Annotated in this window: 105 protein-coding genes and 1 riboswitch (2 of these 106 only partly in view); of the genes, 49 read left to right on the top strand and 56 right to left on the bottom strand. The window is 57.9% G+C overall.

Features of this window, described 5'->3' with window-relative positions:
* Nucleotides 1-361, top strand: partial view of an SGNH/GDSL hydrolase family protein gene (locus tag OHL21_RS18825; RefSeq protein WP_263418835.1) — the 3' portion only. The gene continues 479 nt to the left of window position 1, outside the view; only the last 361 of its 840 coding nucleotides appear in the window; its start codon lies off the left edge, out of view; the stop codon is at nt 359-361.
* Between the two features lie 163 nt (nt 362-524).
* Here the strand turns inward: OHL21_RS18825 and OHL21_RS18820 are convergent, their stop codons facing one another.
* Entirely contained in the window at nt 525-1,337 is an 813-nt protein-coding gene (locus OHL21_RS18820; RefSeq protein ID WP_263418834.1) for a metallophosphoesterase, read from the bottom strand.
* A 53-nt stretch (nt 1,338-1,390) separates the two neighbouring features.
* Nucleotides 1,391-3,343, bottom strand: coding sequence for an excinuclease ABC subunit UvrC (uvrC, locus tag OHL21_RS18815; protein ID WP_263418833.1), 1,953 nt, complete (start codon nt 3,341-3,343; stop codon nt 1,391-1,393).
* Nucleotides 3,344-3,558: 215 nt separating this feature from the next.
* Between uvrC and OHL21_RS18810 the strand changes: the two genes are divergently transcribed.
* Complete coding sequence (locus OHL21_RS18810) at nt 3,559-4,311, top strand: OmpA family protein (protein WP_263418832.1); 753 nt, start codon at nt 3,559-3,561, stop codon at nt 4,309-4,311.
* A gap of 534 nt (nt 4,312-4,845) precedes the next feature.
* Here OHL21_RS18810 and OHL21_RS18805 read toward each other — a convergent pair.
* Nucleotides 4,846-5,046, bottom strand: coding sequence for a DUF3311 domain-containing protein (locus OHL21_RS18805; RefSeq protein ID WP_263418831.1), 201 nt, complete (start codon nt 5,044-5,046; stop codon nt 4,846-4,848).
* A 98-nt stretch (nt 5,047-5,144) separates the two neighbouring features.
* On the opposite strand from OHL21_RS18805, the gene mazG reads away from it, so the two are divergent.
* From mazG to menC, 3 genes are read left to right on the top strand one after another with little or no spacing between them, the layout of a single operon-like run.
* Nucleotides 5,145-5,939 carry a nucleoside triphosphate pyrophosphohydrolase gene (gene mazG, locus OHL21_RS18800; protein WP_263418830.1) on the top strand — a complete coding sequence of 265 codons (795 nt, stop codon included), beginning with the start codon at nt 5,145-5,147 and terminating at the stop codon, nt 5,937-5,939.
* Entirely contained in the window at nt 5,936-6,691 is a 756-nt protein-coding gene (locus tag OHL21_RS18795; protein WP_263418829.1) for a GNAT family N-acetyltransferase, read from the top strand. The genes mazG and OHL21_RS18795 overlap by 4 nt, the downstream gene beginning before the upstream one ends.
* Before the next feature lie 17 nt (nt 6,692-6,708).
* On the top strand, nt 6,709-7,818 hold the full coding sequence (gene menC / locus OHL21_RS18790; RefSeq protein ID WP_263418828.1) for an o-succinylbenzoate synthase: 1,110 nt from the start codon (nt 6,709-6,711) through the stop codon (nt 7,816-7,818).
* A 217-nt stretch (nt 7,819-8,035) separates the two neighbouring features.
* Here the strand turns inward: menC and OHL21_RS18785 are convergent, their stop codons facing one another.
* A complete protein-coding gene (locus OHL21_RS18785) occupies nt 8,036-8,875 on the bottom strand; it encodes a hypothetical protein (protein ID WP_263418827.1) in 840 nt (279 codons plus the stop codon).
* 112 nt (nt 8,876-8,987) lie between these two features.
* Between OHL21_RS18785 and OHL21_RS18780 the strand changes: the two genes are divergently transcribed.
* The 3 genes from OHL21_RS18780 (at nt 8,988) to OHL21_RS18770 (ending at nt 10,821) form a co-directional block, all read left to right on the top strand.
* Complete coding sequence (locus tag OHL21_RS18780) at nt 8,988-9,380, top strand: bactofilin family protein (protein WP_263418826.1); 393 nt, start codon at nt 8,988-8,990, stop codon at nt 9,378-9,380.
* 21 nt (nt 9,381-9,401) lie between these two features.
* Nucleotides 9,402-10,034, top strand: coding sequence for a class I SAM-dependent methyltransferase (locus tag OHL21_RS18775; protein ID WP_263418825.1), 633 nt, complete (start codon nt 9,402-9,404; stop codon nt 10,032-10,034).
* A 70-nt stretch (nt 10,035-10,104) separates the two neighbouring features.
* Nucleotides 10,105-10,821: a metal-dependent hydrolase gene (locus OHL21_RS18770; protein ID WP_263418824.1), complete on the top strand. Its 717-nt coding sequence runs from the start codon at nt 10,105-10,107 to the stop codon at nt 10,819-10,821.
* Between the two features lie 51 nt (nt 10,822-10,872).
* Here OHL21_RS18770 and OHL21_RS18765 read toward each other — a convergent pair whose 3' ends face one another.
* The 3 genes from OHL21_RS18765 to OHL21_RS18755 form a co-directional block, all read right to left on the bottom strand.
* Nucleotides 10,873-11,124 (bottom strand): hypothetical protein, encoded by a 252-nt coding sequence (locus OHL21_RS18765; RefSeq protein WP_263418823.1) that lies wholly within the window; start codon nt 11,122-11,124, stop codon nt 10,873-10,875.
* A 146-nt stretch (nt 11,125-11,270) separates the two neighbouring features.
* On the bottom strand, nt 11,271-13,631 hold the full coding sequence (locus tag OHL21_RS18760) for an APC family permease (protein ID WP_263418822.1): 2,361 nt from the start codon (nt 13,629-13,631) through the stop codon (nt 11,271-11,273).
* Between the two features lie 112 nt (nt 13,632-13,743).
* Entirely contained in the window at nt 13,744-13,899 is a 156-nt protein-coding gene (locus OHL21_RS18755) for a hypothetical protein (protein WP_263418821.1), read from the bottom strand.
* A gap of 52 nt (nt 13,900-13,951) precedes the next feature.
* Between OHL21_RS18755 and lnt the strand changes: the two genes are divergently transcribed.
* The 6 genes from lnt to OHL21_RS18725 all read left to right on the top strand — a co-directional run bounded on the left by lnt (nt 13,952) and on the right by OHL21_RS18725 (nt 20,268).
* On the top strand, nt 13,952-15,565 hold the full coding sequence (lnt, locus tag OHL21_RS18750; protein WP_263418820.1) for an apolipoprotein N-acyltransferase: 1,614 nt from the start codon (nt 13,952-13,954) through the stop codon (nt 15,563-15,565).
* Between the two features lie 4 nt (nt 15,566-15,569).
* Nucleotides 15,570-16,710 (top strand): peptide chain release factor 2 gene (gene prfB / locus OHL21_RS18745; RefSeq protein WP_263418819.1). Its coding sequence is split into 2 segments (ribosomal slippage): nt 15,570-15,638 and nt 15,640-16,710, totalling 1,140 coding nucleotides; the frame shifts between segments, so codons are not numbered across the junction.
* Between the two features lie 97 nt (nt 16,711-16,807).
* Nucleotides 16,808-17,293, top strand: a complete 486-nt coding sequence (locus OHL21_RS18740) for a DinB family protein (protein ID WP_263418818.1) — start codon at nt 16,808-16,810, stop codon at nt 17,291-17,293.
* Between the two features lie 12 nt (nt 17,294-17,305).
* Nucleotides 17,306-17,713, top strand: a complete 408-nt coding sequence (locus tag OHL21_RS18735) for a CoA-binding protein (protein ID WP_263418817.1) — start codon at nt 17,306-17,308, stop codon at nt 17,711-17,713.
* 30 nt (nt 17,714-17,743) lie between these two features.
* Nucleotides 17,744-19,882 carry a protein-disulfide reductase DsbD family protein gene (locus tag OHL21_RS18730; RefSeq protein WP_263418816.1) on the top strand — a complete coding sequence of 713 codons (2,139 nt, stop codon included), beginning with the start codon at nt 17,744-17,746 and terminating at the stop codon, nt 19,880-19,882.
* The gene (locus tag OHL21_RS18725; protein WP_263418815.1) at nt 19,879-20,268 is read left to right on the top strand and encodes a YybH family protein; all 390 of its coding nucleotides are present in this window, start codon (nt 19,879-19,881) and stop codon (nt 20,266-20,268) included. The genes OHL21_RS18730 and OHL21_RS18725 overlap by 4 nt, the downstream gene beginning before the upstream one ends.
* A 154-nt stretch (nt 20,269-20,422) precedes the next feature.
* Here the strand turns inward: OHL21_RS18725 and OHL21_RS18720 are convergent, their stop codons facing one another.
* The 8 genes from OHL21_RS18720 to OHL21_RS18685 all read right to left on the bottom strand — a co-directional run bounded on the left by OHL21_RS18720 (nt 20,423) and on the right by OHL21_RS18685 (nt 26,478).
* Nucleotides 20,423-21,190 carry an SDR family NAD(P)-dependent oxidoreductase gene (locus OHL21_RS18720; protein WP_263418814.1) on the bottom strand — a complete coding sequence of 256 codons (768 nt, stop codon included), beginning with the start codon at nt 21,188-21,190 and terminating at the stop codon, nt 20,423-20,425.
* A gap of 14 nt (nt 21,191-21,204) precedes the next feature.
* Entirely contained in the window at nt 21,205-21,657 is a 453-nt protein-coding gene (gene tadA / locus OHL21_RS18715; protein ID WP_263418813.1) for a tRNA adenosine(34) deaminase TadA, read from the bottom strand.
* Nucleotides 21,658-21,670: 13 nt separating this feature from the next.
* Complete coding sequence (locus OHL21_RS18710) at nt 21,671-22,273, bottom strand: cytochrome P460 family protein (protein WP_263418812.1); 603 nt, start codon at nt 22,271-22,273, stop codon at nt 21,671-21,673.
* 199 nt (nt 22,274-22,472) lie between these two features.
* Entirely contained in the window at nt 22,473-23,102 is a 630-nt protein-coding gene (locus OHL21_RS18705; RefSeq protein ID WP_263418811.1) for a phospholipase D-like domain-containing protein, read from the bottom strand.
* A gap of 378 nt (nt 23,103-23,480) precedes the next feature.
* On the bottom strand, nt 23,481-24,083 hold the full coding sequence (locus OHL21_RS18700; RefSeq protein ID WP_263418810.1) for an HD domain-containing protein: 603 nt from the start codon (nt 24,081-24,083) through the stop codon (nt 23,481-23,483).
* 19 nt (nt 24,084-24,102) lie between these two features.
* Entirely contained in the window at nt 24,103-25,152 is a 1,050-nt protein-coding gene (locus OHL21_RS18695) for an agmatine deiminase family protein (protein WP_263418809.1), read from the bottom strand.
* Nucleotides 25,149-25,493 (bottom strand): hypothetical protein, encoded by a 345-nt coding sequence (locus OHL21_RS18690; RefSeq protein ID WP_263418808.1) that lies wholly within the window; start codon nt 25,491-25,493, stop codon nt 25,149-25,151. The genes OHL21_RS18695 and OHL21_RS18690 overlap by 4 nt, the downstream gene beginning before the upstream one ends.
* 73 nt (nt 25,494-25,566) lie before the next feature.
* Entirely contained in the window at nt 25,567-26,478 is a 912-nt protein-coding gene (locus tag OHL21_RS18685; RefSeq protein ID WP_263418807.1) for a carbon-nitrogen hydrolase, read from the bottom strand.
* Between the two features lie 176 nt (nt 26,479-26,654).
* On the opposite strand from OHL21_RS18685, the gene OHL21_RS18680 reads away from it, so the two are divergent.
* From OHL21_RS18680 to mdh, 4 genes are all read left to right on the top strand, one after another.
* A complete protein-coding gene (locus OHL21_RS18680; RefSeq protein ID WP_263418806.1) occupies nt 26,655-28,085 on the top strand; it encodes a glutamine synthetase family protein in 1,431 nt (476 codons plus the stop codon).
* Nucleotides 28,086-28,343: 258 nt separating this feature from the next.
* Nucleotides 28,344-29,762: an NADP-dependent isocitrate dehydrogenase gene (locus OHL21_RS18675; protein WP_263418805.1), complete on the top strand. Its 1,419-nt coding sequence runs from the start codon at nt 28,344-28,346 to the stop codon at nt 29,760-29,762.
* Between the two features lie 190 nt (nt 29,763-29,952).
* Entirely contained in the window at nt 29,953-31,446 is a 1,494-nt protein-coding gene (mqo, locus tag OHL21_RS18670) for a malate dehydrogenase (quinone) (RefSeq protein ID WP_263418804.1), read from the top strand.
* Between the two features lie 88 nt (nt 31,447-31,534).
* On the top strand, nt 31,535-32,464 hold the full coding sequence (mdh, locus tag OHL21_RS18665) for a malate dehydrogenase (protein WP_263418803.1): 930 nt from the start codon (nt 31,535-31,537) through the stop codon (nt 32,462-32,464).
* Between the two features lie 63 nt (nt 32,465-32,527).
* Here mdh and OHL21_RS18660 read toward each other — a convergent pair whose 3' ends face one another.
* The 4 genes from OHL21_RS18660 to OHL21_RS18645 all read right to left on the bottom strand — a co-directional run bounded on the left by OHL21_RS18660 (nt 32,528) and on the right by OHL21_RS18645 (nt 36,417).
* Nucleotides 32,528-33,052, bottom strand: coding sequence for a peptidylprolyl isomerase (locus tag OHL21_RS18660; RefSeq protein WP_263418802.1), 525 nt, complete (start codon nt 33,050-33,052; stop codon nt 32,528-32,530).
* A gap of 160 nt (nt 33,053-33,212) precedes the next feature.
* Nucleotides 33,213-33,938 carry a peptidylprolyl isomerase gene (locus OHL21_RS18655; RefSeq protein ID WP_263418931.1) on the bottom strand — a complete coding sequence of 242 codons (726 nt, stop codon included), beginning with the start codon at nt 33,936-33,938 and terminating at the stop codon, nt 33,213-33,215.
* Nucleotides 33,939-34,322: 384 nt separating this feature from the next.
* Nucleotides 34,323-34,661 (bottom strand): hypothetical protein, encoded by a 339-nt coding sequence (locus tag OHL21_RS18650; protein ID WP_263418801.1) that lies wholly within the window; start codon nt 34,659-34,661, stop codon nt 34,323-34,325.
* 601 nt (nt 34,662-35,262) lie between these two features.
* Complete coding sequence (locus OHL21_RS18645; protein WP_263418800.1) at nt 35,263-36,417, bottom strand: dipeptidase; 1,155 nt, start codon at nt 36,415-36,417, stop codon at nt 35,263-35,265.
* Nucleotides 36,418-36,812: 395 nt separating this feature from the next.
* On the opposite strand from OHL21_RS18645, the gene OHL21_RS18640 reads away from it, so the two are divergent.
* Both OHL21_RS18640 and OHL21_RS18635 read left to right on the top strand, forming a co-directional pair.
* The gene (locus OHL21_RS18640) at nt 36,813-37,079 is read left to right on the top strand and encodes a hypothetical protein (protein ID WP_263418799.1); all 267 of its coding nucleotides are present in this window, start codon (nt 36,813-36,815) and stop codon (nt 37,077-37,079) included.
* 247 nt (nt 37,080-37,326) lie between these two features.
* Nucleotides 37,327-37,515 (top strand): hypothetical protein, encoded by a 189-nt coding sequence (locus tag OHL21_RS18635; protein WP_263418798.1) that lies wholly within the window; start codon nt 37,327-37,329, stop codon nt 37,513-37,515.
* Between the two features lie 87 nt (nt 37,516-37,602).
* Here OHL21_RS18635 and OHL21_RS18630 read toward each other — a convergent pair whose 3' ends face one another.
* Entirely contained in the window at nt 37,603-39,360 is a 1,758-nt protein-coding gene (locus OHL21_RS18630; RefSeq protein ID WP_263418797.1) for a DUF885 domain-containing protein, read from the bottom strand.
* Between the two features lie 57 nt (nt 39,361-39,417).
* On the opposite strand from OHL21_RS18630, the gene OHL21_RS18625 reads away from it, so the two are divergent.
* Together OHL21_RS18625 and OHL21_RS18620 are read left to right on the top strand one after the other, a co-directional pair.
* Nucleotides 39,418-40,293: a hypothetical protein gene (locus OHL21_RS18625; RefSeq protein ID WP_263418796.1), complete on the top strand. Its 876-nt coding sequence runs from the start codon at nt 39,418-39,420 to the stop codon at nt 40,291-40,293.
* A 281-nt stretch (nt 40,294-40,574) separates the two neighbouring features.
* Complete coding sequence (locus OHL21_RS18620) at nt 40,575-41,114, top strand: DinB family protein (RefSeq protein ID WP_263418795.1); 540 nt, start codon at nt 40,575-40,577, stop codon at nt 41,112-41,114.
* A gap of 67 nt (nt 41,115-41,181) precedes the next feature.
* On the opposite strand, the gene sdhB is transcribed toward OHL21_RS18620, so the two are convergent.
* The 3 genes from sdhB to OHL21_RS18605 are packed head-to-tail and all read right to left on the bottom strand — an operon-like array spanning nt 41,182 to nt 44,520.
* Nucleotides 41,182-41,940, bottom strand: coding sequence for a succinate dehydrogenase iron-sulfur subunit (gene sdhB / locus OHL21_RS18615; RefSeq protein ID WP_263418794.1), 759 nt, complete (start codon nt 41,938-41,940; stop codon nt 41,182-41,184).
* A gap of 11 nt (nt 41,941-41,951) precedes the next feature.
* Nucleotides 41,952-43,733 carry a succinate dehydrogenase flavoprotein subunit gene (gene sdhA, locus OHL21_RS18610; protein ID WP_263418793.1) on the bottom strand — a complete coding sequence of 594 codons (1,782 nt, stop codon included), beginning with the start codon at nt 43,731-43,733 and terminating at the stop codon, nt 41,952-41,954.
* A gap of 25 nt (nt 43,734-43,758) precedes the next feature.
* Nucleotides 43,759-44,520: a succinate dehydrogenase gene (locus tag OHL21_RS18605; RefSeq protein WP_263418792.1), complete on the bottom strand. Its 762-nt coding sequence runs from the start codon at nt 44,518-44,520 to the stop codon at nt 43,759-43,761.
* Between the two features lie 231 nt (nt 44,521-44,751).
* Here OHL21_RS18605 and OHL21_RS18600 point away from each other — a divergent pair, with 231 nt between their 5' ends.
* A complete protein-coding gene (locus OHL21_RS18600) occupies nt 44,752-45,897 on the top strand; it encodes a hypothetical protein (protein WP_263418791.1) in 1,146 nt (381 codons plus the stop codon).
* On the opposite strand, the gene OHL21_RS18595 is transcribed toward OHL21_RS18600, so the two are convergent.
* The 4 genes from OHL21_RS18595 to OHL21_RS18580 form a co-directional block, all read right to left on the bottom strand.
* Nucleotides 45,881-46,516: a non-canonical purine NTP pyrophosphatase gene (locus OHL21_RS18595; protein WP_263418790.1), complete on the bottom strand. Its 636-nt coding sequence runs from the start codon at nt 46,514-46,516 to the stop codon at nt 45,881-45,883. The genes OHL21_RS18600 and OHL21_RS18595 overlap by 17 nt on opposite strands.
* Before the next feature lie 415 nt (nt 46,517-46,931).
* A complete protein-coding gene (locus OHL21_RS18590; RefSeq protein ID WP_263418789.1) occupies nt 46,932-47,810 on the bottom strand; it encodes a flagellar motor protein MotB in 879 nt (292 codons plus the stop codon).
* Between the two features lie 4 nt (nt 47,811-47,814).
* Entirely contained in the window at nt 47,815-48,582 is a 768-nt protein-coding gene (locus tag OHL21_RS18585; protein ID WP_263418788.1) for a flagellar motor protein, read from the bottom strand.
* 12 nt (nt 48,583-48,594) lie between these two features.
* Entirely contained in the window at nt 48,595-48,846 is a 252-nt protein-coding gene (locus OHL21_RS18580) for a flagellar FlbD family protein (protein ID WP_263418787.1), read from the bottom strand.
* A 211-nt stretch (nt 48,847-49,057) separates the two neighbouring features.
* Here OHL21_RS18580 and OHL21_RS18575 point away from each other — a divergent pair, with 211 nt between their 5' ends.
* From OHL21_RS18575 to fliS, 3 genes are all read left to right on the top strand, one after another.
* A complete protein-coding gene (locus tag OHL21_RS18575) occupies nt 49,058-49,912 on the top strand; it encodes a flagellin (RefSeq protein ID WP_263418786.1) in 855 nt (284 codons plus the stop codon).
* A 123-nt stretch (nt 49,913-50,035) separates the two neighbouring features.
* Nucleotides 50,036-51,397, top strand: coding sequence for a flagellar filament capping protein FliD (fliD, locus tag OHL21_RS18570; protein ID WP_263418785.1), 1,362 nt, complete (start codon nt 50,036-50,038; stop codon nt 51,395-51,397).
* 3 nt (nt 51,398-51,400) lie between these two features.
* Nucleotides 51,401-51,877: a flagellar export chaperone FliS gene (fliS, locus tag OHL21_RS18565; RefSeq protein ID WP_263418784.1), complete on the top strand. Its 477-nt coding sequence runs from the start codon at nt 51,401-51,403 to the stop codon at nt 51,875-51,877.
* 93 nt (nt 51,878-51,970) lie between these two features.
* On the opposite strand, the gene OHL21_RS18560 is transcribed toward fliS, so the two are convergent.
* The 5 genes from OHL21_RS18560 to OHL21_RS18540 form a co-directional block, all read right to left on the bottom strand.
* The gene (locus OHL21_RS18560; RefSeq protein ID WP_263418783.1) at nt 51,971-53,725 is read right to left on the bottom strand and encodes an ABC transporter ATP-binding protein; all 1,755 of its coding nucleotides are present in this window, start codon (nt 53,723-53,725) and stop codon (nt 51,971-51,973) included.
* A gap of 21 nt (nt 53,726-53,746) precedes the next feature.
* Complete coding sequence (locus tag OHL21_RS18555; RefSeq protein ID WP_263418782.1) at nt 53,747-54,379, bottom strand: FKBP-type peptidyl-prolyl cis-trans isomerase; 633 nt, start codon at nt 54,377-54,379, stop codon at nt 53,747-53,749.
* A 207-nt stretch (nt 54,380-54,586) separates the two neighbouring features.
* Nucleotides 54,587-56,920, bottom strand: a complete 2,334-nt coding sequence (lptF, locus tag OHL21_RS18550) for an LPS export ABC transporter permease LptF (protein ID WP_263418781.1) — start codon at nt 56,918-56,920, stop codon at nt 54,587-54,589.
* Between the two features lie 76 nt (nt 56,921-56,996).
* A complete protein-coding gene (locus OHL21_RS18545) occupies nt 56,997-58,301 on the bottom strand; it encodes a right-handed parallel beta-helix repeat-containing protein (RefSeq protein WP_263418780.1) in 1,305 nt (434 codons plus the stop codon).
* Nucleotides 58,302-58,430: 129 nt separating this feature from the next.
* Nucleotides 58,431-59,273 carry an acyl-CoA desaturase gene (locus OHL21_RS18540; protein WP_263418930.1) on the bottom strand — a complete coding sequence of 281 codons (843 nt, stop codon included), beginning with the start codon at nt 59,271-59,273 and terminating at the stop codon, nt 58,431-58,433.
* A gap of 314 nt (nt 59,274-59,587) precedes the next feature.
* On the opposite strand from OHL21_RS18540, the gene OHL21_RS18535 reads away from it, so the two are divergent.
* The 4 genes from OHL21_RS18535 to OHL21_RS18520 all read left to right on the top strand — a co-directional run bounded on the left by OHL21_RS18535 (nt 59,588) and on the right by OHL21_RS18520 (nt 65,164).
* A complete protein-coding gene (locus tag OHL21_RS18535) occupies nt 59,588-60,898 on the top strand; it encodes an FAD-dependent oxidoreductase (RefSeq protein WP_263418779.1) in 1,311 nt (436 codons plus the stop codon).
* Nucleotides 60,891-62,291: an NAD-dependent dihydropyrimidine dehydrogenase subunit PreA gene (gene preA, locus OHL21_RS18530; RefSeq protein WP_263418778.1), complete on the top strand. Its 1,401-nt coding sequence runs from the start codon at nt 60,891-60,893 to the stop codon at nt 62,289-62,291. Before OHL21_RS18535 ends, preA begins: the two co-directional genes overlap by 8 nt.
* Before the next feature lie 48 nt (nt 62,292-62,339).
* The gene (locus tag OHL21_RS18525) at nt 62,340-63,806 is read left to right on the top strand and encodes an NCS1 family nucleobase:cation symporter-1 (protein ID WP_263418777.1); all 1,467 of its coding nucleotides are present in this window, start codon (nt 62,340-62,342) and stop codon (nt 63,804-63,806) included.
* A gap of 71 nt (nt 63,807-63,877) precedes the next feature.
* Entirely contained in the window at nt 63,878-65,164 is a 1,287-nt protein-coding gene (locus OHL21_RS18520) for a S9 family peptidase (protein ID WP_263418776.1), read from the top strand.
* Between the two features lie 64 nt (nt 65,165-65,228).
* On the opposite strand, the gene OHL21_RS18515 is transcribed toward OHL21_RS18520, so the two are convergent.
* Entirely contained in the window at nt 65,229-66,083 is an 855-nt protein-coding gene (locus tag OHL21_RS18515; RefSeq protein ID WP_263418775.1) for an IclR family transcriptional regulator domain-containing protein, read from the bottom strand.
* Between the two features lie 75 nt (nt 66,084-66,158).
* Here OHL21_RS18515 and pcaD point away from each other — a divergent pair, with 75 nt between their 5' ends.
* Nucleotides 66,159-66,938, top strand: coding sequence for a 3-oxoadipate enol-lactonase (pcaD, locus tag OHL21_RS18510; RefSeq protein WP_263418774.1), 780 nt, complete (start codon nt 66,159-66,161; stop codon nt 66,936-66,938).
* Between the two features lie 151 nt (nt 66,939-67,089).
* On the opposite strand, the gene OHL21_RS18505 is transcribed toward pcaD, so the two are convergent.
* From OHL21_RS18505 to OHL21_RS18470, 8 genes are all read right to left on the bottom strand, one after another.
* On the bottom strand, nt 67,090-67,557 hold the full coding sequence (locus OHL21_RS18505) for a GNAT family N-acetyltransferase (RefSeq protein ID WP_263418773.1): 468 nt from the start codon (nt 67,555-67,557) through the stop codon (nt 67,090-67,092).
* A 76-nt stretch (nt 67,558-67,633) separates the two neighbouring features.
* Nucleotides 67,634-69,244 (bottom strand): glucose-6-phosphate isomerase, encoded by a 1,611-nt coding sequence (gene pgi, locus OHL21_RS18500; protein WP_263418772.1) that lies wholly within the window; start codon nt 69,242-69,244, stop codon nt 67,634-67,636.
* 279 nt (nt 69,245-69,523) lie between these two features.
* Nucleotides 69,524-70,210, bottom strand: a complete 687-nt coding sequence (locus OHL21_RS18495) for a peroxiredoxin-like family protein (RefSeq protein ID WP_263418771.1) — start codon at nt 70,208-70,210, stop codon at nt 69,524-69,526.
* A gap of 2 nt (nt 70,211-70,212) precedes the next feature.
* A complete protein-coding gene (locus OHL21_RS18490; RefSeq protein ID WP_263418770.1) occupies nt 70,213-71,142 on the bottom strand; it encodes a dienelactone hydrolase family protein in 930 nt (309 codons plus the stop codon).
* Between the two features lie 62 nt (nt 71,143-71,204).
* Nucleotides 71,205-71,822: a hypothetical protein gene (locus tag OHL21_RS18485; protein WP_263418769.1), complete on the bottom strand. Its 618-nt coding sequence runs from the start codon at nt 71,820-71,822 to the stop codon at nt 71,205-71,207.
* Nucleotides 71,823-71,849: 27 nt separating this feature from the next.
* A complete protein-coding gene (locus OHL21_RS18480) occupies nt 71,850-72,743 on the bottom strand; it encodes a universal stress protein (RefSeq protein WP_263418768.1) in 894 nt (297 codons plus the stop codon).
* 331 nt (nt 72,744-73,074) lie between these two features.
* The gene (gene ffh / locus OHL21_RS18475; protein WP_263418767.1) at nt 73,075-74,457 is read right to left on the bottom strand and encodes a signal recognition particle protein; all 1,383 of its coding nucleotides are present in this window, start codon (nt 74,455-74,457) and stop codon (nt 73,075-73,077) included.
* Between the two features lie 14 nt (nt 74,458-74,471).
* Entirely contained in the window at nt 74,472-75,554 is a 1,083-nt protein-coding gene (locus OHL21_RS18470; RefSeq protein WP_263418766.1) for a hypothetical protein, read from the bottom strand.
* Between the two features lie 83 nt (nt 75,555-75,637).
* On the opposite strand from OHL21_RS18470, the gene OHL21_RS18465 reads away from it, so the two are divergent.
* The 3 genes from OHL21_RS18465 to OHL21_RS18455 all read left to right on the top strand — a co-directional run bounded on the left by OHL21_RS18465 (nt 75,638) and on the right by OHL21_RS18455 (nt 80,459).
* Nucleotides 75,638-77,932: a GH92 family glycosyl hydrolase gene (locus OHL21_RS18465; protein WP_263418765.1), complete on the top strand. Its 2,295-nt coding sequence runs from the start codon at nt 75,638-75,640 to the stop codon at nt 77,930-77,932.
* 45 nt (nt 77,933-77,977) lie between these two features.
* Nucleotides 77,978-79,204, top strand: a complete 1,227-nt coding sequence (locus tag OHL21_RS18460; RefSeq protein ID WP_263418764.1) for an FG-GAP repeat domain-containing protein — start codon at nt 77,978-77,980, stop codon at nt 79,202-79,204.
* Between the two features lie 67 nt (nt 79,205-79,271).
* Nucleotides 79,272-80,459, top strand: coding sequence for a hypothetical protein (locus OHL21_RS18455; RefSeq protein WP_263418763.1), 1,188 nt, complete (start codon nt 79,272-79,274; stop codon nt 80,457-80,459).
* Here the strand turns inward: OHL21_RS18455 and OHL21_RS18450 are convergent.
* From OHL21_RS18450 to lolA, 4 genes are all read right to left on the bottom strand, one after another.
* Nucleotides 80,343-80,981: a PepSY-associated TM helix domain-containing protein gene (locus tag OHL21_RS18450; RefSeq protein ID WP_263418762.1), complete on the bottom strand. Its 639-nt coding sequence runs from the start codon at nt 80,979-80,981 to the stop codon at nt 80,343-80,345. The genes OHL21_RS18455 and OHL21_RS18450 overlap by 117 nt on opposite strands.
* A 4-nt stretch (nt 80,982-80,985) precedes the next feature.
* A complete protein-coding gene (locus OHL21_RS18445; RefSeq protein ID WP_263418761.1) occupies nt 80,986-82,464 on the bottom strand; it encodes a DUF2271 domain-containing protein in 1,479 nt (492 codons plus the stop codon).
* A gap of 173 nt (nt 82,465-82,637) precedes the next feature.
* Nucleotides 82,638-83,495: an EF-hand domain-containing protein gene (locus OHL21_RS18440; RefSeq protein WP_263418760.1), complete on the bottom strand. Its 858-nt coding sequence runs from the start codon at nt 83,493-83,495 to the stop codon at nt 82,638-82,640.
* A gap of 250 nt (nt 83,496-83,745) precedes the next feature.
* Nucleotides 83,746-84,381: an outer membrane lipoprotein chaperone LolA gene (gene lolA, locus OHL21_RS18435; RefSeq protein ID WP_263418759.1), complete on the bottom strand. Its 636-nt coding sequence runs from the start codon at nt 84,379-84,381 to the stop codon at nt 83,746-83,748.
* Nucleotides 84,382-84,457: 76 nt separating this feature from the next.
* On the opposite strand from lolA, the gene OHL21_RS18430 reads away from it, so the two are divergent.
* The 3 genes from OHL21_RS18430 to OHL21_RS18420 are packed head-to-tail and all read left to right on the top strand — an operon-like array spanning nt 84,458 to nt 85,791.
* Nucleotides 84,458-84,811: an ArsR/SmtB family transcription factor gene (locus tag OHL21_RS18430; protein ID WP_263418758.1), complete on the top strand. Its 354-nt coding sequence runs from the start codon at nt 84,458-84,460 to the stop codon at nt 84,809-84,811.
* Between the two features lie 3 nt (nt 84,812-84,814).
* A complete protein-coding gene (locus OHL21_RS18425; RefSeq protein WP_263418757.1) occupies nt 84,815-85,306 on the top strand; it encodes an SRPBCC domain-containing protein in 492 nt (163 codons plus the stop codon).
* Nucleotides 85,306-85,791, top strand: coding sequence for an SRPBCC domain-containing protein (locus tag OHL21_RS18420; RefSeq protein ID WP_263418756.1), 486 nt, complete (start codon nt 85,306-85,308; stop codon nt 85,789-85,791). The genes OHL21_RS18425 and OHL21_RS18420 overlap by 1 nt, the downstream gene beginning before the upstream one ends.
* Nucleotides 85,792-85,850: 59 nt before the next feature.
* On the opposite strand, the gene OHL21_RS18415 is transcribed toward OHL21_RS18420, so the two are convergent.
* Nucleotides 85,851-86,372 (bottom strand): type IV pilin protein, encoded by a 522-nt coding sequence (locus OHL21_RS18415; protein WP_263418755.1) that lies wholly within the window; start codon nt 86,370-86,372, stop codon nt 85,851-85,853.
* Between the two features lie 20 nt (nt 86,373-86,392).
* Entirely contained in the window at nt 86,393-87,733 is a 1,341-nt protein-coding gene (locus OHL21_RS18410) for a M16 family metallopeptidase (protein ID WP_263418754.1), read from the bottom strand.
* Nucleotides 87,734-87,822: 89 nt separating this feature from the next.
* Between OHL21_RS18410 and rlmN the strand changes: the two genes are divergently transcribed.
* Complete coding sequence (rlmN, locus tag OHL21_RS18405) at nt 87,823-89,013, top strand: 23S rRNA (adenine(2503)-C(2))-methyltransferase RlmN (RefSeq protein WP_263418753.1); 1,191 nt, start codon at nt 87,823-87,825, stop codon at nt 89,011-89,013.
* 293 nt (nt 89,014-89,306) lie between these two features.
* Here the strand turns inward: rlmN and OHL21_RS18400 are convergent, their stop codons facing one another.
* Entirely contained in the window at nt 89,307-90,092 is a 786-nt protein-coding gene (locus tag OHL21_RS18400) for a DeoR/GlpR family DNA-binding transcription regulator (RefSeq protein WP_263418752.1), read from the bottom strand.
* 133 nt (nt 90,093-90,225) lie between these two features.
* Here OHL21_RS18400 and OHL21_RS18395 point away from each other — a divergent pair, with 133 nt between their 5' ends.
* The 3 genes from OHL21_RS18395 (at nt 90,226) to OHL21_RS18385 (ending at nt 94,917) form a co-directional block, all read left to right on the top strand.
* A complete protein-coding gene (locus OHL21_RS18395) occupies nt 90,226-91,323 on the top strand; it encodes an SIS domain-containing protein (RefSeq protein WP_263418751.1) in 1,098 nt (365 codons plus the stop codon).
* A gap of 89 nt (nt 91,324-91,412) precedes the next feature.
* Nucleotides 91,413-92,159 carry a copper homeostasis protein CutC gene (locus OHL21_RS18390; protein WP_263418750.1) on the top strand — a complete coding sequence of 249 codons (747 nt, stop codon included), beginning with the start codon at nt 91,413-91,415 and terminating at the stop codon, nt 92,157-92,159.
* 62 nt (nt 92,160-92,221) lie between these two features.
* Nucleotides 92,222-92,451, top strand: a riboswitch (cobalamin riboswitch).
* A 27-nt stretch (nt 92,452-92,478) separates the two neighbouring features.
* Entirely contained in the window at nt 92,479-94,917 is a 2,439-nt protein-coding gene (locus OHL21_RS18385; RefSeq protein WP_263418749.1) for a TonB-dependent receptor, read from the top strand.
* 194 nt (nt 94,918-95,111) lie between these two features.
* Here the strand turns inward: OHL21_RS18385 and OHL21_RS18380 are convergent, their stop codons facing one another.
* Complete coding sequence (locus OHL21_RS18380; RefSeq protein WP_263418748.1) at nt 95,112-95,678, bottom strand: porin family protein; 567 nt, start codon at nt 95,676-95,678, stop codon at nt 95,112-95,114.
* Between the two features lie 565 nt (nt 95,679-96,243).
* Here OHL21_RS18380 and OHL21_RS18375 point away from each other — a divergent pair.
* From OHL21_RS18375 to OHL21_RS18365, 3 genes are all read left to right on the top strand, one after another.
* A complete protein-coding gene (locus tag OHL21_RS18375; RefSeq protein ID WP_263418747.1) occupies nt 96,244-99,531 on the top strand; it encodes a TonB-dependent receptor in 3,288 nt (1,095 codons plus the stop codon).
* 108 nt (nt 99,532-99,639) lie between these two features.
* Complete coding sequence (locus OHL21_RS18370) at nt 99,640-100,569, top strand: vWA domain-containing protein (protein WP_263418746.1); 930 nt, start codon at nt 99,640-99,642, stop codon at nt 100,567-100,569.
* 96 nt (nt 100,570-100,665) lie between these two features.
* A complete protein-coding gene (locus OHL21_RS18365; RefSeq protein WP_263418745.1) occupies nt 100,666-101,646 on the top strand; it encodes a zinc-dependent alcohol dehydrogenase family protein in 981 nt (326 codons plus the stop codon).
* Between the two features lie 324 nt (nt 101,647-101,970).
* On the opposite strand, the gene OHL21_RS18360 is transcribed toward OHL21_RS18365, so the two are convergent.
* The gene (locus OHL21_RS18360; RefSeq protein ID WP_263418744.1) at nt 101,971-102,885 is read right to left on the bottom strand and encodes a hypothetical protein; all 915 of its coding nucleotides are present in this window, start codon (nt 102,883-102,885) and stop codon (nt 101,971-101,973) included.
* 335 nt (nt 102,886-103,220) lie between these two features.
* Between OHL21_RS18360 and OHL21_RS18355 the strand changes: the two genes are divergently transcribed.
* Nucleotides 103,221-105,320, top strand: a complete 2,100-nt coding sequence (locus OHL21_RS18355) for a glycoside hydrolase family 31 protein (protein WP_263418743.1) — start codon at nt 103,221-103,223, stop codon at nt 105,318-105,320.
* A 126-nt stretch (nt 105,321-105,446) separates the two neighbouring features.
* Here the strand turns inward: OHL21_RS18355 and OHL21_RS18350 are convergent, their stop codons facing one another.
* The 4 genes from OHL21_RS18350 to OHL21_RS18335 all read right to left on the bottom strand — a co-directional run bounded on the left by OHL21_RS18350 (nt 105,447) and on the right by OHL21_RS18335 (nt 108,921).
* Nucleotides 105,447-105,650 carry a hypothetical protein gene (locus tag OHL21_RS18350; RefSeq protein WP_263418742.1) on the bottom strand — a complete coding sequence of 68 codons (204 nt, stop codon included), beginning with the start codon at nt 105,648-105,650 and terminating at the stop codon, nt 105,447-105,449.
* A gap of 125 nt (nt 105,651-105,775) precedes the next feature.
* On the bottom strand, nt 105,776-106,834 hold the full coding sequence (locus tag OHL21_RS18345) for a hypothetical protein (RefSeq protein WP_263418741.1): 1,059 nt from the start codon (nt 106,832-106,834) through the stop codon (nt 105,776-105,778).
* Between the two features lie 27 nt (nt 106,835-106,861).
* The gene (gene groL / locus OHL21_RS18340) at nt 106,862-108,529 is read right to left on the bottom strand and encodes a chaperonin GroEL (RefSeq protein ID WP_263418740.1); all 1,668 of its coding nucleotides are present in this window, start codon (nt 108,527-108,529) and stop codon (nt 106,862-106,864) included.
* Nucleotides 108,530-108,624: 95 nt separating this feature from the next.
* Nucleotides 108,625-108,921, bottom strand: coding sequence for a co-chaperone GroES (locus OHL21_RS18335; RefSeq protein ID WP_147648982.1), 297 nt, complete (start codon nt 108,919-108,921; stop codon nt 108,625-108,627).
* A 224-nt stretch (nt 108,922-109,145) separates the two neighbouring features.
* Here OHL21_RS18335 and OHL21_RS18330 point away from each other — a divergent pair, with 224 nt between their 5' ends.
* Both OHL21_RS18330 and OHL21_RS18325 read left to right on the top strand, forming a co-directional pair.
* Nucleotides 109,146-109,682, top strand: coding sequence for a carboxypeptidase-like regulatory domain-containing protein (locus OHL21_RS18330; RefSeq protein ID WP_263418739.1), 537 nt, complete (start codon nt 109,146-109,148; stop codon nt 109,680-109,682).
* 407 nt (nt 109,683-110,089) lie between these two features.
* On the top strand, nt 110,090-110,815 hold the full coding sequence (locus OHL21_RS18325; protein WP_263418738.1) for an SDR family NAD(P)-dependent oxidoreductase: 726 nt from the start codon (nt 110,090-110,092) through the stop codon (nt 110,813-110,815).
* Between the two features lie 370 nt (nt 110,816-111,185).
* Here OHL21_RS18325 and OHL21_RS18320 read toward each other — a convergent pair whose 3' ends face one another.
* Nucleotides 111,186-111,986: a tyrosine-protein phosphatase gene (locus OHL21_RS18320; RefSeq protein WP_263418737.1), complete on the bottom strand. Its 801-nt coding sequence runs from the start codon at nt 111,984-111,986 to the stop codon at nt 111,186-111,188.
* Nucleotides 111,987-112,004: 18 nt separating this feature from the next.
* Nucleotides 112,005-112,700, bottom strand: a complete 696-nt coding sequence (purQ, locus tag OHL21_RS18315) for a phosphoribosylformylglycinamidine synthase subunit PurQ (protein ID WP_263418736.1) — start codon at nt 112,698-112,700, stop codon at nt 112,005-112,007.
* 94 nt (nt 112,701-112,794) lie between these two features.
* Here purQ and OHL21_RS18310 point away from each other — a divergent pair, with 94 nt between their 5' ends.
* A complete protein-coding gene (locus tag OHL21_RS18310) occupies nt 112,795-113,178 on the top strand; it encodes a hypothetical protein (protein ID WP_263418735.1) in 384 nt (127 codons plus the stop codon).
* Nucleotides 113,175-113,219, top strand: the beginning of a protein-coding gene (locus tag OHL21_RS18305; RefSeq protein ID WP_263418734.1) for a MarR family winged helix-turn-helix transcriptional regulator. Its footprint extends 363 nt past the window's final position; 45 of the gene's 408 nt are visible here — the first part of the coding sequence; the start codon lies at nt 113,175-113,177; its stop codon lies off the right edge, out of view. Before OHL21_RS18310 ends, OHL21_RS18305 begins: the two co-directional genes overlap by 4 nt.

The raw sequence follows: 113,219 nt of genomic DNA, 5'->3' as shown, positions 1-113,219 counted from the left end.
ACGTCGTTTCATGGTAGCTATTCTTCCAGAGAAGATTCCGCAGTTCGCGCAGCAGGGAATTCGCGTTAACCCGGCACTGCGCGGTATTCCGGAGGAGATGAAGCACCGTCATGCCGACATCGAGATCGCTACCAGTAACTGGGGCGCATTTCTCGACGAGGTAATTACAAACCCTGCGAAGTACGGTATTACGAATACGACAGATCGCTGTGCCGGCCGCGTGCTCCGTGACGAAGACCCTACACCGTGCCCTACTCCGGAGAAGTACTTCTTCTACCATGAAGGGCATCCATCAACGCGAGCCCACGAGATAGCCGGAGGCATGCTGGCGGATGAGGCGAAGAAGGTCGCGGCCTACTAAGCTGCAATTGAATGTTGGTGCGCCAGTCGATGCGCCAACTCACTGGGTGCCCCATTCACGCGCAGCGTGAGTGGGAACATTCGAGCGAAGCTCGAATCCGCCTTGTCCCTGAAAATCCCACCCATTGCTACGCAATGGATGGGGCAACCAGTGAATGGGCTGGCTAAGCGATGTGCAACCGAGGATCATCCGGAAGAAACGGTCGCGTCGGTTCGTAGTACTTACGCTTTGCCGGAACCGAGACAAACTCACACTCCGGATAACGCAGTGCCGTCAACCTGCCACCGAAGACACACCCTGTATCGATGTTGATCGTGTTGTTCAGGATCACCGGACTCTCCACCGGAGTATGCCCGAAGACGATCAGAGGGTTCCCTTTGTACTCCGCCGCCCACGGATATCTGATCTCGCCCCACTGGTCGCGGACTCCGGTCTTCTCTCCATGAATTGCCAGCTCCCGCGCCTGGATAGTCGCAGCGCGATGCATGGATTCCTTCAGGCCCGCGTGAGCGACCAGAAGCCTGGCATGGTCGAAGATCAGATGCCCCGGTAGACGCTTGATGAAGATCGCCATCTGCTTTGTGAACTCCGGCGACTGCCGCCCGAACTGTTCCAGCGAATCGGCCAATCCATAAGTAAGAGGCAGTGTCTTGCCGCACAGCGCCGTCGCGAGCCGCACGTCGTGGTTTCCGGCGACAGAGAATGCCTTATCCTGCGCCATGGCTGTGGATACCAGGCGAAAGACCTCCGGGATTCCCGGTCCGCGATCCGCGAGGTCGCCGACAAAGATCAGCCTGCGCTTGTCCGGGGACGTAATGGAGAGATCATCACCCACCTGATATCCAAGCGTCTCCAGCAACTCCCGCAGCTCATCGATACATCCGTGGACATCGCCCACGATGTCGAAAGGGCCGGAGTCCTCGGAGTGATCCTGAAAAGAGATCGATTCGGCATGAAGCTCAGCGGCAGTACTCACACTCTAAGGATATCGATTTGGGCGCCTCAGCGCCTCAGCCGTGAGAAGCCGTTTTACTGAATCACCCGCAGTGCCGTATCCACAGCCGCCTCATTTTCAGCCTGGAAGTAATTCCGAATCTTCTCTGCGGTTGCTGGACTCACCACCGCCGATAGGGCATCCGGTCCCGCCTGCTTGATGCCGCGCAACGATCCGAAGTGTTCGAGCAGTCGTTGCCGCGTTCGTGGACCGACCCCCGGGATTGCCAGTAGCTCCGAATCGCGGTCACGCATCTCGCGGCGCTTGCGGTGATAGGTAATCGCAAACCGGTGCGATTCATCGCGGATCTTCTGGATCAGATGCAGTACCGGAGAACGCCGGTCCAGCACTACAGGCTCATCTTCCTGACCGTAGACGTAGACGATCTCCTCGCGCTTGGCGATGGAAGCTAGCGGCTGCAACGTAAGGCCAAGCTGTTCCAGCGCGGTATAGGCTGCATGGAGCTGTCCCAGACCGCCGTCGATCAGAATCAGTGACGGCAGCTCTTTCTTCTCTTCCAGCAGGCGGGAGTAGCGGCGATGCACAATCTCACGCATGGAGGCGAAGTCGTCGACACCCGTCACGGTCTTCACCTTGAACTTGCGGTAGTCTGACTTCTTCATCGCGCCGTCTTCCCACACCACCATGCTGGCAACCGTCTCCGCTCCCTGGATATGGGAGATGTCGAAGCACTCGATGCGACGCGGTGGTTCCTCAAGGCTCAGCGCATCCTGCAACGCTTCTGCAATGGCCTTGTTGGTCGGCTGCAGCGTGCGGAACCGTTGATCATAGGCCTGCTTGGCATTCTGGCAAACCAGGTCTACAAGGGAGCGTTTGTCACCGCGTTGCGGCGCGGCCAGCTCAATCTTGTGTCCCGTTCGCTCTGAGAGCAGGGAAGCCAGCGCCACGCGGTCTGGAAAGTCGACCGGGACATAGATATGTTTGGGTACATACGGTTGATCGAGATACATCTGCTTCAACAGAGCAGAGAAGAAGGCTGACGGAGAGAATGCCGGCCGTTCGATCGCGGCCTCTGCTGCCGCCTCCGGAACACCATCGGGACCGAGAGCCTCAATGTCTTCCATCTCATCACTCTCCTCCGGATCTTCCGTCAGAAAGCTGAAGTCGGGCAGGTCTTCCCAGAAGAAGTCGCGTTTATCCACGATCTTGCCGGATCGCATATGGAAGAGATTGACTGCCAGCATCTCTTTTTCGAAGTGGAAGCCGAAGACGTCCGCATCCTCATTTTCCGTACTGGCAATACGCTGCTTTTCCTGCAACTGCTGCACGGTGATGAGTTGGTCACGCATTCGCGCGGCAAGTTCGTACTGCTCCGCGGCAGCCGCTTCTGCCATGCGCTCGCGCAGGCGCCCTTCCAGTTCGCTCTCTTTTCCATCGAGGAAGAGCTGCACGTCACGCACTGCCTCGCGATACGCCTCCGGAGTCGTGAAGCCTTCCACGCACGGTCCCAGGCAGCGCTTGATGTAGTACTGCAGGCAGGCGCGTGAGTGATAACGGGAGAGATCCACCTTGCATGAAGGAATCAGGAAGCTGCGATGGATCAGATCCACCAGGCGATATGCCAGGTTGCCGGGAAAGTATGGCCCGAAGTAAGCTGACCCATCCTTCTTCAACCGCCGCGTGACGAAGACCTTCGGATAGCGATCTCCCAGCGTCAGCTTGATATATGGGTAGGTCTTGTCATCGCGCAGCAGGATGTTGAACCGAGGCTTCCGCTGTTTGATCAGGTTGTTTTCCAGCGCCAGAGCTTCGTGCTCATTGGCGACCTGGATGTAATCAATGTCGACCGCCTCCCGCATCAGGGAGCCGGTCTTGGCGTTTGCCTGGCTGGCGGCGAGGAAGTAACTGCGGACCCGCGCCCGCAGATTCTTCGCTTTACCGACATAGATGACCTCGCCCTCAGCGTTCTTGTAGAGGTAGCAGCCTGGTTTCGTCGGCAGTGTCCGGATTTTTGCCAGAAGATCCATCGGAGGAGACGCCTGTACAGGCGCAAATTATTAGATTACTCCGCCGCACCGCCGGACATCGTTGGAAGAGGTGGTAGGAAATTTTTTCCCTATTAAGGCTCGGAAAACCTCGTAAGTCATTGAAAACATTAGAGGGCTAGTTTGGTGCGTAGTTTGCATCTAAATAAGGCGTAACAGAGGGCCTGTTTGCCGGGCCAAACAACAGGAGAGGCATCATGACGAACGATTTCCGCCTTGCACGCAAGAATCTTGGAGCCGCGATTGCTACCACGGTGGCTGCGGCTGGCATTCTTTTCCTGACGGTCGGTTGCTCTACAAAGAACTATGTTCGATCGCAGACTGCTCCGATCATCCAGAACACGAACGATCTGGATGCGAAGACGGCACAGGACCATCGCACAATCATCGATACGGATCAGCGCGCCCAGGCCGGTATCGCCCGTGCCCAGGGTGCTGCCGATACTGCTGATCAGCATGCCATGGTCGCCGGAACGGCTGCAGATGCGGCTGGTAAGAGCGCCCAGGAAGCCTACAATCGTGTCGACTCGCTCACGGGTGTTGTCGCCAATCTGGATCACTACACGCCGGTCGCAGATGTGACCGTGACGTTCGGCTTCGACAAAGCCACCCTGACTGCCAGCGATAAGAAGGACCTTGATGCGTTCGCCGCCAAGCTCGGCAGCGCCCGTCACTACATTCTTGAGGTCACCGGAGGCACTGACTCCACCGGCGATCCGCAGTACAACTACGAGCTCAGCCAGAGGCGCGCGGATGCGGTCGTAAATTATTTGCAGACCAAGTACAACGTTGCTCCTCATAAGTTCTATCTCATCGGTATCGGTAAGGATCAGGAAGTTGCGTCCAACAAAACGGCCGCCGGTCGCAAGCAGAACCGTCGCGTCGCTGTTCGCCTGATGTCGAACATGAAGGACGAGGCTGACACGTCCGCTCCGAGTGGTACCAAGTAGAGTTTTCTTCCTCAGTAGTCACTGCAAGTGAAGTACCCACCCTCCAGTCGTGAGACCGGTGTGCTGCCAGTCTCACGACTCACCCCCAAAAGGCGGCGGAGCCCAGCACTCTATGTGGCTCCGCCAGCTTCTTTAATTCAACGTTTGCTGGTGTGCGGAAGGTTTATTTTCCCTGCCGTAGGCGAAAGCAACGACCTCAGCCGGGTGCCCCACCCTCGCGGAGCTAGGGTGGGCGGGAAAGCCACAACATTCAATGCTGGAATGCTGAGGGCAGGAGCAAGACCAGCTAGAGCATTTCCCTGTTGCTGGGTATCCCGCAAAAGGCGTGTAGCGGCGTTTTCATTGCGGAAAACGCCCATGGATGTGGAAGCCCTGCACTACACCTACAGGAAAATGCTCTAGTCCATTGCTACTCGAAACCGCATAGCTTTCGGTTTCAACGGCCCCTGTACCGTCGACTGGTTTCCATCCCGAAGCTGCGTGTAGTGCGGTGACACGAGCAGTGCGGGAAAGCACGTGTATATGGGGTGCGAATCAGGACTTCAGCTTCTTATAGACGAACAGCATGATGACTGATGCGATGATCACCCAGGCCAACTGGTACCAGTAAAAGAATGGAAAGCCCATCAGTTCCGGCGTTAATCGGTTGTAGAGGCTCGGAAAGCAGAGCGCCAGGTAGGGCAAAAGCAGGAGAGAAGCCCAGGGCGAAATGCGCGTCTTGGTCGGTGTGGACACGATGGGGTTGATGGTAGCACGACCCGGGCGCGTGTCATCCAATCCTTGACTGACAGGAATTGGATGGCGTGCGCCATATCGTTCGTTATGCTTAAGCCATGGATTCGAAGAAGACCCCAGACCTGGCGGCAGAACGGTTCGCTGAGGCGGTGGGTATCATGGCGCGGCTGCGAGCCCCGGATGGCTGTCCCTGGGACCGTGAGCAGACCTTCGACACGATCAAGCGGCACACGCTGGAGGAGACCTACGAGGTCTTCGATGCTATCGAGCGCCGCGCCTGGCCGGAGCTCAAAGATGAGCTCGGCGATCTCCTGTTGCAGGTGCTCTTCTACGCCCAGATGGCCGAAGAGGCAGGCTACTTCTCCATTACCGAGGTTGTGGATGGACTGAACTCCAAGCTTGTCCGGCGTCACCCGCACATCTTCGGTGAGGTTACGGCAGAGGATGCCGATACTGTCCTTCGCAATTGGGAGGCCATCAAGAAGGAAGAGAAGGCCGGAAAGGCACGTGAAGGCGGTCTGCTGGGTGAGGTGCCTCGCAGCATGCCGGCTGTCGTCGAAGCGGCGAAGCTGGGCTCGAAGGCCGCCAAGGTCGGCTTTGACTGGCCGGATGTTCAGGGGCTTGTCGCCAAGATCGAAGAGGAATCGCGAGAACTCGCCGCAGAGGTGGCCGCAGGAGATCGTGCGAAGGTAGAGGAAGAATTTGGCGATCTGATGTTCACAGCAGTCAATCTTGCGCGGCATTTGAAGGTAGATGCCGAGCAGGCGCTGCGTCTGGCAAATACAAAGTTCCGTGCGCGGTTTGCTGCGATGGAACAGTCCGCGGGAGGCTCCCTGGAGGGTCTCTCCTCAACCCGGCTCGAAGAGCTGTGGACGGAGGCAAAGAAGGCTTGAGTACGGAGATTGTGATCCGGGATCTGTCGGAACTCGATGAGTTCGACCAGTGTGTTGATCTGCAATTGGCTGTATGGAACTATTCGCAGCAGGACCTGATCCCTCGACGTGTCTTCCTCGTCGCGTATCGCATTGGAGGGCAGGTGCTCGGTGCTTATGATGGCGACCGCATGATCGGCTTCGCGATGGGCCTGCCTGGCTTCCGCAACGGACACAGTTATCTGCATTCGCATATGCTGGCCGTTCTGCCTGAGTACCGCAACGGTGGCGTCGGACGCCGTCTCAAGCTCGCTCAGCGCGATGGTGCGCTCGCCAAAGGCTTTGATCTGATGGAGTGGACCTACGATCCGCTGGAGATCAAAAATGCCTACCTCAACATTACGAAGCTCGGCGCCATCTCCAGACGATATAAGGCAGACTTCTACGGCTCCTCTACCTCACCGTTGCAGGGAGGTCTTCCCACCGATCGGTTGTACGCCGAATGGTGGCTCAAGAGCGATCGCGTCAAGACAGTCCTCGCAGGCGAGAAGCCTCGGATGGAGATAGAACGCACCGTGGAGGTGCCTGCCGCGATCTATGAGTGGAAGGCAAATGAAGGGAACCGCGATAAGGCAGCCGCCGTGCAGACCGTGAATCGCAAGGCGCTGGAAGCGGCGTTTGCGGAGGGGCTCTCGGTGATCGGCTATGAGCGTGATGCGGATGGGACCGGTAGATTCTTGCTGGGCCGCTGGGATGAAAATCTGTTGGTTTAGAAAGAAACGAGAGACGAATGAAGATTGATGCGATAGTGTTGCGCGAGATCCAGATGCCCCTGGCTCACCCATTTGAAACCAGCTTCGGGCTGACCACGATGCGGCGCATCATGCTCGTCGAACTGCAGGCCGAGGGAACGACGGCCTGGGGGGAATGCGTAGCCGGAGAGCATCCTTACTTTTCCGACGAGATGATCGACACCGCCTGGATCATCGCGAAGACTGAGCTGGCGCCGCGCCTGGTAGGCGTGGAGATCGAAAACGGCGGCAAAGTACCCGACCTGTTGAAGCAGGTTCGCGGACACCGCATGGCGAAAGCGTCTCTGGAAAACGCTGTGTGGGAGCTGGAATCGGTTCTGAGGAAGGTTCCTCTCGCGCAATTGCTTGGCGGCGTGCGCGAGAAGATTCCCTGTGGTGTCTCCATCGGGATTCAGCCCTCGCCTGAGAAGCTGATAGAAAAGATCGAGACGGAGCTCGCCGCTGGCTATCAGCGCATCAAGCTGAAGTGTAAGCCGGGCTGGGACGTAGAGATCTTCGAGATGGTCCGCAAGCGCTGGCCGGAGATACTGCTGAGCTGCGATGCGAACTCGGCCTACCGGGTGAAAGACTCCGATCATATTGCCTCATGGGACCGTTTCAACCTGCTCATGATCGAGCAGCCGCTCTGGTATGACGATTTCTACTTCCACTCCAAGCTGCAGGCGCGCCTGAAGACGCGCATCTGCCTGGACGAGTCTATCCGTAACCGCCGTGATGCCTTGGCGGCGATTGATATGGGAAGCTGCGGCATTATCAACATCAAGGTCGGACGCGTGGGCGGTTTCAGCGAAGCGATTGCCGTCCACAACGTTGCCGCGGAACGAGGAATTCCAGTGTGGTGCGGCGGCATGCTCGAGACTGGCATTGGGCGCGCGCAGAACATCGCGTTGTCGTCGCTGGAGAACTTTCGGCTTCCCGGTGACGTAAGCGCCTCGAAGCGTTATTGGGCAGAGGACATCATCGAGCCGGCAGTCGAAGTGAGCAGCACTGGTGAGATCACGGTGCCAACAACGCCGGGACGGGGCTTTGAGGTGAAGACCGACCTGATCCAGAAACTTACTGTCCGAGAGGAACGAATCACGAAGTAGATTCGATTTTAGTTTTGTTAGGAATTTAGGGCATTCCTCACCCACCCTAGCGTTGCGAGCGTTCACCCCAACGAACAAAGTTCGTTGGGGACCCCGAGGGTGGGCACCCAGGCAGGAAATGGCTGAAAAGGCCTGCTCTATAAGTTTGAATGAAGGCTCGTTTGTAGATACACCCTAAGGAAACGCCATAGACCCGTCTCCCGCTACTGAGGCGTCTCTATGGCTTCATAGGAGCGCTGAGAAGCAACTTGATGGCGTCCTGCCATGAGAGTGCGTTCGGCAGCTGTGTCACATTCCTTGCCTCGAACAGCGATTTCACTTTGACGGTGTGCACCAGCACTTCACGTACGGTGATGTCCATAGTGAGCCGGCTATAGGTCCAGAGCCCATTGCCAAAATCGCGCTGATCGAGCTCAAGTTTACCGCCGGCGTAGATCTTTGCGATCAGGCCCCATCCCAGGTTGGCGTCGCGAAAGATATGACCCTCCATGCGCATCATGTGATGGCTCTGCGCATCGATCCAGATACGGCCTTCAAGGGCACCGAGGGCTGCCTGGGCCATTCCGGACGGATGAAAGGCCGGGTTCGGATGGAAATCCAACACAACCTGCTGCGGAGACCGCCCTGCCAGTTGCGGCTGACCGGGGACGTAGGTCCAGACCATCGCATCCGGCATAAGCTTGATCAGGTCAGCGGTCATCGCAACGTTCGATCGATCCCGTTTGTGATGTTTCAAAAAGCTGCTCGGGTCTTCCAGTGTGGCATTGAGCCGCGCACACTCCGCCTCGTTCTCTTCCTTGGTAAGGGGACGGCCCTCTTTGCTCACAAGCCGTGCTACGGCGCCCTCTTTGGCTTCGATGGTGTCGCGCACCAAGTCGCCGTGTTCGTTAACGCGGCGTGAAAGATATCGCAGGTAAAGGTTGTCACGGGTAACAACCGGAAGCTCGGTCTTGACGGTGGCGACGATCCAGTCCCGTGGCGATTGTGAAAGATCGGCTGTCTGCGCGGAGACCGGCAGGGTGATGGCTGTCAAAACCGTAAGGAGTAGGGCGCGCACCTTTTGAAGTAGACGCTCAGCTTATCAGGAAAGTTTTGCGGTTTGCCGGATAACCTTTCGTCGGATAGACTTCGGGCAAGTCCCACATGTTGCAAAAGGAGAGATTCCGGATATGAGCCTTTTGGGTGCCGGTACGCTGATTGGCCGTTCTCTGGTTATTCGCGGCGAAGTCAGTGGAAGCGAAGATCTGTACGTGGATGGATCCATCGAAGGAACGGTTACCCTGTCTGCAGGCCGGTTGACGGTTGGACCGAACGCCAAGGTCAAGGCGGATGTGCAGGCGCCCGAGGTGATTGTGATGGGTGATCTTGACGGCAATCTGCGATCCGAGGGAAAAGTAGAGTTGCGGGACAAATCGGCCGTGAGGGGCGATATTCTTGCGATCCGTCTGGCGGTGGAAGAGGGCGCTGTCTTACGTGGCCGTGTAGACCTGCGTGGACCTGAGGAGAAGGCGGAAGATGCCTCTCCTGCGGTGGAAGAGTCCTCGCTGTTTCAGCATCAGTAACCAGGAGTCGGGATCAGCGCTGTGTTGCGAGGTTTCTTCGGTGGAAGCGAGCAGGCGAGTGGGCCGCGCGGAGTGACTGCACGTCATTCCAGCGGCTGGACTCATGTTCTGAAACAGTTAAAAGCGAGCGAGGGGTTGCGGGTCCTTGATATCGGCGCTACCTCACCAGGAAACATCAATTTCCTTACCGGTCTTGGACATGGCGTCTATATGGCCGATCTGGCTGAGGAGGCCGCCAAGCCGCATTGGATCCTTCCCGCCACCGAAAGTGAGGGCGAGCGCTTCGATGTAGATCGCTTCATGGCAGAGAACTTCGATTTCGCCGGGCGCACCTTCGATATCGTGCTGCTGTGGGATGTTGCGGATTATCTTCCTGAACCGTTGCTAAAAGCGGTGATTGCCCGGCTCCACGAGGTACTTAACCCCGGTGGGCTGGTTCTGGCATTTTTCCATACAAAGAAGGAAGACAGCGACGCCAGTTTCTACCGGTATCACCTGACCGAAAACGAAATGATCAATATGCAGCGCATAGCCGATCGCAAGCTGCTGCAGGTGTGGACGAATCGCCAGGTGGAGCGCATGTTTGAGAGCTTCAGCACCTATAAGTTCTTCCTGGCGAAAGATAACCTTCGGGAAGTGGTCATTACCCGTTAGCGTTGCATCTTATCTGCAGGTAAATTCGGCCCGAATCGCACAACCGCAAAATGGAAAAAGGAAGGTTACGATGAGCAGACTTGGCGGGATCACGTTGACTTGGCTCGGACATGCAACGCTGCATCTGAAGACAGCCGCAGGGACAGCCATTCTGATCGACCCATGGATTGACGGAAATCCTGTCTATCCCGCCGATAAAAAGAAATTCGACAAGGTCGATGTCATGCTGCTGACGCACGGTCATATGGATCACACGGGATCTGCCCTGGAAGTGGCAAAGCAACACAATCCGGCGGTGGTCTGCATGGTGGAACTTGGCGATCTGCTCGAAGCCCAAGGCTTGAAAAGCAGGAAGCTCATTGCGATGAACCTTGGCGGAACGACACATGTCGAGGACCTCGAGATCTCGATGGTGGAAGCGCGTCATTCTTCCAGCTATATGATCGACGGCAAGCCGGTCTATGCCGGCCCGCCGACAGGTCTCATCGTTAAACCCGAGAATGGGCCGGTGATTTATTTCGCCGGAGACACTTCGCTTTTTAGCGATATGAAACTCATCAAGGCGCTCTATGCCCCTGAGGTTGCCGTTCTGCCGATTGGAGACTTCTACACGATGGGACCGAAACACGCCGCAATCGCTGCCGAGTGGATTGGCGCGAAGACGGTGATCCCAATTCACTTCGGTACCTTCCCGGTTCTACGTGGCAGGCCCGATGCGCTGCGAGAGGCATTGGATGGAAAAGGGATTGATGTGTTGGAACTTACGATTGGAGAACCGACAGCATAGAAGTTTTACAGAATACGAAAGAAGCCCCGGAGTGGATCGGGGCTTCTTTTTTTACTTGTCGCTTTCCTTGCGGTGCGCAGCCCAGCGGCGCTTCTGCGCATCGGCGATTCTCTTGCGCGCGTCGGGCGAAAGGACCCGCTTGGAACGCTTGCGAGAGATGCTGGTCTTTGCTGCAGCAGTTGTGCCTTTGGGACGGCCCGGACGACGGCCACCTACGGCTGCCGCACCCGCGAGCAGGGCGCGTGCCTGCTGAAGTTTGGCGATCTGTGCATCGATTTCGGCGATAATGCGAGAAACTTCCACGAAAGTGCCTCCGTTGAATATGTCCGCGGTTGGGAGATCCAGAGTAACTCTGCGCGTGCAAGGATCCGCGGATCAATGAAATCTTCTAAGTAACAAGGATACCCAGCAGATAATATACCTGCAAATTCCTGGAAATTGTACCTCAGTTACTTGGTAGTTGTTGCAGGAGTTGGTTTAGGAGCCTGTAAGGACAGTCCGGGTCCCGCTCCTTCCATCGAGTCATAACGAGCAGGAGACCCAAGAGCCTGATGGTGCTGCGTATGTTCGATGCATTCCTGGAGGCCATGCACGACCGCATCGCGATCCTTGGAATATTCCGAGGATAGCCGTGTTAACGCATACGTCACGATGTCACTGTGATGTAGATGCTGCATGTTCGGATTGCGGCGGAGATTCAACCAGAGGCGATGTACCAACTGGACATCTTCCGCGGGAATGGTGGGTGCGTGCGGCCCGATATGGAAGCTTTCAGCCTCGCCCTGCTGCGGTACCACATAGAACGTGAACTGCCGCTTCGGTTCGGGAAGCGTCTCCCACGCCTGACCGACGTGATAGGCCTGTTCCTGCGCGGTGAGCTTGCTGGAGAGGCCTGAGACTACGGCAGCGGCTTCCAGTGAGGTAGCAGTCTTGACGATGGCTGCAAAGATGTCACCGGCCGGAACAACAAGCAGTGAGATATGTTTGCCAAAGCCTTCAGCGACAGAGACTGCCTTGGTAAACAGCATCTGCTCATGCTCGGAGAAGAGCTGTTCACTGGCGTCGACATATTCCGGACCGCCCACGCCCATCATACGGGCGGCGAGTACGACAACATCCTGCTCATCAGTATCGGTGCGTGCCAAGGCCCACTTCAACGCATAGGGATTCGCCGCATCACGCATGGTGACCAGAACGCAGCCGGGGCGGATCTTTAGCTCTTCCGCGCCAATGTCATCGGAGTGCTCGAGTTGGAAGTGCTCTTTCATCTGGCGCTCTGCGAGTGCATGGCGGCGTTTGTTATCCCGCTCTGAGAGCGAAAAAATGATGAAGAAGGCGACGGCGAAGATCACACCGGAGACAGTCGCGACTGACTTGGTAAAGAGGTTTACTACGGCCGTGGTCAACAACACGCAGAAGACGCTCATCAGGCCGACTGGGATCTCGGTACGACCGATGTGCAGATTCAGTGGCACCTTCGCCCCGCGTTCCCCGCGGAAGCGATAGCGCAGGACGAGCATGGCCAGGGCATTGAAGGTGAACGACCAGATCACACCGAAGGCGTATGCTTCGCCAATCAGAATGACGTCGCCGCGGGTGATGACAATCACCAGCAATTGCATGCCGCTGACCAGGTTCACGATGCGGTGACTGGTGCCGAACCTTCTATGTGGCTTGCGGAACCAATCTGTGAGAACGCCGTCTTCCGCGACGCGCATCAACACACCGGTAGAGCCTACAATGGCGGTGTTGACTGCTCCGCCGAGGATCAGGAAGCCGACAATAACGACGAAGGCGCGGAAGGCGAGCCGCAAAAACTCCGGGCCGACCATGTACATCGCCATACCGGCGATGAGGTTGTCACGATAGACGGAGACGCGAACATCATCCGGAATGATCATGACCGCGAGCATCGATCCGATACCCGTGAAGAGCAGGCTGTAGATGGCGATGACCATCGCCGCACGCTTCAGGTTCTTGAGCTTAGGGTGCTCGATCTCGCGGTTGACCTGTGCCAGCGATTCTTCGCCGGACATGGCCAGCACTGAGTGGCCGAAGGCCATCAAAACACCGAAGAGGCCCAGAGTCTGGGCGAAATGGGTTCCTTTGAGGAAGCCGAGCGCGGCATCTGAGAAGTGCAGATTCGAAGGCGTCGGCAGCGGTGGAAGGTGGGCTCCACGGTGGACTGCAGTCACGGTGCCCCAGGTCAGAAGAAGGATCACCATGACTGTAGTGATCTTCATGATCGTCAGAGCTTTTTCGCTGGACTCCTCGATGCCTTTAATGTTCTGCCACCAGAAATAGATGGTGATGATGACGGCAAAGCCGGCAGAGGCATAGTTGACGTTCAGTTGGGGTGCTGCCCATGTGGGCCAGTGATATTTCTCGACACACAGCCTGGCCAGATCGTTCATCATGCCGACGATGTACTGACCGGCCGAAACACCTGAGATCGGTCCCGTCAGCACGTAATCGAACATCAGCGCTGAGACTGAAACCTTGGCGAAGGTGGAACCGAGCGCCTCCTTCACGATGCGGTAGACGCCACCTCGGGTAAACATCGAACAGCTCTCGACGTAAACCGAGCGCACCGAGTAGGAGAAGAGCATCACGCCGATGATGAACCACGGCGCAGATTTGCCGACAGCCTCTTCTGAGATGCCTCCCGCATAAAAGGCCGAAGAGCCAAGGTCATTCAGAACAATGGCGGCGGCTCGCCAGAAGGAAATGAAGGTGAGCATAACCGAGGAGGCTACGACGAGCCGAACTCGGTTCGATTGCGGAACGGTGACCGTGGGTTTAGAGGCCATCTTAATGGTCGCGCCTTTTTGAGGACATTGCTATCCGTCGCTCAACGAAACTGACGCCCATCGAAGAGTCTAGACCTGTGGTTGGGCAAGGTCAATGGGCGGAGCGGTATCGCTATAGCTCTGACTCGCTGGGTTCTTCATCAGGAGTGAAAACTTCCAGCAGATCATGCGCCGAACTAATGACGACAACGAAGGCTGAACCGACAAGGCCGAAGAAGAACATCGGCACAAGCAGATGCGAGAGTCCGTGAATAAACAGGTCGACCACGAACACCATTGTACGCCCGTATGGTTGTTAGACTTTCCCGAGCGGAGGATGCATGCAGGCAGTTTCGGGAAAGAGATGGGCGCTCACGCTTGGGTCGGGAGTATTGCAGGTGCTCATCTTTCCTATGGCAGGCCCTGTGCCTGCGTGGCGAGCCGCCCTGTGCTGGCTGGCCCTGGCTCCGCTGCTGGTAGCGTTGCTCGATGCTAAGTCTCTGAAGACGAGGGAGTTTGCAACCCTTGGGTATGCCTGCGGCATTCTTTGGTACCTCGGAAGCTGTTATTGGGTAATGCCGACGATGTATCTCTACGGCGGTATGAGCAAACCTGCCGGTTTCGGTATCCTGCTGCTTTTTGCACTTTACCTGGGTTTGTACCACGCGCTCTTCGCCCTGCTGATCGGCCTTCTGCGCCGTTTCTGGAGCGCCGGCTACGTACTTTGCGCCTCGCCATTTGTCTGGGTAGCGGTAGAGCTGGCGCGAGCCCGCATTACAAGCTTCCCCTGGGACCAGTTAGGTGTTGCACAAGTAGACAATCCTCTGCTGACACTGCTTGCGCCATGGGGCGGAGTCTATGCGATGAGTTTCGTCATCGCGGCGGTGAACGCTCTGGTCGCCTCCTGGTGGGTATTGGAGAGACATTCCTGGAAGCCGGCCGTGGCAGGCCTGTGTCTCACGATTGCATTGCACGCGGGTGGGTGGGTGAAAGAGAGGCGCGACGAACACCGATCGCGCTCTTTTCCGCAGGCGAAGCAGCATGCCGTCTTGTTGCAGGGCAATTTGGCAGAGTCTGGTCCGGAGGCTCCACGGAATGGCGATGCTGACTCGCTGCTGACTGCGTTTGTGCGGGAGTCAATTGGTAAGAGCAATCAGCATCCACAGATCATCATCTGGCCCGAGTCGCCTGCGCCGTTCGCCACCAGCGATCCTACATTCCGGCAGAAGATCGGAACCATGGCGCAAATAACAAACAGTGCCGCCATCATCGGTGCGGAAGGTATCGAGATGGACAGCTCAGTGCCGCGTGGGTACAAGGCATATAACTCTGCTGCCTTGTTTGCTGCGGATGGAAGTTATCGCGGACATTACGACAAGATCCACCTGGTTCCGTTCGGGGAGTATCTTCCGTTTGCATCGATATTTCAGTTTGCGGGAGGACTCGTCGCCGAGGTCGGCGAATCCGATCGCGGGCACTTCCGTATCGTCTTTCGTCCCGATGGTCACGGCTATGGCACGTTTATCTGTTACGAGTCGATCTTTGCCGACGAGGTACGGCAATTTGTGAAGGGGGGCGCCGAGGTGCTGGTCAATATTTCCAACGATGGATGGTACGGAGATACCAGCGCACCGTGGCAACACCTCAACATGGCCCGGATGCGGGCCATTGAGAACCGCCGGTGGGTGCTGCGGGATACCAACACTGGCCTGACAGGCGCTATCGATCCCTATGGACACCTTCGCGAACAGGCCCCGCGGCACATACGAACGGCGATCGCCGTGGGCTTCGACTACGCGGATGAGATGACCTTCTATACGCGGTTTGGCGATCTATTCGCCTACGGATGTTGTCTGGTCGTGATTACTCTGTTGGGATATGGTGGGTTTCGAGAGAAGCGGACGGCTTCCGGCGCAACCGTCTGCGGCGCATCCGCCTCTGGCGCATTAGAATAACGGCATGCTTGCTGATCTAGAGTTTGCTTACTCCCCGGTGCGTGAGAAGGTGCGCGACCTGCGGGAGTATCTTTGACGCCGCACGTCTGCGGCGGGAACTGTCTGATATTGAAGAAAAAGTAGCCGATCCGGCGGTTTGGGCCGATGCCGCGAAGTCACAGCCGCTGATGCGCGAGCGCAAGCGCCTTGAAGGGCTGCTGGCCGATGACGAGGAGCTGGAGCGCCGGTCGGGCGATGTCCAGGCCTACTTCGAGCTTGCCAAAGAAGGCGGCGAAGACGAATCGCTGCTCGCCGATCTGAAGCGCGAGGTCGATAGCTTGAGCGAATTTGCCGAAAAGCTCGAGACCAAGACACTGCTGGGTGGCGAGACCGATCCGTTGAACGCGATTGTCACCGTCCATCCGGGCGCCGGCGGCACCGAGAGCCAGGACTGGGCTGAGATGCTGCTGCGCATGTACCTGCGGTGGGCAGAGCGGCAGGGATTCAAGACCGAGATCAATGAACTGCAGGATGGTGATGAGGCCGGCATCAAGTCCGCGACCTTTACCGTGACGGGCGAATACGCTTTCGGCCTGTTGAGCGGAGAGACAGGCGTCCATCGCCTGGTGCGCATCTCGCCCTTCGACTCGGCTAAACGCCGCCACACCTCGTTCGCCAGCGTCTTCGTCTCGCCGGAGATCGATGACTCGATCGTCATCGAGATCAAGCCGGACGAGATTCGGACCGATACCTACCGCTCCGGTGGCAAGGGGGGACAGCACGTCAATACGACCGACTCCGCGGTACGTATTACGCACATTCCCACTGGAATCGTGGCGGCCTGTCAGAATGAGCGTTCGCAGCATAAGAACCGCGAGAAAGCCATGAAGATGCTGCGGTCGCGGCTATACGAGTTTGAGCTGGAGAAGAAGAAGGCCGCGACCAAGAAGCTTGAAGACTCGAAGCTGGATATCAACTTCGGTTCGCAGATCCGGAATTATGTGCTGCAGCCCTATCGCATTGCCAAGGACCTACGCACGCGCGTGGAAACCGGTGATGTGGACTCGGTACTGGATGGCGATCTGGATATCTTCATTGCGGGTTACCTGAAGCTGCGCCGTGAAGGCGGTGTTCCGGCGCCGATTGCGGAAGACGAGGATCTATAGGGAGTATCAAAGCAGGGCCTGCGCGTGACGCAGGCCCCTTGCTTTGTCCGGAAAATCTGAGGTACTCAGGTGCGGTTTCACGCATCCAATTTTCACCATGGTGACTGTGAATGCGGACAAGGACCTTCGGAAACAGCTTCTGGCGCTTCTGAAAGAAGCCCAGGCACACGCAACCTTTGACGATGCCGTTGCGGATTTTCCGGCAGCAAAACGAGGCGCCGTCCCAGAAGGGCTGCCGTACTCCGCCTGGCAGTTGCTGGAGCACTTGCGGATCGCACAGCGGGATATCCTCGAGTTCAGCACTAACGAAGACGGCCATTACGAGGAACTGAAGTGGCCTGATGGGTACTGGCCGGAAAAAGCCGAGCCGCCCTCGGCGAAGGCGTGGGACGAGAGCATCGCCGCAATTAAAGAAGATCTGGGAGAGTTCGAGAAGCTGGTCGAAAAAGGTGATCTGCACACGCCATTCGCCTGGGGACAGGGACAGAACCTCCTGCGGGAGGTGCTGCTGGTCGCAGACCACTCCGCATACCACGTAGGCGAGCTGATCATGCTGCGGCGGCTGCTGGGAATCTGGAGATGACGGGAGATGGGAATGAACGAGCCTGAGGTTCTGCGTCGAATGCTGGAGACGAAGAGGATTGCGGTCGTCGGTCTGAGTGACAATCCGGCCAAGCCCAGTCACTACGTCTCCAAGTACATGCAGCAGGCCGGTTACCGGATCCTGCCAGTGAACCCGGGTATCCAGTCTGTTCTTGGAGAGAAGAGCTACGCCAGTCTGACTGACCTGGTGGCGGCCGAGGGCAAACCGGATGTCGTGAATGTCTTTCGCGTCCCCAGTTTTATTCCCGGCATCGTCGACGAGATGTTGGAGCTCGGATTGACGAATCTGTGGGTGCAGCAGGGAATCGTGCATCTCGACGCCGCACGAAAGGCGGAAGAAGGCGGAATCCGGGTTGTCATGGACCGCTGCATCATGGTGGAGCATCGGCGCGCTGCGTAACCCTTCTCGTCTGGGGGAGTCCTACAATAGATGAATATGAAATGGCTCGGCCGGTTGCTCGTCTTATGGGCGGTGGTGTGCGCGTCTGGATACGCGCAGATTGAGCCCGTGGGCGATGGTAAGACCCCTGGGCCGTTGAAAGCGCAGCATCTTACGGTGGAGCTGGTTACCCAGCATCCCTACGTCTATCCGGGGGGCGAGTTCAACGCGGGTCTGGTGTTCACTCTTGAAGAAGGCTGGCATGTCTATTGGCTGAATGCCGGCGACTCCGGCGAGCCTCCACATGCGAAGTGGACGATGCCGGCCGGCATTACCGCTACTGACCTGAAGTTCCCGGTTCCGCAGCGGTTGCCTCTCGGCCCGCTGATGGACTTCGGTTACGAGGAAGGTGTGACCTTTCCCTTCACACTGAAGGCAACCGAGAAGGCGAAGCCGGGAAAGGCTCACGTCGAAGCAAAGGTGGATTGGCTGGTTTGCGCACAGGTCTGCCTGCCGGGGAAGGCCGTTCTGGGCATGGATCTCGATGTCCTGCCGGTGAAGCCCGCGGACGAAAAGACCGAAGAGCCTGTGGGAGCGATCGGTTCAGCGCTGAAGAGCCTGCCGACTCCGTTACCGGATGGCGCGAGGGTTGTCGTGAATGCGACGCCGACGGAGTTCTTGGTCACGCTGCATTCGCCGGACAAAGGAGAGGTGTGGGAGTTCTATCCCTTCGATCAGGAGCAGATCAAGAACGCCGCAGCGCAGCGGGTTGAGAGCTTCCCCGGCGGCGTACGCATTCATCTGGCAAAGGCCGAAGAACTAACGAAGAATCCGGCGGAACTGCATGGCCTCATCAAGCTCGATGACGGCTGGGGCTACGAGTTCCGCGCGCCGGTAAGCACGGCGGCAGCGGCGGCGATTCCGGGGGCTGGTTCTACAGCAAATAGCGGACCTACTGCGGAGATATGGGGCTTCCTGGGGCTGGCATTTCTGGGCGGCATCGTCCTGAACCTGATGCCGTGCGTCTTCCCGGTGCTGTTCCTGAAGGCTCTGGCCCTGGTGCAGAGCGCCGGCGAAGAACGGAAGCGGCAGCGCTCTCATGGCATAGCGTATACCGCCGGTATTGTTGTCTCGTTCTGGGCAATTGTGGCGCTGTTGCTGCTGTTGCGCGCAGGTGGAAGTCAGCTCGGCTGGGGCTTTCAGTTGCAGTCGCCGGGGTTTGTCGCGGTGCTGGCGGCCTTTCTCTTCCTCTTTGGTTTGTCACTGGCAGGAATGTTCGATATCGGCCTGTCGCTGATGAGTGTCGGCGGAGGCTTGGCGGCAAAGCAGGGATATACCGGAAGCTTCTTTACCGGTGTTCTGGCAACCGTGGTGGCGACACCGTGCACCGCTCCGTTGATGGGCGCGGCCATCGGGTTTGCCCTGGCGCAGCCCGCCTGGGTGACCTTTGCGATCTTTACCGCGGTAGCGCTGGGACTGGCTCTGCCGTATATGCTGCTAAGCCTGCAGCCCGCCTGGACGCGGATTCTGCCACGGCCGGGAGCCTGGATGGAGACGCTGAAGGAGTTCACGTCGCTCTTCCTCTTTGGCACCGTGGTATGGCTGGTCTGGGTCTTCGGCCGGCTCTTCGGTGAGGACGGTGTGGATCGCGCGGTGCGTCTGCTTGCCGGGCTGTTGTTGATTGCTATCGCCGGCTGGGCCATGCGCCGCTGGCAGGGCAAATGGCTTGGCGTCGCCATTGCGGTCCTGCTGATTATTGGCGGCGTAGCGATTCCACTCACCGGCCAGAAGGCTGCGGCAGAGGAGAAGGCTCGCTGGGCTGCCTGGAGTGAGGCCTCCGTACAGCAGGCTCATGCTCAGGGCAAGGCGGTCTTTGTGGACTACACTGCGGCCTGGTGCCTTAGCTGCCAGGTGAACGAGCGCGTCGCACTGAACTCAGATGAAGTGCAGGCTCGTTTCAAAAAAGGCAATGTGGTTTTGATGAAGGCGGACTGGACCAAGTACGATCCCGCCATTACGGAAGCTCTGCATGCGGTGGGACGCAGCGGTGTTCCGACGTATGTGATCTATCCCGCGGGCGGCACCGCCAAGCCTGATGTTTTGCCGGAGCTGTTGAGCAAGAGCATTGTGATCGACGCACTGGACAGGGATTTGAAGGACGGGGATTTGAAAGACAAGGACCTGAAATGAGCCCAGATAAAAGTGCAGATGAGCTGGCGATACGACAGGTGGTCGCCGACTGGATCCAATTCACCGTGGAAGAGCGGGTCGATGAGCTGATGGATCTGATGACCGACGACATGCTCTTTCTGACAACGAAGTTTCCACCAATGACCAAAGCCGCGTTCGAGAAGGGAACCCGCGAGATGGTAGGTAAGGCGCGGATTGTTCCTCAGGCTGAGATCAAAGAGGTCCAGGTCGAGGGAGACTTCGGTTGGCTATGGCAGGAGCTGACCGTGAACGTCGTCATGGAAGGCAAGGAGCCGGTGGTGATGAAGGGCAGAACAATGGGGATCTATCGCAGATGCGAGGACGGCAAGTGGCGTCTGATGCGCGACGCGAACATGATGCCGTAGTCGTAGCAGGAATAAACAAAGGAGCCGGACGCTTAGCATGGTCCGGCCTTTTGCTTGCTTACTCGCCCGGGTGCCCCGCCCTCGCAACGCTAGCATCGGCGAGGAATGCGACAAAATCTTCGCAAAATATACAGAACGAATTTGTGGATACGTCCTACTGCTCGTGATAGTTGACCATCAAGCCGCCGTCGACCACATAGGTGCTGCCGGTGATATATCCCGCTTCGTCTGAAGCAAGAAAAGCCGCCAGAGCTGCGACATCGTCAGTCGTTCCCAGGCGGTTGAGAGGAATGTTCCGCAACAACGCGTCCAGCTTGGGTTTGTCTTCGAGCAGGGAATGATTGATCGGAGTGACGATCGCCCCGGGCGCAATGTTGTTGATCGTGATATTCAGCGGGCCAAGTTCCACTGCCAGATTGCGGGTGAGCATGCGCAAGCCGCCTTTGCTGGCGCAGTATGTCGAGAAGTGCGGAAAAGCCATATCTTCATGGACAGAGGAGATGTTGATGATCCGCCCTGGCCGTTTCGCGTCACGCAGGCGGCGAACGAAGGCCTGTGTCGTAAAGAAGACACCCTTGAGATTGACGTCAAGCACTTTATCGTAGTCTTCCTCGCTGACATCCCAGAAGTCGGCCCCCTTTTCGACGCCGGCGTTATTTACCAGAACGTCGCATCCACCAAAATGTGCCCAGGTCTCCTCGATCAGAGATTGCGCATCGGAGACCTTTGACACATCGGCATGCACGATGAACGCACGTCCGCCTGCCTGCTCAATCTGAGACTGTGTTGCTTCCGCGCCGTCCGCGTTTCCGCTGTAGTTGATAACGACTGCGGCCCCTTCGGAGGCCAGGCGGATGGCAATATCCTGCCCAATGCCTGAAGAAGAGCCGGTAACGATGGCGACTTTATCCGTAAGACGCATGCACACCTTGGATGCTACCTTCGCGCTTTGAAGAAGCTGCGCAAAATTTCGCCGCATTCCTCCGCCAAGAGGCCCGACATTACATCAACACGATGATTGAGCTGTGGGTGGTTCATGACCGAGAGAACGGAGCCGCATGCACCTGCCTTGGGGTCAGGCGCGGCATAGACCAGCCGGGCGATGCGGGCATGCAGGATGGCGCCGGCGCACATGGCGCAGGGCTCCAGTGTCACATAGAGCGTGCATCCGCTCAGGCGGTAATTGGAGAGAGCCTTTCCTGCTTCTCGCAGGGCGACGATCTCAGCATGAGCAGTCGGGTCCTGGTCGCGCATCACGCGGTTCTGTCCGCGTCCGACGAGCTCTCCCGTTGGGGATACGACAACACAGCCGATGGGAACTTCGCCGCCCAGCTCCGCGGCGCGGGCTTCTTCGATGGCTGCATTCAGATAGTCGAGATCCTCTGGCACAGCTTCTGTTGTACTACTTCGTCGCCTCCGGGGCGGGCGTTTCGCTCAGATACTCCTTGCTCAGAGTCTTCTTCTCGGTCGCGAGGGGCAGCAGTGTGGGATAGAACTGCACGAAGGTCGTGTCGACGGCTCCGTGAGCCTGATGGCAGGTGTAGCAGCTCGCCGTCTGCGGAACGCGGGATGCCGCCGCTCCACCAGGCTTGCCGCCGACATAGAAAGCCCACTCGTTCTTGTCCTTCAGGTGAACCTCGACGTTCCGCACGCTGGTGCTTTGGGTGTGTCCGCTCTTGTTGATAGAGACCGGGTTCTCCGCGGTGCGCACCTCAAGGACGAGCATGGTCTTGTCGGGCCAGGTGCCGGTCTGCAGAAAACTGCGATAGGCGCTTGGATTGACGAAGACGTTATCGAAGATGGAGTGCGCTGCCGGCGCCGCGGTAGCACTGGTTGGCTGCGTATAGGTCATGTCAATGCCGGAGGTCAGGTAGATCCATTCGCGATAGTTGACCGGCATCACCAGCTTGCCCTCTACGGTATAGGTGGGCACGTCTGTGGGAGCAGTAGTCTGGGCACCTGCGGTAAGTAGAAGGCTGGAAGCAAGAACAGCACGGCGGAGCATGGCACGGTCTCCAGAACAAAGATTTCGATTGCGGTATCCCCGGATGATACGGGACATACCGCAGATTTGTTCCAGATTTCTCGTGCTAGAGCATTTTCACTGTAGGTGTAGTGCAGGGCTTCCACATCCATGGGCGTTTTCCGCAATGAAAACGCCGCTACACGCTTTTTCCGGGATACCCGGCAACAGTGAAAATGCTCTACGGCCGCGCCGGCAGAGACTCGTTGTCAGGCCGCGCCCACAGCGTATTGAAGTTGGTCTGAAAGTGCTGGATGCTGGCGCCATCGCGGAGGATGATGAGGTCGTTGTCCTGGCGTTTCTCCCCCGTAGGCGAGAAGTTGGCTGAACCCGTGCGGACAAACCGCCCATCGACGCAGTAGGCCTTAAGGTGCATGAGCGTGCGGGAATGCTTCACCAGGACCTGCACATTCGCCGTACGCGCCAGCCGCAGCAGGGCGGAGTTGGCGTCCCCGGTATCGTCGCTGTCCTCATCGTTGTCGGTGTTTCGGGCACGAGAGTTTTTGACTTTGTTCGCACGGGCAAGCTCTCCGTCGGTCTGGGTGTTATCGCGATAGATGCGAATCCGTACGCCACGATTCGCGGCGGCGACCAGGGCATCCGCGATGGCAAGATCGGTGAGGGCGTAGGCATTCATGTCGATGGTCTTGCGTGCTTGACCAATCAGATCGACATCCAGGTGCTCGAGATTTTCGGCAGGAGAGTAATGAATCTCAGCGGGGATGTTGGTCGGAGTAGGCGTGACCCCGGAAAGTTGCGTGCAGCCTGTAAGAAGAACAAGAGGGAGAAAAAGAGTGCAACGGGCATTCATGCTTCGACGAGTGTATTGCTTTGTGCGGAGATCAGGCTGAGGAAAATCCGAGCTTCGCTTAAACTGCCGTCGTCCTTTCATTACATATCAGACAGGCTCGCGTCGCTGAAACATCGCATTGTAGGAGTATCGACAAATTCATTTGGTCTGAGACTGCCAAAAGCATGGATGAAAACGGGTGGGAGCAGCGGGCTTCAGCCCGCTGATAAAGGACAGAAAGTAATTGGGCTTTAGCCCTGGGCCTTCTCTGCCCGTCAAGAAAAGGCCAGGCTAAAGCCCATTTCTATATTGAGCCGATAGACCGTGGGCTAAAAGCCCACGGCTCCCACCTATGCGAGCTTCGCTCGAACGTCCCGTGTTCCGGTCAGGACACAGCCTCTAAAACAGGTTCTCGCCAGCCTCTTCGTTCAAGTGCATCAGGAACTTCGTGAGTGTGCGGATGCGCGGCTCTGCGAGTTCTTTAGCGCGTGGAAGACGCAGTTTGCCGGGTAGGATATCGAGTGTCTTCTGCAGTGAATCCCGGGCATGAGTGAAGGTAACGAAGCGTGTATCCGATCCCAGCTTCGCCAGCGTGCGGGTGATGCCGATGGCGCCGAGCTGCTCAAGGATGTCCGCATCGCGCGCGATGGTCGCTTCCAGTGTCTGCGGCTCATCGTGCGGTTGATGAGTACGGATCACTTCCAGGACAGCCGCAATCTTCTCTTCGGGAAATCCTGCTTCACGCAGGATCGTGGGCGATTTCTCGCAGGTGTACGCGACGTGATCCCACCTCTTCAGAAGCTCGGGGTCTTCGGGGCGATGACCGACAAAGACCCCGAGATCGTGCAGAAAGCAGGCGGCAAAGACGACATCGTCGTCATAATTCAAACCTTCGCCGATCTGGCGTGTCAGCGCATAAAGCCGCGGCTGATGCCCGTACTTGTGCTGTGGCTGGGCATTGACGTGGAGATAGTCGATCAGCTTGGAACGAAAGTCAGACATCGTGCCTCCAGCGGTAGGGTTAGGCAGGTTCCTGCTGTGTCATGCAGTGCAATGCACCCAGACCCCAGATGAAGTCGCCGCAGTGGATGCCTACGACCTCACGGTCGGGGAAGCACTCTGCGAGCGTGTTCAGCGCAATGCGGTCGTTCTTGTCATTGAAGGTAGGCACCAGCACCAGGTTGTTCGCGATGTAGAAGTTCGCATAACTGGCGGGCAGGCGCTGGCCTTCGAAGAGGACCGGCGACGGCATGGGCAGCTCGATGATCTGGAAGGGCTCACCTTTCAGGTTGCGGGCGCTGCGCAGGCGGTCAAGGTTCTCGGCCAGCGGAAGATGATTCTCATCGCGAGTATTGTGCTCTACGGCGGTGACGATGGTGTTTACTCCGACGAAGCGGGAGATATCGTCGACGTGGCCGTGCGTGTCGTCACCGGCACAGCCGCGATTCAACCAGATCACCTGGTCGATACCGAGATAATCATGGAAAGCCTTCTCCAATTGCTCGCGCGAGACGCCCGGGTTGCGCTGCTGTACCTCGGAGAGCAGGCACTCCTCAGTGGTGAGCAGAATGCCCTCGCCGTTGGTGTCAATGGAACCGCCTTCGAGCACCAGCCGGTGCGGTCCAACGTGGGGCTCGAAGGCCGGCATGTCGTACAGTTCGGCGACCTGCGTTGGGATGCGGTCGTCATTGTGCCAGTTCGGATACTTGGCCCAGGCATTGAACTTCCAGTTGGTGACGGCCAACTCACCCTGCGGATTCCTGACGAAGATAGGGCCGGAATCGCGCAGCCAGACACGGTCGGTCTTCCAGAGATGGAAGTGCAGGCGCGCGAGATTGGCTCCAGCGCGGCGCAGGATATTGCGCGCACGCTTTTCTGAGGCGGCATCGTTGACCAGAATGTTGACGTCCTCCACCCGCGAGAGGTGACGGACAATCTCGGCATAAACCCAGGGAATGGGCTGAAACTTGGCCGGCCAGTCCTCGGCGTTGTGCGGCCAGGCAATCCAGGTCGAGGTATGGGGAGCCCACTCGGCGGGCATGCGGAAGTTCTTTTCGCTGGGTGTCGTCATTTCTGAAACCTTTTCATCACGTAGAGCAGACTGTAGCTAAGCTCTCCACTGATGCCGTAAAAATCTGCTTTTTCAAAAAGGATGTTCATGAGCACATCATCCGGGTACCGATCAGGATCACCTGCGTGAATGTGTCTGAGCTCGGAACTCAGATGGTGCTGAAGTTCGTTGGCGCCTTGAAGTCTCTTGAAGCTCTGCTCGTCTGTTGTGGCTTCACCGGCTGGATCAGGATACGTTCCACGCAAGGCGATCGTGAGTTGATGCGATGTCTGCGCCAGAAAGCTAACCTTGCCGTTCGCAGCAAGAGCCGAATATGCGGCGATAAATTCTGGTCGAGTCATGGTTGATCGTGCGTGTGCGACGAGGTCCACGTCCCGAGCATGAGACGTAGACCTCGGACCTTAGTCGATGATCTTAGTCGATAAACCGGCTGGTGATGTTGCCGTAGGCATCGATGCGGCGGTCGCGCAGGAAGGGCCAGTGCTGGCGCGTCACCTCGACCAGTTGCGGATCGAGATCGGCAATCAGGATGTCTTCTTCATCGTGCGCCGCCTGCTTCAGAATGCGGCCGAAGGGATCGGCGATAAAGCTGCCGCCCCAGAACTCCAGGCCTGCACCCTCGGGTCCCTTGATGTCGTTGACATCACCCTGCTCGTGGCCGACACGGTTCACCGAGCAGACGAAGACGCCGTTGGCGATGGCATGGGCGCGCTGAATGGTCTGCCAGGCTTCATACTGCGCAGTACCGAACTCTTCCTTCTCACTGGGGTGCCAGCCGATAGCGGTCGGGTAGAAGAGGATGTTCGCTCCCTGCAGCGCGGTGATTCGGGCGCCTTCCGGATACCACTGGTCCCAACAGACCAGCGTGCCGATATGCGCGGCGGAGGTCTTCATGGCCTTGAAGCCCAGGTCTCCCGGGGTGAAGTAGAACTTCTCGTAGTAGAGCGGATCATCCGGGATATGCATCTTGCGGTAGATGCCCTGAATGTTGTGTTCGGCTGTGGAGGCCGGGTCCAGGATGGCGGCGGTGTTGTGATACAAGCCGGGAGCGCGGCGCTCGAAGAGCGAGGCCACGACCGTGACCTGGTGTTCGCGGACGATGGCCGACAGGCGCTCCGTTGAGGGGCCGGGGATCGATTCGGCGATGGAAAACAGGGCGTGGTCTTCACGCTGGCAGAAGTACTGGGCGCGGAAAAGCTCCGGCAGGCAGATCAGCTTGGCGCCTTCTCGGGCGGCTTCAACAACGAGCGAGGCTGCCTTCTCGAGGTTCGCATCGGTGGAGGCGACGCAGGACATCTGGATCAGTGCGGTACGGGTCGACTTCATGGCTCCCTCCAGTTTCTCAGATTCGAGCGAAAGGACTATAAATCGGGTCTTGATTTCTGATAGCTTTGAAGCGAGGACGGGCCACGACGCCCGGCCTGCAGGGTTCTCCCAACACAATCCACGCTTTACCTGCGGCGGCCCGTGTGCCGTTGGCGCAGGAGACTAGAAGGAGTCGTATGTCCGGCGAATACCGTGATTTTCTCGAGCTCAGCTACGCGGAGCTCGAAGACCTGAACCTCGCAGCCAAAGAGCAGCGCAAGAAGCGCGTGGCGGCCGACGTTATTCAGGAAGAGCGTCTGAAGTATCTGACCGATGAAAAGCGCATCAAGGCTGTCACCGTGGTCTTCAGTGACCTGGAAGGCCGTCTGCACACGCTGGATTATGACAAGAAGTTCCTGGTCAAGAGCTACGACAACCTGACCTTCGATGGTTCGTCGATCCGCGGCTTTACTGCGCAGCGTGAGTCCGATCTCCGCCTTGGCATTGACTGGAGCGCCTTCTACTGGACCCCGGCCGACATCTTTGGCCCGGGCAAGGTTATCGTCTTCGGCGAAGTGATCGATAAGAACGGCGGCACCTACTCCGCCGACCTGCGCGGCGTGCTGAAGGCCTTCGCGAAGGAGCAGTACCAGAAGAACGGCTACACTCTGAACGCCGCCAATGAGATCGAAGGCTTCCTCTTCGAGGGCGTGGACGCAGAGCGTACCTTCCACCAGACCGGCAAGTTCGAGTACGTCAACCAGGGCGGCTACTACCACTCGCTGCCTGGCGATCCGCTGCGTGAGTTCATCGACACCACCGCCGAGATTCAGCGCGCGATGGGCTTCGAGAACGAGAAGGATCACCCCGAGGTCGCTCCTTCGCAGTTCGAGATTAACTACAGCTACGGTGAAGTCGTTGCAGCCGCCGACCAGATCCAGCTCTACAAGCTGATCTGCCGCCAGGTCGCCACCCAGATGGGGATGACGGCCAGCTTCCTGCCCAAGCCGGTCACTGGCGTCAACGGCAGCGGTATGCACACCAACATCTCCATCACCAAGGGCGGCAAGAACCTGTTCTGGGATCCGAAGGGACAGGAGAAGATCTCGGCCTTCGCATGGAAGTTCGTTGATCGCATCCTCACTCACGGCAACGACATCTGCCTGCTGCTGAACGCCAGCGTGAACTCCTATCGTCGCCTTGATCCGCACTTCGAAGCCCCGAACCAGATCAAGGCTTCGGCGACCGATCGCGGATCGATGGTCCGTATTCCGATCGGCAATGAGAAGTCGGCCCGCGTCGAGGTTCGTTCGGTAGGACCGGACGCCAATCCGTACGCTGTGCTGCTCTCCTGCTTCAAGACCGGCCTTGAGGGCGACATCTCCAAGATCAAGAATCTCCGCCAGGCCGAACGTTACCTGCCGGACAACATCTACACAGCGCTCGACAACTTCCGCAACGCCGAGTGGACCAGCACCCTGCTGGGCGAGGATGTGAAGGCCCGTTATGCGGACCTGAAGCAGGCTTCGGCCGATCGTTGCCCACGTCTGCTGGGTACGATCGTGAAGAGCAGCGAGGTGCAGTTTCACCACGACGTGTACAACCAGCTTCTGTGGGGCCAGTTCTAAGAACTGCTCAGCGCGAAAGCACGAACGCCCTGGCACTGGCCGGGGCGTTCTCTTTTTATTTGTCATTTCGCAGCGACCGGGGACCCCAGCCAGCTTTGCTGGCTGGGGTGAAGCAGAGCGGAGAAATCTGCTTCTCTGCCAATGTCCCCCCCGCTTAACCCTCCTGAGCGATAATCGAATCATTTGTGCGAATTTTGCATGGTGCTCTCACCGGGTGATACCTTGGAAGTGCACAAATTTCACCGGAGAATCCTGATCATGCAAGAGAGCTACAACGGTATTGCGGTCCCCAAGGACGGCGAGGCGATTCAGTACGTCGATGGCAAATACATCGTGCCCGACAAGCCCATCATTCCGTTTATTGAGGGTGACGGTACCGGCCGTGATATCTGGAAGGCCTCGCAGCGTGTGTTCGATGCAGCCGTAGAGAAAGCATACGGCGGCAAGCGTCAGGTGAAGTGGTATGAGGTTCTGGCTGGTGAGAAGAGCTATCGTCAGACCAGCAACTGGCTTCCGGATGACACCGTGAAGGCGACGGTCGACTTCCGCGTTTCGATTAAGGGACCGCTGACGACTCCGGTGGGCGGAGGTATCCGCTCGCTGAACGTTGCTTTGCGTCAGTTGATGGATCTGTATAGCTGCGTCCGTCCGGTGAAGTACTACACCGGTGTACCCAGTCCGGTGAAGCACCCCGAGAAGTGCAACATCGTGATCTTCCGCGAGAACACTGAGGACATCTACGCCGGCATCGAGTTCCGCGAGGGAACGCCCGAGGCTCAGAAGTTCGTCAGCTTTGTGAACGACGAGATGCTGAAGGGCGGCAAGAAGAAGGTTCGTCTGGATTCGGGCGTCGGCGTGAAGCCCATCTCTATCACTGGTTCCAAGCGCCTGGTGCGCGCCGCTATCAACTACGCCATCAAGAATGGTCTGAAGACGGTCACGCTGGTGCACAAGGGCAACATCCAGAAGTTCACCGAAGGCGCGTTCCGAGAGTGGGGCTACGAGGTCGCGACGCAGGAGTTCCGTGATCTCACCGTTACCGAGCGTGAGAGCTGGATCCTGGGCAACCTGGACGTTAATCCGAACCTCACGCCCGAGGAGAATGCTGCTCTGGTTGAACCGGGCATCGAGTTCGCTCCGAAGGAGTTTGGTGACAGTGTTGTCGCCGAAGTCAAGCAGGTCCTGGCTGAGATTGGCCAGTCGCATGGCGGCGGCAAGTGGAAGTCGAAGATCATGGTGAACGATCGTATCGCTGACTCAATCTTCCAGCAGATCATCATCCGTCCCAGCGACTACCAGGTTCTCGCGACGACCAACCTGAACGGCGACTACATCTCCGACGCTGCCGCAGCGCAGGTCGGCGGTCTGGGCATCGCTCCGGGCGCCAACATCGGTGATGGCTACGCCGTCTTCGAGGCGACCCACGGTACGGCTCCGAAGTACGCGGACAAAGACGTCATCAATCCCGGCAGCGTGATGCTCTCCGGCGTGATGATGTTCGACTTCCTGGGGTGGACAGAAGCTGCTCGTCTGATCGAGAACTCCATGGAAGAGACCATCAAGCAGAAGTACGTGACCTACGACTTCGAGCGTCAGATGGAGGGGGCGACCAAGGTGAAGACCAGCGAGTTCGCTACCCGCATGATCGAGAACATGGACAAGGTCGCCAGCAAGTAAGCTTGGGCGTTCTCCATTGGAGCATTTTCCCTGTAGGTGTAGTGTAGGGTTTCCGCATCTATGGGCGTTTTCCACAATGAAAACGCCGCTGTACTCCTCTTCCGGGATACCCAGCAACAGGGAAAATGCTCTAGCTCTAACTGGCGCGCCTTGCAGTAAGCAGGGCGCGCCCTTGTCTTAAGGGATAGAAATGTCGATTGAAATTGCACCGCGGGAGCGGGTAGACGTCGTGTTGATTGGCGCCGGAGTAATGTCGGCGACGCTGGGAACGTTGCTGCGCCAGGTTGATCCATCGCTGTCAATCGTGTGTTTCGAGAGCCTGGATCGCGTGGCGGCTGAGAGCAGCGATGCCTGGAACAACGCCGGCACGGGCCACTCAGCGTTCTGCGAGCTGAACTACACGCCACAGAAGTCCGACGGCTCGGTGAACATCTCCAAGGCTATCCAGATCAACCAGCAGTTCCAGGAGTCGCTGCAGTTCTGGACGTATCTGGTGGAGCAGGGCAAGATCACCTGCCCTCATGAGTTCATCACCAAGGTGCCTCACCTGAGTTTCGTTACGACAGACAAGAGCGTCAGCTTCCTACGCAAGAGGTATGAGGCGCTGAGCAAGAACCTGCTCTTCCGCGAGATGGAGTACACCGAGGACAAAGCGAAGATTGCCGAGTGGATTCCTCTGATGATGGAGGGCCGTGACATGAGCCGCTCCATGGCAGCTACGCGCGTCGAGCATGGCACCGATGTCGACTTCGGAGCACTCACGCGCAAACTCTTTGCCTATCTGCTCAAGGGCAAGCAGTCGCGCCTCTTCCTCCGCCATCGTGTCACCAGTATCGGCAGAGGCAAGGACTGCCGCTGGCATGTGCACGTGAAGAACCTGCAGACCGGTCGTGCGGCGACTGTCTGTGCCCGTTTCGTCTTCATCGGTGCCGGAGGCGGCGCGCTGCCACTGCTCCAGGAAGCCGGCATCGACGAAGGCAATGGTTATGGTGGCTTCCCGGTGAGCGGACAGTGGCTCCGCTGCGTGAATCCCGAGGTGATTGAGCAGCATTCGGCGAAGGTCTACGGCAAGGCATCGGTTGGAGCTCCGCCCATGTCGGTGCCTCACCTCGATATGCGCATGACCGGCGGCAAGAAGGAGCTGCTCTTCGGACCCTACGCCGGTTTTACGGCCAAGTTCCTGAAGCACGGATCGTATCTGGACATGATCAAATCGGTGCGGCCCGGCAATCTGTATCCGATGATCAAGGCGGGCCTCGATAACGTCGACCTCACCAAATATCTGGTGAAAGAGGTCATGCAATCGCCGCAGGACCGTCTGAAGAGTTTGCGCAAGTTCGTTCCCAATGCGCGGTTGGAAGACTGGGAGCTGGCGATCGCGGGACAGCGAGTGCAGATCATCAAGTCGCATAAGGAGAAGGGCGGCGTGCTCGAATTCGGCACAGAGGTCATCCGCGACAGCGAGGGCTCCATTGCGGCATTGCTGGGTGCATCGCCCGGCGCCTCGACGGCGGTCAGCATCATGCTGGGCATGCTGCAGAAGGGAATCACGGTGATCAAGCCGGAACTCGCAAAGACAAGGCTCGCGGAGCTGATTCCGTCCTTCGGTAAGAAGCTCGATCAGGAGCCGGGGCTGCTGGACCAGATCACTGCGCAGGCACGTGCCGCGCTTCGCATCGGATAGCAAAACGCAGCCCGCCGGAGCCTAAAGCTTGAGACACACACCGTTGGAATGGTAGGGTGGTGGCCGTAAGGACCGGAGGGGTTTCTGCGTGCGGAAAAAAATCACGATTGTTGGAGCAGGGAACGTAGGCGCAACGGCTGCAAACTGGATCGTAGAAAAAGAACTCGGTGATGTGGTGCTGGTCGATGTGAACGAAGGCATCCCACAGGGCAAGGCTCTGGACCTTCTGGAGGCCATGCCGATCGAGAAACGCGACTGCTCGGTAATCGGTACAAACGGCTATGAGGAGACGGCAAACTCCGACGTCGTGGTGATTACGGCAGGCATTCCTCGTAAGCCGGGTATGAGCCGTGATGACCTGCTGCAGACCAACTTCAAGATCATGAGCGATGTTGTGGGGAAGGTTGTCGCTGCCTCGCCGAACTGCATCCTCGTCATCGTCTCCAACCCACTCGACGCCATGGCGCAGACCGCCTTTAAGCAGAGCGGTTTCCCCCGGGAACGCGTGATCGGTATGGCGGGTGTTCTCGATTCGGCCCGCTTCCGGACCTTCATCGCGGAAGAGCTGCACGTCTCGGTCGAGAACGTAACAGCGTTTGTCCTTGGCGGACACGGCGACACCATGGTGCCGTTGCCGCGTTATTCCACCGTCGCCGGTATCCCGATTACAGAGCTCATCGCTCCGGACCGTTTGGAAGCGTTAGTGCAGCGGACGCGCGATGGCGGCGCCGAGATTGTGAAGTATCTCAAGACGGGTTCGGCGTACTACGCTCCTTCTGCCGCCGCAGTGGAGATGGTGGAAGCCATTCTGAAAGACAAGAAGAAGATCCTGCCCTGCGCGGTGTATCTGCAGGGCGAATACGGTATCAACGGTCTGTACGTGGGTGTCCCGGTCAAGCTCGGCGAGAAGGGTGTGGAACAGATCATCGAGATCAAACTCACACCCGAGGAGCAGGCTGCGCTGAACCGCAGTGCGGATGCTGTGAAAGAGCTGTGTGACGTGATCGGGATGGCCTAGCAGACAAAGACAAAATAAGAAGGCCCGCCGGCAACGGCGGGCCTTCGCGTGTTTGTGCAGTGTTTAGGCGACGCGCTCGATGACCAGGGACTCGATCTTGACGTCCTTCTTCGGGCGGTCCATGGCGGCTGTGGCGACCTTGCTGATCTTCTCCACGACGTCGTAGCCCTCGACAACCTCACCGAAGATGGTGTGGCGGCCGGTCAGCCAGGTGGTAGGAGCAACGGTGACGAAGAACTGGCTGCCGTTGGTGTTCGGGCCGGCATTGGCCATGGCCAGTTTGCCCTTCTCCTGAAAGCCGTGCGGGCTGCCCTTGGTCTCATCTGCAAAGCGGTAGCCGGGGCCGCCCATACCAGAGCCCTCGGGATCGCCGCCCTGGATCATGAAGTCGGGGATCACGCGATGGAAGATGGTGCCGTCATACAGCTTGGCGCCCTTCTTCGACGGGGAGTTCCAGTCTTTGGTGCCTTCGGCCAGGCCGATGAAATTGGCGACGGTCTGCGGAGCGTCCTTTTCGAAAAGGACGCAGACAAAGGTTCCCTCAGAGGTATTAAAAACGGCATACGTGCCGGGAGTGCGAGTCGACATGAGTAATTCTCTCCTTGCGGTAGAGCATTTTTCCTGTAGATGTAATGCGGGGTTGTGCATCTATGGGCGTTTTCCGCAATGAAAACGCCGCTGCACGCTCCTCCCGGGACACCCAGCAACAGGAAAAATGCTCTAGTCAGGATACAGGAACCGGCGCCAGCTATTTTGTCGGCGGTGTGGATGGAGCGGCAGCAGGCGGCGCCATGGGATCCGGCGGCAGTGGCTGTCCCTCGGGAACGATAGTGACTTTGTTGATGGTCACAGGTGTCAGCGGTTTGTCGTTCGGATTGGTCGGAACCCTGGCGATGGTCTGCACCACAACGACCGAGTGCTCATCGCACTGGCCGAAGATGGTGTGCTTTCCGTTCAGCTCCATGACGGGCGCTTCGGTGATAAAGAACTGGCTCCCGTTGGTGCTGGGGCCCGAGTTGGCCATGGCCAGACGTCCGGGCTGATTGAAGGTGAGGGCCGGTGTGAATTCGTCGGCAAAGAAGTAGCCTGGGTCGCCCGTTCCATTGCCTGCACGGTCGCCCCCCTGGATCATGAACCGGGGAATCACGCGATGGAAGGTAGTGCCGTCGTAGAAGCGCGTATTGTGCATCCGCTTCTGGCTGACCGGGTCGAGCCAGTCTTTGGTGCCCTCGGCCAGACCGATGAAATTGGCGACGGTGACGGGGGCTTCCTTCTGGAAGAAGCGGCAGGTCAGCCGCCCCATGGAGGTATCGATGACGGCGATAGGCCCATTCGGCGTGGCCTCACGAACCATCTGAGCCGTGGTGCTCGGCGTGTCCGGCAGATCGTCGGCCGGCTTGGGAGGGGTCGGCGTCTGCTGCTGGGCAAACGCGGAGACAGCGAGCGAAACACTAAGGACGAAAGCACGAACCATCACCCTATAAGGGTACTAGTGTGTATCGACAAATTCCAGATAGCCCATGCTCCGGGTGTTCCATCCATCGCATCGCGATGGGTGGGATGTTCGAGCGAAGCTCGAATCGGTGGGAGCATCAGGGTCCCGGCCAGCTTTGCTGGCTGGGGTGAAGGCATGGGCTTTCAGCCCACGGTGTATCGGCCCAACATAGAAATGGGCTTCAGCCCTGGGCGTTTTCCTGATTGAAAAAGAGAAGGCCCAGGGCTAAAAGCCCGTCTACTTTTACGTCTTTATCAGCCGGCTGAAGCCCGTTGTTCCCACCAGTTTCAGTCATCCTGTGTTAGATCAACTGAATGTGTCGATACGCCCTAGGTTAGGCATACTTTCATCCTCCAGGGCGTGTCAGAGGGCTCCGACAGTCTCGATGACAGTGGCCGTCGGCGTAGCAGATGCTGGAACGGGAGGGTCGGGGGCTACCAGAAAACGCCGTGACAGTGCTGAGGCGAAGACACCCGTCTCGTCGTGATGCGAGGTCCGGCGATGAATGTGCAGATACTCATGCTGAAAGACACGCGAAATGGCTCTCGCCATGGCGTCGACGCGTTGTTCCGGCTTCATCGGCGCAATCGCGTCGTTGATTGTCAGGGCGATCTCTTCGCAATCAATCAGGATATAGTTGATCGGTTCGCCCTTCACAAAGGGAACAGAACCCAGCGCCCGGGGAGCATGCGGTGCAGGCATTTGGGGAAGCACATCGCACGAACCCGTGAATCGCAGGAAGAGAATCTCAGGGAAGTCGACTGCCAGAGGTGGCGTCTGCGAGAGATAGAAGATTGGGGAAGGTTGGCCTGGATTTACTTCCTGCAGCCGAATCTGTATCTCAGTTGCGACTGCGTTTGCAAATTCTGGCCGGAAATTTCCTACCCGATCTGGTTTGAGAATAAGCGCGGGCTGCGAGTAATGTTGCGCGTAAGCCGTGAGACAGGCGGACAGCAGAACAAAGAACCCAAAAATCAACGAACACCGAGGAAAAGCTTTCATGACAACTTACCCGTGGTCATTTAGACCGCCGGATACGATGCTCCTCGGCTGAAGCTTTTGTAAAGGGTATGGAGAGAATTTTTTCGATTATTTTTTAGTTCGGGAATATAGCCTGATTACTTGGCAACTATTCCCGAACTATCTCGATCTTAGGAAGATTTAACCAAAAACTTACTCAAGAGCTAGAGCATTTTCCCTGCAGGTGTAGTGCAGGGCTTCCACATCTATGGGTGTTTTCCGCAATGAAAACGCCGCTGCACTCCTCTTTCGGGATACCCAGCAACAGGAAAATGCTCTGACGTTACTGAAACGATGGATCCGCCTTCGCCTGTACCTCGCGGAAGACACGAATCAGGTTGCCGCCAAGCAGTTTCTTCATGTCATCCGCGGTGTATCCGCGGGCCATTAGGGCCGCCGTGATCTTTGGGAGATCGGCCGCGGAATCAATGCCTCCAGGCGGCTGCGGAATGCCGTCAAAGTCAGTGCCGATGCCGACATGGTCGATGCCGGCCACCTTGATGACATGGTCAAAGTGATCGATCAGTGAATCGAAGGGCGCACGTCCCACCTTTGCCGCATATTTGCGATCGATCGCATCGGATGCCGTGTAGGGAACTGGAAGGCCTTTGGCGCGGTATTCGGCTTCGAGAGCGTCCTGTTCCTTCTGGCGCTCGGTCTTGCAGTCGTTCCACGCCTGTCTCCACTTCTCATCGATGAAGGCAGGGAACAGGTTCACCATCACCACGCCGTTCGTCTTCGCGACGGCGCGAAGCTGGTCATCAGTTAGATTGCGGCCGGCCTGCGTCAAGGCTCGCGCCGAGGAGTGAGATGCCAGCAGCGGAGCTTTCGTGACCTCAACCACGTCCCAGAAGGTCTTGTCGGCCACGTGCGAGATGTCGACCATCATGCCCAGGCGGTTCATCTCCGCAACCACCTGTTTGCCAAAGTCGGTCAGCCCGTTGTGGTGCTTTACGGTTGGGTCGTCGATATCGCCTGAGGAGTCTGCCCAGTCATTGGTGTTGGACCAGGTGAGGGTCATATAGCGAACCCCGAGACGGTAGTAGTCACGCAGCAGAGCGAGATTGTTCTCAATCGAGTGGCCGCCCTCAATCCCCATGCAGGCGACGAACTTCCCGGCCTTATGCGCGGCGAGAATCTCGTCAGGTGTACGACACAGCGCCATCTTATCCGGGTGTTTGCGTACCTGTTCCAAAACCCCGTCGATCAGCGAAAGAGTGCGTACCGCCGAGCGATTGGCGGGATACTGCGACGGATCGACCCAGATGGAAAAGAACTCGGCATCGAGGTTTCCTTTTTTTGCGGACTCATAGTTCACCATGCCGCCGTTCAGCGCCTCAAAGAAATCCCAGTGTTCGTCGACAAAGCGCTGCGGTGTGTCGGCGTGGGTGTCAATGACAAGAGCTTCGGCGTGAACTTTGGCGGGGTCTGGTTGCATAGCCTTCTTTCGAGTTGCGGTCTGCTGGCCGTAAACGGTTGATACCAAGAACAGACTTCCAGCAGCGATGGCGATGGGGAGAGGGAATCTCATAGGCAGTGGACTGGTGCTGCTCTATGGTAGCGGTTCTCCATAAAAGTCCGGAATGCAAAGTGATACGGGGATTGTGTCTGCCAGGCCCGATTGTGCGTGCCAAACGGGGAATGCATCGGATTCCGGGAACGCGACTGGAGTATTTTCCCTGTAGGTGTAGAGTAGGGGCCTCCGCATCTATGGGCGTTTCCGCAATGAAAACGCCCATAGATGCCCCTTCCGGAATACCTGGCAACAGGGAAAATGCTCTCTAGAGACCTCCACCCCTCGATCTGCGTCAAACATAGAAGAGGTGATTCACCATGGATATGGGCGCAAAATCGGTCAATGATCCAGCAGGCCCGTCTCCCGAGGCGCCGGTGCATCGCGAAGGGGAACACGTGGATACAGAGCATGTGGATAGAGTGCATGTGGATAGAGAGCATCTGGATAAAGCACACGTGGATATAGAGCATTTACACGAGCACGAGCACATAAGGAATGAGGCAATGGAAGCGGCTCGCCGTGGTCAACAACGCATAACGAAGAACGTTGGGAAGATTCCCGGCACCAGGATCTTCAGCAAGTAATCTTTACGAAGTAGCGCTGCGAGCGCGAGAGTATTTCCCTGTAGGTGTAGAGTAGGGCTTCCGCATCTATGGGCGTTTTCCGCAATGAAAACCGCTGCACTCCTCTTTCGGAATACCCAGCAACAGGGGAAAATGCTCTAACTCGAAACAAATGAGAGGAAAGCCCTGCGAGCAGCGGGGCTCTCTTTTTTGGGGCAACGCTCGATGGGGCACAGCCGTCAGAGTATGTCCAGAGAGGTGATTCACAATGGGTACTGGCGTAAATTCGACCAAAGATCCAGCCCGTCCGTCGCATGAGGCACTCGTGCATCGCGAGGGAGACACGGAGAACCTGAATAAGTTGGATCAGGATGCGATGGAATCGGCTCGCCGCGGTCAACAGCGTATGAAGCAGAACGAGGGGAAAATCCCCGGGAGTAAGATCTTTACCAAGTAAATCTTCACGAAGTAGCGCCACGAGCGTGAACCCGAATAGAAGAGAGAAAGCCCCACTATGAGTGGGGCTTTCTTCATCGTTTTGAATTTATCGTTTCTGTTCATCAGGAATGAAGTGGTCTTCGACCGCCTTCTTCATCAAGCCTGGAGGCAGCAGGCCTTGCGCCAGAATGAAGTCGTGAAAGCGTTGCGCATTGAACTTGGATCCCAGAGCTGCTTCGGTCGACTTCCGCAACTCCAGCAGGCGTGTATAGCCGTAAAAGTAGCTGTTGGCCTGGCCCGGCATGCGGAAGGTGTAACGCTCCACCTCCTGATTGGCGAACGGAACGGACATGCCGACGTCCTCGGTAAGCACCCGCATCGCCTCCTGCGGTGTGATTTTGCCGGACTGTAGCTCAGGATCCAGAAAAGCGCGTGCGGCACGCAGCAGGCGGAACTGCAGGCTGATCAACTGCCCTTCAAGCGGCATATAGGGCAGTGTGATGTATTCAGCGTAGAGCCCCCAACCCTCGGCGTTCGTCGAGTTGAATGCAAACAACGCACGGGCCTTGGAGACGCCGTGCTCCACCATGGAATCGAACTGGAGCTCGTGGCCCGGACGAGCCTCATGTGCGATCAGAGTCCACGTCGCTGCATCGTAGGTATAGTCATCTACCTTCTGAGCCGCATTGCCATTGGCGGCAGGCATATTCAGCGGCAGGACAAAGACACCGCGCTGACCGGTGTTGTTCAGGAATGGCGGAGGCACCATGTGCGGCGCCGGCTGCTGTACTGACTCGGCAGGCGTGCCCAGGCGGATGATCGCCGGGCGGTCCGGCAGGGTGACCAGCTGCTGCGTCCGGATAATCTCTTCAATCGCATGCAGGCGTTTTTCGTAGAACGGCAGAATCTCGTCGTTCGAGAGCTGTTTCTGCTTCAGTTGCCGAATGACGGCCCGGTAGTCGGAGTTGGGAAGGTGTTGTTCCGTTGCGATCCGGGTGGCGACTTGCTGCATCTGCGCCTGATAGTCCAGGAACGCCGCATGCGCCATCCGGGAGATCTGCGCCGGGGAGATGTCGATGCCGTAATCGGCGAAGTTTAGAGCGTACTCTTCCGGCTGGAGGCGGAAGTCGGTCCGGGCCTTGGGAAGGACTGTTGTCTTGAGCCAGGCGTCGTAATCCGCGATCTGCTTCTGCAGTAGCGCGTAATTGGCCTCCCAGCCGGTGAGTTTGTACTTCTTGAAGAGATCGGCGATTCCATCGATCCGTGCCTTGTTGCGGGAGAGTTCCGTCTCCATCCGTAGTTTCGACGGATAGATCATGTTCGGCTTTGCGGCCTGTTCTTCCGTGCGTTGGCGCAGAAGGGTGGTAATCGGCTGAAACCCCTTCACCTGGCCGGTGTACTTCGCCAGACGAACGACGGCAGCCTTGCGCCGGTCAGCAGCTACCTGATCGTCCAGCAGAGCTTCAATCCCGCCATAGACATATCCGGCGGCGTTGATGAACGGTACGGAGTGCGCCCGGGAGTAGTCCTCATGCCTGAAGGCGCGCTCGGAGCTGTCGATCAGGATTTCCAGGTCCTGGCGGACCAGTTCATCCTTCTCCGTCTTTTCCGCCGCGGCGAGTTTTGCCACAACGGCTTCCGCGTCCCTGCGCTTGGCGTCTTCATTGGCGCGTGTCGGGATGGAAATCTCGGCGTCGAACTGAGAGAGGCCCTGCGCAGAGGCCTCTTCCGGCGAATATTTCTTATCCAGATCGAGCAGGAGCTGGGTATAGGCGTCAGAGGTCTTTACCCAGGCGGGCTGCGGATCCTGTGCCGGCAGGGGGAGGACGAGGAGGGGCAGAAGCGCGGCGGCTGTAATTTTCATGCTGTTTCTCAGTGATGAAGGGTTAGGGTACCGCATCTAATTGTGAGGAGGAAGTTAATGCGAGCACGTGTTTTTATGGGATGGATGCTCGCCTGTCTCATCGCCGGAACGGCCCTGGGGCAGGTCACAGACGCCACCCAGCGGGATTTTCATACCCGCGTCGTCAATGTCTACAATTTTTCTCCGCATCTGGTAACTCCGGCACAGCAGAAGGCAAAGGCCTCTGAGATGGACTCCTTCTGGAAGGACGTGAAGGCCGATCCTGCGGCGATGTTGCCCATGCTGCGCGTAGAGTTGAAGAACTCCGCGACACCGCGTTTTTTCCGGTATGACGGCGCCGCCCTGCTGCTGAGCATGAGCCACTCTCCTGACGATGAGCAGCTTGCGGCCGATTCGCTGCCGAGTGCGGATCTGGCCGATGTCACTCCCTTGGCGTACTTCAACATGGTGCATCGCCTGGCGGTCGATGGCGCTGATGTAACCCAGGCCGCGCTGCACCTTCTCGACGACCCGAAATTCACGGTTACGTTTACCCAACAGAACATGACCCTCAAGCGCCCGATGGCGCTCGTCTTTCTACTGCTTCCTCTTCCCGAAAGCAAATGGGCGGATGCTCTGGTGACCGAATTCAACAAGGCGAAAAAGGATGAAACCAAGACCACGCTGCTGACAGCCATGTTCTTCGCGCAGACTCCTCAGACTGACGCTGTGATCGCCCAGGCGGCGCAGGAAGGACAGAGTGCGACGGTGCAATCTGAGGCTCAGAGGTGGGTCAATACAGCGGCGAGCGCTAGGCAGACGAAATACCAGATCAAAGGAAAAGAGCCTGAGATTCGCGAAGCACGACGGCAACGTGCAATGGAAGTCAGCGACGCCGCCCTGAGCGATATCTCCGCGTTGACAGGACGCCTGGTGCAGTTAAGAAAGAGCTAAGTGCCAAATTCGAGATAACCCACGCACTGGGTGGGATGTTCAAGCGTAGCTCGAATCGTCTTTATCATTTCGTAATGACAACGGGGATGGAGAAATCTGCTTCCTCTCCATACTTTCTGGCCCAAACGGTCAGAAGCGGTCTCGCTTCGCGAGATATCCCACCCATCGCGATGCGATGGGGCACCCAGCGTATGGGTACTCCCGATGTTGTTTTCTGACGGAACCGCACCTTTCCGGAGTGCGTAAAATGCCTTGTACTCAAAATCCCCTTGGATGTGTCTATGAAACGACTGCTTGTCCTCGCTCTTCTTGCCGCTCCAGCGTTCGTCCTGGCACAGACGAAGAAACCGGAAACTTCACCCACGCTCCGCTCTATTCTGCTGGCTCAGCTCAAATCCACCCACAACAGCAAAGAATGGTTCGTACCGGCTAACGATGCGGTCGCCGGGCTCACTCCGGAACAGGCCGCCTGGACTGACGGTTCGGGCAATCACTCCGTCGGTCAGCTCGCGAACCACCTTATCTTCTGGAATGGCGAACAACTTGCAAAGATGACCGGCAAGCCTGTCCCCAAGTTCAACGGCAACAACGACGAGACCTTCAACGCTTTCAACGCGGCCAATTGGGCGCAGACGCAAAAAGATCTCGATAAGGTCCTGACCGATCTTGAAGCCTATGTCGCGAGCTGCTCCGAGGCAGAGCTCCAGAAGCACGCTACCGATATCGCGCACATCAGCACACACAATGCCTATCACGTCGGCCAGATGATCTTTGTCCGCAAGTTGCACGGAACCTGGAATCCAGCGAACGGCGTGAAGTAAAAATATCTCTGTTAAAAACGAAAGGGCTGCCGGCAACTGCCTGGCAGCCCTTCGTTTTTCTTGTTGGTTAGGCCCGGAAGAAGTCCTTGACCTTCTGCACGAAGACATCACGGCCGATATCGCTGATGGCCTCGGTGAGCGGAAGCCCCTTGGGGCAGGCCTGGACGCAGTTCTGAGCGAAGCCGCACTCCTGCACGCCACCGTCGCCGGAGAGCGCACGCAGACGCTCTTCCTTCAGCACAGAACCCGAGGGATCCATATTGAAGAGCTTGGCCTGACCAATCGTGGCTGCGCCTACGAAGTTGGTGACGTCATTGAACTGCGGGCAAACCTCCATACAGATGGTGCAGGAGATGCAGTTGGAGAGCGGATAGCGCTGTTCCTGGATCTGCGGAGCCTGCTTGGGGCCGGGGCCCAGATCATAGGTCCCGTCGATTGGTACCCACGCCTTGACCTTCTTGAGGTTCTCGAAGAGCACAGAACGATCGACAGCGAGATCGCGCACCACAGGGAACTTCGAGAGCGGAGCAAGCTTGATCTTACCGCCACCCTCTTCCAGCATCTTGTCCACCAGGGACGAGCACGCCATGCGGGCCTTGCCGTTGATCAGCATGGCGCAGGAACCACAGATCTCTTCCAGGCAGTTCGAATCATAGGTAATCGGTGTGGTCGCCTTGCCCTCTTTTGTAACGGGATTCAATGCGATCTCGCCAAGAAGAGAGGTAATGTTCATATTCGGGCGATAGGGAATCGAGAAATTCTCGACGGCGCCTGATCCGTCCGGACCATTCTGACGCTTGATTTCGACTTCAATCGTGGTCGGCATTCTGTTCTCCCTTACGCGGTGGCGTCGTAGCGGCGGGGCCGCGGCTTGATGTGGCTGATATCGACGTCTTCCCACTCGAACTTCGGAGCGTCGCTGTTGTCGTCGTAGACCGCCTTAGTCGTCTTCAGGAACTTCTCATCGTTACGGTCCGGGAAGTCGGGCTTGTAGTGGGCTCCGCGGCTCTCGTCGCGCAGCTCTGCGCCTTGAACGATCACGCGGGCAAGCTGCAGCATGTTGTAGAGCTGGCGGGCAAAGGCGAAGCTGGTATTGGCCCACTGGCTCTTGTCCGAGAGGTTGATCTTCTTGTACCGCTCGATCAGCTCGACGATCTTCTGATCCGCTTCACGAAGACCCGCGTTGTAGCGGATGATCGTGGCGTGACGGGTCATCGTGTCACCCAGCTCGCGCCAGATCTGGAACGGATTCTCGGTGCCCTGGTTGTTCAGCAGAATGTTGTTGTACTGCTGCTGGCGGATGAGCTCAGCGGCATGACCGCCGTCGCCCTGCTGCGGGGCCAGACCCTTGGCGTATTCCATCGCCTTCGGTCCGGCGACGAAGCCACCGTAGATGCATGAGAGCAGTGAGTTCGCACCCAGACGGTTGGCGCCGTGGATGGAGTAGTCGGCCTCACCCGCGGCGAAGACGCCGGGGATGTTGGTCATTTGGTTGAAGTCTACCCACAGGCCACCCATCGTGTAATGCATGCCGGGGAAGATCTTCATTGGAACCTTGCGCGGATCGTCACCGACGAACTTCTCGTAGATCTCGAGAATGCCTTCGAGTTTGTGCTGGCGCTCGGGCGGTAGGTGCGAGACGTCCAGGTAGACCATCGGCTGGCCATCGAGGCCCATGCCGTGCTCGTACACCACCTTATGGATGGCGCGAGTCGCAACATCACGAGGTACGAGGTTGCCGTACTTCGGATACCACTCTTCCAGAAAGTACCAGCGCTCTGTCTCCGGGATGGAGTTTGGCTGGCGCTTGTCGTTGCGGTCCTTAGGAACCCAAACGCGACCGCCTTCGCCGCGGGCCGACTCTGACATCAGCCGCAGCTTGTCTTCACCGGGGATGGCAGTAGGGTGCACCTGGATGAACTCGCCGTTCGCGTAGAACGCGCCCTGCTGATAGAGAGCAGACTGGGCGGAACCGGTGCAGACCACCGAGTTGGTGGACTTGCCGAAGATGGCCCCATTGCCGCCGGTGCAGATAATGATGGCGTCGGCGGGGAAGGTCTTCAGCTCCATGGAGCGGAGATTCATGGCCACGATGCCGCGGCAGGCTCCGTTCGTGTCGAGAATGGCCGACAGGAACTCCCAGCCCTCGTACTTTTGGACCTTACCTTCGGACTCGAAGCGGCGGACCTGCTCGTCGAGAGCGTAAAGAAGCTGCTGGCCGGTGGTAGCGCCGGCGAAGGCGGTGCGGTGATAGAGCGTTCCACCGAAACGGCGGAAGTCCAGCAGGCCCTCGGGAGTGCGATTGAATGGCACGCCCATGCGATCCAGAAGATCGATGATGGCCGGTCCCTGCTCGCACATGGCCTTGACGGGCGTCTGGTTGGCGAGGAAGTCGCCGCCATAGATGGTGTCGTCGAAGTGCTTGAACGGAGTGTCGCCTTCGCCCTTCAGGTTCTTGGCGGAGTTGATGCCCCCCTGCGCGCACACAGAGTGCGAACGCTTCACCGGAACGATAGAGAACAGGTCGACCTTACCGCCGGCTTCGGCGATCTTGATGACGGCGGAGAGACCGGCAAGTCCGCCGCCAACGACAATAATCCTGGGTGTAGCTGCAGCCATAGTCTTGTGTATGTCCTTCTTCGAGTTACTGCTGCGGTGGAACCGTCGGTGCGACGACGTTGTTGTACTGTGCCGGCATTACATCATCAGGCGAATATGGGCGGCTGTAGGCCACAGCAAAGATGCTGACCAGGCCCATGATGCAGAGTGCGGCGCCGCCGATGGTGCAGACCCAGCCGAAGCGCCTGCGGGCGACGTTGCCCGGTGTGATGCCCCACTTGGCCGCAAAGAGCCAGATACCGTAAGCGAAGTGCCAGCAGGTGGCGATCATCGCAATGACGTAGACCGGAATTGCATACCAATGCGACAACAGCTCGAACTGTACTTTGGCATATGCCAGGCCAGGATGCTCCGGCAGGCTTACGCCCATAAAGCGCTGGGTCAGGACGTGATAGAGAATATAGGCGAACGCGATCAGGCCGGTCACGCGCTGAGAGAGGTACATCCAATTCCCGGCCCACGGATAGACGTTCACATTGCTGCGTCCGCGGACGGCAATAAAGACGCCGTAGAGCGCGTGGTAGAGCAGGGGAATGAAAATCAGGCCCCACTCCAGCACCCGGACCAGGGGCAGACCATTCAGGAACTTGACCTGCTGGGCGTAAGCCAGCGGTCCATTGACGACCTCGAAGTTCGAAACGATATGTTCGATGAGGAAGGCGCCGATCGGGACAATGCCGGTCAGCGAGTGCAGACGGCGCCAGAGAAAGGAGTTACCTTCGGCGCGGAGCGGCTGAACGCCCTTCAGAGGCGGGGTAGCAGGCGGTGCTGGGGCGGTGATCGCCATGATGAGAGGTCGCTCCTCTAAGTACGAATGTCAGCCTGAAGCTGCGGCAAACGTATTATTCCGCCCCCGGAAAACCGGGGTCAAGGAAAAGCCGGCTTCCGCGTGCGATTATCGGAAAAATGTGCGATTTTGCGCTGTACCATTTTTGGTGCATTTTTCATCGACTGTTCTTTTGCCGCTGAACGCCTGTTGACGTATTCCGAGCGACCTTAGGGACGGAGGGCCTGATCGATGTCAAGCGTCATTACCTGTAGCTGGAAAGAACGTGTGAATACCCGGGTATTCCGGAGCGGTGTCTCGTTGCACAGCCATACGAACCAGTCCAAGGAGACGCTGAACTTTATCGCCGCGATGGGCAACAAGATTCCATGGCTGGAACGGTTTGTCCGGTCGCGGGAAGAAAAATGCGCCGGCCGATATGGTCTGAAACTGGACTTCGATCGCGCCTATTGGACCCCCCCGCTGACGCCGATGCAGGCGCTGGATCTGGAGCGGGGACAGATCGAAAATGGGCTGCAATTGTCGGGCATGGTCTCCATCAGCGATCACGACGACATCAACGCTCCGCTGCTGCTGCGCGCCACCAATGCCGCCGAAGATCTGCCGATCAGCACGGAGTGGAGTGCGCCATTTGGAGCCACGACCTTCCACCTTGGGATCCATAATCTGCCGGCGGAGACCTGCCAGCAGTGGGTGGCCCGCATGGAGGTGTTGACCGCTACGCCGAACGAGCAGGAGCTGCGCTCGATCCTGGCCGAGTTGCACGAGATCAAGCAGGTGCTCATCGTCTTCAATCATCCCCTGTGGGACCTGTATGACATCGGACCTGAGCGCCACATTATCGAGGTTGAACGCTTCCTCCGTGATTGCGGCGGTTTTGTCCACGCCCTGGAGCTGAATGGTCTGCGTAACTGGCACGAGAACCGGGATGTGATCGCTCTGGCGGAGCGCTGGGGCATGCTTCTCATCAGCGGTGGAGATCGTCATGGTACGGAGCCGAATGCGAACGTCAACCTGACGCGCGCGACCAGCTTTGCGGAGTTCGTTCACGAGGTTCGGGTGGAGCGCGTGAGCCACGTCCACTTCATGCCCCAGTACGCCGAGCCCTGGAAGCACCGTGTGCTGGAGTCGACGCTTGCCGCCATCCGTAACTATCCGGAGTTCCCTGAAGGTTCTCGCAAATGGGATGAGCGGGTCTTTCACCCCGATGCGGACGGCGTGATGCAGCCGATCTCGGCGATGTGGCAGAAGGGACGGGCTCCCTGGTACATCGGCGCCAGCCTCACAGCGGTGCGCATGATGGGGTCAGCGCCCTTCTGGCACGGTCTGCGCATGGCCTGGAGCGAAGCGGAACCGGAGTTCAAGCTGGCGGAATAGAGGCGCCTTTAGTATCGAGTTGCCGCAGCAGCGACTCAAAGGCTCGGCCGCGATGGCTGAGCCTTTGTTTTTGCTCAGTGGAGACCTCTGCCATCGTCTGGTCCAGCTCCGGCAGAAAGAAGAGTGGATCATAGCCGAAACCGTTCTCGCCACGCGGCGACTGAAGGATCAGGCCATCGACGGAGCCCTCAGCCGTCAGTAACAGTTCTCCATCGCGCGCCAGGGCAAGAACGCAGCGGTAACTCCCCTGCCGGCAGTTCTCCGGAATGCCGTCCAGCGCGTGCAGTAGAGCGGCGTTGTTGCGTTCATCTTTGGTGGCCCCGGGCGTTTGGGGGAAGTGCTGGTCGTCGGCATAACGTGCAGAGCGAACCCCGGGAGCACCCTCCAGACACTTGACCTCTAATCCGGAATCATCGGCAAGCACCAGCATCCCTGGAGCACGTTTCGAGTAGTAAAGCGCCTTGGAGATAGCATTGCCTTCGAAGGTGGGCTCATCCTCCGGCGCCTCGGGGATGGAGACCAGCCCCGGCAAGGTGTCAACGGTCACGTCGTGCTGACGCGCAATTGCGGCGAAGTCGCGCAGCTTGCCGGCATTGGTGGTTGCGAGATAGATGGTCATGCGTTCTTTCAGCGTGGGACAGCTCCCGGTTGATATTAAGCGAAGCCGCACGTCGCTGCAGCGAATGGATGCGGTCCCCGGAGTAATAATCGCTCTGTAAGGGGGCTTGGTATCCGCGCGTCCACGATCGAATGTTCCCCATAAGCCTGCTGAGCTGCTGGATATCGGGATTGCCGATGCGTTTACAGCAGACGAAATGGCGGCCGATGGCGCAGAAAGCATCGTACGAATAGTCGGCCAGGCCAGCGAACTTGTTCGCTGGGGTGTAGCGTGGGGTATCGCGCTATGCGCGCCCATCTTTTTCATCAGCTCAGAAGGACATCGGTAGAGAAGCAGATTTCTCCGCTGCGCTTCACCCCAGCCAGCAGAACTGGCTGGGCACCCCCTCGATACGCCCTGGAACGAGAGGGTAGGGTCAGGGTGTGGAATGTGGCAATGCATCTTTTACGATGCCGGGTTCGCTGGTCGATGCTGTCGACGCTTCATTGTGTACCCGACGAGGAGCAGGGGCCATCGGAGGTGGAGGCGGAGCAGAGGTAAGCTGCAGTACCACAATGTCGACGCGGCGGTTCTGTGCGCGGCCGGCTTCGGTCTCATTGGAGGCTACAGGGTGGTATTCCGCATATCCTGCGGCTGAAACCATTGCTGGATCGAACCTGGCGCGGGTCAGCATCTCACGGGCAATCGCGGAAGCGCGTGCCGAGGAGAGCTCCCAGTTAGAGGCAAACTGCGCCGTATGGATGGGGCGATTGTCGCTGTGTCCTTCCACGCGGATCTTCATGTTGGTAGGAAGGGCTGCGATAATGTGATCCAGCATCCCCTGTGAGTCCATCCGAAGCTCGGCCGAGCCAGAAGGGAAGAAGCCACCCTCCTGCAGCGAGATGGTCAAACCGTCAGCCGCCTGGTGAATCGAGATGGCGCCCGCCGAAATCTGCTTGGCAGCGGCTCGTTCGATCGCCTTCCGTATCTGCGCTGCCACGTCCTGTCCGTCACCGTTTCCATTGCCGTTACCACTTCCGAACTCAGGAGCCGTGGGAAGCGGCATCTCAATCGGCTTGGTATCCACACTGGCGCCGCCATCGGTCAGGGCAGGCGTCGCCGAGTGCATATCGAAGATACGTGTATCGGAGAAGGCTGCCTTAATCGCCGCAGCCATCTGCTTCTCCTTCTTCTTGTCGCTCTGCGATGAGGCGAAGAGCACGACGAAGAAGGCGAACAGCAGGGTGATAAAGTCTGCGTAAGAGACGAGCCAGCGTTCGTGGTTGACGTGTTCGGCGTGTTTCTTTTTACCCATGGCGCTATGCCTTTTGCTCTGCGTGACCGGCTTCCATCAGGAAGGTGCGAAGCTTGGTTTCCATCATGCGGGGGTTCATCCCCTCAAGAATGCTGACGACGCCTTCGAGCATCATCTCCTTGATCATGGTCTCCTCGCGGTGGCGGATCTTCAGTTTGCCTGCAGCAGGGAGACAGATAAGGTTCGCCAGTCCCACACCGTAAATGGTTGCCACAAAGGCGACGGCGATACCTCGGCCCACCTCGTCAATGTTGTCGAGGTGCTGCATGACCTGGATCAGGCCGAGTACGGCGCCAATGATGCCTACAGTCGGTGCGAACCCCCCAGCGGACTCGAAGACCTGGGGGATCTTTTCCTCGATCTCGCTCTTGTTGTCGAGCTCGAGCTGCATGATCTTCCGGAGCTCGGTCGGCTCGGTGCCGTCGACGGCAAGCATCATCGCCTGCTTCAGGAAGGGATCGGTGACCTTGGCCAGTTCCGTGTCCAGGGAGACAATGCCTTCTTTACGGGCCTTGTTGGCAAAATCCACGAGCTGCTTCACCAAGGCTTGGCTGTCGGCGCCTTTATGCAGAAAGACCGAGGCGACCTTTTTAAGTGCTCCGAGGAAGATGCTGAGGGGAAATTGCAGCATAACGGCGCCGGCGGTGCCGCCGACGACGATCATCGCCGCGGTCGGCTGCGTGATCTGGGCGAGTTGGCCGCCTTCGATCATCATGCCCCCCAGAATGCCGAGGAGCGCAATGACAATACCGGCGATGCTTGCGATATCCATGGTCTAGTCCTTTTACCGAGAGGTCTCTTCGATGTTGTGGGCGAACTTGGCCGTCAGCGCGTCCGCCGCTGTCGGCCAGGTGGAACGAAGCAGGTTGGCCTTATATTGATGGGCCAGCTCAATGACCTGCTGGCAGCTTTCGCGGACGACGGTCTTCTCATTGGTCACCAGGGTGATCATCGTATCCGGGGCCGCTTCAATGTACTTAATAAGGTCCGCATTTACGTAGAGAGCGTGACCGTTCAGGCGTGTGAGCTCAATCATTGGGGATCTAACTCCGTTATTCCTGTTTGTTATCGGCCATTGGGGGCAACACATTACTTTTGTGTACTTTTACATTTCTGGCTAATGTTCTTTCGGGACAGACCGATGAGGTAGGTGAACGCGGAGCCTTCCGCGAGGTGCCAATCGCAAGAGAGGACACCAGGCAGGCAAAGCGCAATTCTTTCTTGACGTATTAAAGGAGTGAATACCAATGTCCCTGAGTGTCCTTAACAACATCTCTGCTCTCTACGCACAGAACAACCTCGCGTCGACCCAGAAGAACCTGCAGAACACCCTGACGCAGCTCTCTTCCGGTTCGCGCATCAACTCCGGCGCCGATGACGCCGCCGGTCTGGCCCTGGCTGATGGCCTGCACGCCAACGTTGCCGCTCTGAACCAGTCGGCTCGTAACGCCAGCGACGGTATCGGTCTGTTGCAGACCGCTGACGGCGCCCTCTCGCAGGTCACCAACCTTCTGAACCGCGCTGTGACCCTGGCGACCCAGGCTGCCAACGGCACCCTGAACAACTCGCAGGTTAGCGCTGCAAACCAGGAGTATCAGAACATTCTGTCGGAAATCGGCAATATCGGTTCCGCGACGAACTTCAACGGCAACGCCGTATTCTCCAGCACCGCGACCACGATCTTCGTTTCTGACGGCACCAGCTCGGGTGCGACGGTGTTCAGCGACACGACCGGAGCCCTCAGCACGGCCCATGTCGGCATCAATGCCGCCGGCTCCAGCGTGGATTTCACCGCCACCGCTGTTGCCACTCTGACGGCTTCCACTGCCCAGACCGTTCTTACCAGCCTGACCTCCGCGATCGCGGGCGTTGCTTATCAGCGCGGCCAGATCGGCGCCAACATCAACCAGCTCAACTCCGCTTCATCGGTTGCGACTTCGCAGTCCGAAAACCTGACCGCGGCCGAGTCCAGCGTCCGCTCCACGGACTACGCCACCGCAACCAGCGACCTGGCCAAGTTCCAGGTGCTGAGCCAGACCGGTATCAGCGCCCTGGCCCAGGCCAACCAGACGCAGCAGCAGGTTCTGAAGCTCCTGCAATAATCAACTTCCTCAGCACGGCGGGCGGGTCTCTACGACTCGTCCGCCGATTTTCTTGCAGGAACTTAATTCGCCTCAGGTTAGGTTTGGTCACTGACGTGCCATTACCAAGGGCAGAACACACATATGGGTACAGTCGGCTTAGCATTCGGTTCAGCCACCAGCGGCCAGGGCTTCGATGTCGCTACAACAGTCTCGTCGATCGTCTCCATCCGTCAGGGCGTCGAGACGGCATGGAAGGATCAGCTCACCTCGCTGCAGAGTCAGGACACCGTGCTGTCGCAGATCGGCACCGATCTGTCGACGATGTATAGCGCCCTGACCAGCCTGACTGACTTTGCCGGCGTGATGGCCCAGAAGCAGGGCTCCAGTTCCGATAACAACATCCTTTCTTTGTCTTCAGCCTCCAGCACGGCTACTGCCGGCAGCCACAGCGTTGTGGTGTCATCGCTGGCTAAGACGTCTTCCATGTACACCAGCCAGCTTTCCAGCTCCGCGACATCGATCAGCGGCTCCCTCACCTTTCAGGTGGGAAGTGGAACGGCACAGACGGTCAATGTTGCTTCCGGCTCATCGCTTGCCGATTATGCCAAGGCGATCAATCTCGCCGGCATCGGTGTACGTGCTTCCGTAATTACAGACTCAAGCGGGTCGCGACTTTCGTTTGTCAGTCAGACGAGCGGCGCTGCAGGACAGCTGACCATCACGGGTAACCTGAGCGACAACAATGGAAGCGCGCTCACCATGAATCAGGGACAGACGGGAAGCGATGCACAGCTCACCGTCGACGGTGTCACGGTTACCAGTAGCTCCAATACGGTCTCTGGAGCCATTCCAGGTGTTTCCTTCCAGCTTGTCTCGGCAGATCCGTCATCGACGGTCCAGGTAGTAATCGCCAATGACAACAGCTCTATCGAGACAGCCTTCAATAGCTTTGTCAGTGCCTATAACACCGTAGCGAAGGAACTTGCCGCGCAATCAAAAGTAGTTTCAGGCAGTACAGCGCCGCCGTTGGCCGGAACATCGACGCTTTCGATGTTGCAGCAGGCGCTATCGGGTGCCTTGTTTGGCGGTACAAACACTGGATCCGTCAAGAGTATCGATCAGCTCGGCATCACTGTTGCGAAGGATGGAACTCTGAGTTTTGATGCCACGGCGCTGGAGTCCACTCTTACCAGTAACTTCGACGATGTAGTGGGATTCCTTCAGAACTCTGATAGCTTTGGACAAAACTTCAAATCCGTTGTGGACGGACTAGGATCGACCTCAACGAAAGGTGTGGTCTATCTAGCCCAGCAGGAAAATACTTCAAAAGAGAAGGCTCTTAACGACAGTATCTCTAATGAAGAGGACCGAATTGCCGATTTCAAAACTAGGCTCACGAGCCAGTTGACGGCAGCGAACCAGATCCTGCAGTCGATTCCAGCCCAGATGGATCAGATCAACAAGATCTATTCGGCTCTGACCGGCTATAACACGAAGGGATAACCCATGAACGGATATCAGCAGCAGTCTCTCGCCGGAGCTACCGGCATCGATCTCGTCGTGGCACTGTACGATGGTGTGCTTCGCTACCTTTATCGCGCCGTCCAGTCTGTGGAAGAGGACGATGTCTATGGCCGCCGTATGGCGGTGAAGCGGGTAACCGATATCCTCATTTATCTGCAGAGCACGCTGCGCACGGATGTGTGCACCAAGACGACAACGTCTCTCGCCGATTTCTATGCTGCTATGTTCCAGCTCACACTGGAAGCCTCCTACTACAACTCGAAGGAGACGTTCGAAGAGGTCATCCACTGCGTGCGTGATGTGCGTGATGCATGGGCGATCGCAGCACGCGATCCTGAGGCTCAGGCGGTGCTTCCGCGCGATCTGCGTACGCGCGAGGGCCAGATGGTTCCGGCGGTAGTAGCTCAGGCTCACATGGCCGAGGGCGGTGCACAGGCCGGCGCCCGGTGGAGCGCCTGAGTCCAAGCGATTCCAAGTTTTTGGATGAAAGAAGAACGCATCGAGCAGAGCTCGATGCGTTCTTCTTTGTGGGTAGCGCTCAACGCCAGACTTTTACGCGGTTACAGCGATCTCTTCTTCGAGCTGCTGCTTCTCAAACAGGCTGGTGTAATATCCGCCTTTCACCAGTAGCTCTTCGTGGGTGCCGAGTTCGGCGATACGTCCATCGATGAGAACCGCAATCTGGTCGGCGTTTGCCGCAGTTGAAACTCGATGCGAAATGAAGATGGTGGTACGGCCTTGCATCTCCTGCTTCAGGCCGCTGAGGATGCGCTCTTCAGTGTAAGTATCGACGGATGCAAGCGCATCGTCCAGAATCAGGATCCGTGGTTCCCGAATCAGAGCACGTGCAATCGCCGTGCGCTGTTTCTGGCCGCCCGAAAGTGTGATGCCGCGCTCACCTACGACGGTGTCGAATCCATTGGGAAACTCCTGGATCTCTTTTGCAATGTGGGCTGTGGTCGCGGCATGCACGATCTGTTCGTCGGTAGCATCCTGGACACCGAAGGCAATGTTTTCACGGATGCTCTCTGAGAAGAGAAAGGTCTCCTGGGGAACAAAGCCGATATTGGAGCGCAAGACGTCTAGAGGATAGTGGCGGATGGGAACGCCGTCGATCAGCACCTGGTCTCCCTTCGCATCCAGAAGACGGGGAATCAGATGCACCAGGGTGGATTTGCCAGAGCCGGTAGGACCGACGATCGCGAGTGAAGAGCCTGCGGGTATCGTGAGGGTGATATCGTGCAGCACTGCGGCATTCGAGCCGTAAGCAAAGTTGAGATTCCGGAACTCAATATCGCCGCGTAGCTTCAGATCGGCTGCGATCGCTGAATCCACAGCGGAGTCGTCGATGGCTGGAACCCACTTCAGCAGCTCGTCGATGCGCACAACTGAGGCGGTTCCGCGCTGGAAAAGGTTGACAACCCAGCCCAAAGCGATCATCGGCCACGTGAGCTGGACGATGATGATGGCGAAGGCTGTGAAGTTTCCGGCGGAGACGTGTCCTTTTACTACCTCATGGCCGCCTACAAGCAGTGTGATGACCATGGCGAAGCCGAGAACAAACTCGAGCGTGGGCCACAGCATGGCCATGAGGCGGACCAGGAGCAGGCTGCGGCGGATGTACTCCTGATTGGCGGTCTCCCATGAGGCAATCTCTGCTTCCTCCTGCGCAAAGGCGCGGATAAAGCGGGCGCCAGAGAAGTTCTCCTGGGCCTTGGCGGAGATCTCAGAGAACATTGCTTGAATGCGCTCAAATCTGGTGTGGATCCGGCTGCCGAAGTACTGCACCACAACCGACGCGATGGGCAGAGGAACGAAGGCGCACAAAGTGATCCACGGGCTGATCTTCAACATGTAGGGAAGCGCGGCCGCGGTAAAGACCAGCGTATTGGCGCTGTACATGATGGCGGGGCCCAGAAGCTGGCGGACGGCGTTGAGATCATTGGTCGTTCGCGCCATGATGTCGCCGGTGCGGTGCTGGTGATAGAAACTCGGCGGCTGTCGCAGCAGGTTTTCAAAGAGATCGTTGCGCAGGTCGAACTCGATCTCGCGGCTGGCGCCGATGACGATCTGCCGCATCAGGTAAAGAAAGACGGCACTTAATGCCGCGACGCCAAAAAGCAACAGTCCATGATGGAAGATCTTCTCCCGGGTAACTCCCAGGCGCATGTCGTCCACGGCCGAGCCGATAATCTTCGGCAGCGTAATTTTGCTGGCGTTATAGAGAACGGTCACCACCGCACCCGTCGCCAGTTGCCGGCGATAGCGCTTCAGGTAGGGAAACAGTGGTGACAGACGTTCAAACATCAGCTTTGGGCGGTCTCCTGCTTACTTTGGCTGCTCCGAAGTAGATGCGGGAGGCGGGGTAGAAGGTGCAGGTTGTGCGGGCTGTGCAGGCGGCTCCGGTGGCGTAGCGGATTGGGCGATCAGCTCGATGTCGAAGACCAGAGGGCTTTTGGGCGGAATCGGGCCACGACCGGCGGCTCCGTAGGCGAGCTGCCAGGGGACGAGGATGCGGCGTTTGCCGCCGACATGCATTCCCTCAAAGCCGGTGTCCCAGCCCATAATGACCCTCCGGGCGCCGTGGGGAAAGACAAAAGGCTGTCCACGGTCGACCGAGGAGTCGAATTTGGTGCCGTCCGGCAGCCAGCCGGTGTAGTGCACGGTGTAGAACCGCTCGTCTTCTGCCAGCGGACCATCGCCGATTTTGGTATCGATGTAGGTCAGTGCGTAAAGAGTCTTAGGTGTTCCCGTGACCTCCGGCGCTCCTTTTGGATTGAAGGCCGGGTCGGTGGCGGAGGCAGCGGCGGGAGCCTTCGCGGCTGTGCCTGCAGGCTTACGAGCGGCTGTCGCCGCCGGGCGGTGGGTTGCAGGAGAGGTCGCCGGCTTTGGCGTGGTAGCTCCGCTCTGTGCCAGAACGGCGGAAGTGGTGAGGGCGAGGCTGAAAACAGCAATTTTCACGATGGGGATAAGCTCCTTGGGCGCGTCCAGTTAACTGTATCGGATATGCCGGAGACCAGGGCGGTTTATCCGGTTCGAGCCTGGCGATCAAACTTCGAGCATTTTTACTGTAGGTGTAGAGTAGGGCTTCCGCATCTATGGGCGTTTTCCGCAATGAAAACGCCGCTACACTCCTCTCCCGGGATACCAAGCAACAGGGAAAATGCTCTAGGTCGGGGTGCGGAGCAGGAGATAGCCGCCGGCGAAGGCAAACAGGATATCCGGCGACCAGGCGGCCAGCATCGGAGGCAGCGTATTCACGTTGCCCATTGCCTCAAAAAGGCCGGCAACCACCCAGTAGGCGACAGCCAGGCCGATGGCAGCGGCAATGCCGGCAAGTGATCCCTTGCGGCCCATCGATAGTGCAAACGGAATCGCCAGTATCGCCATCACCAGAGTCACAAGTGGATAGGCGATCTTGTGGTTCAACTGCACCCTCAGCCGCATGGTGTCAAAGCCAGACTGTTTCAGGTCGTTGATGTATCGCGTCAGATCCGCGAAGGACATCTCCTGAGCGGTCGCGAATTCCTTCTTGAAGTTATTGGGCTGTTCATGGATCTCGGGGAAGAGGGAGACGGTGAAGGGCTGATAGCTGGCGACGGACTCTTTATCGAAGGTTCGCTGCCAGCCGTTCTCAAAGATCCATTGACGGGCGCTCTGGTCCCAGTGCGCGCTGGTAGCGAAGATGCGACGCTGCAGTGCGAAGGTTCCTGGCTGGAACTCGAAGACGGTCAGGTTCGCGAACGAGTTCATGTCCGGGTTGAAGAACTGGTAGTAGAAGATGCGGAGCGGCTCGTCACCGCCGGTGGTCTGACCGGTGATCCACTTGCGGTCCGGACGCAGAAAGGTTTGTGCAGGCCGTGCCTTGATGACCGAACGCAGGGCCTCCTGCCGTTTGTTCGCGGAGGGAAGGTAGAACTCGTCGAAGGTAAACAGGAGCGCCGCTAACACCGCTGCGAGCACGAGGACTGGCGCCGCAATGCGGTAGAGCGAGATGCCGGTAGCCTTCATCGCCGTGATCTCGCTGGTGCGATTCAATGCGCCGAAGGTGACCAGAACGGCGATCAGGGCGCACAGCGGGGCCAGGTTGTAGAGCATGTATGGGATCAGGTTCAGCAGGTAGTCGCCCACGGTAACAAGCGGCGTACGGTTGCGGATGATATCTCCCACCAGCTCAAAGAAGCTGAAGATCAGCGACAACGCTACGAACGACGAGAGCACCAGTGCAAAGTTGGTGACGAATTGTCGCATGACGTAGTCGTCCAGCAGCAAAGGAAAGCCCCAGATGGTCCTGCGCGCACTCCGGTCTGTGGAGACGGTCTCAGCCTGTTCGGATTCTGATTGCGTCTTACCCCGCTTGAGACGGGCGGCTATCCACTGTCCCATGCTGGCAAGCCGGCCCAGGGGAATCGTCTCCACCGAAAGTCTCCACAGCAGAAGAACGCCTGCGAACGCAAAGACGAGATTGGCTGCCCATATGCCTGCTACGACGGGCAGCTTGCCTTGTCGCGCGACCGCTTCTCCGATGGAAGAGAGCAGGTAGTAGATGAAGACGAGAAGGATGGTCAACACAAAACCCGTTGACTTACCGCCACGGCGTGATGACAGGCCGAGAGGCACACCCACCAGGATCAAAACAAAGCAGGCGAAGGGATAGGAGAAGCGCTTCTGCAGTTCGATGCGCCGCAGAATCCGGTCCGGCGCATCGGCGCGCATCAACTCCCGCAGCGGCATTGCCAGCAGGGGAGTATTGCGCCGGGTGATGTGCGTGTCGTCGGCCCCTCCAGCGCTGATCGGCAGGTCACTGTCGGTAAAGGTAGAGATGTTGTACTGGTTCGGATCGTTGGCAGCGATCTGGTGCTGACCGCCCGCATGCAGGCTCAGGCGGAGAGTCTGATTCCCGCCGTTGACCACGACCGCTTCATTCGCAGTGGTGATGAGGGGCGAGGCAGGATGCGCCAAGTCGGCAAGAAAGACGTGCTTCCACTGTGCCGCGCCAACGCCGGGCACTACATCTTGCACATAGAGGACGTAGTCCTTGAAGTCCTCATAGAAGACGCGAGGTTGTACTTCAAAGCTGACCTGCGACTGCTTCAACTCATTCTCGATCTGGATGAGTGCAGAGGCAGAGCGTGGCGCAAGGTAGAGAGAGTTGGCGAGTCCAAGCGCAAAGGCTCCGACCGCGACGATAGAGACGATGCGGGTGAAATCCAGCACGCCGACGCCGCTGGCTCGCATCGCCGTCACTTCGGAGTCGGCCGCGAGCCGCGAAAGGCCAAGCAGCACGCCGACCAGGACGGACATGGGCAGCGTGAGCGTGAGCGTATTGGGGATGGTGTAGAGGAAGATGCGGAAGACGTCGGTCAGCGGCGCCGAGCCGCGCACGACCAATTCAAGAATCTTCCCCAGGTCGCGCATGAAAAGCACAAAAGTGAAGAGTGCGCCGCCAAGAAGGGCGTGGGAGAGCAACTCACGCAGAATGTACCGGGTCAGGATGCGCACGCAGTTCAAATTATAGAGAGTCGCGATGGGCGTGGGCCTGGATACCCAATGCCTTTGAACCCCTATCTCTTTGCAACTATGGATGGACGAAGTTCCCGCCGTTGGTGATTGTGATGGCCCCATTCGCAAACTGGGGCGCAAGAAGGTTATTACCTAAGAGGCCAGGATTGGCTCCGGCGGTGATAGACCCTTGTCCCTGCCAGGTATTCGGCCCAATGGTGTTATTCGTGGAAGCAATCTTGGCCTGGCCATAGTAGTCCAGGGTTAATTTTGCCGACGGCAGAAATGTGTTGTCCCGCACCTGGATGGACGAGCCCCGCAGGTATAACGACGAGATGATATTTCCCGTGAAGATGCTTTCAGTGGTGTTATCGGGAATAAATTTTGAGACCACTGCCATGTCGATTTTGGCGGCAACATCGGGCGAGCCTGAAGGATTTTCGAAACTGTTCCCTTCAATGGTCACGCGGGTCGGTTTCACGTCGTGATAGGGATAGGAACGGAATGCGGGATTGGATATCCCGGTCGTAGCCGTCGCCTTCACGTGGTTGCCAGTGTACGTAATGTCACTGCAGCCGCCGTTGTCGAGGCCAACCAGGTCTTCTATCAGAAGGTTGTCGCGGACGATCCCATGGGAGCAGCGGTATTCTGGCGCTTCGCTGGTGGCCGCGATTGCCGCGTCTCCACGATTCACAATCTTGTTCGCGGTGATCCGGAAGTCGCTTACTCTGCCCGCTATATGAATTCCATCGCTTCCCGTGTACGTTAAAGTGCTTTTTATGGTGTTGGAAGAGATGTCGATATCTCTCAAGGACCCAGAACCGGCGACATAACGTACAAAAATCCCCCATGCCGAATCGACGATGATGTTCTTCCTGATATAGATCCCTGAATGCTCAGCTTTATCCGATGAGGTTCCTTCATACCGGATCGCGCTACAGGCGGCATTGTTTCCGCACTTGTTTGATAAGACATCGATCTCAAGGTTCTCGATGGAGACTTTATCGGCGGCTTCAATGAGAAATGTCGTCCGCGGTGTTTTGGCGGTCTGGGAGGGAATCACGATCTTGGCCGGACCGGAAAGTGTTACTCCGCTGAGAAGATTAACTGTGCCGGTGATCTCACAAGAATTTGAGGCTAATACGGTGATGGGAGAGCCCGTTTTTGTATATAAGCCGTGAGCCGCATCGATCGCAGCCTGGAATGCCTTCGTGTCATCTGTTCCGCCGGTTACATTCCAGTCACACACCGCTCCGTAGGTCTTTACATTGAGTACCGAAGAAGAGGCAGAGGGAGCCTCCGCGAGCAGAATCTGCAAAGGCGACGGCGCATACATCACAGAGCCGAGAAGAAGCAGAGAGATGAGCGCTTTGGACATCATGCGAAGCCTTTTGATGGTTGAGCCTTAAAATCGGGTTTCTGAAGCCGGGTTCTCGATAGCAAATTTTTACATGCAAACGCAGAGACCGCCCATGAGGGCGGTCTCTGCCAAAGAAAAATCTAGCCGATGCTAGCTGCCGGCTGGCCGCGGATCTTGCGGATCCCACTGCGCAATCAGAACCTTCTTGGCCAGACCGAGCTTTTCCATCACCCAGATGCCGTAGTAGTTGATATCGAACTCGTACCAGCGCAGGCCATGGCGGGCGCTTACCGGGTGAGCGTGATGATTGTTATGCCAGCCTTCGCCGCCGGTCAGCAGGGCAACCCACCAGTTGTTGCGGGAGTCGTCGCGAGTCGCGAAGCGGCGCGATCCCCAGAGGTGCGTTGCCGAGTTCACCAGCCAGGTGGAGTGCAGGCCAAGAACGGTACGGAGGAAGATGCCCCACAGCACCATCGACCAGCCCCCGATGGCATAGCAGATAGCAGCGGCGGTGGCGATCGAGAGCCAGTGGTACTTCGACATGAAGACCTGGAAGCGGTCTTTGGTCAGGTCAGGGGCATAACGAGCCAGCATCGCGGTGTGCGTGTGCAGGGTGCGGCCGGAGATGATCCAGCCCGCATGGGCCCACCATGTGCCGTCATGCGGCGTATGCGGGTCACCCTCGTGGTCGCTGAGCTGGTGATGGACACGGTGTGTGGCCACCCAGAAGATTGGTCCGCCTTCAAGAGCGAGTGTGCCGCAGATTGTCAGGCAGTACTCCAGCCACTTGGGAACCTTGTAGCCGCGGTGTGTCAGCAGGCGGTGATAGCACATGCCGATGCCTACGTTGATGGCGAGGAAGTACAGCACCACAAACGCAGCCAGGTTCTTCCACGAGAAACAGAAGAGCGCGGCAATCGCCCCCACATGGAATACACCCATGAAGATCGACGTAATCCAATTGATCTTTCCACCCTGGGCGGCTCGGCCCATCAAGACCTCGGTGTTGGGCCGCGTCTTCAACAGGGGAGGACTTACCAGGAAGGGCTGCGGTACGGTAGACGTGCTGTTAATCGTCTGTGCTTCCGCGGTGGGTGGGAGTACGGTATTAGCCAAAATCTGTTCCTTTGACGGCAAAAACGTTCTTTTAACACTATCAGTCTTGGAGCGGAACTGCTGTAATTCTGGTCATTTCTTTCCGGTTATGGGAACAAATAGGGAAACCCCTGATTCTATTGACTTACCCCGTGGGAAGGGGTAGCTTGCAATCTCTACAATCAGTTTGTTGGAACGGGGGGCACACGATTTTGGGCACCGCATTCACTCCACATGCCGGTATTACAGTTCGTTTTCCGGAGCTGAAGCCTGCATTGACTCCACAGGCAGCAATGGTGGAAGCCAACCGCTGCCTGAACTGCTTTGACGCGCCTTGTACCGCTGCCTGCCCCACACACATCGATGTTCCACGGTTCATTAAGAAGATCGCCTCCGGCAATGTCGCCGGCTCCGCCCGCAGCATTCTTGAAGCGAACGTGCTGGCGGGAAGTTGTGCCCGCGTGTGTCCGGTCGAGGTGCTCTGCGAAGGTTCTTGCGTTATGCATCACCGCGCTGAGAAGCCGATTATGATCGGCCGGCTGCAGCGCTACGCCATGGACAACTTCTATGAGCGCGGTCTGCAGATTCCCGTTCGCCAGCGTCCTGAGCTGCCACTGCGGGTCGCCTGCATCGGCGGTGGCCCCGCAAGTCTGGCTTGCGCCGCGGAGCTTCGCCAGGCCGGCGTACAGGTAACCGTCTTCGACAAGCGCGATCTCGCAGGAGGTCTGAACACCTATGGCGTTGCAGAGTACAAACTGCGCGTCAGCGAATCGCTGCGCGAAGTAGAAGCGATCCAGGCCACGGGCGTGGAGATCCTGCAGCGTGAGGTCGGATGCGAAGACCTTGCCGCTTTCGAACGGGAATTCGACGCAATATTTCTAGGTGTTGGGCTTGGAGAGATGCACCGGCTCCGTATCCCCGGTGGAGAGACCGGCGTGATGGATGCACTCGACCTGATCGCTGGATACAAGACCGGAGAGATTCTCTCCGTCGGCCGGACCGTGGCTGTTATCGGCTGTGGCAATACCGCGATTGACGCGGCCGTGGCCTCAAAACGGCTCGGTGCCGATGAGGTTCACATCGTCTACCGCCGCGGGCCCGAGGAGATGTCGGCGTTCGGCTTTGAATATGAACACGCCTTGCAGGAGGGTGTGAAGTTCCTGTGGTGGCGGCAGCCGATTGCGCTGGAGGCGGGTACGCTGATTTGTGCCGCGACCTCGATCAATGAGGCCGGAGATCTCGTCGTCGGCGACATGCGAACCGAGCTCGCGGCCGAAGTCGTGGTGCCGGCGATTGGTCAGTCTCCACTCGCGGAGTGGCTGTCTTCGGTGAAAGGAATCCAGTTCGCCAAAGGGCGTGTTGTGGTGGACCGCGCCACCGGAGCCACCAGTCATGCCAAGTACTTCGCCGGCGGTGACTGCGTAAACGGCGGACGCGAAGTGGTGGATGCGGTCGCCGATGGCAAGAGAGCCGCACGTGGGATCACGGCAGCTTTGGGAGTAATGGAGGTGGCTCATGGCTAGCCTGAAGACGACCTTTGCCGGTATCGAGTGTATCAACCCGTTCTGGTTGGCAAGTGCGCCGCCCACCAACTGCGGTGAACAGATCATGCGCGCCTTTGACGCCGGTTGGGGAGGCGCAGTCTGGAAGACGATCGGTGAGCCGATCACCAATGTCAGCTCGCGTTATAGCTCTGTCGATTGGGCGGGACAGCGGATGATGGGGCTGAACAATATTGAGCTCATCAGTGACCGGCCCATTGAGGTCAATCTGGCGGAGATTGCCGAGGTAAAGCGCCGGTATCCCAAACACGCGGTCATCGCTTCCCTCATGGTGGAGTCGCGCCGCGATGTCTGGCACGAGATGGTAAAGCGTGCGGAAGATGCCGGTTCCGACGGACTGGAACTAAACTTCGGCTGTCCCCATGGCATGAGCGAACGGGGCATGGGATCGGCCGTCGGGCAGGTTCCGGAATATGCGCAGATGATCACCGAATGGGTAAAGGAGGTCGCGTGTACGCCGGTGCTGGTGAAGCTGACTCCGAACATTACAGATATTCGTGTGGTGGCCCGCGCGGCGAAACTGGGAGGGGCTGATGCGCTGTCTGCGATTAACACCATCAACTCCATCACCGGAATTGATCTGGATACTTTCACGCCACGGCCGAACGTGGATGGTAAGAGCTCGCATGGAGGCTACTGCGGTCCGGCAGTTAAGCCCATTGCGCTGAATATGGTGCAGTCGGTAATGGCCGATCCGGCCTCTGCGCTGCCGATGAGCGCCATTGGCGGGATCGGCACCTGGCGCGATGCGGCAGAGTTCCTGCTGGTAGGGGCGGGCACGGTGCAGGTCTGCACCGCGGTGATGCACTACGGCTACCGCATCGTCGAAGACATGATCGACGGTCTGTCGCAGTGGATGGACGAGAAGGGTTTTGCCACGCTCGACGACTTCCGTGGCCTGAGCCTGCCGCGAGTGACCGAGTGGAAACACCTGAATCTCAACTACAAGATCGTTGCGCAGATCGATGAGTCACTGTGTATCGGGTGCGACCTCTGCCACATCGCCTGTTGGGACGGAGCTCACCAGTGCATTCACACGGACCGGGTAACCGGGCCGGTGGACGGGCACGTTGAAGTGCATCGCAAGCCCATGGAAGCCGTCCATGCCACGATGAACTCGATCGCGGTGACTCGTATTCCAAAGATGGATCCGCCGGCGGTCTCTCCGGGACTCTATAAGGCGCCGCTTGCCAGAATCCCGCGGGTGGACGAGACCGAGTGTGTCGGATGTAACCTGTGTTCGTTAGTTTGTCCGGTGGAAGATTGCATCACCATGAAGGAAGTCCCAGCGGGTCTTGCTCCAGAGACGTGGGAAGAGCGGACTGCGAAGCTGGGGATCGTTGAACAATGCTGAGACAGGGCCCAGAGGCAGGGAGCAAGGGCCCGAGGAAAACAAGTGATCATGCCGCAGCAGCAGGCCAACAGTCTGTACAACGAAGACTTGGCGCCAATCCCGTTTACTGAGCGATCCTGGGGCGTCTACAACTACGTTTCACTCTGGGTGGCGATGTCGGTCTGCATTCCCACCTACATGCTCGCCAGCGGTCTCATCGCCAACGGCATGAGCTGGAAACAGGCGCTGGGGACGATCTTTCTCGGGAATCTCATCGTCCTTGTTCCCATGATCCTGAATGCTCATGCTGGGGCCAAATATGGGATTCCGTTTCCGGTCTACGTCCGCGCCTCTTTTGGCGTGCGTGGAGCGAATATTCCGGCGGTGCTGCGGGCGCTGGTGGCGTGTGGATGGTTCGGTATCCAGTGCTGGATCGGCGGACAGGCGATCTACTCCATGCTGCGGGTTATCGCACCGGCCATCGCATCGGCGCCCTCTGCTGTCTGGATCTGCTTCTTTGCGTTCTGGGCCATCAACATGGCCGTGATCTGGCGGGGCATTGAAGTTATCCGCTGGCTGCAAGTTGTTTCCGCCCCCTTCATGCTCATCGTCGGTCTGCTGCTGCTCTTCTGGATGACAGGAAAAGCCGGTGGGCTTTCTGCAACCTTGGCGAATGCGGCGACCTTCCATGCAGGGGAAACCAAGGTCGATTTCTGGAAGATCTTCGTCCCATCTCTAACGGCGATCGTTGGCTTCTGGGCGACGGTGGCGCTTAACATCCCGGACTTCACCCGCTACGCCAAATCGCAGCGCGCCCAGATGGTTGGCCAGGCGATTGGCTTGCCTCCGGCGATGACGCTTTATTCCTTTATCGGGATTGCGGTGACCTCGGCTTCGTCGCTCGTCTTCGGTGTGGCTCTCTGGGACCCGGTCGTACTGCTTGGGCGCTTCAATCAGCCGGTCGTCGCCTGCATCGGGCTGGTAGCACTGCTGCTGGCGACGCTGAATACCAATGTTGCCGCGAATGTGGTCTCGCCTTCGAATGACTTCTCCAACCTTAACCCTCGTTGGATCAGCTTCCGCACCGGAGGCCTGATTACCGGGGTGCTGGGCATTCTGTGTATGCCGTGGAAGCTCGCCGCCGATCCGGCGCGGTATATCAATGGCTGGCTGGTGGGCTACTCCGGCCTGTTGGGGCCTATCGCCGGCATCATGATCGCGGACTACTTCGTGGTGCGTGGCCGGGAGCTCGATCCGGATGGTCTGTATCTCCGTGGTGGCCCCTATGAGTACTCTGACGGCTTCAATGTCCGCGCCATCATTGCTTTGATAATGGGCATTGTTGTCGCCCTTGTAGGCATCGTCGTTCCACCGCTTCGCTGGCTGTATGACTATGCCTGGTTTGTCGGATTCATTGTTTCGGGTCTGCTCTATTGCCTGCTGATGATGGGGGCAACGACGGCGAAGGGAAGTACGCCACTGCTCGTCGAGCACAGACTGCCTGGCGCCCATGTCCTGGAGGGCGAGGGCGCCTGAAAATAAAGGCTGCCGAATCTCATTTGACAGCGGAGTTGCAGCTTTTTTAGCTTGGGTGCCCGGAGAAATCCATGACCCGAACGAAATCTATTGGAAGCGCCATGCTTCTGGCGGCGGTGGCGGTTGCGTCTGCACAGGGTGTAAATCCTAATCATCCGACCAACACTGACGAATCGAAGGTCGGCTCCTACACCCTTCCTGACGTGCTGAAGACTGCTGACGGCAAGCCGGTAAAGGACGCAAAGACCTGGATCAGCAAACGGCGTCCTGAAATTGTGTCACTTTTTGAGACGCAACAATACGGCCGCGCGCCCGGCCGGCCGAAGGATGAAAGCTTCGAGATCTTTGAAAAGGAAGGAGTTGCCTTTAACGGCAAGGCCATCCGCCGCCAGGTAATGATCCATGTGGACAAGGATCCCGCGGCGCCCCAGATCCAGCTGGTGGAATATCTTCCGGCCAAGGCTAAGGGACCATCGCCAATGCTGCTCTCCATCAGCTTTACGGCGCCCTCGAACATGATCGACGACCCCGGCGTCAAGGTCGGAACGATCTGGGATGCGAAGACGAAAACCAAGATTCCCGCCGACCAGGGCCGTAAGTTCGGGAAGATTGATGTTGAGGCGTTTCTGGATGCCGGTATCGGTGTTTCGACGTTCTACTACGGCGATCTGGACCCTGATTATCTCGGTGGCCTGCAACAGGGAATTCGCGCCCGCTACTTGAAACCCGGCCAGGTTGAACCTGCTCCGGATGAGTGGGGATCGATCAGTGCCTGGGCCTGGGGCATGAGCCGGGTGATGGATTACCTGGAGACCGACAAGGCGGTGGATGCCAAACAGGTTGCGATCCATGGCGTCTCACGTTTGGGCAAGACGACCATGTGGGCGGGGGCGCATGACCAGCGGTTCGCCGCTGTGATCGCGAGCTGCAGCGGCGAAGGAGGAGCGGCGCTCAGCCGCCGGGACTACGGGGAGAGGATCGAGGATCTGGTCAGCCCCCGGCGCTTTCCATATCAGTTCGCCATCAACTATCAGAAGTACGCGTCCGACGTCAGCAAGCTGCCCGTAGATGCGCACATGCTAGTTGCCCTGGTCGCTCCACGGCCGCTGCTTCTGCAGACCGGAAGCACGGATACCTGGTCCGACCCAAAGGGTGAGTTCGAGGCGGAGGTAGCGGCCGGTCCCGTCTACACCTTGCTCGGCAAACAGCCCCTGGGGACGACGCAGTGGCCTGCACCCAACCAGCCCATCTTTCACGATCTCGCCTACTATATGCACGAGGGTGGTCACGGTATGGTGCCCAATGATTGGAAGATTTACGTAGAATTCTTAAAGCAGCACTTCAAGATCTCGGTGTAGGAGACGGGCAAAAAAGAAACGGACACGGCGGTTGCCGTGTCCGTTTTCTTGAGTGCAGGAATCTTTAGCGCAGGAACATGCTCAGTTCGTTAGCGGCTGCCCGCAGGTGCGGCAGGTAGCGCTGCTGCAGGTCCGGTAGCGGCATGCGGGGTGCATGGCTGGAGAGGTTGAGGGTGGCCACGACCCGACCCGAAGGTGCAAAGACCGGTACGGCGATCGAGCGCAGGCCGATCTCATACTCCTGGTCGCAGATCGCGAAGCCGTTGCGGCGTATATTGCGGATCGCCAGACGCAGACGGTCCGGGGTGGTGATGGTGCGGTTGGTGTACGGATAGTAGGTAATACGCGCGAGGAACTGTTCGAGCTGCTCCGGAGGCAGGTAGGCCAGCAGGACACGGCCCATGGAGGTACAGAAGGCCGGCAGGCGCGAACCGATATGCAGATCGACTGCCATGACGCGGGAGACCTGAGAGCGGGCTACATAAACGATCTCGTCACCGTCCAGCGTGGCCACCGAGAACGACTCGCGGAACTGCTGGGTCATGCGCTCCAGGATGGGCTGCGCGGCAGAGGAGAGGGAACTCGACGTGGTGTAGGTGTGTGACAGCGTCAGCAGCCTTGGCCGCAGCGAGTAGCGCTGGCCGTCTTCGGCGCCGGCGAAACCGAGCTTCGTCAGCGTATACAGGCAGCGGCGCACTGCAGCGCGCGACAGGCCGGTCTTCGCTGAAAGCTGCGAGATAGTCATCTGCGGTGTCTGTTGGGTGAAGGCCTGGATGACGACGAGGCCTCGGGCCAGCGACGTCATAAAATTAGGATCACCAGCAAATTGATCAAGGGAAGAAGCCGGCGTCTGCCGGACGGTGGGAGCAGGGGCGGGAGCTTCGGCAACAACGGCGGCAGAATCAGTCTGGTTCGGCATACAACATCCCGTGCGATAGACGCACTATAGTGACGATAAACGAACGGCGTTCCGGAATCAAGGAGAACTGATACGGTGTTGGTTGAATTGGGTAGCGAGGAAACGATCTACTACGAGGCCGCCGGCCCTGAAGGCGCGCCTGCAGTCGTCTTCAGCCATTCTCTTGGTCAGGGAACGTATCTGTGGAATGCGCAGGCGGAGTACTTCAGCTGCAACTTCCGGACTGTGGTTTATGAACAGCGGGGCTTTGGGCGCTCCAGCTCCCAGCAGCCACCGAATACGGTTGCGGGCATGGGGAAAGACGTTCTCGCCCTGATGGATCGTCTCGGCATTGCGAAGGCTCATTTCTGCGGAATCTCGATCGGCGGCATGGTCGGCCTGTGGCTGGGTGTAAACGCGGCAGACCGTATTGGGAAGCTGGTTCTATCGAATACAGCGGCGAAGATCGGTACGGCTGAGTTCTGGCAGAAACGCGCGGAGGACACCCGGCTTGCAGGTATAGAACAGTTTCTGCCGGGAAGCGCAGAGCGCTGGCTGACAGCGGACTTCCGGGAAGAGCATCCCGAGGTAGTGCGGGAGCTGGAAAATTCGGTTCGCCGCAGCAGCATTGCCGGCTATGCCGCCGGTTGCGAGGTGCTGGCGACGATGGATCTGCGTGATGCCGTGAGCCAGATCAAGCTGCCCGTGCTCTGCATCGCAGGCAATGAGGATCCAACCACTCCCCCTGTAGATCAGAAGTTCCTGGTAGAGCAGATTCCTTCGGCAAAGTATCTTGAGCTGCCTTCGGGCCATCTCTCCTGTATCAATCGGTCGGCCTTATGGAACCAGGCAGTCATGGAGTTTTTAGGTAATTGAATGATTGAAGGATTGAATCATTGAAGATCGCTCGGGTGAAGCTGCTATCTTTTGTTTGTCATTTCGCAGCGTAAGCGGAGAAATCTGCTTCTCTACATTGCTACGCTCATGCCCAGGCAAAAAAATACCGAGGGCTGTGGCCGCTTCGGTCCTACGCGATCTGCAAATGTAGAAACTGACTGAAGCCCGTGGGCACGTAGTCTCCAAACGGCTCGCCAAACTGAAAACCGAAGTTCCGGTAGAGCTGTACAGCGGCATCAAACGCGGGGCCGCTGCCTGTCTCAAGACTCAGGCGCTTGATGCCGCGCTGTTTCGCTGTTTCGACAATATGGGCAAGGATTGCTTTGCCAACACCCTGGTTCAGAAAGTCAGGACGAGTCCGCATGGACTTGATCTCCGCCGCCTCTGCATTGAGCATGCGCAGTGCTCCTATACCGGCGAGATGGTCTCCACGCCAGGCGGTCCAGGTCGTGATCTCCGGCTTCTTCAGCCCCGAGAGGTCGAGAGCGTACACACTCTCGGGAGGTGAAGACGCACGCATTCCCGCCAGGTGAAGTGCAAGCAGATCGCGTGTCTGAGGATCGTCAAAGTCAGCAATGCGAATCTCGATCGGTTCCATGCGACAAGTCTCTCTGGAAAGGTAAAAGGCCTGCTCTTCCTGATGAAGAGCAGGCCTCTACGGTTACAAGATTTCTTTACTTGCGGCGCGCCTTGCGGTAACGCTCGATCAGCGCGTTGGTGGAACTATCGTGTTTCAGTTCGCCCGTGCCTTCGAGCTCGGGAACGATGCGCATGGCGAGCACCTTGCCAAGCTCCACGCCCCACTGGTCGAAGGAGTCGATATTCCAGATGACGCCTTGGGTGAAGACGATGTGCTCGTACAGAGCGACCAGACTTCCCAGCACCTTCGGCGTAAGCTCTTCGGCGAGGATGGTGTTCGAGGGACGGTTGCCCTCGAAGACGCGGTGCGGCACCAGCCAGTCGGCCGTGCCCTCGGCCTTGACCTGTTCGGCGGTCTTGCCGAAGGCCAGAGCCTCGGTCTGTGCGAAGACGTTCGCCATCAGCAGGTCGTGGTGGTTGCCGACTGCGTTCAGGGAGCGCATGAAGCCGATGAAGTCGGCCGGGATAAGGCGCGTGCCCTGGTGGATCAACTGGTAGAAGCTGTGCTGGCCGTTGGTGCCGGGCTCGCCCCAGTAGATGGCGCCGGTGTCGTGAGCGACATGCTCGCCCTGCAGCGTAACGTGCTTACCATTTGATTCCATGGTGAGCTGCTGCAAGTAAGCAGGGAAGCGCTTCAGGTACTGATCATATGGCAGCACAGCGTAGGTCTGCGCGCCGAAGAAGTCCGTATACCACACGCTCAGCAGGCCCAGGATAACCGGCAGATTCTTCTCGAAGGGGGCGGAACGGAAGTGCTCGTCCATCTCGTGGAAACCGGCGAGCATCTGGCGGAAGTTGTCAGGGCCGATGGCGATCATCGTCGACAGGCCGATGGCCGAGTCCATCGAATAGCGTCCGCCGACCCAGTCCCAGAAGCCGAACATATTGGCCGTATCGATGCCGAACTTCGCCACTTCCTTGGCATTGGTGGAGATGGCTACGAAGTGATTGGCAACGGCCTTTTCATCTTTCAGACCTTTCAGTAGCCACTCACGCGCGGTGTGCGCATTGGTCATGGTCTCCAGCGTGGTGAAGGTCTTCGAGGCGATCAGGAAGAGTGTTGTCTCCGGATCCAGGTCGTGGGTCGCTTCAGCGATGTCAGTTCCATCGACATTGGAGACGAAACGGAACTCGAGGTCACGTTTGGAGTAGTGACGCAACGCTTCATAGGCCATCACCGGGCCAAGATCCGATCCGCCGATGCCGACGTTCACGACCGTCTTGATCGCCTTGCCGGTAAAACCCTTCCACTCACCGGAACGGACGCGGTCGGCAAAGCCGGACATCTTGTCCAGAACCTCATGGACCTCAGGAACAACATCCTTGCCGTCGGAGAAGATCTGGGTTCCCTTGGGAGCGCGCAGAGCGATATGCAGCACCGAGCGGTTCTCGGTGATGTTGATCTTTTCGCCGGAGAACATGGCGGCGATCTTGTTCTTCAAGCCGGCTTCATTGGCCAGCGAGAGCAGCAGCTTCAGGGTCTCATCGGTGATGCGGTTCTTGGAGAAGTCGACGAAGACCCCGGCAGCCTCAAGGGCATAGCGCTCAGCGCGGCCGGGATCACTGGCAAACAGCTCGCGGAGGTGGGTCTTTTCAATAGCCTTATAGTGCTGCGCAAGCGCGCTCCATGCGGTCGAAGTGCTCATAACGAAATATCTGCTCCGTTCTGTGTCTTGTAGCAGGTGAGTGTTTTGGCCGCAGCCGACGTGTCTCGCGGCCCATCAATTTCATTAGAGCATTTTCCCGTTGCTGGGTATTCCGGAAGGCGCGTGCAGCGGCGTTTTCATTGCGGAAAACGCCCCTAGATCCGGAAGCCCTACTCTACACTTACGGGAAAATGCTCTATCTCCGAGCCCAGGGCCCTCTCGGATAGATGACCGGCAGGGATGGTTTGGCGCCCGACGCAAAGCTCGGAATACAGATTTTTACGGAAGCGCTGCCAGCACATCTGCAGGCTCAGGGCGCACACGGAAATCGGCATGCGCCTCGGCGAAACGAATCGTGCCGTCCTGGCCGACGACGAAGGTGGCCGGCAGGGGCAGACGCCACGCCGCGTCCGTCGCGGGCTTCAGGGCGTTCTGGCCAGTATTGATGAAAGGAATATTGACGAGAATCGAGCGGTAGTACTGCTGCATGGCCGGCGATGGCGTATAGGCAATGCCGAACTTTTCGGCGAGCTCTGAACCCTCGTCCCGCAGAAGCGGGAACCGCAGGGCATGCTGCTGCACGGTGAAGTCAGACTGGCGTACGGTCTGCGGAGAGACGGCCACGAACAATGCGCCGCGCTCACGCAATAACGGGTATAACTCGCGCCAGGTCTCCAGCTCGGTGATGCAGTAAGGACACCACCGTCCACGGAAGAAGTTGATGACCAGCGGCCCCAGAGCAAGCAGGTCCGCGGAACGGATCGGCTTGCCACTGATGGCATCGGGGAGAGAGAACTCGGGAGCTTTGGAGCCTACAGAAAGAATGCGGTCTTCAATGCCGGTCGCGAAGAGCTCAGCGATGGCATTTTCATTGATTTCCAGACGCTCGGCCTGGACGAGCCGCCGCGTATTCGCGGTGATCTCGTCCAGTTGGGTCTGCAGTGCAGGGATACTCTGTTCGTCCACTCTTACATGGTAGACATGTCGTGGCATTCCATGGTGGCCGCGGCATTCTTTTTGGCCTTGCTGCTCTTCGCTGCCTTGGCCACCAGCGAACGGTTAGCCGCGCTTTCTACCGTGGATTTCCTTGCGCCCGAGAGCGACTTCAGCAGCGTCGTCAGGCGCGCATATCCATCTTCACGCGCCTTCTTGTTATTCGGATTGGTGTCGGCCGGGTCAACGCCCGCGCGCATGAATCCATGACCTGCACCGTCATAAGTGACCGGTTCGTAGGTCTTACCTGCAGCTTTCATGGCTTCGATGGTCGACGGAATGGTGGCATCGATACGCGCATCGTTGCCGGCATAAAAGCCATAGACGGGAACCGTGATTTTCTTCATATCATCCGCAGCGGGTGGAGGGCCGTAGAAGACGTATGCGGCGGAGATATCGTGGTTATTGGTCGCAAAGCGGAAGGTCTGTCCACCTCCCCAACAGAACCCGCCAACGGCGATCTTGCCATTGCCGGCGGGAATGGTCTTCGCATATGCAACCGCTGCATTCAGGTCTTCCGTGACGGCGTCGGGAGAGAGCGTGGAGACAGCCTTGGTGACATCATCGCGGCTTGCAAACGAATCGGTATTGCCGCCGTTCGGACCTTTACCGGTGAGCAGGTCCGGAGCGACGACGATGTAGCCGCTGGCGGCCAGATCGTCAGCCATGGTCTTCATCCAGTCACTCAACCCGAAGATCTCGTGAATGAGGACGACGACGGGAGCTTTGTCCTTGATCTCCGGATAGACAACGAAGGCTTGCACAGGCCCACCGGAGGTCTTCAAGGAGATGTACTCACGGTGACGTGGAGACTTTTCGAGGCGGGCTTTGGCCCAGTCCTGGGCGTGAAGGGTTGCAGTAGAGACGGGCAACAGCAACGAGCAGGCAAGCAGGAGTCGGCGCATGCGCAGCAGTGTAGAGTGCCTGACAATCCATCGGCAATTGGAAGAATGTAATTTCTTGCGGCCTAGTGGATGTGCCGCAATGTCGATGCGGGCCGTATGGCATGCGGGTGCGGTCTTTCCTGCAGCAGCATGCACGCCAGGCCAATGTTGACGGTACCGAAACCAAGCAGATAGCCGTAAAGCATGCGCATTGAGGCATCCGTTGCCAAGGGTGCTTCCATGAGGGCGCTGATCAGGAAATAAAGCGACGCGGCGCCGGAGACGAATGCCGAGGCATACACCAGGATCGTGCGATGGTGCCGCCACACATGACGAGCTGTGACGAGGTCTGACACGGCAGCCGCTCCGGCTTGTGCCGCTACCAGATAGAAGAACCAATGCAGACGGGCATGTTCAAAGGCAATGGTTGCCAGCAGCAACGAGATGGTGATACCGACGGAGCCCTGCAACCGGCTTGCGATCTGGCCGGGGCGCTTGGGGAGCGCAAAGCTTTCAAAGAACACCAAGGCACTATCTGCCGCGCCATAGCCCGCCAGGAACAGAATTGACATCACCATGGCAAAAGGCAGCAGTAAGACAGAGGAAGACATCTGCGGGATCAGCAGAATGGCGCAGCCGAAAAGGATCGCCAAAACTCCGCGGAACAACGTGATAATCCAGTACGTTTCGTAGCGGTGCATGGCGCCCCTCCTTTCCGGGGTGAATGCCTAGCGAACGGTCAAGACAGGGCACGGAGCTTCCTGGATCAATCGTGTGAGCGTTGTCCAGAGGGCTCGGCTTGAGAGCGGACCTTTGTTATGGCGGCCCGTGACGATGAGGTTGGCCTCGCACTGCTGTGCCTGTGCGACGATCTCCCGGGAGGGTTCGCCATGCCGTACGCGATACCCGGCCTGGCAGAACGCGGTCGCATCCGCTGGTACCAACTGCTGGAGCCGATGTTCAATCGCCTCGCGGTCTTCCTTGGTCGGCCAGCCGGGCTGCTGGAGGACGTGCAGCAATGTCAGCTTGGCCTGAAACTCCTCGGCAAGCGAGGTCGCATACTGCGCGGCGTGCAGTGCGGCTGGTTCAAGATCGGTGGCGAGCAGAATGCAGGTCGGCGTTTCGGCGACCTTGGCCTCCGGACCGACGATCATGACCGGTATGGGGGACCGGCGCAGCATCGACTCTGCCACGGAACCAAGCAGCACCTTCTCAAATCCGCGCGCACCATGGGAGCCGACCACCAGAAGATCGATCGCCTCGTCCTTTATCACCTTGGCCAGTTCCTCGTTTAGATAGCCTTCGCGAATGGCGATGCGGTGAGGCACGGTAGCCAATTCCATATGTGCCGAGATTTGTGCTGCCATACGCTTTTCGGCATGGGCACACGCGGCCGAAGAGGCTTCGATGGTGGTGAGCGTGGCATCGGGCGTAATGACAGGGGGGATGATGTTATGAAAGAGCACCAACTCAGCCTGGTAGGTACGAGCCAGATGACACGCGGCGAACAGTGCCGCATCCGCATGGGAAGAAAAATCGGTTGCGACGAGAATATGGCGGAACTTCAGCCGGGTGGTCTGAAGGTGAATCTCAGCCGGGGCGGAATGGAAACTGAGCGCCATGAAACACACTCCTTTCGCGGCCGGCATGCAGGCAGCGTAAGAGTGCGCGTGTTCGGGAACCGAAGTCGGTGATGGCAATCACACCGGCTGCCGAACGAATCGATCCCGAGGTCAGCGCTGTTGCGTGCCTCCGGCCAAGCCTCGCCGGCCTTTCCATCTACATCGGGTCGACGAGACGGCCACTATTGTCGCCCCGAAGAATCATGGGCGTCCATATATGTTTTTTGATGCTCAAAAGGCTTACTCTGGCCAATCGTGTGGCTGGAGCAAGCCTTTTGTCATTCCGCGAATTTGATAGCGCCAACGGGGATGGAACCCGTATCAGAGTTCGTTAGCGGCCGAAGCGTCCCATGTTGCCCATCTGACTCATCAGGCGGCGTTGCATCTTACCGCCGCCGGCGCCCATGCCTTTGAACATCTTTCGCATCTGCGCGTACTGGCGGAGCAGGTTGTTGACCTCCTGCACGCTGGTGCCGCTGCCTGCGGCGATGCGCTTGCGCCGGCTGCCTGAGATGATCTCGTGGTTGAGCCGCTCCTTCGCCGTCATGGAGTTGATAATCGCCTCCACGCGGGTGAACTGACTCTCGTCCACCTGGCCGGCCGCCGCCTGCAGGCCCTGGAACGGACCCACCGAGGGCAGCATCTTCAGGATGGACTGCATGGACCCGAGCTTTTTGATCTGCCGCAACTGATCGCGGAAGTCTTCCAGCGAAAACCCGTCACCGGCCAGCGCCTTCTTGGCGAAAGCTTCAGCCTTGCCGCGGTCGAGCTTCTCTTCGGCGCGCTCCAGCAGGGTGGCGATATCGCCCAAGCCCATAATGCGGCTGACGATACGGTCGGGATGGAAGGGCTCGAAGGCGTCGGGCTTTTCACCCGTACCGATGAACTTGACCGGAGCTCCCGTAACCTGACGGATCGACAATGCCGCACCACCGCGGGCGTCGCCATCCATCTTGGTCAACACCACGCCGGTAATGCCGAGACGGTCATGGAAGGCCTTGGCGGAGTTCACGGCATCCTGACCGGTCATGGCGTCGGCGACGAAGAGGATCTCGGAGGGATTGAGGAGCTTCTTCAGCTCCGACATCTCGCCCATCAGCTCTTCGTCGATGCCAAGTCGTCCGGCGGTATCGACCAGCAGAATGTCGCAGCCGAAGTTGGCAGCATCGCGCTTGGCTTCTTTGGCCAGGCGCAGCACCAGCGGCGTGCCGGCTTCGTCAGCTCCGATATTACCGGTGTAGAGCTGGGTACCGATGGACTTGGCGACGACGGCGAGCTGTTCGCGGGCGGCAGGACGGTAGACGTCGACCGAGACCAGCATCGGACGATGGCCGCCTTTTTTCAGCCACTGGGCCAGTTTGCCCGTGGTGGTGGTTTTACCGGAACCCTGCAGGCCCGCCATCAGGATGACGGAAGGCGGCTGCGAAGCGAACTTGAAGCGGGCGGTGTCGCGGCCCAGCAACTCGACCAGTTCACCGTGAATGATCTTGATGACCTGCTCGGTCGGCGACAGGGCGGTCGCTACCTGTTGGCCGATCGCCTTTTCGCGAATGTGCTCGATCAGGTCTTTGGTGACGTTCAGGTTGACGTCAGACTCGAGCAGGGCAAGGCGGATCTCGCGCAGCGCCTCGGTGATGTTTTCCTCGCTGATGGTCCCCTGACCACGAAGGTTCTTAAACGCGCGCTGCAGTTTTTCCTGGAGATTCTCAAACATAGTCGCTTTTCAGTTTATCGCGGAGCAGGGGAGGCCGCTGCCGGCGCCTCCAGCGAGAATTCGGTCGTCCAGCGCTGAGTTTTGCCCGGCGCGACGTGAATGGCGATATAGGCCTCCGGGCAGGTTGCCCGGCTATGTCCCCAGAAATAAAACTTCACGATCGGGGCGTCTGTCTTCTGCCGGACGCGGAGACCGGTCGAGGTGTCGGTGATCTCAGAGGTATTTGGCGTCTGCGGGGTGTAGCCCGTCAGGTAGGATCCCACGGCTCGTCCATTCGGTGGGGGAGCCAGGAACCGAATTGTCTTACCCTCTACGGAGACCGAGTCAGGGAAGGGCGTTTCGACCGTCGGCGCAAATCCAAGTGTGACGGTTGTGCCCGGTCCCGGCCCTTTCCCATCCAGTTGCATAAAAACATGGTTGTAGAGCGCGGAGTCGATCGGGCGCTTGCCCAGGTTCGTCAACGTATGCCGAAGCCGGACAATGTTCGCCTTCTTATCGATCTCCACCGTTTTGGTGTAGCGGTAGTCGAAGCCGATGGTGGAGTGCACCAGCTGGGTCGAGGTAACCGAGTTGCGATTGGAGGTGCTCTTCCACGTGCCGGCGTCGACGATGGGATACTTCCCTCCGAAACTGTAGGGCTTCTCGTCCAGACGGCGCAGAACGCCAACGCCGAGTTTCACGAAGAGACCTCCCGGAGCAGCCTCGTTATAGCCGGGCTCCGCTCCATCGGGGGAGCGGAACTCTTCCGCGGGACCGGTGATGGCATCGTTGCCCAAAGGATCGTAATGTGAGAACCACTGTCCCCAGAAGGTATGGCCGTTCAGCGTGGCGCAGGCGATGCTTCCGCTCCAGTCGAAACGATTCGAGCGGTAGTAGCCGCGCTGCGCATCCGGTAGATGTACAACGGCGGTCAGCTTGCCGTTGGTGATGGTGACGCGCGGAGCATCCGGTGCGGCATCGGTGGGGCACTGTCCAGAAGCCATGTGCGCGGCGAGAAGGGGAGCGGCCAGGGCAAGCATCAGTGATTTCATCGTGCCCATAGTAGCGCGGCGAATGGCTAGCGCGTTTCCTGTGGGTGTAGTCCAGAGATTCCACATTATAGGGAGTCTTCCTCAATGAAAACGCCGATGCACGCCCTTGCGGGATGCCAGCAACAGGGAAAACACTCTAGGATGGCCTGATGAAGAGTCTTCTGGTTTGTGCGGCTGTGGTGGTGGTGTGCTTTGGTGGATTTGCGGGAGCTCAGTCCCCGGCCTTTCGCTCCGTCGATCCGATGATCGGCACCGGCCCTGACGGCCACACTTTTCCTGGCGCCGTCGTGCCCTTTGGCATGGTGCAGCTCAGTCCCGATACCGAGATCAAGCCCTTCAAGCAGAGCTATAAGTGGGCTGCGGGGTATCGCTATGAAGACAGTTCGATCCTCGGCTTCAGTCATACGCACTTCTCGGGTGCAGGCCACTCCGACCTCGGCGACGTGCTGATTACTCCAGAGACGGGCGAGGTGAAGCTCGAGCCCGCTGATTATCGCTCGGCCTTCCAGCATAAGAGCGAGATGGCCGAGCCCGGCTACTACGCGGTGACGCTCGAAACTCCGCAGGTGCGCGCGGAGCTGACCGCGACAAGCCGCGTTGGCGTGCATCGGTATACCTTCCCCTCGGACAAGTCGGCCCACCTGGTCGTCGATCTGCGCTCTTCGATCTACAACTATGCGGGGAAGGTGATGTGGTCCCGGGTTCGTCTTCGCGAAGGTGGCCTGGTGACCGGCATGCGAGAGACTCGTGGCTGGGCTCCGGCGCGCCAGTTGTACTTTGCCATACGCTTCTCCGCGCCGCTAACCGGGCATCTCTTCCGCAATGTGGAGCCTGTGCCGCAGGAGTACCTGGGCTTCTCCGGTGTGCGCCGCGATGCGACCGATGTTCCGTTCAAGGAGGGCCGGGGCCTGGTTGCTGCGTTTGACTTCGGACAGCTAACCCATCCCCTCGTCGTAGAAGTTGCACTCTCAACCGTCAGCGAAGAAGGCGCGATCGCCAATCTGAATGCCGAGGTGAAGGGCTTCGACTTCGATGGCGTTCGCGCACAGGCTCGCGCAGCCTGGGAGAAGGAGCTGGGCCGGGTGGAGTTCTCCGGTACAGAGCCGATGAAGAAGAATCTCTATACCGCTCTCTATCACGCGCTCATGGCTCCCAGTACCGCGATGGACGTGGATGGCCGCTACCGTGGTCCGGATGAAGAGGTGCATCAGGCGAAGGGTTGGGAGTTTGTCTCGACCTTTTCGCTGTGGGATACCTATCGTGCCGAGCAGCCGTTGATGACGCTGCTGCAGCCGGAGGAGCGCACCAACAACGTTGTGCGCTCCCTGATCGCGTCGCAGCAGCAGAGTCCTTACGGCATTCTGCCCGTCTGGCAGTTCGCCGGGCTGGAGACGTGGTGCATGATCGGCTACCACGCCGTGCCGATCCTTGCCGATGCATACAGAAAGGGCATTCGCGGATATGACGCCGAGGCGGCACTGAACGCCATGGTCGCCAGCGCTCGTTATCGCCAGTACGAGGGAGTAGGCGAGTACATCGATCGCGGCTATGTTCCCGTCGATCACGATGACGAGTCCGCATCGGAGACCATGGAGTACGCCTTCGATGATTGGACCATCGCACAGATGGCTCATGCCATGGGGAAGAAGGACATCGAGCAGGAGTTCAACAAGCGCGCAGCGTACTGGCGTAATGTCTTCGATACGAAGAGTGGCTTTGTCCGTCCACGGCTTGCGGACGGAAGCTTCCGCGAGCCGTTTGATCCGGCGAAGGCGGGCAATGGCAGCGGCTTTACCGAAGGCAATGCCTGGCAGTACTCCTGGTATCAGCCGCAGGACGAGGCGGGCTTGATCCAGTTGCTCGGTGGCGAGGACAAACTGATCCAGAAGCTCGACGCCATGTTCGACGCGAAGGTTGATCCCAGGCAGTATGCCGACGTTGAAGACATCGCGGGCATGATCGGACAGTACATCCACGGCAATGAGCCCAGCCATCATCTGGCGTATCTTTACGCCTATGCCGGCGCGCCGTGGCGGACGCAGGAGCGCTTGAAGCAGATCATCGAGTCGCAGTATCGGCCCGCTCCCGATGGTCTTGTCGGCAATGACGACCTTGGACAGATGTCGGCGTGGCTTCTCTTCTCGTCGATGGGCTTCTATCCGGTGGCTCCGGGAAGTAATGAGTATGTCCTGGGCCGTCCGTTCGTGGATGAGACTACGCTGCACCTGCCGAATGGGAAGATGCTGCGCATTGTTAAGGAGGGAAGCGGCGACTACGTCGGCAATGTTTCTTTGAATCACCAGTCGCTGCCCCGGACCTTTCTCCGCCATGACGAGCTACTGGCCGGTGGTGAACTTCGCTTCACGATGCAGAGCGCGCCCAACAAGGAGTTCGGTCGTGCGGCATCAGCTCGTCCTTACTCCATGTCGACGACCCTGCACTAAGGATGGAATAATTCCTCCGCTGAAACTCAGGGAGATTCCATCGTAATGAGAAATCTGTTGTGCGTCCTTGGTATGGCGGCCATGATGGCCGTAGCTCATGCTGCCAGCCGTCCTGCGGATATTGCCTTTCGTATAACGATGATCGATCCCGGATACGGCGAGACGGTCGCCGTCGCGGACCTGAACAAGGACGGCAAGCTCGACATCGTCGCTGGCGAGAGCTGGTACGAAGGACCGCGTTGGGTGAAGCATCCGCTGCGCCAGATCGACTACTCCAGCGGCTACATCGACAATTTCAGCGATCAGATCATGGATGTGGACGGCGATGGCTGGCCAGATGTAATCCAGTGCAGCTACTTCGCACACAATATCGTCTGGCTGAAGAACCCGGGTAAAGGAGGCGGTGCGTGGAAGGTGACGGAGATCGATAACAGCGGCCCCACCGAGTTTGCCTTCCTGGTCGATCTCAACAACGATGGCAAGGCCGAGGAGCTTCTGCCTGAGTTCGACCGTGAGAACGTTCCAGCCGCATGGTTTGAGCTCAAAGACCATAAGTGGGTCAAGCACACGGTCTCGCACCAGAGCTACGGTCATGGCATCGGCGCGGGCGACCTGAACGGCGATGGCCGCACTGATATCCTCACCCCGCGTGGATGGCTGGAGGCGCCAGCGGATATGAATAGCTCCGCGGAGTGGACCTTCCACGCCAATGACTGGGGTGCGAAGCCGATTCTGCCAGCGGGCACACGCCAGGATGCGTCCGTGGTTCCCGTCAACAACGGGCGAATCTCCATGAGTCAGCTTCACCTGGTCGATATCAATGGTGACGGCCGCAAGGACATCGTTGCCGGCATGGCCCACGACTATGGCTTTGCCTGGTACGAACAGAATGCCGATGGCACCTGGACACAGCACATCATTGACGCTTCCTGGTCCCAGGCGCACGAGGTTGTTCCAGTGGACCTCAATGGCGATGGGCAGATCGATTTCGTCGCCGGCAAACGCTACTTCGCGCATAACGGCAACGATCCGGGTGAACGTGATCCTGTAGGCATCTATTGGTATGAGTGGCGCAAGCTGCCTGGCATGCAGGCGAATGCACGCAATGGCGGAGTGGAGTGGATTCGTCACATCGTCGACTACGGTGGCCGCATGGGAGCGGGGGTTGAGACCGTGGTCATTGATATTGATGGCGACGGCGACCTGGATATCATCAGCGCTGGAAAGTCCGGCCTCTTCCTCGCGGAGAACCTGACAAAATCATCGAAGTAGAGCATTTTCGCTGTGGGTGTAGTCAGAGCCTTAACAGGGAAAACGCTCCAGCCGCTACCATAGAGCGATGTACTCGCTCTTCGCCCTGCTCTTCAAACGGAGCTACTGGCAGGTCGTGCTGGGCAAACACAGTTGGGTGCAGGCCTATGCCGACCTGAAGCGTGCCCGTAAGGATCGCCGTGCGCGCAAACGGTTGCGGCAGTTTCTGGTGCTGCTTATCGTACCGGCCTTCTGTGTTCTCTATGTAGCATGGCTCGTGGGCATGGGGGCGATTCTGATCGTGCCTTTTCTCCTGCCTGTGGTCTGGTGGCTGAATCGTCGTAATAAGCAAGACGACACGCCGCCGAGCATCGTACCCCCGCAGGAAGAAAGGCCGTTGCTTTCGGCAGAAGAGATACAGCGCATTCGCAAACACTTTGCGGAACAGATGCTGCTGCTCGCCGTTATGGTCGACCGCGCCGGAAGTGAAGGATTTCTCAAGGAGAAGACCATTCCGGAGGGAATGGAGGTTCTCTCGCGCCGTCTCCATATCGACCTGCTGCGGAAGCACGATCTATGGGATCGCATGCCTCCAGAGGACAGAGAGGCTGTGTTGATGCCGGATGGCCACTGGGACCGCACGATGATTCACTGCGTGGCGCTTGAAGCTGAGCCGTTACGGCTGCTTCGCTGGATCCTGCGGTTGGACTTCTATCTGCCCACCGTCGGACAGTGCATGCGCACGGACTACACCATGGCCTCGGACCTGGTGAAGACGCCGGAGCGTGCCTTTCAGGGCGATAAGCTCATCGATCTACAGACACTTAATAACGGCTTCGACGCGGCAGAACAAACCTTTGCCCGCTGTATTGCTGAGGGGATCCATCGCGGCTACTATGAACCGCGCGATCAGGAAGCTGCTGCATGGGCCACGGGAGTCGTGAAACGCCTGAGCGGCGATCAGCATGAAGATGTTGTTCTGGGTTCAGTGCTGGTCAGCGAGGCGAGCGAAGAAGAGGTGCGCTGGGCGACTGAACTCGCTTCCCGGCGGAGAAGCTTTCTTGCCTGGGTACGCGCCCTCCTGCGGGGTGAACAGCCGCTGACGGAGGGCTTTATCGTGACCAGTGTTTATACGGCCCAGGCAGCTGCGCCTGAAGCGTCAGGGAACGAAGCGGAGGTAGACCAGATAGGCAATCAAGGCTCCGGCAACGGCGACGATCATGCCGGAGACTCTGCGCTTATACACGAAGAACAGAAGCACCAGCCCGGTCAGTGAGACCAGCGTCAGCAGCGCGGCAGAGATGTCGATGAACATCGACCAGGCTGTGCCGGTGTCGCGTCCCTTGTGCAGGTCATTGACGATGGCGATGAAACCGTTGCGGGTCTCAGTCAGGTCGTACTTGTTGGTGTCGCGATCGATGAAGATATCGGCGGCATATCCTGGTCCCTTGAACGAAACTTCGAGTTGGTTGTCATCGACCCGAAAGTCGGAGACTGCTCCATGCAGCTTGTGACGCGAGCGGAGATCCTCGGCGATCTTTAGCTTGTCGGGCTCTGCGCCGTTCGCAGGACGCAGCCATTCGTGCGGAAGCTCACCTTTGGTGACCGTGGTCTTCTCCTTTCCTCCCAGGGCCTCAGCATGGTTCAGTGTGATGCCGGTGATGGAGAAGAAGAGAACGATGGCGAACGAGACCATCGACAGATAGATGTGCAGCCAACGCGAGATGATGGCAGTGCGCCTTCGTAGACGCACGGCCATCGTGATCGGCCGCTTGGGTGGAGTGACCATCGTTGCCATGGATCTAGTGTTTCCCGTAGTCGACGGTTGCTGTGCCAACCTCGGCCTTGCCCTTGAGCGAGAACCTGGCCGGAGTCTTTTCGTCGAAGTTGATCTCCTGTCGCAGCAGATCGTAGCCACCGTGCTCACGCGCTGCTTCAATCAGGATGGTGTACTTGCCCGGCTTTACCTGCTTGCCCTTGTTGTCCTTTCCATCCCAACGCAGCGTGTAGGTTCCAGGGACGCGGGTTGCAGAGCTCAGTGTGGCGGTCAGGTCGGTACCTTCGGCCATATTGCGCATCTGATCGTCGCGGTACCACTGCTTCAGCTCACTCAGCCAGCGCGGCTTGGCAAACCACAGGGCCAGGGTGCGGACAGGGAAGCGATCCTGGTCTTCCACCCATACCGCAACATAGGGACGGCGGTATCGTGGGCTATCGATGCGCGCGATTTCGAAATTGATCATTACATCCAGGCCGGCGGTTTTGGTCGCTGGTGCGAAACCGGTAGTGACCAGGCGAGGAATCTCACGGTTCTGCCAACCGGCGGATGCGATCGTTGATCCGTCGCGCAGCACCAGCAGGTAATCGACACCGACAAGCTTCGCGGCGAGCTTCTTCGACTCCTCGGGCTGCATCACGCTGAACGCTGTTGCCAGTGCGCCGGCCATTGCCGGGTCCTTGGCGATGACGGTCGACGAGATGACGTTCTCTGCCGTCTCGCCGGTGCGCGGATCAATTAGGTGCGAGTAGTGCTGCCCGCCGATGTCGAAGCCTCGGCGGTAGTCGCCAGAGGTGGCAATGGTGCGGTTGGTTACGCGGACCACGTCAATGGGTTCGTCATTGTCGGCAGCGGCCTTCGGATCGGTGACGGCAACACGTTCCGTCAGATCGCCGCGAACGACGATGTCACCACCGATGTTGAGCAGAATTCCGCTGGCGCCAGCTGCCAGAGCCTTATCGGCCGCATGGCCGGCGATGTAGCTTTTCGCGAACGAGTTCAACGCGACGGGAGCATCGTCCAGATGGGTTGCGGTGCCGTGCTTTTTATCCAAAACCCAGTGCGGCTGCTGCATCTTCTCAACAGCTTTCTTGAGTTCCGTTTGTGTGGGGACGCGGTTCTCCACGGCGGCCAGCTTCCAGACACGGGTGGCAGTCTCGGCGCTGGGATCGAGAGCTCCGCCGGTCTGCTGGCGGTACTCATCGAACAGAGCAAGCACTTCTAGCAGCTCTGGAGAGACCTTTATTGGAGTGTTGTGGGTCTTCATCCAGCGTGAGAATTCAGAGTTCGCTTGCCAGGCGGAGAGAATTTTGTTCTCGCGCTCAATCTCGCTTAGCACAGCCTTTTCCGCGCGGTTCGTCTCCCCGGCGGAGGCAGTAAGCAGCTTCAGCTCCATCGATGTGCCAAGAATGTTGTCGTAGTGAAAGACGTGGGCAGCCGGATTCTGTGCCAGGGCAGAAGCGGTAAGGCAGAGCAATAGTGCCGTGTTCTTGTGAAAGGACATGCAGAACCTCTTTCTTCGTTATACGAACCAGTTGGACTTCCGTACGCGGTCGGCAGCCAAGTTGGAGCGTTTTCCCTGTAGGTGTAGGTAGGGCTTCCGCATCTATGGGCGTTTTCCGCAATGAAAACGCCGCTGCACACCTTTCCGGAATAACCAGCAACAGGGAAAACGCTCTAGTTGCGAGGGACGTCAGACCGTTGTCCTTCCGGACGAGGTCCACGTTGCTGCTGTGGCATATTGGCGAAGTAGGTAGTTGCTTCCTGCAGATCGATCCCCCCGTCATGGTTGGTGTCGATCTGATTGAACTGCGGTCCCATACGCTCGGGAGCCTCTTCGATGGTGACCTTGCCGTCCTTGTTCGTATCCCACTCTTCGAAGAAGTGCGCGGCGCGATCCGCCGGTGTCTGCTGGCGCATACGAATCTCCGCTGCGGAGAGAGTTCCGTCGCCATCTTTGTCTAAAGTCTTCAGCGCGGCAGGGGCAGCGGCGATCTCTGCTGCGGAGATGATGCCGTCATGGTCGGCATCGAGCGCCGAAAGGATCGGATCCATACGGGTGATATTGGCTCCTCGCTCAACGCGTCCGTTCGGCCCGGCGGTCTTTGCGGCAGTAGATTTCAACTCGTCGTCGGTGATCTTTCCATCGCCGTTCTTGTCCGCGCGCGTGAAGATCCCAGCCATGCGCTCCGGAACTTCGTCTTTGGTCAGAACTCCGTCACGGTTTTTATCGAAGACCATCAGGCGCTGAGCCATCTCGTCGGCATTGTTCGCCTTGGGGTCAGCCTGATTCGGCAGATACTCCAGAGAAGTGAGCTGGCCATCGTGATTCACATCCAGCGAGAGCAGACCGGCCGAAGCTGCGGCGATCTCTGCGAGAGAGAGCTGGCCATCATGGTCGGTATCCAGCGCCTGCAAGACGATGCGGGGCGGAGGCCCGCCGGGACCGCCACCAGGGCCAACCGGTCCCCCAGGACCCTGCGCCAGGACAGCAAAAGGAAGGACAAAAAGAGAGAGGGGCAGAGCACGACGCATACGAAAAACCACCTTCTATTTAGGACATATTCAGTCCTATTTTTATAGGACAAATAAGGTCGCAGTTCAAGAGACGGGTATTTTCCTGAGTGGTTTCGCGCGAGAGCAGCTCTCCTAAAGGTGTAGAGCGGAGTTTCGGAGTCCTCAGCGAACTTTTTCGCTGGGGTGAAGTTTCGGCAGTATGCACCGTTTTCCTCCGAAGAAAACGGCATTCGCAGATCTCCAACACTACGGTATAAGGAGAATTGCTCTAGACGGGCGGAAGCCCGGAGACGACCTCGACTCCGGCAGGCGGCGAGAAGACAAAGTCGGAGTCCTTGGTAGGGACGTTCTCTTTCAAGGAACTGAAGCTGAACTCGGTAATGGAGCCATCCTGCTCTTCGATCTTCAGGCCGACGATGGCGCCGGTTGCCTCCATGACTGTAACGGTGAACTGCTTCACCCGATCCTCCATACCCTTCGGTACGCCAGTGAAGATGGCTCGGTCGCCGGAGGTGGTCATGCTGAGGTGGTCGAGCTCTTTTTCAAGATTGGTGTGGCCCAGCAGAAAGCGTAGAGGGCTGCGCATGTCGTCCAGTTGCTTGGCCGGAATCTTCTGCGCTTGGGCGTCGCCCGGGGTGTAGAAATAGGCATTTTTTCCATCCAGGACGAAGAGCTTGCCCTCAGGAGCGGCGTAGCTCCAGCGCATCTTGCCCGGTTTCCTCAGGAGCAGGGTGCCGCTCTCGGTCCGGTTCATTCCCATACCGGTATATCGCTCGGTGTACTTCGCCTCCAGCGAGCCGAGCCGGTTGTAGTGCTCATTCACGCGTTTCGCGACGTCATGCAGCGTCTGAGAGAAGGCTGGAACGGCGAAGAGAAGAACAAGACTTGCGAAGCGACGAACCATAGTTCCTATGATGCGTGAAAATTTCGCTTTACATATAATGAATAGGTTATATAAATAAAAAGCTATGGAAGCGGCTATGAAATCGATAGACCATCTCGACATCACGTTTCAGGCACTTGCTGACCCTACGCGGCGGGCGATTCTTGCCCGGCTTGCCCAGGGCGAGGCATCGGTCAACGAGCTCTGCGAGCCGTTCGCGATGAGTCAGCCGGCCATTTCGCGGCACCTGAAGGTGCTGGAGCAGGCCGGACTTATCTCGCGCGGCCGTGATGCACAGCGGCGCCTGAGCCGCATTGAAGGAGGGCCTATGGCGGAAGCGAATGCATGGCTCGAAGGCTTCCGGCGTTTCTGGGAGCCGAGCTTTCAGCGTCTGGACGGACTTCTGGAAGAGATGAAAGCGGACGAGGCAAAGAGAGGGAAGGAGAAATAGGGAATGCAATTTGGAAAGCTCACACAGGAACGGGTCGGAGCGAAACAACTGATCATCGCACGCTCCTTCAACGCTCCACGGGATTTGGTGGTTAAGGCGAATACGCAACCTGAGTACGTTCGCCGTTGGCTTCTTGGGCCTCCAGGATGGGAGATGCCAGTCTGCGAGATGGATCTCCGTGTCGGAGGACGGTATCGCTGGGAGTGGTCTCACGCTGAGAGCAGCATGCGTATGGGACTCGGTGGTGAATATCTGGAGATCGACCTGCCGCATCGCATTCGCGTCACCCAGCAGTTCGACGATGCCTGGGATGGAAAACAATCGACCGTCGAGACCGAGTTCCTGGAGCAGGGCGCACAGACCGTCATGAAGCTGACGATCACGTATGAGTCCGAGGAGATTCTGGAGCGGGTGATGCAGAGCCCGATGACCAGTGGGATGGAAATGGGTTACGAGCGCCTTGAGGCGCTCCTTAACGAGATGGAGGGGAAGTAATGGTAATCACCAAAGGGAAGTCCACAGTCGATATTCTGGGCGAGACAGGCATCGTCGTAACCCGCACCTTCGCGGCGCCGCGCAGCATGGTCTTTGATGCACTGACCAAGCCGGAGCTGCTGCAACGCTGGCTGCTGGGGCCTGAGGGCTGGACGATGCCGACGTGCGAAGTAGACCTGCGAGTTGGAGGCCGAATCCGCTTCTACTGGAAGAGCGCCGATGGCAAGGAGTTGCAGCTAAGCGGGGTCTTCATAGCGATCGATGCTCCCAAGGGATTCTCTGCAAACCAGCGTTTCGATCTTGGCTTTATCGGGCCGGAAGAGAAGCTGACCTACATCCTTGAAGATCAGGGCGACGAGACCCTGATGCGTGCCGAGATCGTGTACCCGACCCGGGAGATTCGCAATGGAAGCCTGCAGAGCGGCATGACCGACGGCATGGAGACCAGCTATGCGCGGATGGATGAGGTGCTGGAGTCTCGCTAAGCCGCCAACGAAGAAAAGCCCGCCTTCCCGGCGGGCTTTCTTGTTCTATACAGCTACTGCTACTGGACGGGAGCGGTGCAGGCGGTGCCCCCGGCCGCGTCATACTTCACCTGCTGCGACTCGTCAGAGCAGAAGCCGCGGTCGCCGGTCTTACCGACCTGCTGCGGAACTGCCGTGATCTCGTACGAGGTGTACTGGTCTGTGTTGTTGACGGTCACCTTGGTGCAGTTGGTGATGGCGAACGTGTAGCCCGCTTTTACACCGCTGGCCAGATCGGGTGGCAACAGATGGGCCGAGGTCGGGCTCGCCGCACCAGAGGAGTCTTCACCGCCAAGAGCGGAAAGGGAGCAGGCAAACCCGTTCGCCGGGTAGTTCGATGCATACATCTGCTGTGCCTGTGCGATGGCACGCACCGACTGAATGGCCGAAGTTTCATTGGCCTTACGGCGAATCTTGGTGAGCTGCGGAATGGCCAAGGTCATCAGGATCAGGATGACGGACATCACGATCAGGAGCTCGACCAGGGAGAAACCACGTTCCTTGGAGCGCTCGTAACGTTGCGAAAGAGACTTGATGTTCATGATTCCTCTGCGAATGGAGTTTAGCAGGCGAGATCGCTGCGTTCGATATCGATGCCGTCAAGGTTGCCAAGCAGTGCCAGGGCGAGGGCATCCGGTTGGAAGAGTTCCTGTGCCAGCACCTGCAGGTCCTCGCGGGTAACAGCCTCTACCTGATCGATAATCTCGTCCACGGTAAAGAAGCGATCGAAGTACATCTGCTGACGCGCCAGGTTGGCCATGCGGCTGGAGGAAGACTCCAGGCCGAGCACGATGTTGCCCTTCAGTTGATTTTTAGCGCGTTCCAGTTCGTCCTCGGTGACCGGCTCCTGTTTGAGACGGTGCAGTTCGGCGACGGTCAACAGAATGGCCTCTTTCGCCTTCTCCGGAGCCGTGCCGGCGTAGACGCAAAGGGAACCGGTATCGCGGAAGGGGTTCATTTCGGAGTAAATACTGTAAGCCAGGCCACGGTCTTCGCGGATGGTCTGGAAGAGGCGGGAGCTCATACCTCCACCGAGAATCGTATTGAGCAGATAGACGGGATAGCGCAGTTGCGAGGCGACGGCTGGCGCGGTCGTACCGAGGCAGATCTGCACCTGTTCGAGCGATTTCTTATTGCGCAGGGTCAGATGATGCTGCGCCTGCGGACGAGCGCGTCCGGGCAGGGCGCTTGAGGTTGCCGAGAGGGCCGAGAAGTGCTGCTCGACCATGGCCACAAAGGTGTTGTGATCCAGATTGCCGGCAGCCGAGAAGACCATATTGGCCGCGCTAAAGTGCCCGGCATAGAAATCGAAGACGGTTTGCTGGCGGAAGGAAGAGACGGTCTTCTTGGTTCCAAGAATGGGACGCCCCAGGGCGTCGTTCTTCCAGAAATTCTGCGTGAAGAGCTCGTGGACCAGGTAGTCCGGGTTGTCCTCATCCATCTTAATCTCTTCCAGGATGACGGACTGCTCACGGACGATATCGTCTGGTGTGAACGTTGGATGCAGCACGAGATCGGCGAGCACGTCCATGGCTGCAGCGACATTGCTGTCCAGCACCTTGATGTTGAAACAGATGGTCTCTTTCCCGGTGAAGGCGTCCAGGTTGCCGCCGATGGCATCGACCTCGCGGGCGATCTGCTGTGCGCTGCGTGACGTGGTGCCCTTGAACACCATGTGCTCGACAAAGTGCGACATCCCGTTCAGCTCCGGCGCTTCATCGCGTGAGCCTGTCCCCACCCAGACGCCCATGGAGACGGAGCGGAGATGCGGCATGCGTTCGGTCAGGACCAGGAGGCCATTGGGAAGGCGGGTTTTGCGGATGTTGCGGGCCGGATGGCCGGAGGTCGCGGTGGTTGAGTTCTCGGCCAGGGTAATGTCCAGGGACAAATGTTGCTCCTTCATGGCAAACGCCTCGAAAACGGGCGGAAACGGCTATTGTTTCATAAGACGTGTCTGAAGGCGTTAGAGTGAGAACAGGGGAAACACACGAGATGGCCGGCAGTACGCAGACCACGCAGAATGAACAGCTTGCCGCTTCGGGGAAGGCCCCGGTGCAGCGCGCGCTCTTCGGTATGACGCTGAAGCAGTTGACGGCGCTGGTCGATGGTCTGCGCCAACCTCTCTTCCGTGCCAAACAACTCCATGACGCTCTCTACCGGCAACGTGTGGAGTCCATTGACGATATCTCCACCTTCCCGGTCGCGGTGCGCGAGAAATTGAAGGCAGATGGTTGGAGCGTCGGCCTGCCACAGGTGGCCCTGGTGGCAAAGTCTGTTGATGGCACGGAGCGCTATCTGGTCAAGCTGGGCGACGGCGAGACAGTGGAGACGGTGTGGATGCCAGGCGGCGACGGGGGCGAGCAGGGAGACGGAACGCCGGCCGCAGAGGAGGAAGAAGCTGCCGCTCCTCCGATGGATGAGTACAAGCGCGGCACCATCTGTATCTCTAGCCAGGTGGGCTGTGCGGTCAACTGTCAGTTCTGCCTCACGGGCAAATTGGGATTGCGCCGTAACCTGACTGCCGGCGAGATCGCTGGACAGGTGGCTGTGGTGCTGAACCGTCAAGGGATGCAGATCGGCAAGGACCGCATCAATCTAGTTTTCATGGGGCAGGGAGAGCCTTTCCACAATTTCGATAACTTCATGGATTCGGTCCGGTTGTTGGTGGGGCCGATGGGAATTCCGGAGTCGCGCATGACGGTGTCGACCTCCGGCATTCTGCATGGCATCGACCGCTATATGCAGGAACCGGTTCGACCGAAGCTGGCGATCAGCCTGAATGGATCCAATGACAAGGTGCGCACTGCCGTGATGCCAATCAATAAGAAGTGGCCGATTGGTGTGCTGCTGAATGTCATCCGGCAGATCCCACTGCGGCCGAGGGAACGGTTGACCTTTGAATATGTTCTTCTAGGCGGCGTGAATGACAGCGTGGAGAATGCTCGTGAGGTCGTGCAACTGCTACGCGGGTTACGGGCGAAGGTGAATCTGATCATCTGGAATCCGGGTCCCTATATGCCCTTTGAGCAGCCTGACGATGAGCGTGTTGCTGCCTTCCAGCAGACCTTACGCGAAGGGGGACTGCCGGCTTACATCCGCCGCCCAAGGGGACGGGATATCTACGCCGCCTGCGGACAATTGAAGCGCACGATGGACGACGAGCGCCTGGTGACGATTCACTAAGCGCATATAGACCTATAGCTAGAAACGGAAAGGGCTAGACTTTTTACGCTCTGCCGTTCTTTTGTCATTTTGGAGCGATCGGGGTCCCCGGCAAGCTTCGCTGGCTGGGGTGAAGCGGAGCGGAGAAATCTGCTTCTCTATCGATGTTCTTTAGTCTAGGGCCAAAGAACGGTCGCGCACAGCGCGATACCCACCCTAAGCCCCAGCGAACGAATTCGCCGGGACCCCACCCCTTTGCTCCGCAAAGAATGGGGCAACGAGACTATCGCCGCATTGAGTTTTTCGGTACCAACCTAAACCCGGATCACCCGGATATCTTTCGCCGCATAGCTAGCGGCGACCGACTCAGGCAGCCCGGTATCGGTGATCAGGATATCGATGTCTTCGAGTGGAGAGACGAAGGCCGGCGAGACATTGCCGAACTTCGACGAGTCAGCAACGACAATCACCTGCTTGGCCTGCCGTGCCATGGCGCGGAAGACGAGAGCCTCTTCCTGCTCGCGTGTGGTGGCGCCGCGTTCGAGGTCCACACCGGTTACTCCGAGAAAGACCTTGTCCATATAAACCGTGTTGAGGAAATCAAGTGTCGCCTGGCCCGAGAGAGAGAAGGCCCATGCCCACGCCAGCAGGCCGCCGGTCAGCGATGTCTTGATTCCGGGCTGATTGCACAGCTCCATACCGATGTTGATGGCATTGGTGACGACCGAGATATTGCGGCGATGGCGGAGCGCGCGGCCGATCTGGGTCGTGGTGGTGCCGGCGTTCAAGCCGATGGTCTCGTTCTCCTGGATCAGATCGGCTGCCGCCAGGCCGATGCGCCGCTTTTCCTCGGCGAAACGCCCCTCGCGCGATTGGAAACTGATGTCATACCGAAAGGGCTCATACAACAGGGGCTCCACCAGGGTCGCGCCGCCATGAGTACGGCGGATCAGGCCGCGTTTTTCCAGACGCGTAAGATCACGACGGATCGAGGGAGCAGAGGTGCCGACCGTTGCGACAAGTTCTTCAACGGAGATATCTCCATTCCGCAGCAACAATTTCATGATCCGCTCGGCGCGTTCTTCGGTCTTCGTAGACATAATGGTCTCGAACAGCTTATACCCAGATCTCACTCAAATGGGCAGAGTATTTGATCGTTTGGACACCAATAAACCTTAATTTCGCAGATGATTGACCATATTGCGGCGATATAATCATTTTTGAGGTGATGTAATGCAAGAGGGATTGAATGGCTTTCCGCACTGGATGCTGAAGGAAATCTTCGAGCAGCCCGATGCGCTGGACCGTACTCTGGCGGCCTATGGAGCGAGCGTCCTTGCGCCCGTCCAGCAGTGGCTTGAGGGTGTGCAGGAAATTGTAATTGCTGCGAGCGGTTCCAGCCGGCATGCGGGCCTGGTGGCCGAGCTGATTCTGGAAGACCGTGCCGGTATCCATGTGGATGTGGAGTATGCCAGCGAATACGTCTACCGCAGCGAAGCACGCCTCAAGCAAGCAGCCGTGATCGTCGTTTCGCAGTCGGGAGAGACCGCCGACACGCTGGCGGCGCTGCGCAAAGCCAGGGAGATGGGGCAGAAGACGCTTGCGATTACGAATGTCGCAACCTCATCGATGGCGCGCGAGGCCGATGTGGCGCTGACCACGCAGGCGGGTGTCGAGAAGGCGATTCCGGCGACCAAGAGCTTCACCACCCAGCTTCTGCTGCTGGCAGTGCTGGCGGAGCAGGCAGCCGCACAGCGCGGCCTGCCGGCGATCGGTCTGGAAAAGGCTGTGCCGCAGATCATTACCCAGATGCGGGCATGGCTGCCGCGTTGGCAGCAGGTAGTCGCCGTGGCCGCAGGCCGCTTGCAGGCGGCAGAGACCTTCCTCTTCCTTGGCCGCGGTGTTCATTACGCGATTGCCCGTGAAGGCGCTCTGAAGCTGAAGGAGAGCAGCTATATCCATGCGGAAGGCTACCCCAGCGGAGAGCTGAAGCACGGCCCCAATGCGCTGGTAGGCAGTAAGACTCCTCTGGTGATGGTGGCAACCGTGGACCACAACGACGCCGAGAGCGTGCTGCGCTATGAGAAGGTCATGCAGTTGATGCAGGACATGCGTGCGCAGGGAGCTCCGATTCTGGCGATTGCCAATGAAGGAGACGTGCAGGCGGCCGCGTTGGCTGATGCCATTGTGGAGGTGCCGGCAGCGCCGGAACATCTTCTGCCGATTCTTGAAGTGGTGCCGCTGCAGCTCTTCGCTTACTTCATGGCCATTGGACGCGGCATTGATGTGGACAAGCCGCGCAACCTTGTGAAGTCTGTGGTAGTTGAGTAGGTTCCTGCGGGCATGGTTTGTGCTTGCAGGCGTAAGTACGGCTGTGCTCTTCTGGTCGCTCAGAAGCATTCATGGGAGATGGTCCGCTGATGCAGTCTCGTCCTGTACGGCTTGAAGTCGCCGTGGACTCCACAACGTCGCTGAACGCCGCGCTCGAAGGAGGCGCCGATCGGATCGAGCTGTGCTCGGCTTTGGCCGATGGCGGACTCACGCCCAGTATCGGCTTCATCGGCGCCGCTCTACAGGTCAGTGAAGTGCCGGTGCATGTCATGATTCGTCCGCGCGCCGGCGACTTCCTTTATACCGAGGAAGAGCTGACGGTCATGCGGATGGATATTGAAGGCTGCAAAGAAGTCGGCGCTCACGGCGTCGTCTTCGGTCTCCTGATGAAGAACCATACCGTCGACGTAAAGCGCACGCTGGAGCTGGTGGAGCGGGCGCGGCCGATGAAGGTGGTTTTTCATCGTGCCTTCGATGTCACGGCAGATCTGGAAGAGGCGCTTGAAGATCTGATTCAGTGCGGTGTGGACGAGGTGCTGACCTCCGGTGGAGATGACTCTCTGGAGCATGGCCAGCAGATGGTGTCGTCGCTGGTGCGGCAGTCGGCGGGGCGCATTCGGATTATGGGGGGCGCCGGTGTGACGGTACGCAACGCCAGGCAGCTTTGGGATGCGACCGGTGTCGACTGGTTGCATGGATCCTTCCGCGGCGAGGCCATAGCCGGCAGCAGGCTGGCCATGGGAGATGAAGAACGCGAGCTGGTGCGTATTACTTCGCGGGAAGATGTGGCGCGCGTCAAACATTTACTGACAATGGAGCGGCAGCCTGCCGTGTAAAATCTGCAATACACGCGAGCAACTGTGCCGAGTGATCTTCGCAGGGCGTGCCCTGCGTTTTTAGAGAATCGACGCAGTGAAATGTTCGGGAAGCGCGGTGAGATTCCGCCACTGCCCCGCAACTGTAGACGCACGTCACTCCCCCGAGCGCACTCCTTTGGAGCGTTACTTCAGGGGAGGGATGATCAGTAGCCGGCTATTTCTCACTGTTCTTCAGGACGGGAAGGGAACGCCAAAGAATGGCTGCTGGAATGCGTAAAGTCAGGAGACCGGTTTCACTGTGACCAGCCAACGTTCCGAGGGGGAACGGAGGAGTCTTATGAGTATTCCTGCAGGCCGTTTTCGAGCGGCCATCCTAGCCATACTGTTATCTGCTTCCGCGGCACATGCTGTTGTTGTGCGCGGACGTGTAACCAATCAACTGGGCGCCGGCGTGAGTGGTGCACGATTGCAGCTTTTGCTGGGCAATAGTGTCGTTGCTATCGGTGTAAGCGGACCTGAAGGCGAGTATGAGCTGCGTAGCTCAGAAGGTGGCCGCTTTCTGCTCCTGACCTCCAGCCAGGGCTTTGCGACGACACCGTCACGCAGCTTTTACGGCGGACGGCTGGACCTCGTACAGCAGGATGTCACGCTGCGTCTCGATGAGCGCAAGGATGAAATCACCGTGACGGCCACCGGTTTGCCGACAACGCTTTCCCAGACCAGTTCTTCGGTGAGCCTGATTCAGCCGGACGCCCTGTGGCCTCGCTATGGCGTCAGCGAAGAGCTTCGCCTCATGCCAGGCGTGCAGATTGTTCAGAGCGGACAGATGGGCGGACAGACCTCGCAGTTCGTGCGCGGCGGTCAGTCGGATGGCAACCGTGTCACCATCGACGGTATTCCCGCCGAAGATATGGGAGGCCGTTTCGATTACGGCAACCTGTCGAGCTTCGCGTTGGATACCATCGAAGTTCACCGCGGTCCGGACAGCGTTACGGTAGGCGCGGGCGCGACGGCGAGCGCAGTGCGCCTGGCGACGCAGCAGGGAACGACGATTCGTCCCATCCTGCGTTACACCGGAGATGCCGGAAACTTTCACACCTGGCGGAACGAAGGAGATCTGAGCGGCTCTGCGCGTAAGCTCGATTACCTGCTCGGTTTTTCGCGCGTAGATTCTTCGAATGCCCTTCCTGGGAACCGCTATCACAATGCAACTTCGGCGGCGAACCTCGGCTTTGCGCTCAATGCTAAGACCTCGTTGCGCTTTACATTGCGCAATACCGATGCAGCGGTGGGTGTGCCGAATGCGCATGACTTCTATGGCATCTCTGATAACGTCAAGCAGGCCGATCAGATTCTGATCTCTGGTGCGGCTCTGGATTTTCAGGCAACCAGCGCATGGCACAACCTGGTGCGCTATGGTGTCACGCGCAAGCGGGAACAAGTATTCCAGTTCTCTCCTGTCGGTACTCCGATTACGAGCTTCGGCTTCACGACCTACTACGGTCGTCCCGTGACGATCACTGGAGCGAATGGATATTCAGTGAGCGGCCAGGCGGCGCTGGATTTCGGTCTTCCCTATCCCACGCGTTCTGACCAGGTAAGCAACCGCGACCAGCTCTACTATCAGACCGACTATCGCTTCTCGCAGCACCTGGCGGTGCTGGGCGCCTTCCGCTATGAGGACGAGCGCGGCATCTACAAGAACTCAGCCTACGGCACGTTCAACAAGGCGGACCGTGGCAACTATGGCTATACGCTACAGATGCAGGGCGACTTTGCCAGCCGTGTCTTCTACTCCTTCGGTGGAGAGCTTGAGAAGAACGCGCTCTTCGGCCTGGAAGGCGTGCCGAAGCTGGGCATTGCCTGGTACCCCATCGCTCCGGGAAATGGGTTCGCGCACGGCACCAAATTACGCTTTAACTTCTCCAAGGGCGTGCAGGAGCCGACTCTGACCGAGCAGTTCTCTTCGCTGTATTCGCTGCTGCTCAGCTCCGGTAATTCGGCGGCGATCAACACCTATCACGTCACTCCGATGAATGCGTTGCGTTCGCGGAGCTATGAGGGAGGTTTGGAGCAGAGCCTGTTGAGCCAGCGCGGCATCGTGAAGCTCGGCTACTTCCACACGCAGTTCGATCGGCAGATCGAATATGTGGACGCGGGTACGCTGATCAATATCTTTCATATTCCATCGAGCATTGCGTATTCCATCTTCGGCGCTGACCTGAACTCGTTGGCATATCGCGCCCAGGGACTCGAAGCAGAGAGTGAATGGCGGCTGACAAAGCACTGGTTTGCACGCGGAGGATATACGTACCTCGATGCCGAGGTGCAGCGTTCTCTTTCGGGTGATGCGGTCTCGGGCGGACTGGCGGCCACGAATCCGAACTTCCCGGGAATCGCGATTGGAAGCACCTCTCCCCTGGTAGGGCAGCGTCCCTTCCGGCGTCCTACACACTCGGGCTTCTTCGCGGTGCAGTGGACAGCGAGCAAGTGGTCCGCGGCGCTGAAGGGTGCGCTCGTGGGACGCAGCGATGATTCCACCTTTCTTTCATACTCCGACATCAGCGGTGGAAATACGCTGTTGCTGCCGAACAAGAATCTCGACTATGCCTACCAGCGGCTGGATGCGAATCTCGCGTATCAGTGGAAGCCGAGTATGTCGATCTTCACGCAGCTCGACAATCTGACCAGTCAGCAGCGTACAGGACCGATCGGTTATCCGGGGCTTCCGTTTACCTTCCGTGCCGGCATCAAGCTGAGGTTGGTGCGGGAGTAAGACAGTGTTAGATCAACACGCGATTAGCAAAAAGCCCTTCCGTTCGGAAGGGCTTTTTGCTGCCAGGGAAAACACAAGCATTAGAGCATTTTTCCTGTTGCTGGGTACCCCGGAAGAGGAGTGCAGCGCGTTTTCATTCCGGAAAAATGCCCATGGATGCGGAAGCCCTACACTACGCCTACAGGGAAAATACTCTAGCGAATGTGGTATACGACACCGACGTTGAGACTGTATGGGGTGAAAGTCAGGTCCGGGCCTTTGCCGCCAGAGATCAAGATGTGCTGAGAGTTGAATTCTGCGCGAGCGGCGAACCTGCTGACGATGGGAACGTCAATACCACCGCCCAGAATGTAAGAAACTCCCGAGTCGTCGATACCCGGTGATTTTTCTTTTACGGAGCCGATGCCCATATCGGCGACACCATAGGGGCGAAGACGCCAGAACTGGCGAAAACGGAGATCAATGCCACCGCCGAAGAAGGGTTCATCCACGACAGCACCAGTTGAGTGGATGTACCGGACATTGATGCCCGGCTGAAACATTCCGAAATACCGGAACATGTAGTCTCCGCCGAGAGTATAGAGATTATTTTGGGCGGAGCCGAAGTCTGTGCGTGCGCGCCCATAGGTGAAAAATGCATCGATGTCGCCACCCCGTTTGTAGCCGGCGGGGATGGCTTGTGCATTGCTGTGGGGGGAGGAAATAGAAAGAATCGAGATAGCGGCTAGTACAGCTACAGCCAGTTTCGTTCGAACGTACATTGAAGGACTCCGAAAAAAAGACAAATTTGGTCCAACGACAAGAACAGCAGGTTAGAGATTCGATAGCAGTTGAAAATACGCTGCTGGATACGATGTTCTAACAACGCCGGGGGGCCGGTTGCAGCTCAACAGTCGGATAACAGGGCGGACTGAATCAGTCCGTGGGGACCTGCTCTCTCTATTGGAAGAGATTTTTCTTCGGAGTGCAAGAATAAAGTATTGAAAAAATAGGGTCTTCTCTTGCGCCGCCTTAGACGTCGCGCAGGATTTGAAGCGCATATCAATGATTTTTTTAGGGGAACAGTTTGTTCATCGAACCGTAATACAGGTATGCTGAATCTACACAACAACAGCAGCATAAGACGGAGACGACTTTCTACATGTCAGCCGCAATCATCGCATTCCGGGAATATCCCGGCGCTTGTCTGGCCCCTCAGGCCGGCATGACGGCGTGCTGTTGTTCTTAGGGATCCTGTTCCTTTTTCACTCGAAAAACGTAGCAAAAGTCAGTTAAACGCATCAACAGACGCCAAACGTAGTTGTTTCACTACCTCAGGAGCCAGTCATGCGCATTGCCCGCTTCTTCCGAAGCTTCGTTGCACCTCTCTTTGTGTTGTTGTTGACGGTGTCTCTGTCAGCACAGACCTTCCGCGGCGGTATCGCCGGGACGGTTCTCGACAGCACCGGCGCGGTTGTTCCGCACGCCAAGATCACACTGCTCGGCCAGGACACCGGCCTGACGCGTGAGACCGAGTCCACCGGCGACGGAACCTATTCCTTCCAGGATCTTCCACTCGGTAAGTACAGCATCACGATCAGCGCGCCGGGGTTTTCGGAGACGAAGATCACTGACGTCGAAACCCGTCCCGGCGAAGTGTACGCACTCTCTCCCAAGCTTTCGGTAGCCACCAATAATCTGGTGGTTGAAGTGAACGCGGCCGATGTTGCTATCGACACAGTCTCCTCGACAAATACATCTGTTGTGAACTCTCGCGCTGTTGCGAACATTCCGTTGAACGGCCGCGACTTCACGCAGTTGATTAAGATCACCCCTGGCGTCAATGGCGCCGGTTCCATCAACGGTGCACGTACCAACCAGAACAACTGGCAGATCGATGGTGTCGATAACAACGACATCTTCCACAACTCAACGGGTTCGAATCAGGGTGGTGTCTCCGGTGTAGCCGGTGTAACGCTGCCCATCGAAGCAATCGACCAGTTCTCCGTTCAGTCCCAGGGCAATGCAGAAGTGGGACGCAATGGTGGCGGCGCAATCAACATGGTCGTGAAGAGTGGTACAAACCTCTTCCACGGAAGCGCCTACTATTACCTGCGCAACGAGTACTTCGCTGCCAAGAGCCAGATGCTTGGCGATGCAGTTCGTAAGCCGAAGATCCGCAACAACCAGTTCGGCGGATCGCTCGGCGGACCCATCAAGAGAGACAAGCTCTTCTTCTTTGTTAACTATGAGCGTCAGAAGTACATTATCGGCGCCAGCGGTGCAGCGACCGAGCCGACCGATCAGTGGGTGAATCAGGCTACCGCGCTGCTGAACAAGCACAACGTGCCGGTCAACCAGACGTTCGTGAATGTGCTGCAGGCCCTCTGGCCTCGTGGAAACAAGCCGGGCGCTGCGACCGTCGGTAATTACGTTGACCCGCGTCCTCAGAGCGGTTATAGCGACAACAGCGTCGGCAAGATCGATTGGAACATCAACTCCAAGCAGACCCTTTCGGTTCGTGCCTTCATCGGTACCGGCCGCCAGCTCGGCCTCACCGATCCTCCGATCTGGGAGTACTACCAGGTAGCTCCGACTCACGTTCATAACTACGCGGTTACGCACAACTGGATGCTGACCGACCACCTCTCGAATCAGGCGCTGATCGGCGTCAACTACTTCGGACAGACGTTCAATGACAACGTTCACAACCAGAACATTCCGGCTCTAGGATTCAATACCGGTGTAACGAATCCGTCTTTGTACGGTGCTCCTAACATCAAAATCACTGGATTTGACAACGTTGGACCTACGCCTCCGCTCGGCCGTCAAGACTACACCGGTCACGTCACCGATACGGCAACATTGGTTTGGGGTAAGCATCAGTTCCGTTTCGGCGGTGAATTCCGTCGCAACTACATGAACCTGCTCTACCAACGCAGCGTTCGTGGTTCGTACGCTTTTGACGGCACGTCGTCTGCTACTCAGACAGCCGCTTGCGCTCCTACCTGCTCGCAGTACACTTCCGAAGGCGATGCCAATACCCGTGCACTTGCAGACTTTCTGGCTGGTTATGCGGCGAATGGCAGCATTGTCCGCGGTCAGCTGCAGCGTGATGTTTGGGTCAACCAGTGGGATATCTTCGCCCAGGATCAGTATCAGGTCTCTCCGGCGCTGACACTGAACTATGGCGTACGTTGGGATTACTCCGGCCCGGTCTACTCGACTAACGGCACGTTCTCCAACTTCAACCCAAATGCAGCGTCCGGCTTCTCGATCGTGGGTCAGGATATCGATACCCTCTATCCCCGCCGCTACACCAATGTCTCGCCCCGCTTCGGCTTCAGTTCCAAGGTCTCTAACAAGCTTGTCGTGCGTGGTACGTATGGTCTGTTCTTCGATCTGCCTAACCTGAATGGCTTCTTTGACAACCGTCCTGGCAACAACGCGGCTGTCGGCGTTCAGGCGAACAACACGGGCGCCAGCCCGGTCTTCACCGCTTCGAAGACGACGGCCTTCACGATTGCAACGGGTGTTGATCCTCTGCCTTCTGCAGCGACTTCAGCATTCGGTGTTGCAACGGTCTCGAAGGACTTCAAGAACGCCTACCTGCAGAACTACAACCTCAATCTGGAGTATCAGCTGAGCCGCAACACTGTAGCTCAGGTTGGCTACGTAGGGTCAGTCGGACGTCACCTGTTCAACCTGCGTGACATCAACCAGGCCCAGCCTTCTCCCACTCCCAGCGCCTCGGTGGACGCCACTACTGGTGCTCCTTGCAGCAGTTCATCGACCAGCTGCGTCACCTATCAGCAGTACTCTCGCCCGTACTTCAAGCAATTCAAGCTGTTTACGGCGATCAATCAGTTTGAGTCGTCGGGTAATTCCAATTACAGCTCGCTACAGGCGTCTGTTCGCACCAGCAACTTCCACAATCTGACGGCCCAGGCGTCCTACACCTACGGCCACGCTCTGGACAATGTCTCCGGTACCCGTAACTTCGCTCCGCAGAATTCGCTGAATCTGCCGGCGGAATATGGCACTGCCGACTTCGACATCAAGCACACTTTCAATGGCTATGTCGTTTACTCGATTCCGACGTTCTCGAACAACCTGAAGGCACTGAGCTCGGGATGGGAAGTGAACTCGTTCATGACCTTCTTCTCGGGTTCGGCTCTGACTCCGAAGGCCGGCAGCAATCGCAGCGGTACAGGAGAGAACCAGGACCGTGCAACATTGGTCGGCGATCCTTACAACACCAACCGCGCGGTTACAGCGGCGACGTCCAGCACCGCCAACAAGACGGTTCAGTGGCTCTCGGCTTCAGCGTTTACGCTGCCAGCTGCAGGGACCTTCAGCCCGACTCCTCGCGGTTCCGTTCGTGGACCCGGCTTTGGTACCGTGGATGCTTCGGTCGTGAAGAATACGACGCTGCACGAAAACGTCCGTCTGCAGCTCCGTGCAGAGATGTTCAACATCTTCAACCGTCTGAACCTCGCTAAGCCCAGCGTCTCCAATCCGACGTCCTCCAACTTCGGCAAGTCGACCACCACGGTGGGCGATGCCGCCGGTGCTCCTGGACTTGGTTCGGGTGAGCCGTTCAACATGCAGTTTGCGGCGAAGATCGTCTTCTAACACTGCAACTGCCAACAAGTTGCGAAGGGCCGGAGGATTCTCCGGCCCTTCGTGCGTTTGTATCTTTTTCTCGATATCACGCGTCTTATAAGCCGCAGGAGGTTCGCCATGCGTTGGTTACGATTCGCGCTGATCAGAGTATTGAGCGCTACGGCGGTATTGACCGTTACGGCGGTCGCACAGGTAGAAGGGCCGGTCTCGACATCGGCCCTGGTGCGCGTTGAGGATAAGCGTGGCCCGGAAGCTCCGCGTATTGATATCTCTCAGGTCAAGGTGAAGTTTGGCAATGACGATCGTCGCATCACCGCGTGGAATCCTGTCCTTAGCGGCTCAGGGCATGGGCAGGGAACAGGTGTGGAACTGGCAATTCTGATCGATGATGGTCTGCAGAGCAGTTTCGGCCGCATGCTGGGCGATATTCAGAGTTTTATTCAATCACTACCTCAGGATGTGGCCGTGACGGTCGGCTATATGCAGAACGGCCGTGTCATCACCGAGCAGGGATTCACCACAGAACACGATGCCGCGGCTAAGGCTGTCCGGCTGCCAACTGCCCAACCGGGAGCGAGCGCCAGTCCGTACTTCTGTCTCTCGGACTTTGTAAAGAAGTGGCAACCCGACGGCAAGGCGCATATCGTTCTGATGATCACCAGCGGTGTCGATCCTTATAACGGCAGCACGAGTCCGCTGAATCAGAGCAGTCCGTATGTCGACGCAGCCAAGGGCGATGCGCAGCGTGCCGGTGTGGCGGTTTACTCCATCTACTTTACCGGCGCGGCGCTGCGGGGTATGCAGGCCTCCTTTAGTGGCCAGAACTACCTCACTGACGTCGCTGCCGCCACGGGCGGAACAGCCTACTATCTTGGAACCGGAAATCCGCCCAGCTTTGGCCCGTTCCTCAAGCAGTTTAGTGATGCGCTGTACGACACCTACCGTGTGGAATTCGAAGGTGGGGGCAAAGGTCTGCAACGCTTCCATGTCTCCGTCGAGGGTGCGAAGGTGAGTGGGCCGATGATGGTGCAGGCTTCGCCGCGATAAGGCAAGGGACGGTCATTGTCATCAAACTGTGGTCCATTTTTCCGGACGCAGTAGTCTAAGGAGACTGGAGTTCTCCTTTTGACCGCAGATATGACCATGAAGGCCCTTGTTGTCGACAGCTTTGAAACCGGAGCATTCCGGATCGCCGAAGTCCCTCAACCCAGGATTGGTGACCATGACGTCTTGGTTCGTGTTCATGCCAGTGGCGTAAACCCCATCGACAGCAAGATCCGTACCGGTAAGGCTCCACATGGCGGGATGACAGCGCCGTGCATTCTGGGTACGGATATGGCCGGCGTGGTGGAGGCGGTCGGTATCGGTGTCTCTGAGTTTGAAGTAGGCGACGAAGTGTACGGTCTTGCCGGAGGAGCCGGCGGCATCCAGGGATCACTGGCGGAGTACATGGCCGTCGATGCGGACCTGATTGCTCCGAAGCCAAAGAGCCTGACTATGCGGGAGGCGGCTAGTCTGCCCCTGGTCTCGCTTACAGCGTATGAAGGCCTCGCGGACCGTGCGCAGGTGCAGGCTGGGGATCGCGTCCTCGTCACAGGCGGTGCGGGTGGTGTCGGTCATATTGTTGTACAGATGGCCGTCTCCGCGGGAGCCAAAGTCTTTGCGACAGTCTCGGACGGTAAGGCAGAGATCGTTCGAAGCTATGGTGCAACGCCTATCGATCGCGATGAGCCGGTGGAACAGTATGTACAGCGCTACACCGGCGGTGTCGGGTTCGATGTCGGTTATGACACGGTTGGCGGCAAACCGCTGGATGACTGCATGGCCGCGATTCGCAACTACGGACGTGTAGCCAGTTGCTATGGATGGGGAGCGCATGACTTGAAAGCGCTCTCACGTCGCGGCGCCAGCTACTCAGGTGTTTTCGTCCTGCTGCCACTGCTTACCAGGGAGCGCCGCGGTCATCACGGGTGGATCCTGCGAGAAGTGACTCGCATGGTGGAGCAGGGCAAGCTGCGGCCCATGGTTGACGAGCGTCGCTTTACCTTTGAAACCGCACTCGAAGCGCATGAACTCGTCGAGAGCGGCAAGGCGAAGGGGAAGATTGTGATTGATGTGATCTAGAGGCTCTAACAGATTCATCCCTTGTTCGGGTGCCCCACCCTCGGGCCCCCAACCGAACTCCGTTCGGTCGGGTGAACGCTCGCAACGCTAGGGTGGGTTCGATGGCACGAGACTCTAAACGACGAGAGGGATGGTATTAGCTTAACCGCTTCTACATCTCGGGAAAGGGAACTAGGCCTCGAACGACCGGATCCAGATGCCCGGTGAGCGTGGACTTGCAACGTGACCGCTGCGCTGGAAGAAAACAGGGGAAAGAGCGCAAGGATTGAGGAACATGGAGATGTGAGTGACGGTTGCCTTCCCCATCATTGTGCCAATCCTGGTTTACCGCTTTGTAAAGCTCCCAACCAGGATTGCGGCAGTCCCAAAAAGGGTTAGCAACATATAGAGTGCGGCTATGACGAAGAACAGAATCTTTGTCCTAGGCCACACCTTTGCGGGCATCTGGTCGACGAGTTTGTCGCGAAACGTGCTGTTTAGCCGCTCGGGAAATGCATCCGGGTCTCCCGAAAATTTATGTTGCGAGGCAATCCACGTGCCACGAATGTTTGCAATGAGCAGGACGCAGGCAACAAATGCCAGAAACCCTGGGAACTGGCCAAGGAAGAGTCCGAGAGCCTGGTTGAGTGCATAAGCCAGTGCTACAAATACAGCTGCTGGAGTACTGTGTTCGCGAACTCCAATTCCGCCTAATAGAAAGAATGCAAAGGAGAGCAGGGCGAGGATCCAATGTCTTTGGACAGACAGTGCGACCAGGGAGATTATCGCTACAACAGCGCATATCCAAAATCCCTGTTGCCCGAGTGTATCGGCCTCTCCTGCGTGGTCACTCGGCCAGAAAAGGCGCTGGAAGATATTGTCCTGCTTTTCTGCAGGCTCGCTCAGCCCTAGATATCCCATGAAGCTTTGTAGCACGGGACATCCGGTGCACAAATAGAAATTTGTCAAAAGCAGAACGGACCCGGAAATCGGAGCCGTTCTGCTTGCGCCACAACGCGTGTTCGCCCCTCGGCGCAGGACTTGGTACATGTCGTCCATACCCCTGGTTATCGACAGTCCGACCAGCCCGTCTCGGTGCTCATCAATACCGCTGCGGTCTCTGGTTACTCGTTGTTTGAGGCTCAGCGCCGTCCAATTCTCGAAGGTAAGATTGGTGTGCCCGCTCTTTCGGCAAAACAACATTCGATCCCAGCGGTTGAATCCGACAAAGGTTCGAACAGAGTGAGTGCTGGCTGTCACGAGGTGGAACTGTGTTACGTGGTCCGATTTGCGAAAAGTCTTTGAAATGCGTGCCTTTCTCCCGGAACAGTTTGCTCGTGGCGATGCTGGCTGTCGGGGCAGTTACGTGCGTGAGTGGGCAGGAATCTGCCAAGAGTTTTGTGCTCGACCGCAACGATCGGGAAATCATAATTGAGCCGTACGGTGCGAACATCCTACGAATCACGTTGAGCAGCGTAAAGTCGGCTGCGTCAGCGTCCCCGGGAGCGGGCATCTCCGGGCAAAAAGACGCGGCAGGCTGGCGACATGTGACAGGGACGGACGGGTACGATGTATTCCAATCAGCACAATTAATAGTGAAGGTTGCGCCCGAAAATCTTCCCTCTCCACGCCCGATGCCTCTCGACCGTTTGAATCAGCAGCTGCGAGACAAGGTATTTTATGGCAACGGACGTGGACCCTATAACGATGCGATTTCGATCTCGACGGCAAATGGCAAACAGTTATTGAAGCTCGAAAAGTGGTCGATGGTCGCAGATAGCCAAAATCCAGCGACGCCAACGGACTATCGCATCTCCGCCACATTCGATGCGCCGCAGGATGAACACTACTATGGCCTGGGCCAACACCAGCAGGGCTTTCTGGATCTGCGCGATCACAGGATTCAGTGCTGGCATGACTATGGAGCCGTCTCTGGCGAGACAGTTTGCGTGCCGTTCATGGTTTCAAGCCGAGGCTATGGATTGGTATGGGATAACCCATCGAAGACAACCATTGATCTTGGGTTCAACCAGCAAAATGTGTGGTCCTCCGAAAAGGGTGACCGTGTTTCGTTCTTTGTTATCGCCGGAGAGAATAGTGACGAGATCTATTCGGGATACCGGGCGTTGACAGGTGTCACGCACTTATTGCCAAAAGCAGCCTACGGCTTCATCCAAAGTAAAGCGATCTATCCCACGCAGTCAGAGCTGGAGGCGGTCGCGAAAGGATATCGCGATCGGAATCTGCCGCTCGATGTGCTTGTGGTGGATTTCCTCAACATGACGCGGCAGGGGGAAATGGATCTGGACCCCGCACGTTGGCCTGATCCTGCAGCCATGAACAAAAGGCTGCATACGGAAGGTGTGACAACGCTACTGAGTGTGTGGCCTCACTATTCAGAAGGCACCCGTTTTTATGACACGTTATTGAAGAAAGGGTGGCTGATCCACAAGGCCGATGGAACACCCGACCGAGGAGGATATACCAAGGAGATCGGGCCGAATCTGGATACTACGAACCCTGACGCGGCGAAGTGGTGGTGGGATCAGATCCGTGATCGCTACGTCAAGCCGTATGGCTTCGACTATATCTGGCTCGATGAGACTGAGCCGGATGTCGATCCTGAAAAGGACCTTTTTTACATCGGTTCGGGAAAGCAGAACTACAACGTGTACCCGTTGTTTCATACCGCTTCGGTGTATGACGGCTTCCGCCGAGATTTTGGAGACAGCCGCCGAGTCATGCTGCTGGCACGTGCAGCGTATCTCGGAGCACAACGGAACGGGACCGTATTCTGGTCGAGCGACATCGTTTCGACCTGGGACATGTTGAAGCGGTCCATCCCCGCAGGGCTCAATTTCACCGCGAGTGGCATGCCGTACTGGGATACGGACATCGCCGGTTTCTTCTCTCCGCAGCTTCCTTCCGGATATAAACCTGAGCATGCGCCGCTGATCGATCCTTCCGATGTTGAGGCGAATGTGGACCGTTACGCCGACTATCCAGAGTTATTTGTGCGGTGGTTTGAATGGGGTGTCTTTCAGCCGGTCATGCGTACTCATGGCGAGAGAATGCACAACGAGGTCTGGTCTTATGGCAAGCAGGCTGAGCCTATCCTCGAAAAATATCTCCGTCTGCGCTACCAGCTTCTGCCCTACATCTATTCGCTGGCCTATCAGACCTACCAGACAGGAGCTCCGTTTATGCGGGCCTTGTTTATGGACTTTCCGCGTGATCCAGCGGTTGCGGACATACGCGATGAGTATATGTTCGGTCCCGCGTTTCTCGTGGCTCCTGTATCTGAGCAGGGGGCAACAAGCAGGAGTGTGTATCTCCCAGCAGGCTGCGATTGGTACAACTACTGGACAAATGAGCGTATTAAGGGTGGGCAGGCGATTACGGTTGCCGCACCGATCGATACGATTCCATTGTTTGTGCGCGCGGGGTCGATCGTTCCTCTGGGATCTCCTATCCTGAGCACGCAAGACAAACAGTCCATTGCCGCAGTGAAGGTTTACCCGGGGAATGATGCCGACCTCACCCTCTTTTCTGATGACGGAATGACGTACTCCTATGAGAAGGGAAAGGGCGAGACTACGAAGCTGCACTGGGATGATACAAACGGCCGCCTTACGTATTCAGGCGCTAAGCCGTGGACTGAACCCGACGCACAGATCGTGTCCGTCGTGCACTAGGGAATGGCATCCAACTATTTCTCATAGATAAAAGAACACCCGGTGACTGGTGAAGAGGGAAGATCGTTCACCCATTTCGGGTGCCCCACCCTCGCAACGCTAGGGTGGGTTCGATGGCACTGAAGTCTAAACGACGATGGGAATGTCGTAACTCGACCATTGCCACATCTCGGCAGAGGGAACCAGACCTCGAACAACGGGGTTGTTATGTATGTAATCAATCTTTTCCCGAATCTTGGCCGTAGTTAACACATTGAAGTCGTAATAGCGGGGTAGCCAGAATGGTTTCTGCGAAGAACGCTTCGCGACTGAGACCTTGAGTGCCTGCATGAAGGTTCCATGATAACGGCAATGGTTCAGACGGCCGTTGCAAAAGTAGACATGTAAACGTGCCGGATAAGCGCATAAGCGACACGTAGCAATGTGTGGAAAGAGTGTGTGGTTATTTCATATTGCTATTGTTTGAAATACCTCCGGAATTCTGCAGGAATCTCGGGTCCCGACAAAATTCGGTTTCTTAGCATGAGGGACTTATATCTGGTTTCGTACAGTTCCCGTACCTCGGGTAATTGGTTTAGGGCGTCCCATATTATGTGCAATCGGTTGGGAATATTGGATTCCGGAAACATGTAATGCACTTGTAGTTCGGTCAGGGTACATAGGAGAATTCCGGAAGCCCGAGCAATATGCATCGTGAGAACCCGATGCCCTTCATCTTCGATTCGATCTCGCGCTTCGCGTGGGATACGATCTTTCCCGATGAACGGGAAGATTGCCTTTAGCCCTTCAAAAGTCACATGAGATAGTGCGGAATACTCACGCCAAAAACCATATGTCAGTTGACTTAGGAACAGCTTGTGTGGCGTGTTTGTAGGTTTGTTTCGGAGGTAAGCACCCAATGTCGGCCATGGCTTGGCCTGTCTGATTTCATCTTCGGTGAACCCGCATTGTCTCCACTCTATCGAGAGAGCGCGAATCTTCTGGTCGCAGTAGTTGATCCATCTACGATCGGTTCCATATCGGTTTTTATCTTCTTCTAATCCGTCTAAGATGTTGCGATAACCGATGGACCGAAATTGTTTGGCGCGCAAAGAGTCATCCAAGAGCGCAGTGATGTTGTAAAGGCCGTCAATCATCGAGCGGATTAAGGGTAAAAAGACGAATCCGTATCCTTGGCGGTAGGATGGATCTCCGTCTATCTTTTCGTCCGCGTTGAGATAGAAAAGAAGGTCACAGGTTGTTCGCATCTGTCGAAGCATCATTGCCAGGTCGTCATTTAAATACGGATGCGGCTTGACCTTAGCGGCTTCTCGCTCCAAGAGGTTGATCATGGTGGTCGAGAGGGAGCCTAGTTGCGTCTGAAACGTACTGGCGTCGATAACGATGAGGTCTTCACCCGTAGTGGTTTTGTAGGTTTCAGCTATTTTGCGTGCACGTTTTGTAGGCTCCACGTGGCCTTCCTTCTGTTGAAATAAGAACGGCCCCGGAAACCGGGGCCGTTCTGCTTGCGCCATAGGCGCGATTCGCCGTCCGCGTAGGACTTAGTACATGCCGTCCATGCCGCCGCCGTGGCTGTGGCCACCGGCAGCCGGAGCAGCCTTCTCGGGGATCTCGGAGATGAGAGCCTCGGTGGTCAGCAGCAGGCCACTGATGGAAGCCGCGTTCTGCAGAGCGGTGCGGGTTACCTTGGTCGGGTCGATGACGCCGGCGGCAACCAGGTCCTCGAAGACGCCGGTGGCTGCGTTGTAGCCCTGGTTGTCCTTGCCGTCCAGGATCTTGCCGACAACCACTGCACCCTCTTCGCCGGCGTTGCCGACGATCTGGCGCAGAGGCTCCTCGATAGCGCGACGGATGATGGTGGCGCCGATCTTCTCATCGCCCTCGAGGGTCTTGATCAGAGCGTCGACATCCTTGGCGCAGCGAACCAGGGCAACGCCGCCGCCCGGAACGATGCCTTCTTCCACGGCAGCGCGGGTTGCGTGCATAGCATCTTCCACGCGAGCCTTCTTCTCCTTCATCTCGGTCTCGGTGGCAGCACCGACCTTGATGACGGCAACGCCGCCAACCAGCTTGGCGAGGCGCTCCTGCAGCTTCTCGCGGTCGTAGTCGGAGGTGGTCTTCTCGACCTGCGCACGGATCTCGCGCACGCGGCCTTCGATCTCGTTGTCCTTACCCGCGCCGTCGACGATGGTGGTGTTGTCCTTGTCGACGGTCACGCGCTTGGCGGTGCCCAGGTCCTCGAGCTTCACACTCTCAAGCTTGATGCCGAGGTCTTCGGTGATGGCGCGGCCACCGGTTAGGATGGCGATATCGCCCAGCATGGCCTTGCGGCGGTCACCGAAGCCGGGCGCCTTGACGGCGGCGACGTTCAGCGTGCCACGCAGCTTGTTGACGACCAGGGTCGCCAGGGCCTCGCCGTCGACGTCCTCGGCGATGATGACCAGCGGCTTGCCGGTGCGGGCGATCTGCTCCAGCAGAGGCAGCAGGTCCTTCATCGTGGAGATCTTCTTCTCGTAGATGAGGATGTAGGGGTTCTCGAGTACGGCTTCCATGCGCTCTGCGTCGGTGACGAAGTAGGGCGAGAGATAGCCGCGGTCGAACTGCATGCCCTCAACCACGTCGAGCTGGGTCTCCATGGTCTTGGACTCTTCCACGGTGATCACGCCATCCTTGCCGACCTTCTGCATGGCGGCAGCAATGATGGAGCCGATCTGCGAGTCAGCGTTGGCGGAGATGGTGCCGACCTGAGCGATCATGTCGCCGGAGACCGGCTTCGACAGCTTGGCCAGGGCGCCTCCCTCAACCGAGCCGTCTTCCTTACGCTTGCCCACGATGGTCTCGACAGCTTTGTCGATGCCGCGCTTCAGAGCGGTGGGGTTCGCGCCGGCCGCAACGGTCTTCACGCCCTCACGATAGATGGCCTGCGCCAGAACAGTAGCGGTGGTGGTGCCGTCACCGGCAACGTCCGAGGTCTTCGAAGCGACTTCCTTGACGAGCTGGGCGCCGACGTTCTCGATCGGATCCTTGATCTCGATCTCCTTGGCAACCGTCACACCGTCCTTGGTGATGGTCGGGGAGCCGAACTTCTTCTCGATAACAACGTTGCGGCCCTTGGGGCCCAGGGTGACCTTCACTGCGTCGGCCAGCGTGTTCACGCCGCGCAGAATGGCCTGGCGGGAGTCTTCACCGTGCAGGATTTGCTTTGCCATATTCCTTTTCCTCTAGTTCGTTAGCCCGCAGAACGGGCGAGATAGGATTCGTCCATGCCCGACGAAAGGGCAGGGATACAACTCGATTGTGAGATTTACTTGACAATGCCGAGGACTTCTTCCTCGCGCATGATCAGGAACTCTTCTCCGTCGAGCTTGATCTCGGTGCCGGAGTACTTGCCGAAGAGGATCTTGTCGCCCACCTTCACATCAAGCGGGAAGACCTTGCCCTCATCGTTCGACTTGCCCTTGCCCACTGCAATAACCTCGCCCTGCGAGGGCTTTTCCTTCGCTGAATCGGGGATGATGATGCCGCCGCGCAGAGTCTCGCCCTCTTCTACGCGCTTGACCAGAATGCGGTCATGCAGCGGGGTAAACTTCGTCGATGCCATGTGTTGACTTCTCCTTGAAATGGTTGGTCCGGCGGAATTAGCACTCACGCCTTCCGATTGCTAAAGATATGCAAACCAGAATTCGAAGTCAAGCTGTGGAGATTAAATATGAGTGAAACGCGCTCATATTACTTCAGCGCTCATGGGCGGCGCTATCGAACGATATCCTCCCTCGTCATAGAGTGGCAGAAGTACAATAGCGTCAGCTTTTGAGGGGCTCCAGGATGCGGTTTGCAGGTGTTGTAGCGTTAGCGGCGGTAATGGCGGTTACGGGTGTAAGCAGCGCCCAGAGCAACAACCAGGACAACCGTGAAGATCGGCATGGGCGTAAGTACAAAGCGCCGCCGGAGACCTCGCGTATTGAAGTTCTGGTGGTGAAGGACTTCAACGGCAAGCCGATTCAGAATGCGGCGGTGATCTTCCGTCCCATGGAAGACGGTCAGCCGAACGGCAGCTATGAGGTGAAGACCGGCCCTGACGGTAAGGCAATGATCGATGTGATTCCGCGTGGAGCCACCGTAGTGCTGCAGGTGCTCGCAACCGGGTTTGCCAGCTACGCCAAGCAATACGAGATTGCGGAGGCGAATAAGGCCATCGAGGTTCGCGTCGTGCGTCCGCGGGAGCAGGTTTCGGCATATCAGGACAACGGCGACAAGGAGTCGCAGCGCAAGGCCGGCGTTCAGGAAGCGAATCGTCCGAAGGACAGCAAGACGAACAACAATTCGGATAACAAGACGAACAACACCTCTTCACCGAAGTAATCGCGAAGTGATCAAACGGGCCGCCCACGGGCGGCTCGTTTGCTTTGTTGCGATTAGAGCATTTTCCCTGTAGGTGTACGTAGGGCTCCTGTATCTATGGCGTTTTCCGCAATGAAAACGCCGCTGCACTCCTCTTACGGGATACCCAGCAACAGGGAAAAATGCGATTAGAGCATTTTCCCTGTAGGTGTAGCGTAGGGCTCCTGTATCTATGGGCGTTTTCCGCAATGAAAACGCCGCTGCACTCCTCTTCCGGGATACCCAGCAACAGGGAAGAATGCGATTAGAGCATTTTCCCTGTAGGTGTAGCGTAGGGCTCCTGTATCTATGGCGTTTTATGCAATGAAAACGCCGCTGCACTCCTCTTCCGATATGCCCAGCAACAGGGAAAATGCTCTAATTTCCGCATGGGTCTGCTTTCAGGGAAGCGAGCGCTGGTTACGGGTGGCGCAAGAAGAATTGGCCGCGCAATCGCGCTGGAGCTGGCGCGTGCGGGTGCGGATGTCACTATCACCTACCGGGAGTCTGCCGCCGAGGCGGAGCATGTGGTCTCGGAGATTCGGACGTCAGGCGTTGCGGCCTATGCTCTCTCCTGCGATCTGCGTCTTCCGCAAAGCGTGCGAGAGGCGGTACATCAGACGGCGGAGACGATGGGCGGACTGGACCTGCTGGTGAATAACGCCGGACGCTTTGAGACCGCTGCCCTTGAGCACCTTACGGTCGAGCAATGGGATGCCATGGCCGAGACCAATACGCGTGGGCCATTCCTCGTGGCGCAGGCGGCGTTTCCATATTTGAAAGCCAGTCATGGACGCATCGTGAACATCGGTTCGCTTGGCGGACTGCATCCCTGGGCGACGCACGCGCATTACTGCACCTCCAAGGCTGCGTTGCACATGTTGAGCCAGACGATGGCCAAAGCCTGGGCGCCGGAGATCAGTGTGAACTGCGTCGCTCCGGGAATGATTGTCTTTGGCGAGTTGGAAGCTGAGTACCAGCACTTTGCTGAACGTACGCCGATGAAGCGCAATGGGAGCGCCGAAGAGGTAGCCGCCGCAGTGCTTTTCTTCGCGACTGGCCCGCATTTCATCACAGGACAGTTGATCAGCGTTGACGGTGGACTGTCGCTGTAAAGGCGAGTTGCTGGTTGCTAGGGTGTATCCACAAAATAGGGATCGCCGATGCACCGGGTGCCCCATTCACCGGGGCCCCCGACGAACGTGTTCGTTGGGGTGGTCACGCGAAGCGTGAGCGGGAAATTCGAGCTTTGCTCGAACAGTCTTTATCTGTAATGTCGAAGCGGCCTCGGATGTCAAAACCGATTCGAGCTGCGCTCGAACATCCCACCCATTGCTTCGCAATGGATGGGGCACCCAGTTCGGGGACTGCTTTAGAGCATTTTCCCTGTTGCTGGGTATCCCGGAAGGGCGTTCAGCGGCGTTTTCATTGCGGAAAACGCCATAGATGCTGATGCTCTGGACTACACCTACAGGGAAAATGCTCCTAGCGGCGGAGCAGTTTATCGAACCAGGATTTCTTCGGCTGTAAGTCGCCGTAGATGCCGATTGGTTCCGGCTGCTCTCCGAGCTGCTTTCCGTAGAAGATGCGCCTCGGGTTCTCGACGCAGAGGCGGCGAGCAGTTTCGGCGCCGTACATCTCTTCAATGGTATCGGTCGCTTGGCGCATCTTGGGAGGCCTGCTGGAGACGTTATGTGCGTCGGTCGCGATGACGTGAACCCAGTTATCCGCCAGCATGCGCGAGGCCAGGGCTTGTGCCAGGCGACCGAAACGGCCGATGACAGAACCTGCCGTGACCTGGATCAGAAGACCTCCGCGGATCCAGTTCTTCATCCGGTCCGGGTTGCGCTGTAGCGTAGCGTTGCGCTCCGGGTGCGTAAGGATGGGCGTCAGGCCGGCGAGCTGCAGCTGGTAGAAGGTTTCGGTCAGACCAACGGGGATGCCTTCATCGGGAAGTTCTACCAGGAGATATCCGTTGCCGTTGATGCTGTATTTGGCAGGGTTCACCTTGGCGTCCTCGATGTTGTCATACGTCATGTGGAAGTCGCAGCCGAGTCCGAAAGTGATCTTGTCGCCATCGCCGGTGCGATGCAGCTCTTGCCTGATATCGTTCAGGCGCGCGTTGTTGATCTCCGGATCGAAACGATACCGGTGATTGGCATGCGGCGTACACACAATGTGGGTAATGCCATCTTCGATGGCCATGCGCGTCATGTTGAGCGAATCTTCCAGCGTTCGCGCACCATCGTCGAGACCATAGAGCAGATGATGATGAAGATCGATCATTCTGAAGTGCTCAGCCTATCATCTGGCGGCAAGCGCCGACACCATGTTCTGGAACAGTTTCAAACCATCGGCGGAGCCGAGCATTGCCTCGCTGGAGCGATCCGGATGCGGCATCAGGCCGAGCACATTGCGTCCTTCAGAGAGGACGCCGGCAATGTTCTTCAGCGAGCCGTTAGGATTTGCTTCCGGAGTGACCAGGCCTTCGGGAGTGGCATAACGGAAGGCGATGCGATTCTGCTTTTCAAGCTGAGTCAGCGTCGCCTCATCGCAGAAGTAATTGCCTTCCATGTGGCCGACCGGCATCTGCAGCACCTCTCCTTGAGAAAGGGAAGCGGTAAACGGCGAGTCGGTCGTCTCGGTCCGCAGGTGAACCTGTTTACAGATGTACTTCAGGCCGGCGTTGCGCATCAGCGCGCCCTGCAGCAGACCGCTCTCGGTCAGAATCTGGAAGCCGTTGCAGATGCCCATCACCAGGCCGCCGTTCGCCGCGAACTTCTTCACGGCGCCCATCACCGGGGCGAAGTGGGCGATGGCTCCGGTGCGGAGGTAGTCGCCATAGGCGAAGCCTCCCGGCACAAGGATGGCATCGCAGCCCTGCAGATCGGTCGACTCATGCCACAGGAAGGTCACCGGCTGATGCGCGACGGCGTCGAGCACGTTGTAGGTATCGTGGTCGCAGTTCGATCCGGGGAAGACGAGGACGCCAAACTTCATGACTTAATTGTAGCTGTTTCGGAGAATTCCTTTGGAGAAGAGGGAGGAGAGCGCTATAAAGTTGTACATACAACTTTATAGGTCAGGAGTCGTCATGCGCAAATTTCTTCTCGTCCTCGTGCTTCTTGCCGGTTGGGGAAGCTTGCATTCCCAGTCTCCCATTTCCCAGACACCCGTGAAACCCACCTGTATTCTGGTGAACCTCACAGTTAAGCCGGAGATGAGGTCGAAGGTAGCTCCCGTTATGCAGCAGGAGGTGATGGATACCGTCCAGGCTTATCTCGACGGCAAGATCCTGCAGTGGTATTCGCGTGCCGATGGCACAGGCGTCGTCTTTCTGTTAAACGCCACCAGTGTGGACGAGGCCAAGGGCATTATGGGCGCGCTGCCATTGGATAAGGCCGGCCTTGTCGATCTCCAGTTCACGCCGCTCGCGCCGCTGCAGCCACTCAAACGCCTTCTGGGGAGCAGGCAGTGACGGCTCTTCCAGAGCTTCCGTGCGCCTGCATGTCTGCCCGC

Source organism: Terriglobus albidus (genome assembly GCF_025685425.1).
In the GTDB taxonomy this organism is placed as follows: Bacteria; Acidobacteriota; Terriglobia; order Terriglobales; family Acidobacteriaceae; genus Terriglobus; species Terriglobus albidus.
This window is presented reverse-complemented; position numbering and strand designations above follow the sequence as displayed.

What these genes read in the sequence shown, in the direction of transcription:
- uvrC (WP_263418833.1), bottom strand. Translation starts at nt 3,343, where the DNA reads ATGGATCTTCTGGCAAAAATCCGGACACTGCCGACGAAACCAGGCTGC.
- OHL21_RS18810 (WP_263418832.1), top strand. Translation starts at nt 3,559, where the DNA reads ATGACGAACGATTTCCGCCTTGCACGCAAGAATCTTGGAGCCGCGATT.
- mazG (WP_263418830.1), top strand. Translation starts at nt 5,145, where the DNA reads ATGGATTCGAAGAAGACCCCAGACCTGGCGGCAGAACGGTTCGCTGAG.
- menC (WP_263418828.1), top strand. Translation starts at nt 6,709, where the DNA reads ATGAAGATTGATGCGATAGTGTTGCGCGAGATCCAGATGCCCCTGGCT.
- OHL21_RS18780 (WP_263418826.1), top strand. Translation starts at nt 8,988, where the DNA reads ATGAGCCTTTTGGGTGCCGGTACGCTGATTGGCCGTTCTCTGGTTATT.
- OHL21_RS18770 (WP_263418824.1), top strand. Translation starts at nt 10,105, where the DNA reads ATGAGCAGACTTGGCGGGATCACGTTGACTTGGCTCGGACATGCAACG.
- OHL21_RS18760 (WP_263418822.1), bottom strand. Translation starts at nt 13,631, where the DNA reads ATGGCCTCTAAACCCACGGTCACCGTTCCGCAATCGAACCGAGTTCGG.
- lnt (WP_263418820.1), top strand. Translation starts at nt 13,952, where the DNA reads ATGCAGGCAGTTTCGGGAAAGAGATGGGCGCTCACGCTTGGGTCGGGA.
- OHL21_RS18740 (WP_263418818.1), top strand. Translation starts at nt 16,808, where the DNA reads ATGGTGACTGTGAATGCGGACAAGGACCTTCGGAAACAGCTTCTGGCG.
- OHL21_RS18735 (WP_263418817.1), top strand. Translation starts at nt 17,306, where the DNA reads ATGAACGAGCCTGAGGTTCTGCGTCGAATGCTGGAGACGAAGAGGATT.
- OHL21_RS18730 (WP_263418816.1), top strand. Translation starts at nt 17,744, where the DNA reads ATGAATATGAAATGGCTCGGCCGGTTGCTCGTCTTATGGGCGGTGGTG.
- OHL21_RS18725 (WP_263418815.1), top strand. Translation starts at nt 19,879, where the DNA reads ATGAGCCCAGATAAAAGTGCAGATGAGCTGGCGATACGACAGGTGGTC.
- OHL21_RS18720 (WP_263418814.1), bottom strand. Translation starts at nt 21,190, where the DNA reads ATGCGTCTTACGGATAAAGTCGCCATCGTTACCGGCTCTTCTTCAGGC.
- OHL21_RS18710 (WP_263418812.1), bottom strand. Translation starts at nt 22,273, where the DNA reads ATGCTCCGCCGTGCTGTTCTTGCTTCCAGCCTTCTACTTACCGCAGGT.
- OHL21_RS18705 (WP_263418811.1), bottom strand. Translation starts at nt 23,102, where the DNA reads ATGAATGCCCGTTGCACTCTTTTTCTCCCTCTTGTTCTTCTTACAGGC.
- OHL21_RS18700 (WP_263418810.1), bottom strand. Translation starts at nt 24,083, where the DNA reads ATGTCTGACTTTCGTTCCAAGCTGATCGACTATCTCCACGTCAATGCC.
- OHL21_RS18695 (WP_263418809.1), bottom strand. Translation starts at nt 25,152, where the DNA reads ATGACGACACCCAGCGAAAAGAACTTCCGCATGCCCGCCGAGTGGGCT.
- OHL21_RS18690 (WP_263418808.1), bottom strand. Translation starts at nt 25,493, where the DNA reads ATGACTCGACCAGAATTTATCGCCGCATATTCGGCTCTTGCTGCGAAC.
- OHL21_RS18685 (WP_263418807.1), bottom strand. Translation starts at nt 26,478, where the DNA reads ATGAAGTCGACCCGTACCGCACTGATCCAGATGTCCTGCGTCGCCTCC.
- OHL21_RS18680 (WP_263418806.1), top strand. Translation starts at nt 26,655, where the DNA reads ATGTCCGGCGAATACCGTGATTTTCTCGAGCTCAGCTACGCGGAGCTC.
- OHL21_RS18675 (WP_263418805.1), top strand. Translation starts at nt 28,344, where the DNA reads ATGCAAGAGAGCTACAACGGTATTGCGGTCCCCAAGGACGGCGAGGCG.
- mqo (WP_263418804.1), top strand. Translation starts at nt 29,953, where the DNA reads ATGTCGATTGAAATTGCACCGCGGGAGCGGGTAGACGTCGTGTTGATT.
- OHL21_RS18660 (WP_263418802.1), bottom strand. Translation starts at nt 33,052, where the DNA reads ATGTCGACTCGCACTCCCGGCACGTATGCCGTTTTTAATACCTCTGAG.
- OHL21_RS18655 (WP_263418931.1), bottom strand. Translation starts at nt 33,938, where the DNA reads ATGGTTCGTGCTTTCGTCCTTAGTGTTTCGCTCGCTGTCTCCGCGTTT.
- OHL21_RS18650 (WP_263418801.1), bottom strand. Translation starts at nt 34,661, where the DNA reads ATGCCTGCACCGCATGCTCCCCGGGCGCTGGGTTCTGTTCCCTTTGTG.
- OHL21_RS18645 (WP_263418800.1), bottom strand. Translation starts at nt 36,417, where the DNA reads ATGCAACCAGACCCCGCCAAAGTTCACGCCGAAGCTCTTGTCATTGAC.
- OHL21_RS18640 (WP_263418799.1), top strand. Translation starts at nt 36,813, where the DNA reads ATGGATATGGGCGCAAAATCGGTCAATGATCCAGCAGGCCCGTCTCCC.
- OHL21_RS18635 (WP_263418798.1), top strand. Translation starts at nt 37,327, where the DNA reads ATGGGTACTGGCGTAAATTCGACCAAAGATCCAGCCCGTCCGTCGCAT.
- OHL21_RS18630 (WP_263418797.1), bottom strand. Translation starts at nt 39,360, where the DNA reads ATGAAAATTACAGCCGCCGCGCTTCTGCCCCTCCTCGTCCTCCCCCTG.
- OHL21_RS18625 (WP_263418796.1), top strand. Translation starts at nt 39,418, where the DNA reads ATGCGAGCACGTGTTTTTATGGGATGGATGCTCGCCTGTCTCATCGCC.
- OHL21_RS18620 (WP_263418795.1), top strand. Translation starts at nt 40,575, where the DNA reads ATGAAACGACTGCTTGTCCTCGCTCTTCTTGCCGCTCCAGCGTTCGTC.
- sdhB (WP_263418794.1), bottom strand. Translation starts at nt 41,940, where the DNA reads ATGCCGACCACGATTGAAGTCGAAATCAAGCGTCAGAATGGTCCGGAC.
- sdhA (WP_263418793.1), bottom strand. Translation starts at nt 43,733, where the DNA reads ATGGCTGCAGCTACACCCAGGATTATTGTCGTTGGCGGCGGACTTGCC.
- OHL21_RS18605 (WP_263418792.1), bottom strand. Translation starts at nt 44,520, where the DNA reads ATGGCGATCACCGCCCCAGCACCGCCTGCTACCCCGCCTCTGAAGGGC.
- OHL21_RS18600 (WP_263418791.1), top strand. Translation starts at nt 44,752, where the DNA reads ATGTCAAGCGTCATTACCTGTAGCTGGAAAGAACGTGTGAATACCCGG.
- OHL21_RS18595 (WP_263418790.1), bottom strand. Translation starts at nt 46,516, where the DNA reads ATGACCATCTATCTCGCAACCACCAATGCCGGCAAGCTGCGCGACTTC.
- OHL21_RS18590 (WP_263418789.1), bottom strand. Translation starts at nt 47,810, where the DNA reads ATGGGTAAAAAGAAACACGCCGAACACGTCAACCACGAACGCTGGCTC.
- OHL21_RS18585 (WP_263418788.1), bottom strand. Translation starts at nt 48,582, where the DNA reads ATGGATATCGCAAGCATCGCCGGTATTGTCATTGCGCTCCTCGGCATT.
- OHL21_RS18580 (WP_263418787.1), bottom strand. Translation starts at nt 48,846, where the DNA reads ATGATTGAGCTCACACGCCTGAACGGTCACGCTCTCTACGTAAATGCG.
- OHL21_RS18575 (WP_263418786.1), top strand. Translation starts at nt 49,058, where the DNA reads ATGTCCCTGAGTGTCCTTAACAACATCTCTGCTCTCTACGCACAGAAC.
- fliD (WP_263418785.1), top strand. Translation starts at nt 50,036, where the DNA reads ATGGGTACAGTCGGCTTAGCATTCGGTTCAGCCACCAGCGGCCAGGGC.
- fliS (WP_263418784.1), top strand. Translation starts at nt 51,401, where the DNA reads ATGAACGGATATCAGCAGCAGTCTCTCGCCGGAGCTACCGGCATCGAT.
- OHL21_RS18560 (WP_263418783.1), bottom strand. Translation starts at nt 53,725, where the DNA reads ATGTTTGAACGTCTGTCACCACTGTTTCCCTACCTGAAGCGCTATCGC.
- OHL21_RS18545 (WP_263418780.1), bottom strand. Translation starts at nt 58,301, where the DNA reads ATGATGTCCAAAGCGCTCATCTCTCTGCTTCTTCTCGGCTCTGTGATG.
- OHL21_RS18540 (WP_263418930.1), bottom strand. Translation starts at nt 59,273, where the DNA reads ATGGGCCGAGCCGCCCAGGGTGGAAAGATCAATTGGATTACGTCGATC.
- preA (WP_263418778.1), top strand. Translation starts at nt 60,891, where the DNA reads ATGGCTAGCCTGAAGACGACCTTTGCCGGTATCGAGTGTATCAACCCG.
- OHL21_RS18525 (WP_263418777.1), top strand. Translation starts at nt 62,340, where the DNA reads ATGCCGCAGCAGCAGGCCAACAGTCTGTACAACGAAGACTTGGCGCCA.
- OHL21_RS18520 (WP_263418776.1), top strand. Translation starts at nt 63,878, where the DNA reads ATGACCCGAACGAAATCTATTGGAAGCGCCATGCTTCTGGCGGCGGTG.
- OHL21_RS18515 (WP_263418775.1), bottom strand. Translation starts at nt 66,083, where the DNA reads ATGCCGAACCAGACTGATTCTGCCGCCGTTGTTGCCGAAGCTCCCGCC.
- OHL21_RS18505 (WP_263418773.1), bottom strand. Translation starts at nt 67,557, where the DNA reads ATGGAACCGATCGAGATTCGCATTGCTGACTTTGACGATCCTCAGACA.
- pgi (WP_263418772.1), bottom strand. Translation starts at nt 69,244, where the DNA reads ATGAGCACTTCGACCGCATGGAGCGCGCTTGCGCAGCACTATAAGGCT.
- OHL21_RS18490 (WP_263418770.1), bottom strand. Translation starts at nt 71,142, where the DNA reads ATGCGCCGACTCCTGCTTGCCTGCTCGTTGCTGTTGCCCGTCTCTACT.
- OHL21_RS18485 (WP_263418769.1), bottom strand. Translation starts at nt 71,822, where the DNA reads ATGCACCGCTACGAAACGTACTGGATTATCACGTTGTTCCGCGGAGTT.
- OHL21_RS18480 (WP_263418768.1), bottom strand. Translation starts at nt 72,743, where the DNA reads ATGGCGCTCAGTTTCCATTCCGCCCCGGCTGAGATTCACCTTCAGACC.
- ffh (WP_263418767.1), bottom strand. Translation starts at nt 74,457, where the DNA reads ATGTTTGAGAATCTCCAGGAAAAACTGCAGCGCGCGTTTAAGAACCTT.
- OHL21_RS18470 (WP_263418766.1), bottom strand. Translation starts at nt 75,554, where the DNA reads ATGTGGAATCTCTGGACTACACCCACAGGAAACGCGCTAGCCATTCGC.
- OHL21_RS18465 (WP_263418765.1), top strand. Translation starts at nt 75,638, where the DNA reads ATGAAGAGTCTTCTGGTTTGTGCGGCTGTGGTGGTGGTGTGCTTTGGT.
- OHL21_RS18460 (WP_263418764.1), top strand. Translation starts at nt 77,978, where the DNA reads ATGAGAAATCTGTTGTGCGTCCTTGGTATGGCGGCCATGATGGCCGTA.
- OHL21_RS18455 (WP_263418763.1), top strand. Translation starts at nt 79,272, where the DNA reads ATGTACTCGCTCTTCGCCCTGCTCTTCAAACGGAGCTACTGGCAGGTC.
- OHL21_RS18450 (WP_263418762.1), bottom strand. Translation starts at nt 80,981, where the DNA reads ATGGCAACGATGGTCACTCCACCCAAGCGGCCGATCACGATGGCCGTG.
- OHL21_RS18445 (WP_263418761.1), bottom strand. Translation starts at nt 82,464, where the DNA reads ATGTCCTTTCACAAGAACACGGCACTATTGCTCTGCCTTACCGCTTCT.
- OHL21_RS18440 (WP_263418760.1), bottom strand. Translation starts at nt 83,495, where the DNA reads ATGCGTCGTGCTCTGCCCCTCTCTCTTTTTGTCCTTCCTTTTGCTGTC.
- lolA (WP_263418759.1), bottom strand. Translation starts at nt 84,381, where the DNA reads ATGGTTCGTCGCTTCGCAAGTCTTGTTCTTCTCTTCGCCGTTCCAGCC.
- OHL21_RS18430 (WP_263418758.1), top strand. Translation starts at nt 84,458, where the DNA reads ATGAAATCGATAGACCATCTCGACATCACGTTTCAGGCACTTGCTGAC.
- OHL21_RS18425 (WP_263418757.1), top strand. Translation starts at nt 84,815, where the DNA reads ATGCAATTTGGAAAGCTCACACAGGAACGGGTCGGAGCGAAACAACTG.
- OHL21_RS18420 (WP_263418756.1), top strand. Translation starts at nt 85,306, where the DNA reads ATGGTAATCACCAAAGGGAAGTCCACAGTCGATATTCTGGGCGAGACA.
- OHL21_RS18415 (WP_263418755.1), bottom strand. Translation starts at nt 86,372, where the DNA reads ATGAACATCAAGTCTCTTTCGCAACGTTACGAGCGCTCCAAGGAACGT.
- OHL21_RS18410 (WP_263418754.1), bottom strand. Translation starts at nt 87,733, where the DNA reads ATGAAGGAGCAACATTTGTCCCTGGACATTACCCTGGCCGAGAACTCA.
- rlmN (WP_263418753.1), top strand. Translation starts at nt 87,823, where the DNA reads ATGGCCGGCAGTACGCAGACCACGCAGAATGAACAGCTTGCCGCTTCG.
- OHL21_RS18400 (WP_263418752.1), bottom strand. Translation starts at nt 90,092, where the DNA reads ATGTCTACGAAGACCGAAGAACGCGCCGAGCGGATCATGAAATTGTTG.
- OHL21_RS18395 (WP_263418751.1), top strand. Translation starts at nt 90,226, where the DNA reads ATGCAAGAGGGATTGAATGGCTTTCCGCACTGGATGCTGAAGGAAATC.
- OHL21_RS18390 (WP_263418750.1), top strand. Translation starts at nt 91,413, where the DNA reads ATGCAGTCTCGTCCTGTACGGCTTGAAGTCGCCGTGGACTCCACAACG.
- OHL21_RS18385 (WP_263418749.1), top strand. Translation starts at nt 92,479, where the DNA reads ATGAGTATTCCTGCAGGCCGTTTTCGAGCGGCCATCCTAGCCATACTG.
- OHL21_RS18380 (WP_263418748.1), bottom strand. Translation starts at nt 95,678, where the DNA reads ATGTACGTTCGAACGAAACTGGCTGTAGCTGTACTAGCCGCTATCTCG.
- OHL21_RS18375 (WP_263418747.1), top strand. Translation starts at nt 96,244, where the DNA reads ATGCGCATTGCCCGCTTCTTCCGAAGCTTCGTTGCACCTCTCTTTGTG.
- OHL21_RS18370 (WP_263418746.1), top strand. Translation starts at nt 99,640, where the DNA reads ATGCGTTGGTTACGATTCGCGCTGATCAGAGTATTGAGCGCTACGGCG.
- OHL21_RS18365 (WP_263418745.1), top strand. Translation starts at nt 100,666, where the DNA reads ATGAAGGCCCTTGTTGTCGACAGCTTTGAAACCGGAGCATTCCGGATC.
- OHL21_RS18350 (WP_263418742.1), bottom strand. Translation starts at nt 105,650, where the DNA reads ATGCAGGCACTCAAGGTCTCAGTCGCGAAGCGTTCTTCGCAGAAACCA.
- OHL21_RS18345 (WP_263418741.1), bottom strand. Translation starts at nt 106,834, where the DNA reads ATGGCGCAAGCAGAACGGCCCCGGTTTCCGGGGCCGTTCTTATTTCAA.
- groL (WP_263418740.1), bottom strand. Translation starts at nt 108,529, where the DNA reads ATGGCAAAGCAAATCCTGCACGGTGAAGACTCCCGCCAGGCCATTCTG.
- OHL21_RS18335 (WP_147648982.1), bottom strand. Translation starts at nt 108,921, where the DNA reads ATGGCATCGACGAAGTTTACCCCGCTGCATGACCGCATTCTGGTCAAG.
- OHL21_RS18330 (WP_263418739.1), top strand. Translation starts at nt 109,146, where the DNA reads ATGCGGTTTGCAGGTGTTGTAGCGTTAGCGGCGGTAATGGCGGTTACG.
- OHL21_RS18325 (WP_263418738.1), top strand. Translation starts at nt 110,090, where the DNA reads ATGGGTCTGCTTTCAGGGAAGCGAGCGCTGGTTACGGGTGGCGCAAGA.
- OHL21_RS18320 (WP_263418737.1), bottom strand. Translation starts at nt 111,986, where the DNA reads ATGATCGATCTTCATCATCATCTGCTCTATGGTCTCGACGATGGTGCG.
- purQ (WP_263418736.1), bottom strand. Translation starts at nt 112,700, where the DNA reads ATGAAGTTTGGCGTCCTCGTCTTCCCCGGATCGAACTGCGACCACGAT.
- OHL21_RS18310 (WP_263418735.1), top strand. Translation starts at nt 112,795, where the DNA reads ATGCGCAAATTTCTTCTCGTCCTCGTGCTTCTTGCCGGTTGGGGAAGC.